General features: G+C 65.1%; 118 protein-coding genes (2 of these 118 cut by a window edge). 35 read left to right on the forward strand and 83 right to left on the reverse strand.

The window, feature by feature from the left end; translation table 11 throughout:
- A protein-coding gene (locus H6P80_RS00420; RefSeq protein WP_328804907.1) for a lipopolysaccharide biosynthesis protein crosses the window boundary here: on the forward strand, positions 1-1,335 show its 3' portion. 150 nt of this gene lie to the left of the window's left edge; the window shows 1,335 of its 1,485 coding nt (coding positions 151-1,485); its start codon lies off the left edge, out of view; it ends in the stop codon at positions 1,333-1,335.
- A 3-nt stretch (positions 1,336-1,338) separates the two neighbouring features.
- Here H6P80_RS00420 and H6P80_RS00425 read toward each other — a convergent pair whose 3' ends face one another.
- Complete coding sequence (locus H6P80_RS00425; protein WP_185799388.1) at positions 1,339-1,767, reverse strand: CBS domain-containing protein; 429 nt, start codon at positions 1,765-1,767, stop codon at positions 1,339-1,341.
- Positions 1,768-1,948: 181 nt separating this feature from the next.
- On the opposite strand from H6P80_RS00425, the gene H6P80_RS00430 reads away from it, so the two are divergent.
- Positions 1,949-2,236, forward strand: a complete 288-nt coding sequence (locus H6P80_RS00430; protein ID WP_185799389.1) for a hypothetical protein — start codon at positions 1,949-1,951, stop codon at positions 2,234-2,236.
- On the opposite strand, the gene H6P80_RS00435 is transcribed toward H6P80_RS00430, so the two are convergent.
- From H6P80_RS00435 to H6P80_RS00465, 7 genes are all read right to left on the reverse strand, one after another.
- The gene (locus H6P80_RS00435) at positions 2,233-3,774 is read right to left on the reverse strand and encodes a DUF4139 domain-containing protein (protein WP_185799390.1); all 1,542 of its coding nucleotides are present in this window, start codon (positions 3,772-3,774) and stop codon (positions 2,233-2,235) included. The two genes, H6P80_RS00430 and H6P80_RS00435, sit on opposite strands and share 4 nt — an antisense overlap.
- Before the next feature lie 11 nt (positions 3,775-3,785).
- The gene (locus H6P80_RS00440) at positions 3,786-5,171 is read right to left on the reverse strand and encodes a DUF4139 domain-containing protein (RefSeq protein WP_185799391.1); all 1,386 of its coding nucleotides are present in this window, start codon (positions 5,169-5,171) and stop codon (positions 3,786-3,788) included.
- 53 nt (positions 5,172-5,224) lie between these two features.
- A complete protein-coding gene (locus tag H6P80_RS00445) occupies positions 5,225-5,830 on the reverse strand; it encodes a DUF4167 domain-containing protein (protein ID WP_235973676.1) in 606 nt (201 codons plus the stop codon).
- A 278-nt stretch (positions 5,831-6,108) separates the two neighbouring features.
- Positions 6,109-6,930: a peptide chain release factor N(5)-glutamine methyltransferase gene (gene prmC, locus H6P80_RS00450; protein WP_185799393.1), complete on the reverse strand. Its 822-nt coding sequence runs from the start codon at positions 6,928-6,930 to the stop codon at positions 6,109-6,111.
- A 3-nt stretch (positions 6,931-6,933) separates the two neighbouring features.
- Positions 6,934-8,004: a peptide chain release factor 1 gene (gene prfA / locus H6P80_RS00455; protein ID WP_185799394.1), complete on the reverse strand. Its 1,071-nt coding sequence runs from the start codon at positions 8,002-8,004 to the stop codon at positions 6,934-6,936.
- Positions 8,001-9,314 (reverse strand): histidine--tRNA ligase, encoded by a 1,314-nt coding sequence (gene hisS, locus H6P80_RS00460; protein ID WP_185799395.1) that lies wholly within the window; start codon positions 9,312-9,314, stop codon positions 8,001-8,003. The genes prfA and hisS overlap by 4 nt, the downstream gene beginning before the upstream one ends.
- Before the next feature lie 82 nt (positions 9,315-9,396).
- On the reverse strand, positions 9,397-10,506 hold the full coding sequence (locus tag H6P80_RS00465) for an LLM class flavin-dependent oxidoreductase (RefSeq protein WP_185799396.1): 1,110 nt from the start codon (positions 10,504-10,506) through the stop codon (positions 9,397-9,399).
- 149 nt (positions 10,507-10,655) lie between these two features.
- On the opposite strand from H6P80_RS00465, the gene ppa reads away from it, so the two are divergent.
- The 3 genes from ppa to H6P80_RS00480 all read left to right on the forward strand — a co-directional run bounded on the left by ppa (position 10,656) and on the right by H6P80_RS00480 (position 13,921).
- Positions 10,656-11,183 (forward strand): inorganic diphosphatase, encoded by a 528-nt coding sequence (gene ppa, locus H6P80_RS00470; protein ID WP_185799397.1) that lies wholly within the window; start codon positions 10,656-10,658, stop codon positions 11,181-11,183.
- 25 nt (positions 11,184-11,208) lie between these two features.
- Positions 11,209-11,907, forward strand: coding sequence for a hypothetical protein (locus H6P80_RS00475; protein ID WP_185799398.1), 699 nt, complete (start codon positions 11,209-11,211; stop codon positions 11,905-11,907).
- Between the two features lie 85 nt (positions 11,908-11,992).
- Positions 11,993-13,921, forward strand: a complete 1,929-nt coding sequence (locus H6P80_RS00480) for a M61 family metallopeptidase (RefSeq protein WP_185799399.1) — start codon at positions 11,993-11,995, stop codon at positions 13,919-13,921.
- A gap of 11 nt (positions 13,922-13,932) precedes the next feature.
- On the opposite strand, the gene H6P80_RS00485 is transcribed toward H6P80_RS00480, so the two are convergent.
- The gene (locus H6P80_RS00485) at positions 13,933-14,838 is read right to left on the reverse strand and encodes a DMT family transporter (protein ID WP_185799400.1); all 906 of its coding nucleotides are present in this window, start codon (positions 14,836-14,838) and stop codon (positions 13,933-13,935) included.
- A gap of 170 nt (positions 14,839-15,008) precedes the next feature.
- On the opposite strand from H6P80_RS00485, the gene H6P80_RS00490 reads away from it, so the two are divergent.
- Positions 15,009-15,476, forward strand: coding sequence for a hypothetical protein (locus tag H6P80_RS00490; protein ID WP_185799401.1), 468 nt, complete (start codon positions 15,009-15,011; stop codon positions 15,474-15,476).
- Positions 15,477-15,485: 9 nt separating this feature from the next.
- On the opposite strand, the gene H6P80_RS00495 is transcribed toward H6P80_RS00490, so the two are convergent.
- From H6P80_RS00495 to H6P80_RS00525, 7 genes are all read right to left on the reverse strand, one after another.
- Positions 15,486-16,208, reverse strand: a complete 723-nt coding sequence (locus tag H6P80_RS00495; protein WP_185799402.1) for a thioredoxin family protein — start codon at positions 16,206-16,208, stop codon at positions 15,486-15,488.
- A 1-nt stretch (position 16,209) separates the two neighbouring features.
- Positions 16,210-16,512 carry a hypothetical protein gene (locus H6P80_RS00500; protein ID WP_235973677.1) on the reverse strand — a complete coding sequence of 101 codons (303 nt, stop codon included), beginning with the start codon at positions 16,510-16,512 and terminating at the stop codon, positions 16,210-16,212.
- Entirely contained in the window at positions 16,509-17,651 is a 1,143-nt protein-coding gene (gene ispG / locus H6P80_RS00505) for a flavodoxin-dependent (E)-4-hydroxy-3-methylbut-2-enyl-diphosphate synthase (protein WP_185799403.1), read from the reverse strand. Before ispG ends, H6P80_RS00500 begins: the two co-directional genes overlap by 4 nt.
- A gap of 64 nt (positions 17,652-17,715) precedes the next feature.
- Entirely contained in the window at positions 17,716-18,180 is a 465-nt protein-coding gene (locus H6P80_RS00510; protein WP_185799404.1) for a GNAT family N-acetyltransferase, read from the reverse strand.
- 143 nt (positions 18,181-18,323) lie between these two features.
- Positions 18,324-18,686 carry a GFA family protein gene (locus tag H6P80_RS00515; protein ID WP_185799405.1) on the reverse strand — a complete coding sequence of 121 codons (363 nt, stop codon included), beginning with the start codon at positions 18,684-18,686 and terminating at the stop codon, positions 18,324-18,326.
- Complete coding sequence (locus H6P80_RS00520; RefSeq protein WP_185799406.1) at positions 18,683-19,936, reverse strand: M24 family metallopeptidase; 1,254 nt, start codon at positions 19,934-19,936, stop codon at positions 18,683-18,685. Before H6P80_RS00520 ends, H6P80_RS00515 begins: the two co-directional genes overlap by 4 nt.
- Before the next feature lie 294 nt (positions 19,937-20,230).
- On the reverse strand, positions 20,231-21,256 hold the full coding sequence (locus tag H6P80_RS00525) for a methyltransferase (RefSeq protein WP_185799407.1): 1,026 nt from the start codon (positions 21,254-21,256) through the stop codon (positions 20,231-20,233).
- Between the two features lie 190 nt (positions 21,257-21,446).
- On the opposite strand from H6P80_RS00525, the gene H6P80_RS00530 reads away from it, so the two are divergent.
- Positions 21,447-22,505 carry an isoaspartyl peptidase/L-asparaginase family protein gene (locus H6P80_RS00530; protein WP_235973678.1) on the forward strand — a complete coding sequence of 353 codons (1,059 nt, stop codon included), beginning with the start codon at positions 21,447-21,449 and terminating at the stop codon, positions 22,503-22,505.
- A 45-nt stretch (positions 22,506-22,550) separates the two neighbouring features.
- Here H6P80_RS00530 and pal read toward each other — a convergent pair whose 3' ends face one another.
- The 16 genes from pal to H6P80_RS00610 form a co-directional block, all read right to left on the reverse strand.
- The gene (gene pal, locus H6P80_RS00535) at positions 22,551-23,060 is read right to left on the reverse strand and encodes a peptidoglycan-associated lipoprotein Pal (protein WP_185799409.1); all 510 of its coding nucleotides are present in this window, start codon (positions 23,058-23,060) and stop codon (positions 22,551-22,553) included.
- Between the two features lie 77 nt (positions 23,061-23,137).
- The gene (tolB, locus tag H6P80_RS00540) at positions 23,138-24,478 is read right to left on the reverse strand and encodes a Tol-Pal system beta propeller repeat protein TolB (protein WP_407947224.1); all 1,341 of its coding nucleotides are present in this window, start codon (positions 24,476-24,478) and stop codon (positions 23,138-23,140) included.
- Positions 24,479-24,509: 31 nt separating this feature from the next.
- Positions 24,510-25,271: a hypothetical protein gene (locus tag H6P80_RS00545; RefSeq protein WP_185799411.1), complete on the reverse strand. Its 762-nt coding sequence runs from the start codon at positions 25,269-25,271 to the stop codon at positions 24,510-24,512.
- On the reverse strand, positions 25,271-25,798 hold the full coding sequence (locus H6P80_RS00550) for an ExbD/TolR family protein (RefSeq protein ID WP_185799412.1): 528 nt from the start codon (positions 25,796-25,798) through the stop codon (positions 25,271-25,273). Before H6P80_RS00550 ends, H6P80_RS00545 begins: the two co-directional genes overlap by 1 nt.
- Positions 25,799-26,494, reverse strand: coding sequence for a protein TolQ (tolQ, locus tag H6P80_RS00555; RefSeq protein ID WP_185799413.1), 696 nt, complete (start codon positions 26,492-26,494; stop codon positions 25,799-25,801). It lies immediately after the preceding gene.
- Positions 26,495-26,499: 5 nt separating this feature from the next.
- Positions 26,500-26,958 (reverse strand): tol-pal system-associated acyl-CoA thioesterase, encoded by a 459-nt coding sequence (ybgC, locus tag H6P80_RS00560; RefSeq protein ID WP_185799414.1) that lies wholly within the window; start codon positions 26,956-26,958, stop codon positions 26,500-26,502.
- A gap of 88 nt (positions 26,959-27,046) precedes the next feature.
- Positions 27,047-28,069 carry a Holliday junction branch migration DNA helicase RuvB gene (gene ruvB / locus H6P80_RS00565; protein WP_185799415.1) on the reverse strand — a complete coding sequence of 341 codons (1,023 nt, stop codon included), beginning with the start codon at positions 28,067-28,069 and terminating at the stop codon, positions 27,047-27,049.
- Positions 28,066-28,209: a hypothetical protein gene (locus H6P80_RS00570; RefSeq protein ID WP_185799416.1), complete on the reverse strand. Its 144-nt coding sequence runs from the start codon at positions 28,207-28,209 to the stop codon at positions 28,066-28,068. Before H6P80_RS00570 ends, ruvB begins: the two co-directional genes overlap by 4 nt.
- Positions 28,206-28,802: a Holliday junction branch migration protein RuvA gene (ruvA, locus tag H6P80_RS00575; RefSeq protein ID WP_185799417.1), complete on the reverse strand. Its 597-nt coding sequence runs from the start codon at positions 28,800-28,802 to the stop codon at positions 28,206-28,208. Before ruvA ends, H6P80_RS00570 begins: the two co-directional genes overlap by 4 nt.
- Positions 28,799-29,293: a crossover junction endodeoxyribonuclease RuvC gene (gene ruvC, locus H6P80_RS00580; protein WP_185799418.1), complete on the reverse strand. Its 495-nt coding sequence runs from the start codon at positions 29,291-29,293 to the stop codon at positions 28,799-28,801. The genes ruvA and ruvC overlap by 4 nt, the downstream gene beginning before the upstream one ends.
- Before the next feature lie 45 nt (positions 29,294-29,338).
- Complete coding sequence (locus H6P80_RS00585; RefSeq protein WP_185799419.1) at positions 29,339-30,361, reverse strand: acyl-CoA desaturase; 1,023 nt, start codon at positions 30,359-30,361, stop codon at positions 29,339-29,341.
- A 98-nt stretch (positions 30,362-30,459) separates the two neighbouring features.
- Complete coding sequence (locus tag H6P80_RS00590) at positions 30,460-31,203, reverse strand: YebC/PmpR family DNA-binding transcriptional regulator (RefSeq protein ID WP_185799420.1); 744 nt, start codon at positions 31,201-31,203, stop codon at positions 30,460-30,462.
- 68 nt (positions 31,204-31,271) lie between these two features.
- Positions 31,272-31,763: an arsinothricin resistance N-acetyltransferase ArsN1 family B gene (locus H6P80_RS00595; protein ID WP_185799421.1), complete on the reverse strand. Its 492-nt coding sequence runs from the start codon at positions 31,761-31,763 to the stop codon at positions 31,272-31,274.
- A complete protein-coding gene (locus tag H6P80_RS00600) occupies positions 31,760-32,080 on the reverse strand; it encodes a heavy metal-binding domain-containing protein (RefSeq protein WP_185799422.1) in 321 nt (106 codons plus the stop codon). Before H6P80_RS00600 ends, H6P80_RS00595 begins: the two co-directional genes overlap by 4 nt.
- 38 nt (positions 32,081-32,118) lie before the next feature.
- On the reverse strand, positions 32,119-32,361 hold the full coding sequence (locus H6P80_RS00605; RefSeq protein ID WP_185799423.1) for a DUF2312 domain-containing protein: 243 nt from the start codon (positions 32,359-32,361) through the stop codon (positions 32,119-32,121).
- A gap of 61 nt (positions 32,362-32,422) precedes the next feature.
- On the reverse strand, positions 32,423-32,737 hold the full coding sequence (locus H6P80_RS00610; protein WP_185799424.1) for a DUF1244 domain-containing protein: 315 nt from the start codon (positions 32,735-32,737) through the stop codon (positions 32,423-32,425).
- 127 nt (positions 32,738-32,864) lie between these two features.
- Between H6P80_RS00610 and pyk the strand changes: the two genes are divergently transcribed.
- Complete coding sequence (gene pyk, locus H6P80_RS00615) at positions 32,865-34,343, forward strand: pyruvate kinase (RefSeq protein ID WP_185799425.1); 1,479 nt, start codon at positions 32,865-32,867, stop codon at positions 34,341-34,343.
- Between the two features lie 9 nt (positions 34,344-34,352).
- Here pyk and H6P80_RS00620 read toward each other — a convergent pair whose 3' ends face one another.
- Together H6P80_RS00620 and ykgO are read right to left on the reverse strand one after the other, a co-directional pair.
- Positions 34,353-34,961 carry an HAD family hydrolase gene (locus H6P80_RS00620; RefSeq protein WP_185799426.1) on the reverse strand — a complete coding sequence of 203 codons (609 nt, stop codon included), beginning with the start codon at positions 34,959-34,961 and terminating at the stop codon, positions 34,353-34,355.
- The gene (ykgO, locus tag H6P80_RS00625; protein WP_116236560.1) at positions 34,961-35,086 is read right to left on the reverse strand and encodes a type B 50S ribosomal protein L36; all 126 of its coding nucleotides are present in this window, start codon (positions 35,084-35,086) and stop codon (positions 34,961-34,963) included. The genes H6P80_RS00620 and ykgO overlap by 1 nt, the downstream gene beginning before the upstream one ends.
- A 120-nt stretch (positions 35,087-35,206) precedes the next feature.
- On the opposite strand from ykgO, the gene H6P80_RS00630 reads away from it, so the two are divergent.
- A complete protein-coding gene (locus tag H6P80_RS00630; protein ID WP_185799427.1) occupies positions 35,207-36,196 on the forward strand; it encodes an LpqB family beta-propeller domain-containing protein in 990 nt (329 codons plus the stop codon).
- A gap of 6 nt (positions 36,197-36,202) precedes the next feature.
- On the opposite strand, the gene galE is transcribed toward H6P80_RS00630, so the two are convergent.
- Positions 36,203-37,201, reverse strand: a complete 999-nt coding sequence (galE, locus tag H6P80_RS00635; RefSeq protein ID WP_185799428.1) for a UDP-glucose 4-epimerase GalE — start codon at positions 37,199-37,201, stop codon at positions 36,203-36,205.
- A 95-nt stretch (positions 37,202-37,296) separates the two neighbouring features.
- On the opposite strand from galE, the gene H6P80_RS00640 reads away from it, so the two are divergent.
- Positions 37,297-37,887: a DUF4136 domain-containing protein gene (locus H6P80_RS00640; protein WP_185799429.1), complete on the forward strand. Its 591-nt coding sequence runs from the start codon at positions 37,297-37,299 to the stop codon at positions 37,885-37,887.
- Positions 37,884-39,008, forward strand: coding sequence for a M14 family metallopeptidase (locus tag H6P80_RS00645; protein WP_185799430.1), 1,125 nt, complete (start codon positions 37,884-37,886; stop codon positions 39,006-39,008). Before H6P80_RS00640 ends, H6P80_RS00645 begins: the two co-directional genes overlap by 4 nt.
- A 9-nt stretch (positions 39,009-39,017) precedes the next feature.
- Here the strand turns inward: H6P80_RS00645 and H6P80_RS00650 are convergent, their stop codons facing one another.
- Complete coding sequence (locus H6P80_RS00650; RefSeq protein ID WP_185799431.1) at positions 39,018-39,740, reverse strand: dienelactone hydrolase family protein; 723 nt, start codon at positions 39,738-39,740, stop codon at positions 39,018-39,020.
- Positions 39,741-39,837: 97 nt separating this feature from the next.
- Here H6P80_RS00650 and gpmA point away from each other — a divergent pair, with 97 nt between their 5' ends.
- The 3 genes from gpmA (at position 39,838) to H6P80_RS00665 (ending at position 42,192) form a co-directional block, all read left to right on the forward strand.
- Entirely contained in the window at positions 39,838-40,524 is a 687-nt protein-coding gene (gene gpmA / locus H6P80_RS00655) for a 2,3-diphosphoglycerate-dependent phosphoglycerate mutase (RefSeq protein WP_185799432.1), read from the forward strand.
- An 86-nt stretch (positions 40,525-40,610) separates the two neighbouring features.
- Positions 40,611-41,099 (forward strand): 5-(carboxyamino)imidazole ribonucleotide mutase, encoded by a 489-nt coding sequence (gene purE, locus H6P80_RS00660; RefSeq protein WP_185799433.1) that lies wholly within the window; start codon positions 40,611-40,613, stop codon positions 41,097-41,099.
- Positions 41,100-41,109: 10 nt separating this feature from the next.
- Positions 41,110-42,192, forward strand: a complete 1,083-nt coding sequence (locus tag H6P80_RS00665; RefSeq protein WP_185799434.1) for a 5-(carboxyamino)imidazole ribonucleotide synthase — start codon at positions 41,110-41,112, stop codon at positions 42,190-42,192.
- A gap of 21 nt (positions 42,193-42,213) precedes the next feature.
- On the opposite strand, the gene H6P80_RS00670 is transcribed toward H6P80_RS00665, so the two are convergent.
- Both H6P80_RS00670 and H6P80_RS00675 read right to left on the reverse strand, forming a co-directional pair.
- Positions 42,214-42,516, reverse strand: coding sequence for a hypothetical protein (locus tag H6P80_RS00670; RefSeq protein WP_185799435.1), 303 nt, complete (start codon positions 42,514-42,516; stop codon positions 42,214-42,216).
- Positions 42,517-42,544: 28 nt separating this feature from the next.
- The gene (locus H6P80_RS00675; RefSeq protein ID WP_185799436.1) at positions 42,545-45,424 is read right to left on the reverse strand and encodes a M16 family metallopeptidase; all 2,880 of its coding nucleotides are present in this window, start codon (positions 45,422-45,424) and stop codon (positions 42,545-42,547) included.
- A gap of 175 nt (positions 45,425-45,599) precedes the next feature.
- Between H6P80_RS00675 and clpB the strand changes: the two genes are divergently transcribed.
- Positions 45,600-48,179, forward strand: a complete 2,580-nt coding sequence (gene clpB, locus H6P80_RS00680) for an ATP-dependent chaperone ClpB (protein ID WP_185799437.1) — start codon at positions 45,600-45,602, stop codon at positions 48,177-48,179.
- 70 nt (positions 48,180-48,249) lie between these two features.
- Positions 48,250-48,813 (forward strand): hypothetical protein, encoded by a 564-nt coding sequence (locus H6P80_RS00685; protein WP_185799438.1) that lies wholly within the window; start codon positions 48,250-48,252, stop codon positions 48,811-48,813.
- Here the strand turns inward: H6P80_RS00685 and H6P80_RS00690 are convergent.
- Both H6P80_RS00690 and H6P80_RS00695 read right to left on the reverse strand, forming a co-directional pair.
- Positions 48,810-49,136: a hypothetical protein gene (locus H6P80_RS00690; protein WP_185799439.1), complete on the reverse strand. Its 327-nt coding sequence runs from the start codon at positions 49,134-49,136 to the stop codon at positions 48,810-48,812. The two genes, H6P80_RS00685 and H6P80_RS00690, sit on opposite strands and share 4 nt — an antisense overlap.
- A gap of 136 nt (positions 49,137-49,272) precedes the next feature.
- A complete protein-coding gene (locus tag H6P80_RS00695) occupies positions 49,273-49,575 on the reverse strand; it encodes a hypothetical protein (protein WP_235973679.1) in 303 nt (100 codons plus the stop codon).
- A 115-nt stretch (positions 49,576-49,690) separates the two neighbouring features.
- Between H6P80_RS00695 and H6P80_RS00700 the strand changes: the two genes are divergently transcribed.
- Positions 49,691-50,716 carry a hypothetical protein gene (locus H6P80_RS00700; protein ID WP_185799440.1) on the forward strand — a complete coding sequence of 342 codons (1,026 nt, stop codon included), beginning with the start codon at positions 49,691-49,693 and terminating at the stop codon, positions 50,714-50,716.
- Between the two features lie 12 nt (positions 50,717-50,728).
- Here the strand turns inward: H6P80_RS00700 and H6P80_RS16670 are convergent, their stop codons facing one another.
- From H6P80_RS16670 to xseA, 5 genes are all read right to left on the reverse strand, one after another.
- A complete protein-coding gene (locus H6P80_RS16670; protein WP_185799441.1) occupies positions 50,729-52,261 on the reverse strand; it encodes a 2OG-Fe(II) oxygenase family protein in 1,533 nt (510 codons plus the stop codon).
- Positions 52,262-52,362: 101 nt separating this feature from the next.
- Positions 52,363-55,263 (reverse strand): TonB-dependent receptor domain-containing protein, encoded by a 2,901-nt coding sequence (locus H6P80_RS00710; protein ID WP_328804908.1) that lies wholly within the window; start codon positions 55,261-55,263, stop codon positions 52,363-52,365.
- A gap of 302 nt (positions 55,264-55,565) precedes the next feature.
- On the reverse strand, positions 55,566-56,471 hold the full coding sequence (locus tag H6P80_RS00715) for a M23 family metallopeptidase (RefSeq protein WP_185799442.1): 906 nt from the start codon (positions 56,469-56,471) through the stop codon (positions 55,566-55,568).
- The gene (locus H6P80_RS00720) at positions 56,468-56,671 is read right to left on the reverse strand and encodes a DUF2093 domain-containing protein (protein ID WP_185799443.1); all 204 of its coding nucleotides are present in this window, start codon (positions 56,669-56,671) and stop codon (positions 56,468-56,470) included. Before H6P80_RS00720 ends, H6P80_RS00715 begins: the two co-directional genes overlap by 4 nt.
- Before the next feature lie 15 nt (positions 56,672-56,686).
- Positions 56,687-58,120, reverse strand: coding sequence for an exodeoxyribonuclease VII large subunit (gene xseA, locus H6P80_RS00725; protein WP_185799444.1), 1,434 nt, complete (start codon positions 58,118-58,120; stop codon positions 56,687-56,689).
- Here xseA and purD point away from each other — a divergent pair.
- The 6 genes from purD (at position 58,119) to H6P80_RS00755 (ending at position 64,207) form a co-directional block, all read left to right on the forward strand.
- Positions 58,119-59,390, forward strand: a complete 1,272-nt coding sequence (gene purD / locus H6P80_RS00730; protein WP_185799445.1) for a phosphoribosylamine--glycine ligase — start codon at positions 58,119-58,121, stop codon at positions 59,388-59,390. The two genes, xseA and purD, sit on opposite strands and share 2 nt — an antisense overlap.
- 65 nt (positions 59,391-59,455) lie before the next feature.
- On the forward strand, positions 59,456-60,043 hold the full coding sequence (locus tag H6P80_RS00735) for an OmpA family protein (RefSeq protein ID WP_185799446.1): 588 nt from the start codon (positions 59,456-59,458) through the stop codon (positions 60,041-60,043).
- Between the two features lie 105 nt (positions 60,044-60,148).
- Positions 60,149-60,832: a hypothetical protein gene (locus H6P80_RS00740; protein WP_185799447.1), complete on the forward strand. Its 684-nt coding sequence runs from the start codon at positions 60,149-60,151 to the stop codon at positions 60,830-60,832.
- A 95-nt stretch (positions 60,833-60,927) separates the two neighbouring features.
- Positions 60,928-62,715 (forward strand): vWA domain-containing protein, encoded by a 1,788-nt coding sequence (locus tag H6P80_RS00745; protein WP_235973680.1) that lies wholly within the window; start codon positions 60,928-60,930, stop codon positions 62,713-62,715.
- Between the two features lie 135 nt (positions 62,716-62,850).
- Entirely contained in the window at positions 62,851-63,321 is a 471-nt protein-coding gene (locus tag H6P80_RS00750; protein WP_185799448.1) for a hypothetical protein, read from the forward strand.
- Positions 63,322-63,622: 301 nt separating this feature from the next.
- Positions 63,623-64,207 (forward strand): DNA-3-methyladenine glycosylase I, encoded by a 585-nt coding sequence (locus tag H6P80_RS00755; protein ID WP_185799449.1) that lies wholly within the window; start codon positions 63,623-63,625, stop codon positions 64,205-64,207.
- A gap of 3 nt (positions 64,208-64,210) precedes the next feature.
- Here the strand turns inward: H6P80_RS00755 and H6P80_RS00760 are convergent, their stop codons facing one another.
- From H6P80_RS00760 to H6P80_RS00795, 8 genes are all read right to left on the reverse strand, one after another.
- Positions 64,211-65,032, reverse strand: a complete 822-nt coding sequence (locus tag H6P80_RS00760) for a class I SAM-dependent methyltransferase (protein WP_221892849.1) — start codon at positions 65,030-65,032, stop codon at positions 64,211-64,213.
- 90 nt (positions 65,033-65,122) lie between these two features.
- On the reverse strand, positions 65,123-65,551 hold the full coding sequence (locus tag H6P80_RS00765; protein ID WP_185799450.1) for a hypothetical protein: 429 nt from the start codon (positions 65,549-65,551) through the stop codon (positions 65,123-65,125).
- A complete protein-coding gene (gyrB, locus tag H6P80_RS00770; RefSeq protein ID WP_185799451.1) occupies positions 65,520-68,048 on the reverse strand; it encodes a DNA topoisomerase (ATP-hydrolyzing) subunit B in 2,529 nt (842 codons plus the stop codon). Before gyrB ends, H6P80_RS00765 begins: the two co-directional genes overlap by 32 nt.
- A gap of 71 nt (positions 68,049-68,119) precedes the next feature.
- The gene (locus tag H6P80_RS00775) at positions 68,120-69,241 is read right to left on the reverse strand and encodes a DUF5700 domain-containing putative Zn-dependent protease (protein ID WP_185799452.1); all 1,122 of its coding nucleotides are present in this window, start codon (positions 69,239-69,241) and stop codon (positions 68,120-68,122) included.
- A gap of 43 nt (positions 69,242-69,284) precedes the next feature.
- On the reverse strand, positions 69,285-70,373 hold the full coding sequence (recF, locus tag H6P80_RS00780; RefSeq protein ID WP_185799453.1) for a DNA replication/repair protein RecF: 1,089 nt from the start codon (positions 70,371-70,373) through the stop codon (positions 69,285-69,287).
- 32 nt (positions 70,374-70,405) lie between these two features.
- Positions 70,406-70,843: a protein tyrosine phosphatase family protein gene (locus H6P80_RS00785; protein WP_185799454.1), complete on the reverse strand. Its 438-nt coding sequence runs from the start codon at positions 70,841-70,843 to the stop codon at positions 70,406-70,408.
- Between the two features lie 7 nt (positions 70,844-70,850).
- The gene (gene dnaN / locus H6P80_RS00790) at positions 70,851-71,963 is read right to left on the reverse strand and encodes a DNA polymerase III subunit beta (protein ID WP_185799455.1); all 1,113 of its coding nucleotides are present in this window, start codon (positions 71,961-71,963) and stop codon (positions 70,851-70,853) included.
- 138 nt (positions 71,964-72,101) lie between these two features.
- On the reverse strand, positions 72,102-72,782 hold the full coding sequence (locus H6P80_RS00795; RefSeq protein ID WP_185799456.1) for an outer membrane protein: 681 nt from the start codon (positions 72,780-72,782) through the stop codon (positions 72,102-72,104).
- Between the two features lie 145 nt (positions 72,783-72,927).
- Between H6P80_RS00795 and H6P80_RS00800 the strand changes: the two genes are divergently transcribed.
- The 3 genes from H6P80_RS00800 to rlmN are packed head-to-tail and all read left to right on the forward strand — an operon-like array spanning position 72,928 to position 75,314.
- Positions 72,928-73,560 carry a histidine phosphatase family protein gene (locus H6P80_RS00800; protein WP_235973681.1) on the forward strand — a complete coding sequence of 211 codons (633 nt, stop codon included), beginning with the start codon at positions 72,928-72,930 and terminating at the stop codon, positions 73,558-73,560.
- Entirely contained in the window at positions 73,557-74,039 is a 483-nt protein-coding gene (locus H6P80_RS00805; RefSeq protein ID WP_185799458.1) for a hypothetical protein, read from the forward strand. The genes H6P80_RS00800 and H6P80_RS00805 overlap by 4 nt, the downstream gene beginning before the upstream one ends.
- A 48-nt stretch (positions 74,040-74,087) precedes the next feature.
- Positions 74,088-75,314 carry a 23S rRNA (adenine(2503)-C(2))-methyltransferase RlmN gene (gene rlmN, locus H6P80_RS00810; RefSeq protein WP_185799459.1) on the forward strand — a complete coding sequence of 409 codons (1,227 nt, stop codon included), beginning with the start codon at positions 74,088-74,090 and terminating at the stop codon, positions 75,312-75,314.
- Here the strand turns inward: rlmN and H6P80_RS00815 are convergent, their stop codons facing one another.
- From H6P80_RS00815 to H6P80_RS00830, 4 genes are all read right to left on the reverse strand, one after another.
- Complete coding sequence (locus H6P80_RS00815) at positions 75,315-76,256, reverse strand: cation diffusion facilitator family transporter (protein ID WP_185799460.1); 942 nt, start codon at positions 76,254-76,256, stop codon at positions 75,315-75,317.
- A gap of 52 nt (positions 76,257-76,308) precedes the next feature.
- Complete coding sequence (locus H6P80_RS00820; RefSeq protein WP_185799461.1) at positions 76,309-77,085, reverse strand: hypothetical protein; 777 nt, start codon at positions 77,083-77,085, stop codon at positions 76,309-76,311.
- A gap of 156 nt (positions 77,086-77,241) precedes the next feature.
- Positions 77,242-78,057, reverse strand: coding sequence for an EF-hand domain-containing protein (locus tag H6P80_RS00825; protein WP_185799462.1), 816 nt, complete (start codon positions 78,055-78,057; stop codon positions 77,242-77,244).
- 123 nt (positions 78,058-78,180) lie between these two features.
- Positions 78,181-78,603: a DUF1801 domain-containing protein gene (locus tag H6P80_RS00830; RefSeq protein ID WP_185799463.1), complete on the reverse strand. Its 423-nt coding sequence runs from the start codon at positions 78,601-78,603 to the stop codon at positions 78,181-78,183.
- Between the two features lie 64 nt (positions 78,604-78,667).
- Between H6P80_RS00830 and H6P80_RS00835 the strand changes: the two genes are divergently transcribed.
- The 4 genes from H6P80_RS00835 (at position 78,668) to H6P80_RS00850 (ending at position 83,514) form a co-directional block, all read left to right on the forward strand.
- Positions 78,668-80,011, forward strand: a complete 1,344-nt coding sequence (locus tag H6P80_RS00835) for an MATE family efflux transporter (protein ID WP_185799464.1) — start codon at positions 78,668-78,670, stop codon at positions 80,009-80,011.
- A 34-nt stretch (positions 80,012-80,045) separates the two neighbouring features.
- Positions 80,046-81,272, forward strand: a complete 1,227-nt coding sequence (locus H6P80_RS00840) for an argininosuccinate synthase (protein WP_185799465.1) — start codon at positions 80,046-80,048, stop codon at positions 81,270-81,272.
- A 157-nt stretch (positions 81,273-81,429) separates the two neighbouring features.
- Positions 81,430-82,407, forward strand: coding sequence for a phosphatase PAP2 family protein (locus H6P80_RS00845; RefSeq protein WP_185799466.1), 978 nt, complete (start codon positions 81,430-81,432; stop codon positions 82,405-82,407).
- 15 nt (positions 82,408-82,422) lie between these two features.
- Positions 82,423-83,514, forward strand: coding sequence for a phosphatase PAP2 family protein (locus H6P80_RS00850; RefSeq protein ID WP_185799467.1), 1,092 nt, complete (start codon positions 82,423-82,425; stop codon positions 83,512-83,514).
- A 1-nt stretch (position 83,515) separates the two neighbouring features.
- On the opposite strand, the gene H6P80_RS00855 is transcribed toward H6P80_RS00850, so the two are convergent.
- Positions 83,516-83,914 (reverse strand): GtrA family protein, encoded by a 399-nt coding sequence (locus tag H6P80_RS00855; RefSeq protein WP_185799468.1) that lies wholly within the window; start codon positions 83,912-83,914, stop codon positions 83,516-83,518.
- 127 nt (positions 83,915-84,041) lie between these two features.
- On the opposite strand from H6P80_RS00855, the gene H6P80_RS00860 reads away from it, so the two are divergent.
- Positions 84,042-85,835, forward strand: a complete 1,794-nt coding sequence (locus H6P80_RS00860) for an AcrB/AcrD/AcrF family protein (RefSeq protein ID WP_185799469.1) — start codon at positions 84,042-84,044, stop codon at positions 85,833-85,835.
- On the opposite strand, the gene H6P80_RS00865 is transcribed toward H6P80_RS00860, so the two are convergent.
- From H6P80_RS00865 to H6P80_RS00890, 6 genes are all read right to left on the reverse strand, one after another.
- Entirely contained in the window at positions 85,832-86,461 is a 630-nt protein-coding gene (locus tag H6P80_RS00865) for a MarC family protein (RefSeq protein ID WP_185799470.1), read from the reverse strand. The genes H6P80_RS00860 and H6P80_RS00865 overlap by 4 nt on opposite strands.
- Positions 86,458-87,351 carry a bifunctional methylenetetrahydrofolate dehydrogenase/methenyltetrahydrofolate cyclohydrolase FolD gene (gene folD, locus H6P80_RS00870; protein WP_185799471.1) on the reverse strand — a complete coding sequence of 298 codons (894 nt, stop codon included), beginning with the start codon at positions 87,349-87,351 and terminating at the stop codon, positions 86,458-86,460. The genes H6P80_RS00865 and folD overlap by 4 nt, the downstream gene beginning before the upstream one ends.
- Positions 87,352-87,369: 18 nt before the next feature.
- Positions 87,370-87,672, reverse strand: a complete 303-nt coding sequence (locus tag H6P80_RS00875) for a YggT family protein (protein ID WP_185799472.1) — start codon at positions 87,670-87,672, stop codon at positions 87,370-87,372.
- Between the two features lie 95 nt (positions 87,673-87,767).
- Positions 87,768-88,673: an acetylglutamate kinase gene (gene argB / locus H6P80_RS00880; protein WP_185799473.1), complete on the reverse strand. Its 906-nt coding sequence runs from the start codon at positions 88,671-88,673 to the stop codon at positions 87,768-87,770.
- Positions 88,674-88,734: 61 nt separating this feature from the next.
- Positions 88,735-89,889 (reverse strand): epoxide hydrolase family protein, encoded by a 1,155-nt coding sequence (locus H6P80_RS00885; RefSeq protein ID WP_185799474.1) that lies wholly within the window; start codon positions 89,887-89,889, stop codon positions 88,735-88,737.
- 38 nt (positions 89,890-89,927) lie between these two features.
- Positions 89,928-90,797: a 3-hydroxyacyl-CoA dehydrogenase NAD-binding domain-containing protein gene (locus tag H6P80_RS00890; RefSeq protein WP_185799475.1), complete on the reverse strand. Its 870-nt coding sequence runs from the start codon at positions 90,795-90,797 to the stop codon at positions 89,928-89,930.
- A gap of 78 nt (positions 90,798-90,875) precedes the next feature.
- On the opposite strand from H6P80_RS00890, the gene H6P80_RS00895 reads away from it, so the two are divergent.
- A complete protein-coding gene (locus tag H6P80_RS00895) occupies positions 90,876-91,913 on the forward strand; it encodes a DUF1176 domain-containing protein (protein WP_185799476.1) in 1,038 nt (345 codons plus the stop codon).
- Positions 91,914-91,965: 52 nt separating this feature from the next.
- Here H6P80_RS00895 and egtD read toward each other — a convergent pair whose 3' ends face one another.
- The 5 genes from egtD to gluQRS form a co-directional block, all read right to left on the reverse strand.
- Positions 91,966-92,931 carry an L-histidine N(alpha)-methyltransferase gene (egtD, locus tag H6P80_RS00900; protein WP_185799477.1) on the reverse strand — a complete coding sequence of 322 codons (966 nt, stop codon included), beginning with the start codon at positions 92,929-92,931 and terminating at the stop codon, positions 91,966-91,968.
- Between the two features lies 1 nt (position 92,932).
- On the reverse strand, positions 92,933-94,243 hold the full coding sequence (egtB, locus tag H6P80_RS00905; protein WP_185799478.1) for an ergothioneine biosynthesis protein EgtB: 1,311 nt from the start codon (positions 94,241-94,243) through the stop codon (positions 92,933-92,935).
- A gap of 206 nt (positions 94,244-94,449) precedes the next feature.
- Positions 94,450-95,025, reverse strand: a complete 576-nt coding sequence (locus H6P80_RS00910) for a cob(I)yrinic acid a,c-diamide adenosyltransferase (protein ID WP_185800916.1) — start codon at positions 95,023-95,025, stop codon at positions 94,450-94,452.
- A gap of 85 nt (positions 95,026-95,110) precedes the next feature.
- The gene (locus tag H6P80_RS00915; protein WP_185799479.1) at positions 95,111-95,335 is read right to left on the reverse strand and encodes a twin transmembrane helix small protein; all 225 of its coding nucleotides are present in this window, start codon (positions 95,333-95,335) and stop codon (positions 95,111-95,113) included.
- A gap of 67 nt (positions 95,336-95,402) precedes the next feature.
- On the reverse strand, positions 95,403-96,290 hold the full coding sequence (gene gluQRS / locus H6P80_RS00920) for a tRNA glutamyl-Q(34) synthetase GluQRS (RefSeq protein WP_185799480.1): 888 nt from the start codon (positions 96,288-96,290) through the stop codon (positions 95,403-95,405).
- A gap of 188 nt (positions 96,291-96,478) precedes the next feature.
- Here gluQRS and H6P80_RS00925 point away from each other — a divergent pair, with 188 nt between their 5' ends.
- On the forward strand, positions 96,479-97,045 hold the full coding sequence (locus H6P80_RS00925) for an HNH endonuclease (protein ID WP_185799481.1): 567 nt from the start codon (positions 96,479-96,481) through the stop codon (positions 97,043-97,045).
- Between the two features lie 18 nt (positions 97,046-97,063).
- Here H6P80_RS00925 and H6P80_RS00930 read toward each other — a convergent pair whose 3' ends face one another.
- From H6P80_RS00930 to argH, 5 genes are read right to left on the reverse strand one after another with little or no spacing between them, the layout of a single operon-like run.
- On the reverse strand, positions 97,064-97,846 hold the full coding sequence (locus H6P80_RS00930; protein ID WP_185799482.1) for a precorrin-2 dehydrogenase/sirohydrochlorin ferrochelatase family protein: 783 nt from the start codon (positions 97,844-97,846) through the stop codon (positions 97,064-97,066).
- Between the two features lie 30 nt (positions 97,847-97,876).
- Positions 97,877-98,734, reverse strand: a complete 858-nt coding sequence (gene galU / locus H6P80_RS00935) for a UTP--glucose-1-phosphate uridylyltransferase GalU (RefSeq protein WP_185799483.1) — start codon at positions 98,732-98,734, stop codon at positions 97,877-97,879.
- A 44-nt stretch (positions 98,735-98,778) separates the two neighbouring features.
- The gene (lysA, locus tag H6P80_RS00940) at positions 98,779-100,041 is read right to left on the reverse strand and encodes a diaminopimelate decarboxylase (protein ID WP_185799484.1); all 1,263 of its coding nucleotides are present in this window, start codon (positions 100,039-100,041) and stop codon (positions 98,779-98,781) included.
- A 3-nt stretch (positions 100,042-100,044) separates the two neighbouring features.
- Entirely contained in the window at positions 100,045-100,308 is a 264-nt protein-coding gene (locus H6P80_RS00945) for a hypothetical protein (RefSeq protein WP_185799485.1), read from the reverse strand.
- On the reverse strand, positions 100,305-101,672 hold the full coding sequence (argH, locus tag H6P80_RS00950; protein ID WP_185799486.1) for an argininosuccinate lyase: 1,368 nt from the start codon (positions 101,670-101,672) through the stop codon (positions 100,305-100,307). Before argH ends, H6P80_RS00945 begins: the two co-directional genes overlap by 4 nt.
- Positions 101,673-101,688: 16 nt before the next feature.
- On the opposite strand from argH, the gene H6P80_RS00955 reads away from it, so the two are divergent.
- Positions 101,689-102,273, forward strand: a complete 585-nt coding sequence (locus tag H6P80_RS00955) for a TlpA family protein disulfide reductase (RefSeq protein WP_185799487.1) — start codon at positions 101,689-101,691, stop codon at positions 102,271-102,273.
- Positions 102,274-102,301: 28 nt separating this feature from the next.
- On the opposite strand, the gene dapD is transcribed toward H6P80_RS00955, so the two are convergent.
- Entirely contained in the window at positions 102,302-103,144 is an 843-nt protein-coding gene (dapD, locus tag H6P80_RS00960) for a 2,3,4,5-tetrahydropyridine-2,6-dicarboxylate N-succinyltransferase (protein ID WP_185799488.1), read from the reverse strand.
- The gene (locus H6P80_RS00965) at positions 103,141-103,809 is read right to left on the reverse strand and encodes a pyrimidine 5'-nucleotidase (protein ID WP_185800917.1); all 669 of its coding nucleotides are present in this window, start codon (positions 103,807-103,809) and stop codon (positions 103,141-103,143) included. Before H6P80_RS00965 ends, dapD begins: the two co-directional genes overlap by 4 nt.
- A 136-nt stretch (positions 103,810-103,945) precedes the next feature.
- Here H6P80_RS00965 and H6P80_RS00970 point away from each other — a divergent pair, with 136 nt between their 5' ends.
- On the forward strand, positions 103,946-106,258 hold the full coding sequence (locus H6P80_RS00970; RefSeq protein ID WP_185799489.1) for a S8 family peptidase: 2,313 nt from the start codon (positions 103,946-103,948) through the stop codon (positions 106,256-106,258).
- Between the two features lie 6 nt (positions 106,259-106,264).
- Here the strand turns inward: H6P80_RS00970 and H6P80_RS00975 are convergent, their stop codons facing one another.
- The 7 genes in view from H6P80_RS00975 to sufC are tightly spaced (at most 32 nt apart) and all read right to left on the reverse strand, a layout consistent with a single transcriptional unit that may run on beyond the window.
- Positions 106,265-107,239: a DUF4424 domain-containing protein gene (locus H6P80_RS00975; RefSeq protein WP_185799490.1), complete on the reverse strand. Its 975-nt coding sequence runs from the start codon at positions 107,237-107,239 to the stop codon at positions 106,265-106,267.
- A gap of 32 nt (positions 107,240-107,271) precedes the next feature.
- A complete protein-coding gene (locus tag H6P80_RS00980; protein WP_185799491.1) occupies positions 107,272-107,625 on the reverse strand; it encodes a HesB/IscA family protein in 354 nt (117 codons plus the stop codon).
- Positions 107,625-108,194 (reverse strand): SUF system Fe-S cluster assembly protein, encoded by a 570-nt coding sequence (locus tag H6P80_RS00985; protein WP_185799492.1) that lies wholly within the window; start codon positions 108,192-108,194, stop codon positions 107,625-107,627. Before H6P80_RS00985 ends, H6P80_RS00980 begins: the two co-directional genes overlap by 1 nt.
- 8 nt (positions 108,195-108,202) lie before the next feature.
- Positions 108,203-109,414, reverse strand: coding sequence for a cysteine desulfurase (locus tag H6P80_RS00990; RefSeq protein WP_328804910.1), 1,212 nt, complete (start codon positions 109,412-109,414; stop codon positions 108,203-108,205).
- On the reverse strand, positions 109,411-109,818 hold the full coding sequence (locus H6P80_RS00995; RefSeq protein WP_185799494.1) for a hypothetical protein: 408 nt from the start codon (positions 109,816-109,818) through the stop codon (positions 109,411-109,413). The genes H6P80_RS00990 and H6P80_RS00995 overlap by 4 nt, the downstream gene beginning before the upstream one ends.
- Positions 109,815-110,576, reverse strand: coding sequence for a SufD family Fe-S cluster assembly protein (locus tag H6P80_RS01000; RefSeq protein WP_185799495.1), 762 nt, complete (start codon positions 110,574-110,576; stop codon positions 109,815-109,817). Before H6P80_RS01000 ends, H6P80_RS00995 begins: the two co-directional genes overlap by 4 nt.
- Positions 110,573-111,099, reverse strand: partial view of a Fe-S cluster assembly ATPase SufC gene (gene sufC, locus H6P80_RS01005; RefSeq protein ID WP_185799496.1) — the 3' portion only. It continues 223 nt past the right edge of the window; the window shows 527 of its 750 coding nt (coding positions 224-750); its start codon lies off the right edge, out of view; its stop codon occupies positions 110,573-110,575. The genes H6P80_RS01000 and sufC overlap by 4 nt, the downstream gene beginning before the upstream one ends.

A 111,099-nucleotide genomic window follows, 5' to 3' on the forward strand; every position in this document is an offset into this window, starting at 1 on the left:
TACGGCCTGTTCGCCATGGCCTCGCTGGTCGTCGTCTTCCTGAGCCTGCTCGAAGGCTATGGCTTTGCGAGTTCGCTGATCCAGCGCGAAACGGTCGGTAAAAAACAGATTCGCCAGGTCTTCGGGCTGCTGATTCTCCTCAATATAGCGCTGGCGGCGATTCAACTCGCGCTCGCGCCGCTCGCCGCCGCCTATTTCCGCGAACCGCGAGTCACGGACATATTGCGCGTCCAGGCGCTTCTGTATCTGACGACGCCGTTCATCGCCCTGCCGTTCGCGCTGCTCAGCCGCGAACTCGAATATAAGAAGCAGGCGCTGGCCAATCTCGCCGGCTCGATCTCCGGCGCCGCGACCGCGCTGACGCTCGCCCTGCTGGGATTCGGCGTGTGGACGCTCGTTTACGCGCCGATCGTGATGTTCATGGTGCGCGGCATCGGGCTGACCTGGGCGGCGCGCTCGCTCGTCATGCCCAGCTTCGCCTTCAAGGGCGCGGGCGCGATGATCGGATTCGGCGGCGCGATGACGGCGATCCAGTTCTTCTGGTTCCTGCAGAGCCAGTCCGACGTGTTCATCGCCGGCCGCGCCTTCGACGCGCACATGCTGGGCGTCTATACGACCGCCCTGTTCCTGACGCAGATCCTGGTCGCGAAATTCGTGCCGCCGCTCAACGACGTCGCGTTCGCCACCTATTCGCGCATGCACCGCGACGGGGCGGCGATCGCCCCGGCCTTCGCCAATGCGGTGCGGCTGATCATGCTGATCGCGCTGCCCTTCTATCTAGGGCTCGCGATCACCGCCGAACCGCTCGTCACCGCGATGCTCGGCGATCAGTGGCTGGAAACCATCCCGCTCGTCCGCCTGCTGGCGCTGGCGATGCCCTTCATGACCCTGCAGATCCTGTTCGCCCCGGCGACCAACGCGCTCGGCCGCCCCTGGATCGCGGTTCGCGTCAACATGATCGGAGCGGCGATCATGGCCGCATCCTTCGCGATCGGCGTCGATTACGGGATCGAGGGCATGGCGCGGGTCTGGCTGATCGGCTTCCCGATCCTCACCGCCGTCACCATGCTGGCCTCGATGCCGGTGATCGGCATCGGTATCGGCGCGCTCGGCCGCGCGCTCCTGCCGGGCCTCGCCGCCTCGCTCGCCATGGCCGGAATCGTCGAGGGCGTGGAACTGATGCTGCCGCCGATGCCGCTGATCGGCCATCTGGCGCTGCTCGTCCTGCTGGGCATCGCCAGCTATGCGCTGCTGCTGATCGTCTTCGCGCGGCCGCTCGTCGTCGAGCTGCGCGATCTGCTCGTCCGCCGCAAGCCGCTGATCGCCGAAGCCTGAGCTTCAGACCTGCTGGATATAGTCGCGCATCGCCGCGGCGTCCTGCTCGATCCGGTCCATCCGGTATTTGACGAGATCGCCGATCGACACGAAGCCGATCAGTTCGCCGCCGTCGAGCACCGGCAGATGCCGGATGCGCCGCCGCGTCATCAGGCCGAGCGCGCCCAAAATGCTGTGATCCTTTTCGACGGTGATCGGCGGCGAAGTCATCACCTCGCCGACATTCTTGTCCAGCGCCGCGGCGCCGAATGCGGCGACGATATGGACGAGATCGCGTTCGGACATGATGCCGACAACCGTGTCGCCGTCGAGCACCGGCACCGCGCCGATCCGCCTTTCGGCGAACAGGCGCACCGCGTCGGACACGCTCATATCCGGCGTGGCGACAATCGTCTCGCCGCCCTTGCTCTCCAGGATGCTGCTGATCGTCATAGCGCCTCTCCCAATTCGCTATCTGAATCGGGTGCAATAATGCGCCTTTTCGAAGCCGAAGGAAAGAAAGGCGGAATTCAGCGCCTTAGCCGACAGATCACGGTTTCGCCGAGGCGATGCTGTCGCTGAACGAAGCGGCGGCGGCCTTGATGAGGGCGTGCCGAACGCCCAAAGGAAGGCGATGCCCGATACCAAAAACTCGCTCGACGATCCCGACTATGCCCGCTTCGCCTGGGCGCGCTATCGCCGCATCCTGAAATGGATGGCGCTGGCCGCAATCGCGGCGACGATGGTGGCGCTGGGCTGGTTCCATTTCTTCGGCGCCGGGCTGAGCATCCATATCGTGCTGGCGACATCCGTGGGCGTCGGCGGGACGATCTTCGTCGCGGGCCTGTTGATGGGCCTGGCCTTTCTGAGCTCCGGCACCGGCCATGACGAGGATGTCGCGCATTTCGACGGCAGGGACTAGGCGTCCGGCGCGTTCACCCGTAGCGAGCGCTCGCCATTGGCCGGGACGGTGACCCGCCAGATCCGCTCGCCCTCGCGCTCTCGCGTCCGCCCGCCCGAAAAGCGCAAAGGCGTATCGGCCGGGCCCAGCACGAGCTCGATTTCGGCGGGACGAGGATTGGCGTTGGTCACGGTCAGCTGCCAGCGGTGCCGGTCGCCATCGCCTTCATAGGCGGTGGTCAGGATCACCTGCGCGCTCGGGACGACCTGCAGTTCGACCTCCTGCCCGATGGCGCGATCCGCAAGCCGGGTCTCGGACACCGGAAGGCGGCGCCCGGCGGCCTGCTCGAACACTGTTACCGTGCCCGAGGGTAAAGGCACGCCGAGCCCTTCGGATAGTTCGTTCTCGGTACGGAAGGTGATGAACAGCGGCTCGGGCTCGCTGTCGCCGCGATAATTGGCGAAGCGGCCGGTATAGAGCCGTTCGAAGCGCACGGCGGGCTGGACGAGCAGCGCCACCTGTTTCTGCGCATTGGCGGCGACGGTCACCTGCTCGGGAATACGATAGAGCTTGAGATCGCCGAGATCCTCCTGCTCGGCGACGATGCCGGCGATCGCCATATCCATCTCCGCCGCTCCCCGGCGCTGAGCCGTGACGACGATCGCTCCTGGTGATTCCGAATAGCTCATCATCCCGGTCGTCTGCTCGGTGCTCAAGCCCGGATGGGTCGCCGTCGTGTCCATGGGCCAGCAACTGAGGCGCAGCTGGAGCTGCTGCCAGGCATCGGCAATATCGCTCGCCGCCTCACGGTTGAGCGTTCCTGCGACCGCCTGGACATCGGCATCGGGAAAGCTTTGCGGGTTCGAATTGGCCAGCGTCAGCCACGCGAAAAGGCGCAATTCGTCGCCATCGTCCGACAGATCGGCGACATAATGGGCGGTCCAGTCGAAGCCCGAGGCGAGATAGGAGAGTGTGACCGTCACCGTCGCGGCTTCCTCGCTCACCGTTTCGACCGAAAGCGTCGGTCGCGCCGACAGTCCTTCGGGCACCCCGTCATAGACGAGGGTTTCGGGGAGACCCGAACAACGCAGCGCCTCGATCCCCTCGGCGGTTTCGAAGATCACGCCGTTGTTCGGACCGACCCGGATGGTCGCCGGCTGCTCGCGCATCCCGCCGGTCTCGGAATCCGCGCGGCGGATGGTGACGCGATTGCCGAGCGATCCATCGACCAGCGAAGCCGGCGAAAGCAGCCGCGCATCGCGGTTGCGCTGGATCGTGCCGCCGGGCAGCCCGGTAACGATGGCGCTGACGGGCACGATGCCTTCGGCCACGCCTTCGAAGCGGATCGTCGCCGCGCCGGCCGGCAGCGCGATCTGTCGCGTCTCGGTGATCAGCGCAAAGCCGCCCAGAGCGTTGAGGTTGATGCCGCCGCCCTCGCCCCGCCCCGGATCCCGGTACAGGGTGACGGCCACGCTCTCCGGCCCGTCCGAAACGATCACCTGCGCCGCCGCGGGCGACGCCGCGAACAGGGTGAGAAGGATCAGCGCGAGGCGGCGCATGGCGGGCGGGCTCAGTAGCGCGTGTCGAACGTGGCGCTGACGATCGTCTCGCCATTGGCCGGCACGTCGACGAGCCAGCGCACGCCATCGGCCGACAGCCGCTCGCTTTGCAGACTCTCCTCGGTCACCCGCGTTTCGGGCCACCACCAGGGCAGCTGCATCTGATCCAGCTGCACGGTCACCGCTTCGGAGCGGGCATTGGTGAGCGTGTAGCGCATCTGGGTGCGCCAGTGATACATCGCGAGCCGGGTCCGTTGGACCACCGTGGAGGCGACATTCACGTCGAACGCCTCGCCGGTGACGATCGCCAGCTGCGAGCCCATCGGCGTGTGCGGGATCGCGTTCTCGCCGATGAATTGCGGATCGCCGCGCGCGTCGCGCATATAGACGCGCACCGTGCCCGCGGGCAGCGCATCGCCGAGCCCGCCCTCGCTGCTCGACGAGAAACGCAGCACGCTGTTGGCGCTGGCGGCATCGGCGGTCCGCAAGCTGTCGACGCGAAACGCATAATCGTTGGATGCGCGCGCGCCCTGCACGTCGAGGAAATTGACCTGCTTCGTCTGCCGGTCGGCGATCGTCGTGCGGTGGCCGAGCGGATAGAGATAGAAATCGCCGAGCTGTTCGCGGTCGGCGGTTTCGGTACCCGGCCGGGTGATCGGCGAGCTTTGGGGGGGGCCGCGATAGCGACTGTTATTATTACCGCCCTGGTTCACCGCGCCGGCCACGAGCAGGGTATCGGCATTGTCGAAGGTCGTGCCCGTGGTGTTGCGCAGGGTGATCCAGCCCTGGACGTCTATCGTCCCGTCCTCCTGGTCGTAGAGCGCGACATAATCGGCGTTCCAGCCGAGCCCCGGCGTCAGATAGCTGAGCGACAGCGGCCGGGTACCCGCGCGGTTGCTGTCCAGGGTTACCGAAAGCGTCGGGCGGGCGCGCAGGTTGGGCGGGATCGTATCGAAGACGACGCGCGCGGGCCGGCCATCGTCGCGCAAAACCTCGATCCGACCGGCAATTTCCAGCACCACGCCGCCATTGACGGCGAGCACCCGGGCGCGCTCGCGCGTTTCCTGGCCGGTCGCCGGGTTGAAGCGGACGATGGTGACGAGTTCGCCGACCGCATTTTCCATCAACGCGTCGGGCGAGAGCAGGTCGTAATCGAAATTCTGCTCGACGATCGCGATGCCGCTGCCGCCGATGGTTACCGTTTCGGGCCGGATCTGCGCGGAGACCTCGGGAAATTCCTGCCGCGAACGGCCGGTCGGCAGGGCGACCTGCCGGATATCCTGCACGAGCGCGAGATTGTTGTTGTAGATGGTGACCGAAACATCGCCCTGTCCCTGCGCCGACGCGGCGGCGGGGACAAAAGCGGCGGCCAGGGCGAACAAGACGACGGGCTTCATGGCACTCTCCCTCAGGCGGGAGAGTGGCAGCGATCGGCCCGGTTGGAAAGCCTCTAGGCTTCGGCGACGGCTCCGTCGCCATCGTCGCTCTTGCGCGAACGGCGGGCGGGCTTCTTTTCGGCAGCGGCTTCCGGCTCGTCATCGTCGGCGTCATTGCCGCCGATCGAGATGGAACCGGGCAGGCGATCGGCCTCGATCCGCTCTTCGTCCGAATCATGGCCTTCGCCCGAGCCATTGGCTTTCGCCGGCTGTTCGGCCTTGGCGGCACGCGGGCGGGGTTTGCGCTTTTTCGGCGCTTCCTTTTCGGCCTCGGCTTCGGTTTCGGTTTCCGGCTCGTCGCGATCCGCAGCATTATTGTCGCCGCCGTCGTCCTTGGCACGCTGGCCCTGACGATTGTCGTCGCGACCGCGATTCTGCTCGTCCTTGCGCTGGTTGCTCTCGGTGAGCACCCGGAAATAATGATCCGCGAACTGCAGGTAATATTCGTTCATTACCCGATCGCCCTGCTGATGGGCGTCGCGCGCCATCGCCTTGTACTTTTCGCAAAGCTGGTTGGCGTTGCCGCGTGCGCGGTTGTCGAGACGGTTACCGTCATTGGGCCCGCGGTTGCTGGAACGATTGCTCCGGCTCCGGCGACGGCCCGAACTTCTATTGTTCATCAAGGTCTGTAGATCCTCAGTCCATTGTTTCCGGGAAAAGCACGCCCCCGCGCGCCGCTTTCATCGGCCAGGCCCATCCTGGCCGCTCGGATAGCTTTCTCCGCAAGGGCCAGCCGCAGCCGGTCCAATGCCAGCACCGCCGGACATCAGCGGTTTGACGATGGAGATCGTGGGGCGAAGGTTTCAGTGCTGTTGTGCTGCCGGAACCCTCGTTCCACCCCTGCCCATATCCGTTCCGTTTTGCCAAATGCAAGTGAAAATATGGTTAGGGCATGGTCCTATATGTGGATAAAAAGGCATCGCTCTATGCCCAAAAGGTCCCGCCAGCGGCGGGTTTCAAAGCCTTCGGCCCGGCAAATCTTATCCACATTATCCATCTGGCCCTTGCCCAATTCGATGGCCGCGCCGCCCCCTTTGGCGATAAATGGAGCCAGCCGCGGCACGATTTCGCGATAGGGGCCAAGGCCCTGGGCATCGCCGAACAGCGCCAGATGCGGTTCGAAATCGCGCACGTCCGCCATGATGTCGTCCTCGCTATCGAGATAGGGCGGATTGCACAGGATCAGGTCGAACGTGCCCGAAAGCCCCTCCACCCAGTTGCCGATCCGGAATTCCGCGCGCTCGGCCAGGCCCAGCGCTTCGGCATTGCCGCGCGCATAGGCCAGCGCCTCTTCCGACGCATCGATGCCCAACCCGCGCGCATCGGGCCATTCGGACAGCGCCGCCAGAAGCAGGGTGCCGGGCCCGGTCCCGAGATCGAGGATCGTTTCGGGCGCCTCGTTCCCGAACCAGCTTTGCGCCGCCTCGATCAGCGTTTCGCTTTCGGATCGCGGCACCAGCACGCCGGGGCCGACTTTCAGGTCCAGGCTCCAGAATTCCTGCCGGCCGATAATATAGGCGACGGGTTCATGGGCGAGCCGCCGTTCGACCAGCGCGCCAAAGCCCTCCGGCGCGTCGCTGTCGAGGCGGCCGAGCAGCATCGCTTCCCGGGTCAGCCCCAGCGCCTCGGCCATCAGCACTTCGGCGTCCAGCCGCGGCGTTTCCGACACCGGTGCCAGCCGCGCCGCCGCCTCGCGCAGCGCTTCGCGCACAACCGTCATGCCTTACTCCTCGATATGGGCGAGCCGCTCGGCCTCGTCCTCGGCGATCAGCGCGGTGACGAGTTCCTCGAGCCCCGGCCCTTCGAGGATCTGCGGCAGCTGGTGCAGGGTCAGGTTGATCCGGTGATCGGTCACCCGGCCCTGCGGGAAATTATAGGTGCGGATGCGCTCGGACCGGTCGCCCGAGCCGACCATCGACTTGCGCGCGCCCGAACGCTCGGCATCGACGATCGCGCGCTGATGCTCGTAGAGCCGCGCGCGCAACACCTTCATCGCCTTTTCGCGATTCTTGTGCTGTGATTTCTCGTCCTGCTGGGTGACGACGAGCCCGGTCGGGATATGGGTGATGCGCACCGCGCTATCGGTGGTGTTGACCGATTGCCCGCCGGGGCCGGACGAGCGATAGACGTCGATCCGCAGGTCGTTCTCGTCGATGCTGACATCCACCTCTTCGGGTTCGGGCAGCACCGCCACCGTCGCGGCGGAGGTATGGATGCGCCCGCCGCTCTCCGTCGCCGGAACGCGCTGGACGCGGTGGACGCCGCTTTCGAATTTCAGCTTGGCGAACACGCCCTTGCCTTTGACGTTGACGACCGCCTCCTTGTAGCCGCCGGCGTCCGACGCGCTGGCCGACATCAGTTCGAAGCCCCAGCCCTGTTCCTCGGCATAGCGCTGGTACATGCGCAGGAGATCGCCGGCGAACAACGCCGCCTCGTCGCCGCCCGTGCCGGCCCGCACTTCGAGTACCGCCGGGCGCTCGTCGGCGCTGTCGCGGGGCAGCAGCTTCACCGCCAGCGCGCGTTCGGCCTCGGGGATCGCCGCCTTCAGCTCTTCGGCTTCGGCCTCGGCCATTTCCTTCATTTCCGGATCGGCGAGCATTTCGGCCAGCGCCGCCAGCTCCTCACGCAGCCGCCGCAGCTCCTTTGCGGTTTCCGCAACGGGTTCGAGCTCGGCATATTCCTTGGAAAGCTCGACAAACTTGTCGGGCGCGAGATCGCCGGTCGCCATCTGGCCCTGCAGGTCTTCCTGCCGGGACAGGATGGCGTCGATACGTTCGGGGGAGATGGTGGTCATTTTCGTTGGGCCAGTATCCACGAGTGGGCGTCTGCAATTGTTTCTTCCCGAAAATGAAAACGCTGCTCAAGGGCCTTGGTTATCCTGGTTCGAACTGGCTTTGCTCTATCAATATTGAGGTCTCGCAGTCGCACGACGCAGTTTCCATCATCGTGAAATTCAACGGCTAGGCAACGCCAAGCGCCCGACGCTTTCGCTTTATCAAATCGTTTGCGTCTTGATCCGGCGGCAAAAATTTCGGTGCGAATAGCGGCTGGCGGCCTTCGAAGCAGACTGGCCAGTTCCAATACAAAACCATCTAGCTCCGGGTTTGTAGTAAACACTGCTATTTCGGTCACCGAATCCGGCCATTCGTCAAGCAACATAGCCAGCCGCTCAATCCCGGCCGCCCAGCCCACCGCCGGCGTCTCGGGTCCGCCGAGCGCCTCGATCAGCCCGTCATAGCGGCCGCCGCCGAGCACCGTGCCCTGCGCGCCGAGCCGGTCGGTGACGAATTCGAAGGCGGTATGGCGATAGTAATCGAGGCCGCGGACGAGCCGGGGATTGCGTTCCCAGGCGACGCCTGCCGCATTGAGCCCGACGGTCACGTCTTCGAAGAAAGCCGCCGCCTCGTTGCTCATCACATCGTCGATACCCGGCGCGGCATCGGCGATGGGGCGGTCGCGCGGGTCCTTGCTGTCGAGGATGCGCAGCGGGTTGCGGGAAAGCCGGTCGATGCTGTCTTCGGAAAGCTCGCCTTTATGCGCCTCGAAATGCGCGACCAGCGCATCGCGCCAGGCGTCGCGCGTCGCGGCATCGCCGAGCGTGTTCAGCTGCAAGGTCACGCCCTCGGCGATGCCCAATTCCTTCAGCAGCTGATCGGCCATCACCAGCAGCTCGACGTCCGCCGCCGGTTCGCCCGCGCCGATAATCTCGGCGTCGAGCTGGTGGAACTGGCGGAAGCGGCCCTTTTGCGGGCGCTCGTAGCGGAAGAGCGGCCCGTCGGTGGCGAGCTTCATCGGCGCATATTGCTGCCAGCCGTTCGTCAGGTACGCGCGCGCGATACCGGCGGTGAATTCCGGGCGCAGCGTCAGCGAATCCCCGCCCTTGTCCTCGAAACTGTACATTTCCTTGGACACGACATCGGTGGTCTCGCCGAGCGAGCGCGCGAAGACGGCGGTCGCCTCGAACACCGGCACCTCGACCCGGCCGAAGCCGTAAAGCCGCCGGACCCGGTCGAACGTGTCGACGACATGCTGGAAGCGCTCGGCCTCTTCGCCGATCATGTCCTGCGTGCCGCGGATCGCCTTGGGTGTCTCGCTCTTGGCCATGGCAGGGGCCTCTAGCGGCATTTGCGGGAAACGGAAATAGCGGATGGGCGCGCTGGCCCGCCCGCCGGGGAAATCGGCCTTCCTATTCGGCGGCCTCGAGGAAGCGGTCGTCGATCGAGGCTTCGGCTTCCCAGCTTTTGAGTTCCGGCAGCACCTTTTCGGCGAAGAGATGCATATTCTTCAGCGCCTCTTCCTGCGGCATCCCGCCATAATGGACGTGCGGGAAGAAGCCCTGCGGCTTGTAGATTTCCTTCAGCTCCCACATCCGCTCGAGGATCATCTGCGGCGTGCCGGTGACCGCCGAGTGGCTGAAATTTTCGACATAGGGTTCGATCTCGTCGGGCTCGAGCGTCATATTCTCGTAGCTCTCATAGCCCTTGATGTTCTTGAAGATGCCGGGCTTGTCGAGGCTGTAATTGGTGACCGCGGCGCGCATCGTGTTGGCCAGATATTTGCGGCCCTGCACCTCGGCAAGCTCCGCACTTTCGTCGATATAATAATTGCCCCCCAGCATCGGCGGCGGCGGTTCGCTGCCGTCGCCGCGTTCTTCCTGCCACACTTCCTTGTAGAGATCCGGCGGCGTCTCCTTGCCGCGCTGGGGCAGCATCAGCACCATATTGCCGAAGCCGTGCCGGGCCGCGGCGCGCATCGAGGAGCCGCTGAGCGAGCCGCAGAATTTGCGGCCCTCGAAGCTCTTGATCGGGCGCGGCCGCAGCTCGGTGCGCGGCTGCACGCCATAGGCGCCCTCGCCCTCCAATATCCCGGTTTCGAGCGCGGGGATCAGCACGTCGAGAATATCGGTATAGAGATCGCGCGACAGGTTCTGGTCGATTCCCAGCCCGGTAAATTCTTTCGGCCCGAGCCCGCCGCCGAAACCCAATATCGCTCGCCCGCCCGACATGATGTCGAGATTGACGATCTTCTCCGCGAGCCGCGCGGGATTGTGCCAGGGAACGATGATGCACTGGGTGCCGAGCTTCACGCGACTGGTGCGGCCCGCAAGATAGGTCAGCAGCTGCAAGGGATCGTTGGACAGCGAATAGCTGCCGAAATGATGTTCGGTGATCCAGACCGAATCGAAACCGAGTTCTTCGGCGAGGACGCAATTTTCCAGTTCCTCGCGCAGGAACTTCTCATCGGGATAACTGTCGTCGCGCTGATGCGCGAAGCCCGTGGCGAAACCTACATGCATGCCCGCTCTCCTGTTCGCCGCCTTGTGCGCCGCCGCATGATTCAGGCAGGCGACTCCGGCGTGTCGACTCGACGGTAACATTTGTTATTCTTTTCCCGCAAGCGGAACTGTGCCTTGCGCTGCGCCGTCATTTGATAGAATTTCACCCCATGAACATCGACCTCATCCCCATCGGCGACGACCCGCCCGACAGCATCAACGTGATCATCGAGGTGCCGGTCGGCGGCGAGCCGGTAAAATATGAATTCGACAAGGTGTCCGGCGCGCTGTTCGTCGACCGCATCCTGCACACGCCGATGCGCTATCCGGCCAATTACGGCTTCGTTCCGCATACCTTGTCGCCCGATGGCGACCCGCTCGACGCGCTGGTCGTGGCGCGCTCGCCCTTCATGCCGGGCTGCGTCGTGCGCTGCCGGCCGATCGCGGTGCTCAACCTGGAAGACGAGCATGGCGGCGACGAGAAGCTGCTCTGCGTCCCGATCGACGCGACCTTCCCCTATTATCGCAAGATCGACGAGGGCAACGACCTGCCCGAAATCGTGATGCAGCAGATCGAGCATTTCTTCACCCATTACAAAGACCTGGAGCCCGAAAAATGGGTGCGGGTCGGCAAATGGGGCGACCGCGAAGAGGCCTGCCGGATCGTTCTGGAAAGCATCGAGCGGGCCAGGGAATAGCCGAAAAAGAGAAACGGGGACGGGGATGAAAGACGAAGCGAAATGGTGGTGGCGCTGCGCGGGCGCCGGGCTCGTGACGACGATCATTTCCTTCTATTTCGGGATGATCCCCAACATCGAAAGCTGCGCGGAAACCGGCGGCAATCTCGGCTCGATCATCGCCTTCGAAATCGTCCGCACGCCGGCCGATGTCGCCACCCTGTTCGGCGAGGAACCGTGCCGGAGCCAGTTCCTCGCCGCGATGCGCCACGCGACCTGGGTCGATGCGCTCGCCTTCATCCCGGCCTATGCCGCCTTCCTGATCTGCGGGCTGATCGCGCTCAGGTCGCGCGGGCCGAAGATCGCCGCGGCGGGCGTCGCCGCCGTCCTGCTCGCCGCGCTGTTCGACGAGATCGAGGGCATGCAGCTGTTCGCGATCATGGCCGACCTGCCGGGCGGGCAATCGACCATCGACCTGCTGATCCCGATGGTGCGCGGCAAGTTCGCGCTGCTGAGCCTCGCCGCGCTCGCGATCGGCTGGCTGATCGCCCGGATCGGCGGCTTCTGGCCGATGGCAGGGCTGATCGTGACGGCGGGCGGGGCGATCATGCTGTTCGGCGCGACCGAAGACGCCCGGTCGGCGCTTCTCGGCCTTGGCGGGCTGATTTCCTGGACGGTGCTGCTGGCTATGGCGATCGCCCGGATCCTGGTCTTGCGCGCGGGAAAACACCCCCAGGCCGGCTGACCCGGGCCCGGCACGCGGCGGCCGCGCACTGGATTTCGGCGCGCGCTTGCGCCACTCTCCCCCGGTATTGACCAAGGGATATTTCATGCGACCGATCCTCCTTGCGGCTTTCGCCGTTCTCGCCATGCCCGTTGCGGCACAGGCCCAGAATCCGGTGCAGAACAGCGCCCCCGAAGCGACGCCGGTCGTCGATGCGATCCCGGCGGCGCGCGACATTCCCTATCCCGGCACGATGGCGATCCATGTCGATGCCACCGATACCGAGCGCGCGATCTTCCGCGTCGAGCAGACGATACCCGTCGCCCAGGCCGGGCCGATGGTGCTGCTCTATCCCGAATGGCTGCCGGGCAACCATGCGCCGCGCGGGCCGATCCGCCATCTCGCCGGGCTGACGATCGAGGCGAACGGCCAGCGGATCGACTGGACCCGCGATCCGCTCGACGTCTACGCCTTCCATATCGACGTGCCCGAGGGCGCGACCGAACTGCGCCTGCGCTTCCAGTTCCTTTCGGCGACCGAACGCAACCAGGGCCGGATCGTGATGACGGCCGAAATGCTGAACCTGCAATGGGAGAAGATGTCCTTCTATCCCGCGGGCTATTATGTCCGGAACATCATGGTCGCGCCTTCGGTGACCCTGCCCGCGGGGTGGAACAGCGCGGTCGCGCTGCGCGGCGCGCGGCCCGGCGCCGACGGGCGGATCAGCTACGATACGGTGAGCTACGAAACCCTTGTCGACAGCCCGATGTTCGCGGGCGCGCACTACCGGCAGGACGATCTCGGCAACGGGCTGTGGCTCAACACCTTCGCCGACCGCGCCTCCGAGCTCGCCGCGACCGACGAACAGATCGCCGCGCACCGCCGCCTTTCCGACCAGGCCGTGCGATTGTTCGGCGCGCGCCATTTCGATCGCTACGATTTCCTGTTCGCGATCACCGACACGATGTCGGGCATCGGGCTCGAACATCAGCGCTCCTCGGAAAATGCGGTGCCCAGCGGCTATTTCCTCGAATGGGACGAGGGCCCGGGCCGCCGCTCGCTGCTCCCGCATGAGCTTACCCATAGCTGGAACGGCAAGTTCCGCCGTCCCGCAGGCCTGTGGACGCCCGATTATCGCACGCCGATGCAGGACAATCTGCTCTGGGTCTATGAGGGCCAGACGACCTTCTGGGACACCGTCCTCGCCGCCCGCTCCGGCCTCTACACGCCCGAACAGTTCCGCGAACAGCTCGCGCTGCGGGTCGCCGGGCTGGAGCTTCGCGCGGGGCGCGCCTGGCGCGATCTTCAGGATACGGCCCATGATCCGATCATCGCCGCGCGCCAGCCCAATCCCTGGACGAGCTGGCAGCGCAGCGAGGATTATTATCGCGAGGGCGCGCTCGTCTGGCTGGAGATCGACCAGATCCTGCGCCGCGAAACCCGCGGACGGCGCTCGCTTGACGATTTCGCGCGGCGCTTTTTCGGCGTCAATGACGGCGACTGGGGGCAGCTTACCTATACGCTGGACGATATCGTCGAGACCCTGGAGGGCATTCACGCCCATGACTGGCGCGGCCTGATCGAGCGGCGGCTCGACGAAAATGCGCAGGGCGCGCCCACGAACGGCCTTGAGCTCGGCAGCTATCGCCTCGCCTATCGCAACGAACCGAGCGAGAGCCTGCGCCAGGCGCAGCAGGCGAACGACTATATCGACCTCAGCTGGTCGGGCGGACTTGCCGTCGGCAATGACGGCCGCGTCCAGAGCGTGATCTGGGAGGGCGCGGCCTATCAGGCGGGGCTGACGGTCGGCACCGAGATCGTCGCGATCAACAGTTACAGCTTCTCGACCGGTCTGCTGGCGGATGCGATCGCCGCGGCGGCCGACGACGGCACCGATGTCGAGCTGCTGGTCAAGAATGGCGACCGCTATCGCACGGTGACGCTGAACTGGCAGCAGGGCCTGCGCTACCCCTATCTGGAACGGGTCGGGAGCGGGCGGGCCGGGCTCGACGCGCTGATCCAGCCGCTGCGCTAGACCGGGCGGGGCTAGGCGACCGCCGCTTCGACGATCTCCGCCTTTTCGGGCCTTCGCCAGGCGACGATCAGGCAGCCCGACACGATCAGCGCGGTGCCGATAAAGGTCGCCCAGGTCACTGCCTCGTCGAAGAACAGCCAGCCGAGGATCGCCGCCCAGATGAAGGCCGTATATTCGAGGCTGACGAGATGCTGCGCCTCGGCCCGGGCATAGCCCCAGATGATCAGCATCAGCGAAACCATCGCGACCGCCGCCGCCGCGACGATGAACGGCCAGTTCTCCGCCGGCGGCAGGGCCGCGAACCAGGGCGCGAGCGCAAGATAGAGCAGGGTGACGATGCCGGTCTGGAAGAACACCACTTCGGCCGAGGACGCGATCTGCGCGAGCTGGCGCTGGAGGATGAGATTATAGGCGTAGAGCAAGGCCGAGCCGAGGATCGCCGCAACGCCCCATTGCGCGTCCGGGGGGAAACTGCCCTGCATCTTGCCGACAAGGATCACCACCACCCCGGCGATGCCGAGCAGCGAGGCGAGGATCGCGCTCTTCCCGATCACCTCCCCGAGCAGCAGGACGGCGAGATACAGCGCGATCAGCGGCGCGATGAAGGAGAGCGCAATGCCTTCGGCCAGCGGCACCCGGCCGAGCCCCCAAAAGAACAGATAGCCCATGACGAAGGTCACGCCGCCGCGGATCAGATGGACCTTGAGCGCCGCCCGCCCGGGCCAGCGCCGCCGCTGAGCGAAAAACAGCGCAGCCGCCATCACGAAGCCCACGGCCATGCGCCAGAAGATCGCGTTATAGGCGCCGAGCGCGAGCACCAGCCCCTTCATGATCGCGTCCATGCCCGAATAGCAGGCAAGCCCCAGCAGAACCGCGGCAATCGCGGGCAGGTTCGAAGAGGGCGACGCGTTCGACATGGCCCCCTTTCGTCCGGCGCATTCCAGCGATCAACCACTTTCCGGCGAACGACAGGCGATTATCGCTGCCGGGGATTTCCGCTCTCTCGAAGCGCCGCCGGTTAGGCTGCATTCAGCTTGGCTGGCCTATGGAAGGCCCAAGGTCGCCCGGCATGAAGAGGGAGATTGCCATGACGATCGTGAAACCCGCCGCGCTGGCGCTGTTGGCGCTGACGGCACTCCAGCCCGCAACCGCGCGGACCCTGGTGGTTCCCCCGGCCGAGCAGACCGTGGTCGAAAGCGCAGCGATGCTGGCCCGGCTGCGCGGCAATAGCGGCATCAGCCTCCAATGGATCAGCTGGGACTATCGCGGCCATGTCCGGGTCAGCGACCGGGACGGGCTCGTCCGGCTCTCCGGCGAACAGGAAGAGCGCACCGGGCCGGGGCGGCTGACCCTGGACGGCGATGTGCTGGCGATCGATGCCGACAGCTTCACCTTTCGCGGCCATATCTCGATTATCGGCGCGCCGGACGAAGGCCGGGTGTGCGAGCGCGACGGCACATTCGAATTCCTGATCACCCAGAACCGGCGGTATTGGCGTCTGCAGGACATGCAAGCCTGTGACGGCCTGACCGACTATGTCGACATCTATTTTTAACGGCCGGCTCTAGCGCCGCGCCGCGCCTTCGGGCTCGAACGCGGAGAAATAGGCGAAGATATCGTCTTCGGCGCGGCTGGCTGCGTCGTTCCAGGTCCGCGCCGTATCGGCGTTGAGCAGCGCACCCTCGGGCGAGAGCAGCAGCACCGTCGGCGTGCCGGTGATCTCCGCGATGCCGAAGGTTTCGGCGATATCGAGATTGCGGCCTTCGCCGCGCTGCGGATGGCCGACATCGACATAGACGATTTCGTACCGGTGCGAGAGCATTTCGGCGAAGCGCGGCGTTTCGAACCAGCCGGCAAGACCGCGGCTGTCGTGGCACCAATTGGCGCCGAGGACGAGGATCACGCGCTTGCGGGTCAGCGCCGCCCGCCCGAGCGCCAGCGCCACATCGACGCGCGCCGTGCGGGCCTCGTCGAAGGGGCTCGCTTCAGGGTGGCTCGCCGATTGTTCGATGCCCTCGCCCACATTGATCCGAATATTCTCGAATCCGGCCTGTTGAATGACGAATATCGGACCACCTACACACCGCCACCGAGTCAGCGCTTCCGCCGTGATATTCACCGTGACAGCCTTGTCTTCGACATCGTCCAGAAAGGCATAGAGCGCCGAACTGTCGACAGCTTCTCCATTCAGATCGATAGTGCATGGCGGCCCGGCAAGCTCGATCTCAATTGCCGCTTCCGAAGCTGCACTCGTAGCAAGCGCGAGTACAAGGATAGCCGCACGCACTTTAATCGCGCTCGGCGGCGCTTTCGCGATCGCCGGAAGAGGCGAGCGGCAGGCCGCCGGTTCCCGTGACGCTGCCGATTTCCAGTTCGTCGATGCGCAATTTGCGGATTCGCGCCCTGCCGATCCATAGCCGCCCGATCGCCAGCGCGCCGAGCGCGAGCGCACCGGTCGCGAGTGCGCCGATGGCGGCCGCGCCCATGGCCGAGACCCCGGTCGAGGATGCGCCGGTCGAGGATGCGCCGGTGGTGGCGACATAAGTGGCCCTGGAGCGGCGCGCCTCGGACAGGGCGGCCTTGCGTTTCATTCGGCCGCTTCCATCGCGCCGCCGGCCTTGCCCTCGTCGATCATCCCGGCCTCGATCTCGGCGGCCTTGGCCTCGACGAGCCTGACGATATGCTCGACCATGTCGGCATCCTCGACATGGTGGTCGGTGACGCCCGACAGGTAGACCATATGCTTGCCCTTGCCGCCGCCGGTGATGCCGATATCGGTCTCGCGCGCCTCGCCCGGGCCGTTGACGACGCAGCCGAGCACCGAGAGCGAAAGCGGCGTGTTGATATGCTGCAAGCGCTCCTCGAGCGTCTGGACGGTGCGGATCACGTCGAAGCCTTGCCGGGCGCAGGAGGGGCAGCTCACCACGCGGACGCCGCGCGTCCGGATGCCCAGGCTTTTCAGGATTTCATAGCCGACGCGCACTTCTTCCTCGGGCTCCGCCGAGAGCGAGACGCGGATCGTGTCGCCGATACCCGCCCAGAGCAGGTTGCCGATGCCGATGGCGCTCTTCACCGATCCGCCGACGAAACCGCCCGCCTCGGTAATCCCGAGATGCAGCGGGCAATCGACGGCATCGGCCAGCCCCATATAGGCGGAGACGGCGAGGAAGACGTCGGACGCCTTCACCGCGACCTTGAACTCGTGAAAATCATGGTCCTGCAGGATCTTGATATGATCGAGCGCGCTTTCGACCAGCGCCTCGGGGCAGGGCTCGCCATATTTTTCCAGCAGATCCTTTTCGAGGCTGCCGGCGTTGACGCCGATCCGGATCGCGCAGCCATTGGCCTTGGCCGCCGCGATCACTTCCTGCACGCGGCTTTCGGCGCCGATATTGCCGGGATTGATGCGCAGGCAGGCCGCGCCCGCATCGGCGGCTTCGAGCGCGCGCTTATAGTGGAAATGGATATCGGCGACGATCGGCACGCGCGCCGCGCGGACGATCTGTTTCAGCGCGGCGGTCGACTCCTCGTCGGGGCAGGAGACGCGGATGATATCGACCCCGGCCTCCTCGCAGCGACGGATCTGGTCGATCGTCGCCCTGGCGTCGGAGGTCGGCGTGTTGGTCATCGTCTGCACGGTGACGGGCGCATCGCCGCCGACCGGCACATTGCCGACCATGATCTGCCGCGAGGTGCGACGGGCGATATCTCTCCAGGGGCGTACGGACATGGCCGCGATATAGGCGCTTGCGGTTACAAGGGGAAGTCGCCGGGAAAGCCCGGGGAAAAGGCGCCTAAAGCGCCCGCGTCATGCACATCGAGAAAGCGTCGGGCCCATAGTCGGCGAAGGGCGGACATTCTTCAAAGCCGTGCTTGCGGTAGAGGGCATGGGCGGGGTGAAAGGGCGCGGGCCGCCCGGTTTCGAGACTCAGGCGCGCATAGCCGCGCCGCCGCGCTTCGGCGATCATATGGAGCAGCACCGCCTCGGCGACCCCGCGGCGGAGGAATTCGGGCGCCGTCCGCATCGATTTGAGCTCGCCATGATCCGGTTCGAGCGCCTTCATCGCGCCGCAACCGGCCAGCGCCCCGCCCTGCCAGGCGGACCAGAAAGTAACGTCGGGCTGGCGCAGCCGCGCGACAGGCATGGCGTGAACGCTTTCGATCGGCGAATGGCGCATCATTTCGGCAAGATGGAATTCGAGCAGCGCCGTGATTTCCACGCCCGACAGATCGTCTTCGCGTATCTCGAATTCCGCCATACCCGCCCTATGACGGCACGAAATCGGATCGCCAAGCCCTCAATCGAAGGTGCCTGTTGCAGGAGCGGCGGACGACGGCGATCGAACCGCAGGCTGCGCGATCATGGCATAATCCGCCTTGCGGGAAACGCCAGATTGCCGCTTCAGCCCGCGTCCTTGTCCCAGCTGAGGCCATCGACCCGCCGGATAGCGGCATCCTCGATGACAGCGGGATCGAGCAGCCGCACATTGACCCCCATCCTCGCATATGTCGGATCGAGCGGCGCCCAGTGCGTGATCGCCCCGCAGCGCGCGCAATGATGCGTCGCGAGACCGGGCTTCGCCATATCGCCGCGGACATAGGCAATGGTCTCGCCGACCAGCGCGACATCGGCAGGCGCATAATAGGCCCAGCGCCCGCCGAGCTTGGTGCACAATGTGCAATTGCATTCGGTGACCTCGTCCGGCGCCTGCGCGACGGTGTATCCCGCCGCGCCGCAGGCGCAGCGGCCCTCGACCGCGCTCAACCGAACGGCTCGTCGATCGAGGGCGGCGGGACGGAGAACCATTGCGGCCCCGCCTCGGTCATGTGGAAACAGTCTTCCAGCCGTATGCCGAAGCTGCCGGGAAGATAGATGCCGGGTTCGTTGGAGAAGCACATGCCGGGCGCGAGCGGGGTTTCCTCGCCGCGCACAAGGTTGATCGGCTCATGCCCCTCCATGCCGATGCCGTGGCCGGTGCGGTGCGACAGGCCGGGCAGCGCATAATCCGGGCCATAGCCGAGGCCCTCATAATAAGCGCGCACGGCATCGTCGACGCTGCCCGCCGGGCGGCCGACCTGCGCGGCTTCCATCGCGATATCCTGGCCGCGCCGCATCTGCTCCCACACGCGGCGCTGGTCGGCATTGGGGTCGCCATAGACGAAGCTGCGCGAAATATCGGACTGATAGCCATGGACGTTGCAGCCGCTGTCGAGCAGCACGACCTCTCCCTCGCGGACATGCTGGGGCTGGCCCGATCCGTGCGGATAGGCGCTCGCCTCGCCGAGCAGGATCAACCCGCCGGCGCGCTGCGCGCCGAGCGCAAGACAGGCCGAGACGTACATCGCCTCGATATCGGCGGGCGTCATCCCGGCCTCGATGCGGGGGTGAATATGGCGATAGGCGGCGATGGTGACGTCCGACGCCTTCTGCATCAGCGCGATCTCATGCGCCGACTTGATCATCCGGCAGCCGCGCACGACCGGCGCGCCGGGCACGATCTCGACCGCGGGCATCGCGCGGCGCAGGCCGTCGGTCGCGAAGAAGCGTACCGTTTCCTCGACCCCCACCGGGCCGGCGACGCCGCGATCGGCAAGGAAGCCCGCGACGATATCGAGCGGGTTCACATGTTCGTGCCAGATGCGGACTTCGGCCGGCACCTTCAGGCTTTCGCGCACCGAGGGTTCTTCGAAATGCGGGGTGACGATACAGGGTTCGCCCTCGACGGGGACGATCGCGGCGGTCAGCCGCTCGCTGCGCCACCATTGGACGCCGGTAAAATAGGTCATCGAGGCGCCGGGCTCGATCATCAGCGCGCCGATCCCCGCTTCGCGCATCAGCTGCTGCGCGCGGACGACGCGCGCCAGATGTTCGGCCGGCGCAATCGGCTCGACATCGCCGGTGATCGGAGAAAGGGCCGGATCGGCTCCGGACTGGGCCAGCGCGCGCCAGGGAGACAGGGCGGCAAACCCGGCCACCGCGCCCATCGCGACAAATGCTCGTCTGTCTATCTGCATGCGTGGAAACTGAACCGGGCCGGGCATTTTGGCAAGCCTCGGCGCGGCGGCAGGAGGGGCCGCCCGCGCCTTCGCGCTGTCCTACAGGGGTCGCTTTGCGCTATGCTCGATCCCGCGATGGCGATGGACAGGATATCGCAGCCGGCCTCCCCTTTCCGGAAGGTCACAACCGGGGCCGGGAACAGGCTTTCCCGATGGCGCTTTTCCGGGCCCGGGCGGCAAAGGTCACAGCCCCGAAAAACCGCGCCGCGTGTCAACCATCCGCCCGCCGCGCCTTGCCGGCCGGAGTCGCGCCTAGGGCTTCACCGCCTCGACCAGCGAATAATAGCCGCAGCTGTGCGTCGCGCGCACGTCCTCAAAACCCGCGCTTTCGAGGATCGCGGTCAGCTCGCCCAGGCTGTATTGCTTGCCCCGCGTGCCGCGCAGCATCAGCACCGAGAAGGAGGCCGTGGTTACCGGCCCGTCCAGCGTGTCCGCCATCAGCTGTTCGTGGAGGAAGATGCGGCCGCCCGACGGCAGCGCGGCAAAGGCCTTGGCCGACAGCTCCCGGTTCGTGGCCTCGTTCCAGTCATGATAGATGTTGGAGAAGAACAGCGCGTCATGCCCGGTCGGCCAGTCCTCGCGGAACATGTCGACCGAAGTCGTGCCGACCCGATCGGCGACATCGGCCTTGTCGATATAATCCTGCGCCGCCTCGCACATCGCCGGCAGCTCCATGATCGTCGCCTTGAGGCCCGGCTGCGCCAGCGCGGCGGCGATCGAAAAGACGCCCGATCCCCCCCCGACATCCATCAGGCTGGTAACGCCTTCGAACCGCCCCGTGCGGGACGCGCCGATCGCGGCGGGCAGCGAATGGGCGTGCATGAACTGGGCGATGCTGCGGGCCTGCTCGATTTCCAGCTGGCCGCTTTCCCAGCTCTCGACCGGGCGTCCCTCGGTGGGATCGGCTTTTTCGCTGGGCCGCAACATCCCCATCAGCGCCGCATGGATCGGATCATTGTCGCGGCCGCCCGTGATCAGCGGGCCCCAATAAAACGTCCCGTCGGGCAGCAGATAGGTGCGCGACACGCTCGTCAGGTTCCAGTCGCCTTCGCGGCGGACGACGAAGCCGAGCGCCGCGATCAGGCCCAGCACGATGCCCAGCGCGCGCCCCTCGACATTGCAGGCCGCCGCGAGCGTAGCGGTATCGCGCGGCCCCGCTTCGAGCGCGGCGAACAGCCCGATCTCGTCGGCGACGGTGATCGCGGGAAGATGATGCTGGCTGAGCCAGAGATCCCAGATAGCGCGATCGTCGACCACGGGCATTTGATAGGCATTCATGAACGGCATCCCCTCACTCTGTTCGTTATTCGTTGGCCTTACATACTAACCGCGGCGCGGCGCGGGTCCAGCGTAAAGGCGAGCGCGCTGGCCTTTCGGCGCCATGCCGATCGGCCTATGAGGGGCCATTCCCACCGAGTGGAGAGACATTATGCGTCTCACGGCAATTTTGACGATTGGAGCTTTGTTGATGGCAAGTCAGGCATCGGGCCAGCCGGCGGTCGAAGGCCGCTGGACGCTCGTGATCCATGGCGGTGCGGGCGTGATCGAGCGCGACCGGCTGACCGCGCAGCAGGATGCGGATATCCGCGCGGCGCTGTCCCATGCGCTCGAAACCGGGAGCGCGGTGCTGCGCGATGGCGGCAGTTCGCTCGACGCGGTCGAGGCGGCGATCCGCGAGCTGGAGGACGATCCGCATTTCAACGCCGGGCGCGGCGCCGTCTTCACCTATGACGGCGCGATCGAGCATGACGCCTCGATCATGGACGGTTCCACGCGTGCGGCCGGGGCGATTACCGGGACCTCGCACACCCGCCATCCCGTGACATTGGCGCGGCGGGTGATGGAGAACAGCCCCCATGTCTTCCTGCGCGGGCTCGGCGCCGACCAGTTTTCGGTCGAGCAGGGGCTGGAGCAGGTCGAGAACAGCTGGTTCGAGACCGAGGAACGCCGCCGCCAGCTCGACGAGATGCTGGCGCGCGAAGCCGAGGGGCTGTCGGCCTATGACGTCGATCTCAAATACGGCACGGTGGGGGCGGTCGCGGTCGATCTCGAAGGCAATGTCGCCGCCGCGACCTCGACCGGCGGGCTGACGGGCAAGCGCTGGGGCCGGATCGGCGATTCCCCGGTGATCGGCGCGGGCACCTATGCCGACAATCGCGGCTGCGCGGTGTCGGCGACGGGGGCCGGCGAATATTTCATCCGGGTGGGCGTGGCGCACGAGATCTGCGCCCAGATCCGCTTCCGGTTCCAGCAGCGGCTGGAAGAGGCGCAAGCCTCGGTGCCGCTCGATAGCGAGGGCATCCCCGAATATTATGTCCATGCGAGCGAGTTCGGCCTCGAAGCCTCCGACATCCAGGAAATCGCCGACGGCGTGATCGGGGAAATGGAAAGCCTGGGCGGATCGGGCGGCGTGATCGTCGCCACGCCCTGGGGCACCGGCACCTATTCGTTCAACACGCCGGGCATGTATCGCGGCATGGCATCGAGCGAAGCCGGAGCGAACGTCGCCATTTACGGCGACGAATAGCCCCTCCCCGAAGGGAGGGGCTGGAAGGGCCTAGATCGGCGCGCTTTACATCGGCACGACGGTGACGGCGCGGCGGTTCTGCGCCCAGCTCGCCTGGTCGGAACCCAGCGCCACCGGGCGCTCCTTGCCGTAGCTGATGACGGTCATCCGCGACGAGGCAACGCCGCGCTGGGCCAGATAGTTGGCCGCCGCATTGGCGCGCCGCTCGCCGAGCGCGAGGTTATATTCGCGCGTGCCCCGCTCGTCGCAATGGCCCTCGATCGTGACGCGAACCGACGGATTGGCGATGAGCCAAGCCGCCTGCGCATCGAGGACCGCGCGATCGTCCGCATCGACATCGTGCATATTGGTGTCGAAATAGATCGTGTCGGTGCCGGCCTGGGCAATGAAATCGGCACGACTGCCGGGCACGGGACCCGTGGGCCCGGTATCATAGTCATTCGATCCGACCGGAGGCGGCGGAAGTTCGTCGGGTGCGCTTCGCGAACAGGCGCCGAGCGCCAGCAGCGAACCCGCGGCCAGCAAAATCGCGGTTTTGGAAATCTTAGTCATCATTCCATCCTCTTCTTTGTTCATGCGATGCGGCCCCGCAAACGCCGCCTGTTAAACGCGCGGGTATAAAGCCTGTTTCGTCAATCCAGCAAAGGCGACCATGACGGATCGGATGCGCCGACCGGTGTCGGCAGCCGGCGGATCATCCGTCCGGTCACGTCCACCGACCACAATGAAGGCAGCCCCTCGCCGCGCGGCGACCGAAAGAAATGGATAACCCGCCCGTTGGGCGCCCAGCTCGGCGATTCGTCCTGCCAGCCATTGGTCAGGATGCGCCGGCCCGACCCGTCGGGCCGCATCACCCCGACATTGAAGCTGCCGGTTTGCGTGAAGGCGATCAGATTGCCGCGCGGGCTCCATTCGGGCGTTGCATAGCCGCCGCCCCCGAAACTGATCCGGCGCTGATTCGAACCGTCGGCGTTCATGATGTAAAGCTGCTGCGATCCTGAGCGGTCGCTCTCGAATACGATCGAGCGGCCGTCGGGCGAGAAACTGCCGCCGGTATCGATGCCCGGCGAATTGGTAAGCCGCTCCGCCTGTCCGCCCGACACCGCAACACGATAGATATCGGTATTGCCGTTGGCGGCCATCGAAAAGACGATGTGGCGGCTGTCCGGTGAATAGCGGGCAGCGAAAGTCATATAGCGGGAATCGACGATCGTGCGCTGGCGGCCCGTCTGCAGATCGTAGAGATAGACGCGCGGCTCGTCGTTCTGATAGCTCATATAGGTAATCGTGCGGCCATCGGGCGCATAGCGCGGCGTCAGCACGATCGACTGGCCGTTGGTGAGGAAACGGTGGTTGGCGCCGTCGGTATCCATCACCGCGATCCGGCGCGTGCGGTTATCCTTGGGGCCGCTTTCCGCGACATAGACGATGCGGCTGTCGAAATAGGCGCCCTCGCCGGTCAGCCGGGCGTAGACCATGTCGGCGCAGCGATGCGCGGCGCGGCGCCAGTCGGCATAATCGACCTCATACCCGGCGCGTTCGAGCGGGGCCTGGGCAAAGACATCATAGAGATAGCAGCCGACCGTGAGCCGGCCGTTCGTTCCCGCCTGGACATAGCCCTGGACCAGATTCTGCGCGCCGACCTGGTTCCAGGACTGATAATCGGGCGACGTTACCTGCGGCATATCGACACGGCGCAGAAGCTGGCGCGCGACCGGATTGAAAAAGCCCGAATTCCGCAAATCCGCCTCGACGACCTGGGCCACCTGCCGCCCGAGATCGGCCGTGTTGCCGGCCGGCGTGTCCACGCCCCTCGGCGTCGGCATGTCGGGAATGGCGATCGAGGTCGGGTTGGCGATACCGCCGACGACATCGCCTTCGATCGGACCTGAGCCTTCGTCCTGCGCGAGCGCTGGCGTCGCAAGTGCACCCAGGCAAAGGACCAGCGCGAACCGGCGCAAGGCGGAAGACAGGAAAATCGGGGTTGCCATCGTTCGGGGCTCCTCAGGTCAACTGGGCGGGGATGAAGTTTAGCACGACATCGCTCCAGCCATTCTCGTAAAGCGCCGCAGGTAGCGGCGGCAGCGGGCAGCGCGGGTTGAGGACGGCGCTACGGGCGGCCTCCACCATCTGCGATTCATATTGGCGGTTCGATCCATCGACACCGCGCGTTCCCAATACGCTCACCTGGCCGCGGCCCAGCGAGCCATCGCGCGATGGCTGTATCCGAAGCCGCACCACGATATCCTCGGCCGCCGTGCCCGAGAGTGAGCCGAGATTGTAGCACGGCCGGATCGCATTGGTGATACGGCTGATGAGGTTGGATCTGTCGGACGAACTGACCGGCGCCGCCGACGCGGACGTGCCGGTGTCGTTCGCCTGGCCGATGCCCTCGGTGATGCCGTTCATCCGTGAGGACTGGCTTCGGGGCTGGGTGCGTTCGGGCTGCCGCTCCCGCGGCGGGGTCGGGGTCCGCCGTTCGGTCTGGCGAGGCGCCGGAGTTGGTTCGACCCGCGGCTGGGGGAGCGGCTCGACTATATCCGGGACCATCGAATCGAGATCCTGTTGCAGCGTACTATCCTGGGCGGCCGGGGCGGGACGGTCCGTCGCGGACGGCTGGAGACCTATCTCGTCGGCCAGCGTGACGGCCACCGCTTCGCGGCGCGGCGGCTCGTCGCGCGCGACGAGGGCGATCGAGAGCAGCGCGAACAGCAGCAGATGCGCGACGATCGCGGCGCCCAGGCCGATACGCTCGATCCGGTCCATCAGATCGGCTCCACCTCGGACGGCGTAAGAAGCGCTTCGCCGCCTTCGCCGGCCGGCGTTTCGGCATCGGCCTCCTCATCGCCCGGCGCGCCCGCCTCGCCCGGCGATGTCGTCACCAACGAGATACGATTGAGACCGGCGCGGTTGAGTTCACCCATCACCAGCATCACCCGGCCATAATCGAGGCTGGTATCGGCGCGCAGGAACACCGCATGGCCATCGGCGCCCGCCGGCTGCGACGCGATGGCGGCGAAGGTTGCCGCAAGCTCCACATCGGTCACCGGTACGTCATCGACGTAGATCTGCCCATTATTGTCGATCGCGATCTGGGTCGGCTCCTGCTCCTGGTCGAGCGCCCCGGCCCGGCTTTCCGGCAGTTGCACGGGAACCCCGGAAGCGAGCAACGGCGCCGTCACCATGAAGATGATCAGCAGCACGAGCATCACGTCGACGAACGGCGTGACGTTGATCTCCGCCATCGGGGCGCGGCGGCCGCGCGTCGCTTGGGAGGGCAATTGGATCGCCATCTAGCTGTCGCTCTCCAGCTCGCGGCTCAGCGTCGAATGGAAACCGTCCGCAAAGCGCGTAAGCCGCGCCTCGAGGCGATTGAGCCCATGCGTCAGCCGGTTATAGGCGATCACGGCGGGAATCGCGGCGAACAGGCCAAGCGCCGTCGCGAACAGGGCTTCCGCGATGCCCGGAGCCACAACATCGAGGCTTGTCGAAGACATGCCGGCGATATCGGTAAAGGCGCGCATGATGCCCCAGACGGTGCCGAACAGGCCGACGAACGGCGCCACCGCACCAACCGTGGCCAGAATATTGAGCCGGTCGGACAGCTTGTCCATTTCCGCCGCGATCGCAGCGCCCATCGCGGTCGATAACCGCTCGCGGGTGCCATCGCGATCGACATGGCTGTTCTTCGTCGAGCGCCGCCATTCGGAGAGCCCCGCGGAAAAGACGCGCGCCGCGGGCACTTCGTCATCGCCGCGTGCCTGGTAGAAACGGTCGATATCCTCGGCGCGCCAGAAATCGCGCTCGTAGCGCTCGCTCTTCTTGCGCATGGCGCCAATTTTCATGCCGTGACTGATGATGATCGCCCAGGTCCAGACACTGGCGAGCAAGAGCCCGACCATGACCATCTTCACGATGATATCGGCCTGCAAGAACAAGGTTAGCGGGTTCATCAGCGATTCGTTCGCGCCGATTTCGATTCCACCCATAGCGGTCAATTATCCCCTTTAATCAGCCGCTTGAATGTATCGACCCAAGCGCGCGGCTGGCGCTGGGGGCGTCCTTCTGGCGATACGAGCGCCGCTGTCACCGTCGCTTCGACCAGTATTTCGTTCATCCGCATGACTCGTTGATGAATGAAACAGCTGGCGGCGCGAACCTCGGTGACATGGCTGACAACGAGGAGGTCGTCTTCGAGTTTCGCCGGCCGGCGATATTTTATCGTCAGGTCCACGACCGCATAGGCGCCACCGCCGGATTCCATCGTCGCGCGCTGATCGATACCGGCAAGCCGCAACATGTCCGAACGCGCCCGCTCCATATAGCGCAGATAATTGGCGTGATAGACGATGCCCGTAAGGTCCGTATCTTCGAAATAGACGCGGACGGGAAAGCGGTGCTCGCTCCCGTCGAAACGGCCGGAAACCGGCTGATCGAGCATTTCGTTACGCATCCGCACTGCCTTAGCCGGGCGCGAGTCGCCGTTAAAGCGCGGATTTGCGAGCCATCCCGGTTCGGCAACCGGTCAGCGCTCGCGCTTGCTAGTCGAAAAGCCCGCTATCGCTGTCGGGCGGCGGGTTGAGACCGAGATGCTTCCAGCCCCTGGCGTTGAGCGCCCGGCCGCGCGCCGTGCGGGCGACAAGACCAAGCTGGATCAGATAGGGTTCGATCACTTCCTCGATCGTGTCGCGCGGTTCGGAGAGCCCGGCGGCGAGCGTTTCGACGCCGACCGGCCCGCCTTTGTAGATATCGGCGATCATCGTCAGATAGCGCCGATCCATCATGTCGAGGCCAAGCCTATCGACTTCCAGGCGCGTCAGCGCAGCATCGGCCGCCTTGGCATCGACCTGTTGCGATCCATCGACATGGGCGAAATCGCGGACCCGGCGCAGCAACCGCCCGGCGATCCGCGGCGTACCCCGGGCGCGGGCGGCGATCTCGTGCGCGCCATCGTCGGTAATGGGAAGATCGAGCAGGGAGGCGGCGCGCCGCACGACCAGTTCCAGCTCCTCGATGCTGTAGAAGGTGAGGCGAACGGGAATGCCGAAGCGGTCGCGCAGCGGCGTCGTGATCAGCCCCTGACGCGTCGTCGCGCCGACCAGGGTGAAGCGCGGCAGGTCGATCCGCACGCTGCGCGCGGATGGCCCCTCGCCGATGATGAGATCGAGCGCACGGTCCTCCATCGCCGGATAGAGAATTTCCTCGACCGTGGGGTTCAGCCGGTGAATCTCGTCGATGAACAGGACGTCGCCATCCTCCAGGTTCGTGAGCAGCGCCGCGAGATCGCCGGCCTTGGCGATGACCGGGCCGGAGGTGGCGCGGAAACCGACGCCGAGCTCGCGCGCGACGATCTGCGCCAAGGTCGTCTTGCCGAGACCCGGCGGGCCGAACAGCATGACATGATCGAGCGCATCGTCGCGGCCCTTGGCCGCCTCGATAAACACGCGCAGGTTATCGCAGGCCGCCTTCTGCCCGATAAACTCGGCGAGCGTCTTGGGCCGCAGCGCCGCATCGGCATCCTCGGCCTTGCGCTCGGGCGCGATCATGCGGTCGGCGTCGGTCATCGCATCAGGAACCCGATGACGACGCCGATCAGTAGGATGACTGTCAGCAGCGGCAGGAAGGAAAGAGGGCGCGGCACGGTTATCCGCGCGCGGGCCGCTTCGATTTCTTCCGGCGTCAATTCCTCAAGTTCCTCTTTCATTTCGCCGCCTTTTTCAGCGCCGTCCGCACCAGTGCGTCGAGCGTTGCGTCATCGCCGAGCTCGCCCTGCGCTGCCGCCACCGCCCGGCTCGCTTCGGCGGGCTTGAAGCCGAGGTTGAGCAGCGCGGAAACGGCGTCGGCCGAGGCGCTGCCCGCTGCCGGAACCGCGACGCCGCCCGGGGCCGCCGCGATGCCGCCGACCTTGTCCTTCAATTCATTGACGATGCGCGAAGCGAGTTTCGGGCCGACACCGGGCGAGCGGGCGACCATCGCTGCATCGCCCACTGCAATCGCGCTTTGCAGCTCTACCGTCTCGAGCGTCGAGAGGATCGCGAGCGCGACCTTGCTGCCGACGCCCTGCACGCTGCCGAGCAGCCGGAACCAGTCCCGCTCCGATGCGCTGGCAAAGCCGATCAGCCGGATAAAATCGTCGCCGACCAGCATTTCAGTATGGATCGTCACCTCGCCGCCGACCGGGCCGAGCGCCTGCAAAGTGCGCGAGGACGCGGAAACCAGATAGCCGACGCCGTTCACGTCGATCACGGCATGATCGCTGGCACTTGCTTCGAGCACACCCTTCAGCTTGGCGATCACGCGGCTTGCTCCCCAAGCGATTTCGCCCCGGCATGGTGGGCATGGGTGATCGCCACCGCCAGCGCATCGGCGGCGTCCGCGCCTACGATTTTCGCGCCGGGTAACAGGATGGCGAGCATCGCTTGGATCTGGGTCTTGTCCGCCTTGCCGACGCCAACGACGCTCTTCTTCACCTGCCGCGCCGCATATTCGCCGATCTCCACCCCCGCCCGCGCAGCTCCCAGCAGCACGACGCCGCGCGCCTGGCCGAGTTTCAATGTGCTTTGCGGATTGACGTTGACGAACACCTCCTCGACCGCCGCGGCATCGGGATCGTGTGCCTCAATAACCTCCCGGAGCGCGAGATCGAGCATATGGAGACGGCTCGCCAACGGCGATTTAGCATCCGTGCGGATTTCGCCATTGGCGATATGGCTGAGCCGGTTGCCTTGCGACCGGATAACGCCCCAGCCGGTCGTGCCGAGACCGGGGTCGAGACCAAGAATAATCATGGGCGAAACTCTAGCCCGCGCGCGTCAAGCGAGGAAGGGGGCGGATCAGCGCTTTTGGGGGCGGGATTCGAATTGCGGGCGTTTCACGTTCCAGATCAGCCCCAGCTTTTCCATGGCGACGATTACCCAGCCCGTCATATCGACCTCGAACCGGCCGACCCTGGTGAAGGCAGAGCGCGGATGCGCGTGATGGTTATTGTGCCAGCCCTCGCCGAGCGAGATCAGCGCGATGAACCAGTTGTTGCGCGCTTCGCCCTGCCCCTCGAACCGCTTGTAGCCGTAACGATGGCCGAAGCTGTTGACCGCGGCGATGGCGTGCAGAGCGAGCGCCATGCGCAGGAAGCCGGCGACCATGACGGTGCCGATCACCGCACCGGCGCCGCCGATGGCGTAACCCCAAAGTGCCGGCAACAGCAGCAACGACACCGCAAACCACAGATAGCGCGTCTTGTGCGACCATTCGATCACCGGATCGCCGACCACGCCTTTGCCGTACACATCCATGTCGGTCATGCAGTCGTCATAAGCCCAGCCGAGATGCGAATGTTTGAGGCCCTTGCGCCCGTCAAGCGCGCGGCCGTGCCCGTCATAATAGGGACTGTGGATGTCGCCGGGCTTGTCGGACAGCGCATGGTGGCGGCGATGATCGGCGACCCAGCGCTTGAGCGACCCGTAAACGCCCATCTGCGCGAGCGCGCCCAGCGCATAGCGCATCGGCGTCGATGTCTCGAAGCTCTTATGCGTGAAATAGCGATGATAGGCGATCGACATGCCGAGAATATTGAGCACGTAGAACAGAGCGAAGCCCGTCCATTCGACCCAGCCTGTCGGAAAGAGAATGATATAGGCGATCGCGGCCATCGCCCCGCCCTGTTTAACGGCAGCGTAAAAGAGATGCTCGCGCCGCCGCGACAGCGCCTCGCGCGTGCCGAAGCGCACGCCGACGAGCCCGCGCTCGATCAGCAGATCTTCGGTGGGAGAGCCGGGTGCGGGGGAAAGGGGCGCGCGCAATTGCGGGGCCTCCACGAGACCCTGCTTGCCGTTCCTGTCGATATATCGCGTTGCCATTGCCTGTCCGCCTCCGAAGCCGGATCAAGCAATAAAAATACACGAATTTTTAACTATTGCAAAAGCGTAAAATTATTACGTCAACGCCCGTTAACTATTTATCCGAGCTTCTCCATGATCTCGTCGGACACATCATAATTACCCCAGACGGTCTGGACGTCGTCATTATCGTCGAGCGCGTCGATCAGGTTCATCAGAGTCGCGGCGTCCTTTTCATTGACCTCGACTTCGACCGAGGGCCGCCAGGCGAGCTTCGCACCTTCCGGTTCCCCGACCGATTTTTCCAGTTCGCCGACCACGGCGTGGAGATCGTCGGCGGCCGTCCAGATCTCATGGCTTTCGCTATCGGACTGGATATCCTCCGCGCCGGCCTCCAGCGCAGCCTCCAGCATCTTCTCGGAATTACCGGCGCTCGCCGGATAGGTGATCAGGCCGAGCCGTTCGAAACCGTGCGCGACGGAACCCGATTCGCCCATATTGCCGCCATTCTTCGAAAAGATCGTGCGGACATCGGTGACCGTGCGGTTGCGGTTGTCGGTCAGGGTTTCGACGATCAGGCTGACGCCGCCGGGGCCGAAGCCCTCGAAACGAATTTCCTCGTAATTGTCCGCATCGCCCATGCTCGCCTTGTCGATAGCGCGCTGGATATTGTCCTTGGGCATGGACTGGCCGCGCGCCGTGTTGACCGCGAGGCGGAGGCGCGGGTTCATGTCGGGATCGGGCGTGCCCATCTTGGCCGCGACGGTGATCTCGCGGCTCAGCTTGGAAAATAGCGCCGCGCGCTTTTTATCCTGTGCGCCCTTGCGGTGCATGATGTTCTTGAATTTGGAATGGCCTGCCATGGTCTCGTTTTTTGCTACTTTTGAAGGAATGCGGGGGCCTTAGCTTAGCGGGACGCCCATCTGCAACGTCAAAGCCGCTTCTGCCACCAGCCGACATCGCGCCAGCCGCCGAATTTCCAGCCGACCTCGCGATAGACGCCGATCTTCTCGAAGCCCACAGCTTCGTGGAGCGCGATGCTGGCATCGTTGGGAAGCGCGATACCGGCAAAGGCGGCGTGCATCTCATGCCGCGCCAGCAGCGGCAGCAATTCGGCATAAAGCGCCCGACCGATGCCCTCGCCGGCGCGGTTTTGCGGCACATAGATCGCAACGTCGCAGGAAAAGCGATAGGCTTCGCGCAGCCGGTGCGGCGAACCATAGGCATAGCCTGCGACACGACCGTTGCGTACCGCCACGACCCATCCATGCGAGGCCCCATAGCCTTCGATCCGCCGCTTCATCTCGCGAACCGAGGGCACTTCTTCCTCGAAGCTGACCCAGGTTTCCTCGACGAAAGGCGCGTAGATGTCGCGGCACGCCTCCGCGTCTTCGGGCCGGCCGGGGCGGACCCCGATCGTCACCCGAGCTTTACGGCGGTGCCCGAGACCGAAACCATCAGCATCGATCCCGTTTCGCCGATCACCTCATAATCGAGATCGACGCCGACAATCGCATCGGCATCCGCATCCTCGGCCTCATGTTCGAGATCGGCAAAGGCTTCGCGCCGGGCGGTCTTCAGCGCCTTTTCATAGGCGCCCGCGCGTCCACCAACGATATCGCGAACCTTGGCGAACATATCCGAAAAGATATTGGCGCCGATAATCGCCTCGCCCGTCACGACACCGCAATAGCGCGTGATCGGACGGCCTTCGATGGTCGGCGTGGTGGTGATGATCATCTATGGCAGCTCCTCGAAACAAGACGCTCCCTATAGACCTATTCGATGCCGAGCGCAGCCTTGTAGGTTTCCAGCAGGTCGTCCTGCTCGCGCCTGTCCTGAGTGTCCATTTTCCTGAGGCGAACGACCTGGCGCATGACCTTGGGATCATAGCCGACGGCCTTGGCCTCGGCATAAACATCGCGAATATCGTCGGCCATGGCCTTCTTTTCTTCCTCGAGCCTTTCGATTCGCTCGATCAGCAGCCGCAACCTGTCCGCCTGTACCGCGCCTTCCGCCATGATATGATCTTTCTTGCCTGGATGGGAGAGCGGGAGGCTCTAGGCGAGCCGCTCCCCGGGCTCAAGCATTCTTCGCTATGCTGTCCTGCATCCGCTGCAATTGTTCTTCAGTGGCCTCGCCCTGGAAGCAGCTTTTCCATTCGTCATAAGGCATGCCGTAGATCGCCGCGCGCGCCGCATCCTTCGACAATTCCACGCCGCGGTCGGTCGACGCCTCGGCGATCCAGTCCGACAGACAATTGCGACAAAAGCCGGCCAGACCCATCAAATCGATATTCTCGGCATCGCTGCGGTGCCGCAGATGCGCAACGAGACGCCGAAAGGCCGCCGCCGCCACGGCATCGTCGATTTCGGGCATGATCGGTTGGTCGCTCATCGATTGGCTCCTGTTCGCGCGGGAGGCCCCTCACGCGGTTTCGCTGTGCGCAGTTGCACTGTAACGATAAGATTGTAGAGCCCCGAAGAGAAGGCAAGCCGTCTAGTACACGCCAAAGGGAGGCTTAGTGGCCGCAGATACCGCTCCGCGCCAGCGCAAGGTTCGCATCCTCGCAACCCTCGGTCCGTCCAGCGCGAATCCGGAAATGATCGGGAAGCTCTACCGCGCCGGGGCCGACGCCTTCCGGCTGAATATGAGCCATGGCAAGCATGAGGATCTCGAAGTCGCGATCGCAGCGATCCGCGCGCTTGAGCGCGATGTCCGGCGGCCGATGACGATTCTGGCCGATCTTCAGGGGCCAAAGCTCCGGGTCGGGCAATTCGCCGACGGGCTCGTCCAGCTCGAGCCCGGTTCGGCGTTCATAGTCGACCGCGACGAAACGCCCGGCGACAGGAGTCGCGTCACCCTACCGCATCCTGAGGTCTTCGAGGCGATCGAAACGGGCGCGCGGCTGCTGCTCGACGACGGCAAGATCGTACTGCGGGTAACCGCCGCCGGAGCCGAGCGAATCGAGACCATCGTCGAGGTCGGCGGTCCGCTTTCAAACAATAAGGGCCTCAACGTCCCCGATGTGATCGTGCCGATGGCCGCGCTCACCGACAAGGATCGCGCGGACCTGACCTTTGCGCTCGACAATGGCGTCGACTGGATCGCTCTATCCTTCGTCCAGAAGCCCGAGGATGTGGCCGAGGCCCGGCAACTGATCCAGGGGCGCGCCGCACTGCTCGCCAAGATCGAAAAGCCCTCGGCGGTCAGGCGGATCGACGAAATCCTCGAAACCGCCGATGCGGTCATGGTCGCGCGCGGCGATCTCGGCGTCGAACTGCCGCCCGAGGATGTGCCGCCCCTCCAGAAGCAGATCGTCGAAAAGGCGCGGATGCTGGGCCGACCGGTGGTGGTCGCAACGCAGATGCTCGAATCGATGATCCGCTCGCCGACCCCGACGCGCGCCGAAGTCTCGGACGTCGCGACCGCCGTCTATGACGGCGCCGATGCGATCATGCTCTCGGCGGAAAGCGCGGCCGGCGACTGGCCCGAGGAAGCGGTGCGGATGATGGATAAGATCGCGACCGCGGTCGAAGCCGATCCCTCGCACTGGGCGCGCGTCCATTTCACCGAGACCAAGCCCGACGCGACAAGCGCCGACGCGCTGGCCGAAGCCTCGAACGGGATCGCACAGACGGTGTCGGCGAGCGCGATCATCTGTTTCACGACCTCGGGCTCGACCGCGCGGCGCGTCTCGCGCGAACGCCCCTCGGTGCCGCTGCTCGTGCTGACGCCGAAGCTGAAGACCGCGCGGCGTCTGGGCCTCCTCTGGGGCGCACATTCGGTGCACACCCGCGACGTCGCAAATTTCGAAGAGATGGTCGCCAAGTCGAAACGCATGGCACTACGCGCGCAGATCGCCAAGGGCGGCGACCGGGTGATCGTGATGGCGGGCGTTCCCTTCGGCACGCCGGGGTCTACCAACGTGCTGCACATCGTTCGCCTTCTCGGCGACGAGCTGGAACGGCATACAGAGGACGAGATCGAACGGGACGACTAGGCTAAAGCTCTAGTCCAGCACGCCCCAATCGGCGAGCGCGGCTTCCAACCGCGCGGCATCCTGAAAATGATGGCCGGCAAAGCCTTCCGCCTCGGCCGCGCGGATATTCTCCTCGCGATCGTCGATGAACAGGCCTTCACCGGGTGCCAGCCCGAAGCGCTTAAGCGCAAGCCGATAGATGGCCGGATCGGGCTTCAGCAGTTTCTCCTCGCCCGAAATCACGATGTCGCGGAAATGATCGATGACCGGCGCGGTCGGCCGGAACAGCGCCCAGAATTCGGTGCCGAAATTGGTGATCGCGTAGAGCGGCACATCGCGTTCGGCGAGCCGGCCGACCAGCGCATGGACGCCGGGCACCGGGCCGGGGATGGTTTCCATCCAGCGATCAACATAGGCCTCGATCAGCGGCGCATGGTGGGGAAATTCGGCGCTCCGCTCCTCGACCATGGCCGCGAGCGGACGCCCGGCATCGTGCTGGGCATGCCAGTCGAAGGTTACGACGTTTTCAAGAACCCAGTCGCGCTCGTCCTCGTCCTCGATCAGTTTCTCGAAGAGGAAGCGGGGATCCCAGCGGTAAAGGACGTTGCCGACATCGAAGACGACGGCGCGTGCAGCCATTAGCCCTGGCGCGCTTTGAACCTGCGATTGGTCTTGTTGATCACATAGGTGCGGCCACGACGGCGAATCACGCGATTGTCGCGATGGCGGCCCTTGAGCGATTTCAGTGAATTACGGACTTTCATGGCGCTGCCCGGCCTTTTTCGTTAGTTCGGTTGTCGGAATTGAAGCGCGCAACTAGGTGGGCGCCACTTCAAAGTCAAGCTTTTACGGCCTTTTCGCCGGTTTTGGAGAGGATGAGAGAGATGAAGCGGTTATTGCCTCTTTTCGCGGTGCTGGCCGCCTGTGCGGCCCCGGCCACGAGCGCCGAACCACCCTTTTCCGGCGATCTCCTGATTACCGGCAACAAGGCCGAGGACACCGTAAGCATCATCGATCTGGGCAGCGGCGAGGAACTCGCCCGCCTCGAAACCGGCGACCAGCCGCATGAAATTGCGATTTCTCCGGATGGCGCGCGCGCCGCGGTGGTTTCCTATGGCGGAACTACGGTCGACATCTTCGATATCGCTACGGCCAGCCGCGTGGACCGGATAGACCTTTCGCCCAACAGCCGACCGCACGGCCTGCTCTGGCTCGCCGACAACCGGCTCGTCGCAACCACCGAAGGCAGCGGCACGCTGACCATCGTGGATATGGATGATGGCGCAATTTCGGCGATCGAGACCGGCCAGCAGGTTTCGCACATGGTCGCCGTCAATCCGGAACGCACGCGCGCTTATGTCACCAATATGGGATCGGGCACCGTCACGGCGATCGATCTGGAGGCAGGCGCAAAGATTCGCGATCTCGATGCCGGCGAATCGCCCGAGGGGCTGGCGCTGTCGCCGGATGGCGCCACACTCTGGGTGGCGGACCGCGACAATGCGATGCTCTATGCCTTCGATACGGCGAACTTTGCGCGCACCGCCGAAATCCCGGTCGGCAATTTCCCCATCCGCGTCGCCGTGAGCCCCGATGGCGCGACCGTCGTCACCTCCAACTATGCCGATGGCGGCTTGACGCTCGTCGATGCGGAAACCCGCGATGTACGCCGGATCCTGACGATTTCCGGCAGCGCAAGCGCCGCACAGGTGACGATTCTCTTCTCGCCCGACGGACGGACGCTCTACGCCGCCGAGACCGGACGGGCGCGAGTCGCTGCCATCAATATGGATAGCGGCGAGGTAATCCGGCGCTATGATGCCGGCGAGGGAAGCGACGGGCTTGCGGTGACCCGGATCGAACCGACCGACTAGAGCCGCCTAGTCGAGCCGCCTTTCCCAGGCGAGCGCATGGGCGACGATCGTATCGAGATCGTCGAGCTTCGGCCGCCAGGGCAGGGTTTCAAGGATCGCGCTATTGTCCGCGGTCAGCGCATCGGGATCGCCGGCGCGGCGCGCCTCCATCACGCGCTTTATCGGCTTGTTGGTGGCCCGGTCGATCGCATCAAGCACCTCAAGCACAGAAAAGCCCCGGCCATAGCCGCAATTGAGCGTGTAGCTTTCGGCCGGATCGGCGATCAGCTTTTCCAGCGCATGGACATGCGCGGCGGCAAGATCGCCGACATGGATATAATCACGCACACCCGTCCCGTCCGGCGTGTCGTAATCGGTGCCGTAGACCGCCACGCTCTCTCGCTTGCCAAGCGCCGCCTCGACGGCAACCTTGATCAGGTGCGTCGCCCCGGCGGTCGACTGGCCCGAACGACCTTCGGGATCGGCGCCGGCGACGTTGAAATAGCGCAGCGCGCAGTAGTTGATCGGATGCGCCGCGGCGGTGTCGCGCAGCATCCATTCGGTCATCAGCTTGGAACGGCCATAGGGATTGATCGGCACGGTAGGCATATCTTCGCGCACCGGGATCGTATCGGGAACGCCGTAGGTCGCGGCGGTCGAAGAAAAGATGAAATGCGGGACGCCGAGCGAGACCGCCGTCTCGATCAATGCCCGGCTCTTTGCCGTGTTGTTGTCATAATATTTGAGCGGGTCTTCGACCGATTCGGGAACGACGACCGACCCGGCAAAATGCATGATCGCCTTGATTCCATGGTTTTCGATCAGCCCCCCGACGAGCGCCGCGTCGGCCACATCGCCCTTGGCGAAGGTCGCGCGTTCGGGAACCGCCGAGCGAAACCCGGTGACGAGATTATCGAGCACAATAACCGGCCAGCCGGCATCGAGCAGCGCCAGCGCCGCGTGGCTGCCGATATAGCCGGCTCCGCCGGTCACCAGAACCGCCGGCTTTTCGCTCGTCTCGTTCACCTTGCGTTGACTCCCTTTCGCAGCCTTTTCGTGCGACAATCGTTGATAGGGTAGCGCCCGTTATAGCGCCCCGGGTCGTGTTATGGAGAGAGTATATGAAAAACTTGGCTTTTCGCGTCTCCGCCCTGGCGGGCCTCGCGCTCGTTGCCGGCTGCATGACCCCCGCCGAGCGCGGCACAGAGGTCACCCGCTTCCATCTCGGCGACGTCATCCCGGTGCAGGCCGTGACCATGGAGCCCGCCGATCCGGAAGATGCCAACAGCCTCGAATATACCCAATATTCGGCGATCGTCGCGGATGCGCTGGCCGGGATCGGCTTTACCCCGGCGCAGCTGGACGAGGCCGAGATGGTCGCCGTGATCGGCGTAGAACGCGGCACGCGCGACGAGCCGCCGCGCCGATCGCCCTTCTCGATCGGCATCGGCGGCGCCTCGTTCGGCCGCAGCACGGGCGTCGGCCTCGGCACCAGTGTCGGGCTTGGCGGTTCGCGCGGCGGCGAGGTGAATGTCACCGAGCTCAACGTGGCGCTGAAGCGCCGGTCCGAGGGCACTGTCGTATGGGAAGGCCGCGCCATCCGCGCCAGCGAACCGGGTACCGAAGACCCCACAACCACCGTCCAGCGGCTGGCCTCCGCCCTCTTTCAGGACTTCCCAGGCGAGTCGGGCCGCACTATCACCGTCGAATGACCCTCAGCATCACGAGCGCTTTCGATAGCGGCAACATCAAGCTTCTTTCGGTATCCGGCGGCGAAGCCGAGCTGGAAATCGTCAAGGATCACCAGTCGGACTTCTACCAGTGGTTCTATTTCCGCGTCACCGGCTGCGCCGGACGCGAGCTCGTTCTCCGGATCACCAACTGCGCCGAGGCCGCCTATCCCAAGGGCTGGGAGAATTATCAGGCGCGCGTTTCCGCGAACCGCGAAGACTGGCTGCTCTCCGATACGGACTATGCAAACGGCGTGCTCACCATCCGCCACACGCCCGAGGCCAACAGCGTCTGGTTCGCCTATTTCGCGCCCTATACGATGGAACGCCATCACGATCTGGTCGCCGAGATCGCGTCGCGCGACGGCGTATCGCATGCTTCGCTCGGCCATACGCTGGACGGGCAGGAACTCGACTATTTCACCTTGGGCAAAGGCGATGTGCAGGTCTGGCTCTATGCCCGCCAGCATCCCGGCGAGAGCATGGCCGAATGGTGGATGGAGGGCGCGCTCGACCGGCTGACCGACCTGTCGGATCCCGTTACGCGTGTTTTGCGTGAGAAGGCGACCTTCCACATCGTGCCCAATATGAACCCGGACGGATCGAAGCGCGGCCATCTGCGCACGAATGCCGTTGGCACCAACCTCAATCGTGCATGGCACGAACCCACCGCCGAAAAGAGCCCCGAAGTGCTCTGGGTGCGCAATCGCATGGACGAGACCGGCGTCGATTTCGCGATGGACGTGCATGGCGACGAGGCGATCCCGGCGAACTTCATCGCGGGCTTCGAGGGCATACCCAGCCTGAAGGACCGGCAGATCGAACTCTATCAGGCCTATCTGGCGGCCCTACTGAAGGCGACGCCCGATTTCCAGACGACACTCGGCTATCCGGTCGCCGAACCGCGCAAGAGCAATCTTTCCATGTCGACCAACCAGGTCGCCGAGCGTTTCGGCTGCGTCGCGATGACCCTGGAAATGCCGTTCAAGGACAATGCCGAACTGCCCGATCCCGATTTCGGCTGGTCGCCCGAACGCTGCGCGCTGCTCGGCCGCGCCTGCCTGTCGGCGCTGCTCGACATTATCGACGAATTGCCGGCCTAGTCACGTCGCCTAGGCGAACAGCTCCTCGAGGAAATCCTGCATTGCCTTCCAGCTCCGCCGGTCGGAATCGGGGTGATAGACGACGCCGCGCTCGGGCAGGTTGGCGCTTTTGTCGGTAAAGCCATGGCCGGTATGGCCATAGGCATGGATCTGCCAGTCGGCGCCGCCCTCGGTCAGCTCCTTCGCCAGGGCGACCGTCGCATCGGGCGGCGCGAGCGGATCTTCCCAGCCATGGCAGACGAGCAGCTTCGCCGCGATCCGATCGACATTGGGGAAAGGCGGCGGCTCGTAGACGCCGTGAAAGCTGACACCGCCCAGAAACTCGGCACCGCAGCGCGCGAGATCGAGAACGGACTTGCCGCCGAAGCAATAGCCGATCGCCGCGACCTTCGCCTCGTCCACTTCGGGCAACGCCTTGGTCGCGGCCAACGAGGCGAGCAGGCGATCCCGAAGCAACCCGCGATCGGCATTGAGCAAGTTCATGAAACGCGCCGGATCCTCGTCCTCGCGCGTCGCCCGGTTTCCCTCGCCATAGAGATCGGCAACCATCGCCGCATAGCCGAGCCCGGCGACGCGTTCGGCCGTCCGATAGTCGGCCTCTTTCGGCCCCAGCACATTGGGGATCACCATAACGCCGGGGCGCGGACCTTCCCAATCGGTATCGACCGCCGCGACGCCTTCGAACGCGCCGCCGGGGCCTTCATACATTACCGTCCGCCGTTCGATCGCCATGGGGCCTCCTCTCTCCTGCGAATCCCTGTCGCCCCATTGTATCGCGGCACAGGGGCGCTAAGGAAAGCGCCGACTTCAAAGAGAAGGAATACCGCCCATGCCCCACCTCGTCCTCATCCGGCACGGCCAGTCGCAATGGAATCTGGAAAATCGCTTCACCGGTTGGTGGGACGTCGACCTGACCGACAAGGGCATCGAGGAGGCAAAGGCGGCGGGCGTGCTGATGCGCGAAAAGGGCATCGATCACGATCTGTGCTTCACCAGCGTGCAGAAGCGCGCGATCCGCACCCTCTACATCGCGCAGCGCGAAATGGAGCGGCTGTGGCTCCCGGTCGAGAAGGATTGGCGGCTGAACGAGCGCCATTATGGCGGACTGACCGGCCTCAACAAGGCGGAAACGGCGGACAGGCATGGCGACGAACAGGTTCATATCTGGCGCCGCAGCTTCGATACGCCCCCGCCCCCGATGGAAGCGGGCAGCAAATACGACCTGTCCGCAGACCGCCGCTATGAAGGCATCGACATTCCGCAGACGGAGAGCCTGAAGGACACGATCGCCCGCGTGCTACCCTATTGGGAAGAACGGATCGCACCGGCGCTGCGCGAGGGCAAACGCGTGTTGATCTCCGCCCATGGCAATTCCCTGCGTGCGCTCGTCAAGCATCTCTCCGCGATTCCCGACGACGAGATAACCGGACTCGAAATCCCGACCGGCCAGCCAATTGTCTACGATCTCGCCGACGATCTGAGCGCCCGGGACCGCTACTACCTCTCCGAACGCTAGGTCTTCCGCGCCATTGCGCGCCGGGCGGGTTCGCATTAGAAGAACCCGCTTCTCCGGCCCTTTGGGGACTAGGCACAGGACGAAGCATGACCGACACACCGCTTATCGGCATCATCATGGGCTCGACGTCGGACTGGGACACGATGCGGCACGGCGCCGACATCCTTTCCGAGCTCGGCATAGCGCATGAGTGCAAGATCGTCTCCGCCCATCGCACGCCCGAACGGCTCTACGAGTATGCGAAATCAGCCGTCGATCGTGGCCTGAAGGCGATCATCGCCGGGGCCGGCGGCGCCGCGCATCTGCCCGGCATGACGGCATCGATGACCCGATTGCCCGTGCTCGGCGTTCCAGTGGAATCGAAAGCGCTCAGCGGTATGGACAGCCTGCTCTCGATCGCGCAGATGCCCGCCGGGGTGCCCGTCGGCACCCTTGCAATCGGCGTTGCAGGCGCAAAAAATGCTGCGCTTCTTGCTGCAGCAATTGTTGCAACATCGGACGAGGCCCTCGCCGAACGTCTCGACGCCTGGAGGCGGGCGCAAACCGACGCCGTCGGGGAAGATCCAAAAGGATGAGTGCAGTCCCATGACCAATGAGTCCGGGCCCCTGCCCCCCGGTTCGATCATCGGCATTATAGGCGGCGGCCAGCTCGGCCGGATGCTCGCCATTGCCGCCGCGCAGATCGGCTATCGCTGCCATATCTACGCGCCGGAGGATACGCCGTGCGCCGCCGATGTGGCCCTCCGCCATGTTCGCGGCGATTATGCGGATATCGATGCACTGACGGCTTTCGCCCGCAATGTCGACGTCCTGACCTACGAATTCGAGAATATCCCGGCCGACCCGCTCCACGCGCTCGCGGCCTTCGACCTGCACCCGAATGCAACGGCGTTGGAGCTGGCGCAGGACCGGCTCAGCGAGAAGGATTATATCCTCGGCCATGGAGGAAGACCCGCCGATTATAGGGCGATATCAACACTGGCCGATCTGGAAACCGCACTGGCTGAAATCGGGACACCCGCGATTCTGAAGACGCGCCGCTTCGGCTATGACGGCAAGGGCCAGGCGCGCATCGGGGATTCAGACGGAGCCGCGGCCGCCTGGGCGAAGATCGGCGAACAGCCCGCCGTGCTCGAAGCCTTTGTGCCGTTCGGCATGGAATTCTCGATCCTGCTGGTGCGGGGCCGGGACGGCGAGATACGGCTCTGGGACGCGCCGGAAAACCGGCACGAACATGGCATCCTTGCCCATTCGCGGGTTCCCGGCGGCGGCATAATCGCCGAACAGAAGGCGGCCGCCGGCGATCTCGCCCGCACCGTCGCCGAAGCGCTCGACTATGTCGGCCTGCTGACCTTCGAATTCTTCGCCGGGGCGGACGGACCGGTATTCAACGAGATGGCGCCGCGCGTCCATAATAGCGGTCACTGGACGATCGAGGGCGCCTTCACCTCGCAGTTCGAAAACCACATCCGCGCTATTTGCGGCCTGCCGCTCGGCGATACCAACCTTGCCGCATCGCGCGTCGAGATGGACAATCTGATCGGGGCGGAGGCCGAAGACTGGATGCGCTGGCTGAAAACGGACCGAGCGCACCTCCACCTTTATGGAAAGGGAGAAGCGCGCCCGGGCCGCAAAATGGGGCATGTGACGCGACTCTATTTCGATTGAGCCGCGTCTCGTCGAGCCGGTTTAGCCGGTTTTGGTCGCCTTGAAGGGCATGTCGCCGAATGCGCCGGCCTTGATGGAGCCGGTCATCTCATCACCTTCGACCGTCGCCGTACCTTCGAGCGTCAGGGGCATCGGAACGGTGATGTCCATCTTCCAGGTAAGCGTATTGCCGTCGACCTTGCCTTCCTGAACGTCGGCGGAGCCGGTCGCCCCGGCATTGGTGCCGGTCACAGTGTCGCCTTCCTGGTTGAGCGTCATCGTCGACTTCTGTTCGCCCATCGGTGAGTTGACCACCGCATCCCATGTGCCGGTTACGTCCGTCATATCCTGTCCTTCCTTACATTGATGTCAGTTATTGAGCTTCGACTGTTTCGACGTCCAGACCGAGCGCGTCAAGCTGCGGTCTTACCAGTTCGGCATCACCCACGATCACCCAGATGAACGCGTCGGGATCGATCGCCGAACGCGCTGCGGCATCGAGCTGATTCGCATCCAGCGCACGGTACATTTGTGCGATCCCGTCATAATAATCGTCGGGCCGGTCGTAGAGTTCGTTGTTCGCAAGGCCCCCGGCAACGCCGCCCGAAGTCTCGAACCGTCCCGGCAGACTGCGTATGCTGCCGGTCACCGCGCGCGTTACTTCTTCGGGCCGGATACCGTCGGTCGTCAGGAAGGCCTCGATCTGTTCACGCAGCGCAACGATCGAATCGCCGGTGCGATCGGCCTGGACCGGCGCATAGATGGTATAGCTGACCGGCCCCCGGAACCGGTTGAGCGATCCGCGCACACCGTAAGACCAGCCGCGCACCTCGCGCAGCTCCATATTGATCCGCGAGAGGAAACTGCCGCCCAGCGCCTCGTTTACCGTCAAGAGCGGCAAGAGTTCGTCGGTGCCGTCGATATCCAGCACCTGCCCCGCATAGATAACCGATTGCGGCGAATCGGGACGGTTCACGAGGATGATGCGCGGCTCGACCTCGGGAATTGCGACATCGAGCGATTTGGCGCCCGGCTCGCCCTCGCCGGTCCAGTCTCCGAAACGCGGCTCCAGCATGGCGACAACCTCGTCCAGCGTCGAATCGCCAACGACCATGATCGAAAGCTTTTCCGGCCGGATCCAGCGGCGATGGAAATCGACAAGATCGTCGCGCGTGATCGCGGTCACTGTATCGGGAGTACCGAGACCGCTGGTCGGGCGGCCATAGGGATGGGCCTCGCCGAACAGCCGCGGCCAGAGGTTGAGGCTCGCAAGACCCGGCGGCGAGGTCCGTTCGGCGGCGATCGCAGCCAGCCTTGACGCACGCAGCCGCTCGATCTCGTCCGGCGCAAAGGCCGGGTTGCGCACGACATCGGCCAGCAGGTCGAGCGACGGGCCGTAATTGGGGGCCAGGGCGAAGATGCTGAAGGTCGTGCGGTCGACCGAGGCCCCGGAACCGAGCGCGGCGCCGAGCCGTTCCTCAGCTTCGGCGATCTCGGTCGAATTGAGACTCGTGGTCCCCTCGTCCATGAGCCCCAGCATCAACGTTTGGGTGCCCAGCCGATCGGCGCGGTCCGCCGAATTGCCGGCATCGAAACTCAGCATGGTGAGGATCGTCGGGACCGCACTCCGGCGCACGAAACGGATGGTGACGCCGTTCGATAACGTCGCGCGCTCGACTTCCGGAAAGTCGAGATCGTCGATCGTCCCGACCGGCGGCCGCGGTACCGAACGCGTACCAAGATCGTCGCCCGACGCCGCTGAAACGGCCGCTTCTTCACCCGGCTGGAGATAATAGGCGGGGTGGCGCCTGGTGCCGGTTCTTTCGCCGGCCGAAACCGAGGAGGATTCTTCGTACGCGCCGCGCTCGCCGGGCTCGATGCGCATCGCCAGCACAGGTCGGGTCAGCCAGCGCTGCATGGCCGCGACCGCGCTTTCGGGGGTCGCCGCGCCAATCCGTTCCAGCTGCGTGCGGTAAAAAGCGGGATCGTTCGAATAGAGCGCGCCAGTGGCGAGCACGGTAGCCTTGCCGCCAAATCCGCCAACCTGTTCGAGGCCGGCGATTCGCCCCGACACTTCGCTCATCGCGACGCGGTTTACCTCGTCCGCCGTCGGGCCGGTTGTAATATAGTCCGCGATCAGCTCATCCAGCCGCGCTGAAACGGCATCGGCATCGGCGGTCGGCGCTACATTCACCTGTATTTCGAACAGGCTCATATATTCGAACTGCTGGACGGAAGCGCTCACGCTCACCGCGGTCTGCTCGCCGCGGACGAGGATATTGTCGAGCCGGGAACTGGCGAGACCGCCGAACACGCTCGCCGCCACGTCCAGATCGGCGGTCACCGGATCGTTGAGGCCGGGCACGACCCAGGTCCGGGTCAGCCGCGTCGTCGCGACCGCATCGTGCATCAGTATGTCCTGGCGTTCAGCGAGGGTCGGGACGCCGGGATCAACCTGCTCGGTTTCCGGGCCGCGCGGGATGTCGCCGAAATAGCGTTCGACGAGCGGACGCGCCGTCGCCGCGTCGATATCGCCGGCAAGCACGAGGACGGCATTGTTCGGCCCGTAATGCCGGCGGAACCAGGCCTGGACGTCTTCCAGGCTCGCGGCGTCGAGATCGGCCATCGAACCGATCGTCGAATGCCGATAGGGATGACCCTCGGGAAAAAGCGCGTCCATCTGCACATAATCGACCAGGCCGTAGGGCTGGTTGTCGCCCTGGCGCTTTTCGTTCTGGACGACGCCGCGCTGATTATCGAGCTTCTCCTGCGTCACCGCGCCGAGCAAATGCCCCATGCGATCGGATTCCAGATACAGCGCGAGTTCGAGGCCCTGGACCGGAACGGTCTGAAAATAGTTGGTACGATCGAACCAGGTCGTGCCGTTATAGTCGGTTGCACCGATTTCCCGCAGCGGTTCGAAAAAGTCGCCGGGAGCGTTTTCGGAGCCGTTGAACATCAGATGTTCGAAGAGATGGGCGAAACCGGTCTGCCCGACGGGCTCGTTCCGCGATCCGACATGGTACCAGATCGATACCGCGACCACCGGCGCCTTGCGGTCTTCATGGACGATGACCCGAAGGCCGTTGTCGAGCGTGAATTCCTCGAAGGGGATGGTTATATCGTCAACGAGATCGGCCGCCGTGACATTGGGCTGGGGCCCGGCCGGCGCCGTTTGGTGATGATCGAGCGCTATTGCGGGTGCGGCGATCAAGGCAAGCGGCATCAACAGGGCGGATATCAGGCGGCGCATCGGCGGTTCCCCTAGAAAATACGAGCGCGAACCATAACGCTGGGCGGCTTGCGCGCAAGCGGCGCTTGCGCCTTGTCGACCAATGCCTAGTTAGGTCGATGAACACAACGCGCAGACCCTTGTGTGGTATTTTCGCAACACTATATCGTGACAGACCAAGGAGCAGGGAGCAGTCATGAATCTCGAAAAGTTCACCGATCGTGCCAAGGGTTTTCTTCAATCTGGCCAGACGGTTGCGATCCGCATGAGCCATCAGCAGGTGGCGCCCGAACATCTCACCAAGGCGCTGCTGGAAGACGAACAGGGCATGGCGGCCGGGCTGATTGGGCGAGCGGGCGGCAGTGCCGAGGCTGCAATACGCGAAATCGACGAAGCGCTCGCCAAGGTTCCGCAAGTTTCCGGCGGCGGCGCGCAACAGACACCGCAGCTCAACAATGATTCCGTCCGCGTCCTCGACCAGGCCGAGCAGATTGCGACCAAGGCCGGCGACTCGTACGTCACCGTCGAACGATTGCTCCTCGCCCTGACCCTTGCCAAGGGCACTGCGGCAGGCGACGCCCTCGCCAATGCCGGGCTCAAGGCAGAAGCGCTCAATGCAGCGATCAACGAATTGCGCGGCGGCCGCACGGCCGATACCGCGAGCGCCGAAGACCGCTACGATGCCCTGAAGAAGTTCGCGGACGACCTCACCGCGCGCGCGCGCGCTGGGAAGATCGATCCGATCATCGGCCGCGACGAGGAAATCCGCCGCACGATCCAGATCCTGGCCCGGCGCACCAAGAATAACCCCGTCCTCATCGGCGAGGCCGGCGTCGGCAAGACCGCCGTCGCCGAAGGGCTTGCGCTGCGCATCGCCAATGGCGACGTGCCCGACGGCCTCCAGAACCGCACATTGCTGTCGCTCGATATGGGGGCGCTGATCGCCGGTGCGAAATATCGCGGCGAATTCGAGGAGCGGCTGAAGGGCGTGCTCGACGAAGTCAAAAGCTCGGACGGCGAGATCATCCTGTTCATCGACGAGATGCACACATTGGTCGGCGCCGGCGCATCAGAAGGCTCGATGGACGCGTCGAACCTGCTCAAGCCCGCGCTCGCGCGCGGCGAGTTGCATTGCATCGGGGCCACGACGCTCGATGAGTATCGCAAATATGTCGAGAAGGACCCCGCGCTGCAGCGGCGTTTCCAGCCCGTGTTCATCGAGGAACCGAGCGTAGAGGACACGATTTCGATCCTGCGCGGCATCAAGGAGAAATATGAGCTCCACCACGGTGTCCGGATCACCGATGGCGCACTGGTTTCCGCAGCGACGCTGTCCGAACGCTACATCACCGACCGCTTTCTGCCCGACAAGGCAATCGACCTGATGGACGAGGCGGCTTCGCGCATCCGCATGGAAGTGGAATCGAAGCCCGAGGAGATCGAAAATCTCGACCGGCGGATCATCCAGCTCAAGATCGAGCGCGAGGCGCTGTCCAAGGAAAGCGATACGGCCTCGAAGGACCGACTCGCCGCTCTCGAGGCGGAGCTTGCCAATCTCGAGGATGAGAGCGCAGCGTTGACGCAGCGCTGGCAGGCCGAGCGCGAGAAGATCAACGCCGAGGCAAAACTCAAGGAAGAGCTGGACGCCGCACGCATCCAGCTGGAACAGGCGCAGCGCGCCGGCGATCTCGCCAAGGCGGGCGAACTTTCTTACGGCGCCATTCCGGATCTTGAACGCAAGCTGGAAGAAGCCAGCCAGGCCAGCGAAGGCGCGATGCTGCGCGAGGAAGTGACGAGCGAGGATATCGCCTCGGTCGTGTCCCGCTGGACCGGCATTCCCGTCGATAGGATGCTCGAGGGCGAGCGCGAGAAGCTGCTCCAGATGGAAGAGCATATCGGCAAACGCGTGATCGGACAGGAAGATGCGGTGAAGGCCGTATCGACCGCGGTCCGCCGCGCCCGGGCGGGCCTCCAGGACCCGAACCGGCCGCTGGGCAGCTTCCTGTTTCTCGGGCCCACCGGCGTCGGCAAGACCGAATTGACCAAGGCGCTCGCCGAGTTCCTGTTCGACGATCAGAATGCGATGGTCCGCATCGACATGAGCGAATTCATGGAAAAGCACGCGGTATCGCGGCTGATCGGCGCGCCGCCCGGCTATGTCGGCTATGACGAAGGCGGCGTGCTGACCGAAGCGGTTCGCCGCAGGCCGTATCAGGTCGTGCTCTTCGACGAGGTTGAAAAGGCGCATAACGACGTCTTCAACGTTCTCTTGCAGGTACTCGACGACGGGCGACTGACCGATGGCCAGGGCCGTACGGTCGATTTCTCGAACACTCTCATCATCATGACCTCGAACCTTGGCAGCCAGTATCTGTCGTCGCTCGGCGACGAGCAGAAGGTGAGCGAGGTGGAGCCCCAGGTGATGGAGACCGTGCGCGGCCATTTCCGCCCGGAATTCCTGAACCGGCTCGACGAAATCATCCTGTTCCATCGGCTCAGCCAGGAGCATATGGCGCCGATCGTCGATATCCAGGTCGCTCGCGTCCAGAAGCTGCTCAGGGATCGTAAGATCGAAATCGAGCTTTCGGAGAAGGCGCGCGAATGGCTGGGCCGGGTCGGATACGACCCCGTCTATGGCGCGCGACCGCTGAAACGCGCTGTGCAGAAATATGTGCAGGACCCGCTCGCAGATGCCATTCTGCGCGGCGATATCGTCGATGGCATGACGGTGAAGATCGACGAAGGCGATGGTGCGCTTACGCTGAAGACAGACTAGCAATCGGCTTCCAGATGCGCGATGAAAGTGCGCGTTCGTGGAGACCGGATCGCAGATCGAAAGGCTGTTTATGCGCAAGTTCGTTACCGCCGGCGTATTGGGATGCGCTGTCTTCGCCCTCGGCCATAGCCCCGCCCTCGCGGACGACGATGACGAGGCGCTCGAACCGTTTCGCGCATGCGGCACCCTGACCGACAACACCGCCCGCCTCGCCTGTTTCGACCAGGCCCTTGCAGGCGCGGCCACCGCGCAAGCCGAACGACAGGCACGCCGGCAACGGCGGCGAGCCGAAGATTTCGGGCTTTCGGCCATACAGATCGAGGAACGTTACGATCGCGAAATCGAGCGCGCCGAGCGCAGCGGCGATGCGGACGCCCTGGCCGCAGCCGAAGCGCTGGAGCCCGCAGAACCCGAAGAGGTCACCTCTCCGATCACCGAGACCCTGGTCGATTCCACGCGCCGCCGCGTCTTCCTTCTGGAAAACGGGCAGATCTGGCGCGAAGGGAATAACAGCAGCCTGCGCGGGCGCATCCGGGTCGGGTCGATTGCGACCGTTTCGCGCGGCGGCCTTGGCGGATTTCGGCTACGCGTCGAAGGACGCACCGGCTTTATTTCGGTGTCGCGGATTCGCTAGCAAGCCGCGTTTACGGCTCCGCTCGCCCCGGGATTTCGGCAGCCCGAACGTGTGCCGTTGAATATCAGAGTATCGGCGTCCCGGTTTTCGGTGTCACGCAGGTCGGCCCATTGGGCATTGGTCATGCAAATCCTGACCGAACGCGCCCGTGAACCGGTGACGCCCCGGACCTGACAGACGATGTGATCGGGGTCGCGGTTGGCATTGGGCGGTCCGGAGCCGGGAGCTCCCGGCGCCCAGTTATCGCCGGGACGGAACGCCGTTGACGGCGCCGCAATCGCCACTGTGGCGAGCACCGCGATATAAATCTTCGTCATCTTCATAAGCGCCATCCTTTCGTGCCATCGCTTTTATCGACGTTCGCACGAAATAACTATTGCGATGCACCGGGATTACTCAGATTTGCGCGGAAAATTGCGCAACTGACGGCTTGGTAAGGCTTTTTTCTGCGTTTGCGCACTAGCATCCATCGGGATCGACGCCGGGGCGCCCGCAGCCCGTGATCGAGCCGCTATCCACCAGATTTCCCGCGTCCCGGTTACCGGCGTCGCGCAACGCGGCCCATTCGGCATTGGTCAGGCAAATGCGCACCCGTCGGACGCGCGACCCGGTAACCGCGCGCCTTTCGCAACGAAGCGCGTCCGGCGCATAGGGATCGAGTGCGGCGGATTCCTGCCCGGCCGCCTCGTCGGTCGCATAGGCCGGAAATAAGGATAGGGCTACCGTCATCGCGGCCACCAACGAGTATATACCCTCTTTCATCGGTACCTTCCGACGATGGAAATAGTTCCTATATTACGAAACGGTATATATAGATGCAATAGCCATGGCGGCGCAGGCGGTTGACCGGCTTTTTTTTCCCCTGCAGACCATTGCCATGGTCGAAGCAGAAAGCATCAACACCATTCTCCACGATCCGCATTGGTTCCCCGTTCGCTATGATGAGAAGCGAGACCAGTTTCGTCTCCGCAGGACGCTAAGGCAGGACCATCGAGACGCCGTTTTCCTGTCCGAAGAATATTTGGGCCCAGCCGGCGAATGGCGGGTTCTGGCACGCAAGGCAGTGACACGCGATGCGATCGGGGCACCGCCTTATTTCATATTCCATTCCGGCTTTTGCTGTTCGACCTTGATCGCCCGCGCCTTCGATCTTCCCGGAACAGCGATGGGCATTAAAGAGCCCCAGATGCTGCAGGACGTGACCGGGTATCGGATCCGCGGCGCATCGGAAACACAGGTCGACGCAGCGATGACGGCGGCGCTCGGGCTGCTCGCACGGCCGCTCGAGCCCGGGGAAGGGGTGATCGTCAAACCCTCCTGCATCGTCAATTCCGAGGCCGAACGGATCATGCGCCTTCGCCCCGACGCCCATGCCCTTTATCTCCACGCTCCGCTCCACGTCTTTCTCGGCTCGATCGCCCGCAAGGGGATCACGGGCCGCTTATGGGCGCGGGAACTGTTCGCGGGGTTGCAGCATTCAGGCCTGGCGAACCTCGGCTATACAGCGGAGGAACTGTTCGGCCAGACGGACCTCCAGATCGCCGGCCTTGCATGGCTGGCGCAACATATCCATTTCACGCGGCTCGCCGATCAGTTGGGCCCGGAGCGCTTGCGAATGCTCGACAGCGAAACGTTGCTCGCCCAGCCGCGCTACGCGATCGCGGCGCTGGGATCGTTTTTCGGGCTGAACCTCAACCCAACGCAGATCGAAGCCATACTCAATGGACCCGCCTTCACCTCCCATTCCAAGTTCGGCACCGAATTCGACGCCTCTCTGCGCGAAAGCGATCGGGCTGCGGAAAATCTCTATGCCGACGAGATCGGCAAGGTTGCCATATGGCTTGAGCATGTCGCGGATGGTCTCGGCGCGAATCTCGGCCAACGCCACGCACTGCTGGGTTGAGTATCCGGGCGGTCAGGCCGGCGTCGCGACATCGAAGGCGACCGTCAGCCGCTCGCCAGTCTCGAATGGGACCGTGCCGTGCCACATGATCGAAGGAAACAGGGTCAGCGATCCGATTCTCGGGCGAACGCTGTGATAGGGCTCGAGATCGAGCCCCAATTCCTCGGGCGGGCGGCCAAAGGTCAGCCATCCTGCCGGTTCAGTGCCCAACTCGGCGCTATCGGGCAGGGCGACATAGAGGGCGGAGCTTAGCCAGCCCTGCGGATGGATGTGGTCGGTATGACGGCCGCTCCCGGCGAGACGAACAGACCATGACCCCGCGAAGCGCACGAGCCCCGGCGCGTGACGGAGTACCGGGTGCGCTTTGTCGACCGGCAAAAGCGCACGCATATGGCTTTGGATCACTTCGGCAAGGCATTGGCGGAGCTCTTGAATTTCCGCCTCGGCGCGCGCGAATAGCGGGCCGTCCGTCTGCGTGCCGCCGCGCACCGACTGGCCGGGCATATCGGCCTTCAACACGTGAAGCGTCCGCAGATGAACGGCTAGCGCATCGAAATCGATCCTGTCGGAAATGTCATAGGTGTGGATCAGTCGCTCGTCGCGTTCGAGCCAGACCCAGCGCGGGTCTTCGAGAAGTCGCCATGCGAGGCCGAGATAAGGCCACATCTCGTTTTCCGCCGGGTTGCCGATCAGCGCCTCGCCGATACGCGCGGCTTCGTTAGGCCGCTCGGTCCGCAACATGTGGCGCATGGCGCGCACGGCAATGGCGATGTCGGGATAGGGCGCAAGGGCGGAAAACAGATGATCGGCGCGTTCCTTGTCGCCAAGTTCCGACGCTGCGATCGCCTCGAACATATCAAGCGACCGATTGTCGCCGAGATGACGGCGCGCCTTTTCAACGATAGCGCTAACATCGGCAAACTGGTCGACGCGAACATGCTGGTTCAGCAGCGCAATCCAGAGCGCCGGATCGCTGGGCCGGGCCGCAAGCGCCCGATCGAAGCCCTCGGTGAACCGATCCCGTTGCCCGGCCATCCAGCGAAACTCCGCAAGCGAATTCTGCCCCTGGACCCAGGCGGGGTTGGAGGCGAGCAAGATATCGAGGTCGGCGAGCGCCTGCTCTATATCGCCTTCGGCCGCTTGCGCGGCAGCGCGACCGATCAAGACGTCGCCATCGGCGGGAGCGGCGCTGCGCGCCACCTCATAAAGCGGAGTCGCCGGCAAGCCGGCCTCCATCGTGACGCGTGCGAGCGCATGTGTGACCTTGGGATCTCTCGGCGCAAGGGCCACCGCATGTTCGAAGGCATCTATTGCCGCAGCCGATTGCTCGAGCGCGCGGTGGAGCAGTCCAAGCACATGCCATAGCCGAAGATGATCAGGATGGCGCCTCAGCGCCTGCTTGACCAGCCGGACGGCCTCCGCTGCTTGTCCGCGATCACGCATCGCCATCGCAGTTTCGATAATTTGAGACGGAACCGGGCCGTCGCCGTCATCCTGACCGGAAGAAGCCTGCGCCGCAGGGCGATTGCCGTCGGTGCTCGTCACGCGCGCTCCTCAAATGCCTGCGAAGTAGGAGCGCCCTTGTTGCACAAAAAAAGGCGGCGAGGGAAACCCCTCGCCGCCCGTTTTTTGGCTCAGCCGGTCGCCTAGAAGCGAACGCGGCCGGTAACCGAGTAGGTGCGACCAAGAACGTCGTACGTCGTCGGATAGGTGTTACCCGAGTTGTAGGTCGACGAACCGATGAAGCCGCTGACATTCGGCGCATCGCGATCAAGCAGGTTGTTGACTGAGAAGGTGACGTCGAAATTCTCGCTGACGTTCGAACGGACCGAAAGGTCGAAGTAGGAAGCGTCGTCGATCGCGAGATACTCAGGCAGAATGCCCGTCGTGGTCGCGGCGAATTCATATTCGACACCGTCCGTCCAGCGCCACAGCAGCGAGACATCTACGAGATCATCGATGCTAAGCGTGGTGCGGAAGTTGAACGCCCATTCCGGGGTGATCGGCTCACAGTTGTTGCTGTAAAGACCGACGCACTCGCGGCCCAGGATCACGAGCTTTTCGGTCCAGTTGCCGTTCAGGTCGAAATTCACCGAACCGAAGCTGACGGGCAGCGAGTAATTCACCCGGAAGTCGATACCGCTGGTTTCCAGCGTACCGGCATTGGTGAGCTGCAGGATCAGGCCCGGCGTATCGCCACCGCCATTCAGCGAACCGTTGAGCGGGTTACGCTGGATGAGCGCGCATTCCGGAGCTGCCGGATTCGGCGTCGGAGCCGAAAGGTTCGGACCGAAGCACGGCGTGAGCACATCGCCCGGGTTCAGCGTCGTAATCGCGTCGGTGACCTCGATATTGTAGTAATCGACAGTCACGGCGAGCCCCGGAACCTGCGGCGGCGTCACGATCACGCCGAGCGTGAACGAATCGGCCTTTTCGACGTCGAGGTTCGGATTGCCGCCACCGGTGGCGTTCACCTGCGCCGCCGATGGTACGGGAATGCCGCCGATCGTGCCGGCAGGCGCACCCTGCGCGATGCAGATGCTTGTCAGCGCCGCGCTGAACGGACCGGGACCCGCACACGGATCAACCGTCAGGGCCGTCAGTCCGGTCGTGACCGGCGCAAACAGTTCGCCGATGTTCGGCGAACGCACCGAATGCTGGTAGATGCCGCGGATGCGGAAGCCCTGGAAGGGTTCCCAGCTACCGCCGGCTTTCCACGTAACGCTCGTACCCGAGTTCGAATAATCCGAAACGCGGATGCCGCCTTCAGCCGTCAGGCTGTAGAAGCCCGGAATGTCTTCGAGGATCGGAACGATGAGTTCGGCATAGCCCTCGATGACGTCATAGCTGCCGGAGAAGGTCGGCGACGGAGCACCGGTACCGAGAACTTCGTCCTGCGTGCCGGCCGAAATGTCCGAAACGCGGCTGGCGTTATATTCGCGATATTCCGCACCCAAAGAGAAGCCGACCGGCGTTTCGGTGAAGAAACCGCTCTCGCCGAGCTCGCCCGCCAGGAAGGCGGAGACGACGGCAAGCGACGTCGAGTCGGTGAAGGCCGCCGGCTGGTTGAAATAGGCAACCGCGCGGGGATCGATATTCTGGCCGATGCCGCCACCGAACAGGTTGACCGGGAAACAGCCGTTGGACGCGTCCTCACAGTTGTTCGCATCGAGAGCGCGCAACGCGTTCTGGACACGGGACTTGAGGCCCCAGCCCGTCCGGGTGTTGGTGCGCTGCGATTCGCCGTACGAAGCCGAAACATCGTAGCTGAGCGTATCGGTTAGATCGCCACGCAGGCCAGTCCAGACCTGGAACTGGTTGGTGATGATCGTGTTGTTGCGCGGACCCATTTCGACGAGGCGACGGTTGATGGTAACCGCAGCTTCGCGATAGAGCGGATCGTTCGAATCCGTCGCGGCACCCGCGGCGATACATTCCGCCGCGCCGCCCGCAAATTGCCCCGCGGTCGTACCCGCATTACAGATCTGCGTGCGCATCGCATCGGTCAGGAACGGATTGTTGAGCGGCAGCTGCCACGTGTCCCCGAACAGACCCGACGGAGCGAGCCGCAGTTCGACCGTCGTCTTGGTGAACATCGCCCGGGTATAGGCTTCGATACCCGGCGTGATTTCATAGCGCGCGGAACCGTAGATATTGTAGCGCTCGAGCGGAGTCTGGAAGAAGTTGAACGGGTTGTAGTTGAACGTAGTGTAGGTCGGGATGAAGGCATCGCCGGTCGGGTTCAACTGGTTGGTGCCGCTCGTAAGACCGCCGTCGAGGCTGCTCGTCACGCGGGTCGGCACTGCCGTGCCCGAACCGACGGCCGCGCCGTTCACGAAGATGGCGTTCTGCGAGATCAGGCGGTTCGACTGCAGGACGTCGTCGACCTGCTGATAGCCGATGCTGAGAACGGCGTTACCGCGACCGTCGGCGAAGTTCGCGCCGATCGTCACGTCGCCACGGAGACGCTCGCCGTCGCCGCGCTCGGTGATGCCATAAGTAACGGCAGCTTCGACACCCTCGAAATCGCGACGGGTGATGAAGTTCGCAACACCGGTGATGGCGTCCGCACCGTAGACCGAGGAAGCACCGCCGGTAACGACTTCGACGCGCTCGATGAGCGCGACCGGGATGATGTTAAGGTCGGTCTGCGAAGCGAGCGACGCCGGAACGAGGCGCTGGCCGTCGAGCAGGATAAGGTTACGCGTCGAACCCAGGTTACGCAGGTTCAGCGTGGCGATGCCGCCCGAACCGTTGTTGACCGAGTTGTTGATACCGGGAGCGATACCCGGAAGTTCACCGATCAGCTCTTCGGCGTTCGTCGCCTGGCGAAGATCGATTTCGTCCTGACCGACGACCTGGATCGGGCTCGACTGTTCGAGATTCGGGTTGGTGATACGCGAACCGGTGACGACGATCGCCGGCTGGCTCGCACTGGCTTCGGCAAGCTCGTCTTGCGCGAAGGCCGGCGTCGACAGCATCGCGACGCCGATCACGACAGGCGCAGCGCCCGCCTTGAGTTGTGAAAATTTGGAAGTCTTGCTCACGTTTCCAGCCCCTTATTTCTGGAGTTTAGGCACCGCACAATCGCGGCTTTATGTTTCTAGCCCTGCGGGTCGCAGATGCACGATGCGCGCACTTCGCCCATAGGCTTGTCGCGCTCACTGCATCCTGCCGAAGAGCCTGTAAAGCAAAGCTTCGGCCATTCTTACGGGTTCGGAAGGGATTGTCGCCAAAATGCAACAGTTTGGTTTGTGCGGCTTACAATATTGCTCGGGCGGCCTGATAACGCTTGCTTGATTGCTCGGAAAACCGCCCTGGAAAGACTCTGTTTACCGCAGTGCAGCAATCAGGAGCCGGGGTCCGGCATCGGGCCGGCCAGGAACCGGGGGTCGATTCGTTCGGTGCCCCATTTCATGCTCCAGTGAAGGTGAGGGCCCGTCGCACGGCCGCTGGACCCGATCGCACCTATTCGATCGCCGCGCGCCACGCGATCGCCTTCGGCAACGTCGATCCGCGACAGATGGAGAAAGGCGCTGTTGAGCCCCATTCCATGATCGATCATCAGCAAATAGCCCTCCAGCGTGAACGGCGTCTGCGCGGCGAGGATGACGACGCCGTCGGCCGGTGCAACGATCGGCGTGCCCGCCGGGCGGGCGATATCCACGCCCGAATGATAGGAACCGGGCTCTCCGCGATAGATGCGCTGCGATCCGAACAGGCCGCTTATCCGCCCCGTTACCGGCCACAGGAAGGCCTGCCGCCAGCCATCGACTTGCGAGCGCACGGCGCGCGCGGCGTTGATCCGCTCGAGCTCGGGTGCACGGCGGCGGCGGAATTCGGCGGAACTGCTGCCGCCGCGAGGCGCGGCGTTGACATGTTCGATACGCCAGCTGGTCGGCGCGATGGAGAGCGCCTCGGTTACACTGGTTCCGTCGTGAAGCGTCGCGACCAGTATCGCATCGCTGCCGTGATCCCGGCCGAACGCGATCAGGAAATGCCCATCGGCGGCAACCGCCACGGCTTCGCCGTCCAGGGTCAGCTGTCGCGTACCGCCCGGAACCTCGCCGCGCACGACGCCGCCTTGCCGGAAAATACCGTCAAAATGGAAGCCGGTTCGGCGGGCGACGCTGGCAGTGGCGCCCGGAACCTCGTCGGCCCTCGCTCCGGTGTCAGTGGCCTCAGCCGCCGGCACGGCGGGAGAGCATGCAAGCACCGCCGCGACAAAAGCCAGGATGCCCAGCGAGCGTTTCATCCGGCATCCTCTTCTGCCTGAACCGATATTTCGGCGGTTGCATAGGGCTCCTGACGCACGACGCTCCAATAGCGCAATTCGTCGAGGGGGATGGCCTGGCCGGTGATTGCGCACAGCACATGATCGCCGGGCGAGAGCATGCGGAAATTGTTCGCCATATAGTGAAGCCTGGCGGTTCGGCCGCCGCGCGAAGTCAACATACTCGTTTCAACTCCTCAATCGAACAGGCCGGGCTGCCCAGGTTTCTGCTTGCGTCCCGCCGCCGGCTTTGTTTTGCGAGAATAGGAACCGCCGCCCGGCTTCTCAACCCGCGCGTCTACGGTACCGTCGGCGAATTTGAGCGTCAGCGCCTCGGCCTTACCCGCTGCCGCCGCCGAAACCATGGTTGCGCCGTCCCGGTCCATCACCCGCGCATAGCCGCGCGCCAAAGGGCGTTCGGGGTGGAGCTGCTCGAGCAGCCGGGCGAGCCCGGCCAGCCGGCTCTTCGCGTCCGTGACGTTACGTTGCAGGAGCCGCGGATCGAACCGATCGCGAAACGGGCGGAGCGCGCCGGAGGCGAGCGCGTGGCGCCCCGTCAGCGCACGCAGCGCGCGCTCGCCGAGATCGTCGATCCGTTGCGCCTGCGGCGTGAACAGGCTTTCGGGTCGCGGCAACAGCCGGGCAAGACTGGAGAGCCGCTCGGCAAATCGGTTCGCCAGCCGACGAACCGCGCCGGTGGCCCGCAGCCCGCTCTGACCCAGGCTGGCGAGAAGTTCCGCGCGAACCGGCACCGCGATCTCCGCGGCTGCCGTCGGCGTCGGCGCGCGGCGGTCGGCCGCAAAGTCGCACAAGGTCGTATCGGTCTCATGCCCCACCGCCGAAATGACGGGGATCGAGCACTCCGCGACCGCGCGGACCACGACCTCTTCGTTGAACGCCCAGAGATCCTCGATCGACCCGCCGCCGCGCGCTACGATCAGCAGGTCGGGCCGCGCGATCGGGCCGCCTTCAACCGTCGCATCGAAACCGCGGACGGCGCGCGCAACCTGTTCGGCCGCGCCTTCGCCCTGCACGATGACCGGCCACAAGATCACATGGCTCGGCATCCGGTCCGCGAGCCGGTGAAGGATGTCGCGGATCACCGCGCCGGTCGGCGAGGTGACGACGCCGATCGTCCTAGGCAGATAGGGCAGGCGCTGCTTGCGTTCCTCGGCAAACAGCCCTTCGGCGGCGAGCGCCTTGCGGCGCTGTTCGAGCAGCTGCATCAACGCGCCTGCGCCGGCCACTTCCAGCCGGTCGATGACGATCTGATATTTGGAGCGGCCGGGATAGGTGGTGAGCTTGCCGGTAGCGATCACCTCCAGCCCGTCTTCCGGCTTGAAGGCCAGCCGCGCCGCCTGGCCTTTCCAGACGATGCCGTCGATCACCGCCTTCTCGTCCTTCAGCCCCATATAGCAATGACCCGAGGCGGCGCGCTTGAAGCCGGAAATTTCGCCGCGGATCCGGACATGGCCGAACTCCCGCTCCACGCTGCGCTTGAGCGCCGACGAGATTTCCGAAACGGTGAAGGGCTGCGCATTGTCGCCCGGGATCGTCTCGGCTACCAGCGCAGCTTCGCCATCGGCCTGTTCCTGGCCCGAAAAATTCTCGTCTGAAGAGGTAGGCTGCATGAATGTCCTGTTGCTAGGTTCCGGGGGTCGCGAACATGCGCTCGCCTGGAAGATCGCGCAATCGCCGAAACTGACCAAGCTGTTCGCATCGCCCGGCAATCCGGGAATAGCCGAGCATGCCGAGATCGTCGAGATCAAGGATGGCGATCATCGCGCAACGATCGATTTCTGTCTCAAAAATTCGATCGAGCTGGTGGTGGTCGGGCCCGAGGCGCCGCTCGTCGACGGGCTTGCCGACAATTTGCGAACCATGGGCTTTGCCGTGTTCGGCCCCGACAAGGAGGCGGCGCAGCTCGAAGGATCCAAGGGCTTCACGAAAGACCTGTGCGCCGAGGCCGGCATTCCCACCGCGCGCTATTCGCGCTTCACCTCGGCGGAAACCGCCATCCCGGCGCTCCAGGAGTTCGGCTTGCCGGTCGTCATCAAGGCGGACGGCCTCGCCGCGGGCAAGGGCGTCGTCATCGCCGAAACGCAGAAAGAGGCCGAAGCCGCCATCGAAGGGATGTTCGACGGCGATTTCGGCACGGCGGGCGCCGAAATCGTGATTGAGGAATTCCTGACCGGCGAGGAAGCAAGCTTCTTCGCGTTGGTCGACGGCACGACCGCCATACCCTTCGGTTCGGCCCAGGATCACAAGCGCGTCGGCGAGGGCGATACCGGCCCCAATACCGGCGGGATGGGTGCCTATAGCCCGGCGCCGATTCTCTATGACGGGTTACGCCAACGGGTGATGGACGAGATCATCACCCCCACCATCGAAACGCTCGCGGCGCGCGGCACGCCCTATAGCGGCATCCTGTTTGCCGGCCTAATGCTGACCGCCAAGGGCCCGGAACTGATCGAGTACAATGTCCGGTTCGGCGATCCCGAATGCCAGGTGTTGATGATGCGCCTTGAATCCGACCTTCTGGAGCTGATGGCGGCGACCGCCGAAGCCCGGCTTGCCGAGGCACAACCTCCAGCGATGAACCCCCAGAGCGCGATGACCGTGGTGATGGCCGCCAAGGGCTATCCCGGCACGCCCGAAAAGGGCTGCGCGATCATCGGCATCGACCAGGCCGATGCGACGGGCGCCAAGATCTTCCAGGCGGGCACCGCGCAGAAAGACGGCACGCTCGTTGCCGCCGGCGGCCGCGTGCTCAACGTGACGGCGACCGGCGATACGCTGCAAGCGGCGCGCGATGCCGCATACAAAGCCGTGGGTGAGATCGATTTTGCCGACGGCTTCTTTCGCTCCGACATTGGATGGCGCGAACTCGAACGTGGTTAACCATTTGCAAATTTCGTAATTCGCCGACACTATTCGCCCCCACAACAACGGGACGGGAGCGGGGCATGCCGGCATTGGCGAAATTCCTCCTCGGGTTATTGGGAGTGGTAGCGCTAACCTGGCTGTGGCTGGGCCCCTTGGGTAACGGCGGCGCGCAGGGCGATAGCGGCGCCAGCCCGGTCGCTGAAGCGTCGGCGGAAGAAACGATCGACAACACGGCAGAAGCGGCCGGCGAAACGGATGCGGGGGCGGATGCCCAAGTCGCCGCGGCGCCGTCCGGTGCCTGTGTCGACGCGCTCAACACCGCCATCGCCTCGGACCGTATCCAGTTCCGCAGCGGATCGCCCTATCTCAATCCCGACGCGCGCCGGCTGCTCGACCGGATCGCCGAAGCGGCAAGCGATTGCCCGGGCGTCCGCATCGATATCGCAGGCTATACGAGCGCGTCGGGCCGCGAAGGCGTCAACATGGAAATGTCGGCGTTTCGCGCAACGACGGTTCGCGACGCGCTCGTCGAACGCGGTGTTCCGGAAGGGATGCTGACCACCCAGGGCCGCGGCGCGGCCGATCCGATCGGCGGCAATCCGGCCGATCCGGCCAACCGCAGGGTCGAATTTACGGTGAGCGCGACGGACCGGGGAGATGCTTCATGACGGATTTCTGGACCCAGCCGCTGCTCATCAACCTCGCAGCGTTCCTGATCGGCCTCGGCATCGCCCGGCTGATCTGGGGCCGCAGGACGGTATAGGGGAGCGCGCATGATCGATCTGATCGCAAACCTCTGGCCCACCATCCTGATCGCGCTGGCGATCGGCCTTGCCACCGGTTGGTGGATCTGGGGCGGTGCCAAGGACGAGGGGCTGTTCGAGGCGGAGAATGACGAGCCCGTCGCGTTCGTGCCGCCACCGCTGGAACTGGAGCCCGAAACGGCCGTCCAACCCGCGCCGACACCCTTTCCCGCACCCGAACCGCCGGTCGAGGCCGACCCGGAGCCCGAACCGTCCATTGTCGCGAACGTCGCCGAACCGGAGCCTGAAGCCGAGCTGGAAGCTGAACCTGAAACCATGCCGGAACCGGCAACCCCGGTCGAGCCGGAGCCAGAAGCTGAACCCGAGCCTGAACCCGAGCTTGAACCCGAGCCGGTTTCCGAACCCGCCGCGCCCTCGCCCTTTCTCTCGGCTCCGGAAGGAGAGCCGGACAATCTTACCCGCATCAAGGGCGTCGGGCCCAAGCTCGCCGACCTGCTGAACAGTCTCGGCGTCTTCCATTTCCGGCAGATTGCGAGCTGGAACGACGCGCAGGTCACCGAGGTCGATTCGCACCTCGACACCTTCAAGGGGCGGATCGCGCGCGATCGCTGGGTCGACCAGGCGAAATTGCTCGACGCCCGCAATGTCGCGGCTTTCGAGCGGGAATTCGGCAAACTCAACGGCCCGATCTAGGGCCGCCGCGCTCCTCTCTACCGATCATTAAGCGCCCGTTCAGGCGCCAATGTGATTATGTCACATCGGGTCGGTAGCAGAGGGGAGAAATCCAGATGCGCCTAATAGCTTTCGCGCCAATGGCGGCAATGGTCCTGACGGGCCTCGTTTACGCCGTGCAGCCCAGCCAGGCGACGCAGAGGGAAATGACGCCGGCCACCGCCGACGAAATCTGCGCGCCGTTCCTGAACTACGATAACGACGAATATGACGGGCGGCGCTATCGTCCGTCGGCCGGTTCGGCCTATAGCGGCGCCTCGCCGGTTCCGCCTCCCCCGCCGCCGCCCCAGTCCCTCCAGCAACCCTCTCCGGTCGTCACCGGATCGCGTATGCAGCCCGCCCGGGAAGAGGCCGCCGATGCCATCGGCCGCGGCCGGGTCGGCGGCTATATCGTCCCGCGTCCGCCCGAGAATCGCGAACGCTATGACGGCGAGGAAGTCGCCGCGATTATGGCGGTCGCCGAAGAGCCGGTCTCGACCTTCTCGGTCGATGTCGACACGGGCAGCTATACCAATGTCCGGCGCATGCTGAACCAGGGCGGCATACCGCCCCAGGCGGCCGTGCGGACCGAGGAGATGCTCAACTATTTCCGCTACGATTACGCCACCCCTCGCGATCGCTCGCGGCCCTTCAGCATTACCACCGATGTCACCACGACGCCGTGGAACGGCGACACCCGCCTGTTGCGGGTCGGCCTGCGCGGCTATGATATCGACCGGCGCGAACGGCCGGCGGCGAACCTCGTCTTCCTCGTCGACGTATCGGGATCGATGCACAGCCGCGACAAGCTGCCGCTCGTCCAGTGCTCGATGGCAATGATGGCCGAACAGCTCAATCCGCGCGACCGCGTCTCGATCGTCACCTATGCCGGATCGACCAAGACGATCCTCACCGGTTCCAGCGACCGCGACGAGATCATCGACGCGCTCGGCGAGCTGCGTTCGGGCGGATCGACGGCGGGGGCGGCGGGCATCAGCCTCGCCTATGACGCGGCGCGCGCCAACATGATCGAGGGCGGCATCAACCGCATCATCCTCGCCACCGATGGCGATTTCAATGTCGGCACGACCAATCGCGACCAGCTCATCGAGATGGTCGAGCGCGAGCGGGAGGCCGGCATCTCGCTGACCACGCTCGGCTATGGCACCGGCAATTACAACGAAGCGATGATGGAGCAGATCGCCGATCACGGGAACGGCAACTATGCCTATATCGACAGCGCGATGGAGGCGCACCGGGCGCTCGTGCAGGAGCTGAGTTCGACGCTCTTCACCATTGCCTCGGACGTCAAGATCCAGGTCGAGTTCAACCCCGCCTTTGTCAGCGAATATCGCCTGATCGGCTATGAAAACCGGCTGCTGAACGAGGAGGATTTCGACAATGACACGGTCGATGCCGGCGAGATCGGCGCCGGGCACCAGGTAACGGCGCTCTACGAGATCGTGCCCGTCGGCAATGACGGCTGGCTGCCCGAGCGGCATTTCTCGGCCAACCGGACGGCGCCGCAGGGCAGCGATGCGACCGACCTGGCCCATCTGCGCCTGCGCTACAAGCTGCCGGGCGAAGACAGTTCGCGGCTGATCGAGCAGGCGATCGGCGCCGATGCCGTTGCCAATGCCCGGGCGCCGCAGGGCGATATGGCCTTCGTCGCCGCCGTCGCCGCCTTCGGGCAGCGGCTGCGCGGCGATACCTATCTCGGCACGTTCGACTTCGCCGATATCCGGCGGCTGGCGCGCTCCGCGGGCCGGCCCCGGGATTACTGGCGCGGCGAATTCGTCGCGCTCACCGAACTCGCCGAGGCGCGAAGCGCGCCAGGCGGGACCAGCGGGGGAAGCAAGCGCTAGCCCCGCGCTTCTTCCCCGCTCCGACAGGGCGGCCCGCGTTACCCTTGCGCGGGCCGCCCACCCCCGGCATAGGCCTCCGCCAGATTCGAACATCGACTTCGATCCGTCGATCATGGTCAACCGGAGGCCTTTCTCGTGTCCGACACGCTGCTCTACATCCTGATCGGCCTTGCCGCGCTGATCGTGCTATTCGTCCTCTTCCGCCTGTTCGGTTCCTCGAGCGCCGAAGCGAACAGCGATACAGCGGCGGCTACGCCCGCGGCCGATAGCGCCGCCCCGGCGAAAGCGGCCGAACCTGCCCCGCCCCCCGCCGCCGAACCCGTTCCGGCCACCGTACCGCCCGCGCCGGTTTCGAGCGGGACCGGCGACGAACTGACCCAGATCAAGGGCCTCGGCCCCAAGGCGGCCAAGGGCCTTGCCGCGATGGGCGTCACCCGTTTCGACCAGATCGCGGCCTGGAGCGCGGGCGATATCGAGGCGGCCGGCGCGAAGCTCGGCGGCAGCTTCGCCGACCGCATCGCGCGGGACCGTTGGGTCGAGCAGGCCGGTCTTCTCGCCCGCGGCGAGATCGCGGCCTTCGAGGAAAAATTCGGCAAGCTCGGCTAGGCGAAGCCCGTTCGACGGTTCCTCCAAAGGTCACGAACGACACGACGCGTCGGTTGAAACTGCCTCGCAAAATTCCGCCGGCGTGAAATTTTATTTCCCGGCACGGAGACCGGCTGCCGACCGTCGTCCTGGCGACGCAATCCGGACCGGCCTCGCGCATTGCCGATCGCGGCCTGACTGGGCCCTTCCTTACCCGATCCGCCCCGCTGTAGGACAGGAAAATCGGCCCTTCCGCGCAATCGCCGCTTGACCGGACGCGCACGATGTTCTCAATATGTTCTTGACAGAGGGAGGCGGGACGATGGCACTGACGGAAGGCAGCGACGGCAAATTGCGGTGCTTCGGCGGATCGCCGGGCAAGGAATTTTACGGCGTCTATCATGACGAGGAATGGGGCGTTCCCGTCCATGACGATCGCCTGCTGTTCGAGATGCTGATCCTGGAAGGCGCGCAGGCCGGGCTGAGCTGGGAGACGATCCTCAAGAAGCGCGAAGGCTATCGCGCCGCCTTTCACGGCTTCGACATCGCCAGGGTCGCTGCGATGACCGACGAGGAACTGGAGACGCTGCGCGAGGATCCGGGCATCGTCCGCAACCGGCTGAAAATCTATTCCACGCGCAAGAACGCGCTCGCCTTTATCGCCATGCAAAAGGAATATGGCAGCTTCGACGCCTGGCTCTGGGGCCATGTCGACGGCCAGCCGGTCGTGAGCCGCCCGAAAAGCTTCGCCGAGCTACCGGCCTCGACGCCGCTATCCGACACGATCTCGAAAGCGCTGAAGAAACGCGGCATGAGCTTTGTCGGCACGACGATCATCTACGCCTATCTGCAGGCGACCGGCGTGGTGAACGATCATATCAAGGGATGTCACCGCTATCCGGGCTAGGGCCTATTCCGGCTTGCGGAACCGCATCACGAACTGGTCGGTATGGCCGCGCACGCTGTCGTCGAAAACGGGCAGCGTGCGATCGTCCCCGGCGTTGCGCAGCACCCGGCTTTCGCCGACAAATTCGAAGCCCGCGGCCTCGACCTGCCGGCGCACCTCGGCCGCGTCGATGCGGTGCAGACTTTCGGTGTCCCGCATTCCCGATCCCTCCTCGGCGGCGTGATCGACGATGAACCAGGTGCCGCCGGGGCGCAGCATGGCAAACACCGCCGCGTTCAGCCGGGCGGGATCGTAATGGCCCATGAACTCGTCGGGATAGTCGTGATAATTTTGCGACGTCCAGACCATATCGAGCGGTTCGGGGGCGGACAGATCGGGGGTCGGCTGCACCTCGACGGTGATGTTGGTGAAGGGCGGGCTTTCGACTAGCTCGCGCAGGCGGCGGACGTCCGAGACCGCGACATCGGCATAGTTTTTCGGCCAGACCGCATAGACATGGCCCTCGGGCCCCACGATCAGGCTGAACAGCCGCGTCCAATATCCGCCGCCCGGGATGAGATCGAGCACCCGATCCCCGGGCCGGAGCCCCGAAAAGGCGATCAGCTCCCCGGGCCGGCGGCGCTCGTCGCGCCCGAAATGATAGGCGCGCGCGGGATCGGCGATGGCGGCACTGACATAATCGGGAACCGGGACGGGGTCGCTGATTTCTCCCGGCGCGAATTCGGTCTGCGGCTCGTCGCCCGGCGCCTCGCCCGTGCCGCCGCAACCGGCGAGCATCCCCGTCATCGCCAAAGCCAGCGCGGCACGCCCGATCCTGGATTTCATGGGTTCGCCTCCTCTTTGCAGGAAGCCTGGCAGGAAGACGGGGGCGAAGCAGCCGCGCTTCGACCAAGGCCGGAAAGCGTTCGATAGGGGCTAGGGGACCCGCTCCATCGAGAGGATTTCCTCGGCCGTGATCTGGCACTCATAGGCGCCGAGATGGCCATAGCCGCCCGCACCCTCTTCCCGCGTGCCGCGGATCCGCATCCGGTAGCGCCAATGGTCGCGCCGGTCGCGGAGCGCGGGATCGAGCTGGGCCGCGGCCTCGCTGGTGAAATCGAGCCAGCAGCCATTGTCTTCGCCGGGCTCGGGGCAATCGCTTTCCGACGCGCATCCGACGAAATTCGAGGTTTCGAAACCGATCGCCCAGATGCCCCACATCTCGGCCGGGCCGGCGCTCCCGGGGGTATCGCCGGTTTCGCTGCCGCCATCGCCCGCAGCGGGCTGCGCGCAGGCCGCCAGCAACGCCAGCGCCGCCCAGCCGCCGAGGCGGCTAGACGTCGAGATTGGCGACGTTGAGCGCATTGTCCTGGATGAATTCGCGCCGGGGTTCGACGACATCGCCCATGAGCTGGGTGAAAATCTCGTCGGCGACATCGGCCTGGTCGACCTGGACCTGCAGCAGCGAGCGATTGTCCGGATCGAGCGTGGTTTCCCAGAGCTGCTCGGCATTCATCTCGCCCAGCCCCTTGTAGCGCTGGATCGACAGGCCCTTGCGCCCGGCGGCGAGAATCGCGGCGAGCAGTTCGGACGGGCGGGTGATCGCGATGCGGCCCTTGCCGGTCGACGGCGCTTCTTCCTCGCCCTCCTCACCCTCCTCGCCAGTGTCAGCGGCTTCGGCCGCCTTCATGCTGACAAGGTGCGAGACCAGCGCGTAATTTTCGGCCTGTTCGGCCGCCACGCTCTGCAGTTTGCGGGCTTCGGCCGAGCGCACAAAGGCCGCGTCGATCCGGTGGACATCGGTCACGCCGCGCCAGCGCCGATGGAGTTCGAACCCGCCATCGGCGGAAATAATGCCGGTCCATTTGGCTTCGGGGTCATGGCCGGAAAGCCATTGGGCAACCAGTTCGACCGCCTGGACGCGCTGGTCCTCGGTCAGCGCCTCGTCGAGCGCGCCCATCAGCGCGAACGCCTCGACGATCGCCCAGTCATAGCGTTTGGGCACATAGTTCATCAGCGCGCGCATGCGCCGCGCATGATCGATCAGGACGCGCAGATCCTCGCCCGACCGCACCGATCCCTCGCCGGTTTCCAGCGCCATCGCCGAAAGCCCCGCATCGATCAGATAGGCGTCGAGCGCGATATCGTCCTTGACGTAGACCTCGCTCCGGCCCTTGGCGACCTTATAGAGCGGCGGCTGGGCGATATAGAGATGCCCACGCTCGATGATCTCGGGCATTTGCCGGTAGAAGAAGGTGAGCAGCAGCGTGCGGATATGCGCGCCATCGACATCGGCGTCGGTCATGATGACGACCTTGTGATAGCGCAGCTTCTCGATATTGAAATCTTCGCGCCCGATGCCGGTGCCCATCGCCTGGATGAGCGTGCCGACTTCCTTCGACGAGAGCATCCGATCGAAGCGCGCGCGCTCGACGTTGAGGATCTTGCCCTTGAGCGGCAGGATCGCCTGATAATGGCGATCGCGGCCCTGCTTGGCCGAGCCGCCGGCGCTGTCGCCCTCGACCAGGAACAGCTCGGATTTCGCCGGATCCTTTTCCTGGCAATCGGCAAGCTTGCCGGGCAGCGAGGCGATGTCCATCGCGCCCTTGCGGCGGGTGAGCTCGCGCGCCTTCTTCGCGGCTTCGCGCGCGGCGGCGGCGTCGATCACCTTCTGGATCACGGCGACCGCATAGGCGGGGTTTTCCTCGAGCCATTCGGCGAGCTTGTCGGCGATCAGGCTTTCGAGCGGCTGGCGCACTTCGGAACTGACGAGCTTGTCCTTGGTCTGCGAGGAGAACTTGGGATCGGGCAGTTTCACCGAAACGATCGCCGTCAGCCCTTCGCGCATATCGTCGCCGGTCAGCTTTACCTTTTCCTTTTTCAGCGCGCCCGAACGCTCGGCATAATTGTTGAGCGTCCGCGTCAGCGCCGCGCGGAAGGCCGCGATATGGGTGCCGCCGTCGCGCTGCGGGATGTTGTTGGTGAAGGCGAGAACATTCTCGTGATAGCTGTCATTCCATTCGAGCGCGACATCGATGCCGATATCGTCCCGGTCTCCGGTGATCGCGATCGGATCGCCGATGATCGGCGCCTTGTGGCGATCGAGATACTGGACGAAGGCCGACGTGCCGCCTTCATAGTACAGCTCGACCTCCTCGCGGTCGGCGTGGCGGGCGTCGGCGATGAACAGCCGGACGCCGGAATTGAGGAAGGCGAGCTCGCGATAGCGATGTTCGAGCTTCTCGAAATCGAAATCGGTGATCTTGAAGGTTTCCGCCGAGGGCATGAAGGTAACCTGGGTGCCCTTGCGCGGCGCGCCGTCGATCATCTCGGCATCGCCGGTGATCTCCAGCGGGGCGATCGCGACCCCGGCCTCGAAGCGCACGAAATGTTCCTTGCCGTCGCGCCAGACGCGCAGCTCCAGCCAGTCCGACAACGCATTGACGACCGAAACGCCCACGCCGTGCAGGCCGCCCGACACCTTGTAGGCGTTATCGTCCGACGCATTCTCGAACTTACCCCCGGCATGAAGCTGGGTCATGATGACCTCGGCCGCCGATACGCCCTCTTCCTTGTGGATGCCCACGGGAATCCCGCGGCCATTATCCTCCACCGTCACCGATCCATCGGCGTTCAATTGGATCAGGATCCGGTCGCAATGGCCGGCCAGCGCCTCGTCGATCGCATTGTCGGAAACCTCGAACACCATATGGTGGAGGCCCGAACCGTCATCGGTATCGCCGATATACATGCCGGGGCGTTTGCGGACGGCGTCCAGGCCCTTGAGAACCTTGATTGAATCGGCGCCATATTCGCCCTTCTGGGCGGCTTTTTCTTGGGGGATTTCGGGGTTTTCTGCCATCCTCAGTATATAGCGATTTTACCCCGAAAACCCAAGCAAATCGGGGTTTTTTTTGGGGATGACAGGCGGCGCTAGCCGAGCGCCAGACACGCGCCGAAATCGGCGGTTTCGGGGCGCCGGGCAGCCAACCAGCGAGCCGCGTCGAGCGTCGCGCCCTCAAAGGCGGGCGATGCGTCCAGATTATCGCCATCGCCAAGCGCCGCGGCATAGGCAAGGACGTAATTTTCAGGCGGCAGGGCGAGGAGGCAGGGGATCGCCGCCGGCGCCGCACTATGCTCGATCTCGGCGGCCATCTGTGCACCGGTATAATAGCCCAGCTCGCCAAAAGCGCCGTCGAAAGCCAGGCCGTAAATGCCCGGAAACCGCTCCGCGACCCCTTCCGGATCCCGGACCAGCGCTTCGGTCATATAATCGAACAAACGGAAATTATACCGGAGATGACGGAAATTCCGGCGCGCGAGATCCCGCGCGAAACGCGTATAGCGGCCCTCCCCGGAAAGTTGCCGCATATCGGCGATATGCGCCGCGCTGCCCTCAAGCGCCAGGCCGGCGAACATGTGATCCAGCGCCTGTTCAAGCGTCCCCACCTCCTCGAATTCGGCCATGGGCTGCATCGCGAACCGATGCTGGATCGCATGGTAGGTTTCATGTGCGATCAGCAGGACGACCGCTTCATACTCCTCGCCGATATTTGCAGCGAGGCAGGGAATATCGACGAAGAACACCCCGTCGCGGGAGAAGCCGCCGCAGGAGAAGCTCGCCCCGGCCAGCACGGCCTGGCCATCGAATACGAGGTCGGCCGGCATATACGGCTCCAATATCTCGGCCACGCGCTCGCCAATCTCTTCGTGGCGCTGCGCGAGATAGGCGATGGCCTCCACCATATCTTCCCGCCGCTCCACGAGCGCGGAGAAGCGGAAGGGATCGGGATCGGGCGCCTCGCAACGCGCGATCGAACGCAGTCCGGCCAGATAATTTTCCAGAGTGAATTGCGGGCCGAATTCGCGGTGATGGGCAAGCTGGGTCCGGAGCAGCGAAGAACTGGCAAACTCTGCTTCGTCGATCGCATCGCCCGAACAGGCGATCTCCAGCAGCCGTTCCGCGCTGGCAATGTCGATCGCGATCGATGGACGTTCGGCAGCGGCCGGCGCGAACCAGGCCAGGGCGATCAGGGCGAACGGAACCAAGCGCATAGATCTCTCCCAACTCGATGGGTCGGGCAGGCGCGCCCGGAACTCAACGGATTGCGATTGAGCTTCCGACGGATGTCGTAGTGATGTCAAGCCGGGTCGCGGCGGCCCCTGCCTCCGCGAACAGCGCCTCCTCGGTGCCCGTCATCCACACCTGCCCGCCGCCCGACAGCCGCTGGAACAACGCCGCGCGGCGCAGCGGATCGAGATGGGCGGCGACCTCGTCGAGCAGCAGGATCGGACGGCGGCCGGCGCGCGACGCGACGAGATCGGCATGGGCAAGGACGATGGCGAGCAGCAGCGCCTTCTGTTCGCCCGTGGAGCAATACTCCGCGGCCTGACCCTTGGCGACATGGGTGACGGCGAGATCGCTCCTGTGCGGGCCTTCCAAGGTGCGTCCGGCGGCCCGGTCCCGGTCTCGCCCCCGGGCAAGCGCGGCGGCAAGATCGTCGCTTCCCGCGCCGCCTTCGATCGCCAGCGCGGCGCGGGCGAACGGGCCTTCGGGCTGGGCGGCCAGAACATCGCCGAGCGCTTCGATGGTCCGCGCGCGCGCGGCGGCGAGCGGCGCGCCATGTTCGGCCATCTGCGCCTCGAGCGCCGTGCACCAGTCGGCATCGAGCGGCCCCTCGCCGGCAAGCAGCCGGTTGCGCGCGCGCATCGCCGCCTCGTAGCGCGAGGCGTGGCGGGCATGGCCGGGCTCCAGCGCCAGCACCAGCCGGTCCAGAAAGGCGCGGCGGCCCGAAGGCGCCTCCGCGAACAGCCGGTCCATCGCCGGGGTGAGCCAGAGGATCGAGAGCCATTCGGAGAGCGCCGTCGCCGGAGCATGGGCCCCGTTGATCCGCACCTGCCGCCGCTCGGGCGCCTGGGGGCTCGCCCCGGTGCCGATTTCGATCTCGCCGCCCTCCGCCACCGCGCGCACCGCGACCGCGAAACCGCCGGGCCCGCCCTGCCGCGCCATCTCGGAAAGCTTCGCGCGCCTGAGGCCGCGGCCGGGCGCGAGCAGCGATACCGCTTCGAGGATATTGGTCTTGCCCGCGCCATTCTCGCCGGTCAGCACGACAAAGCCGTCGCCCGGCTCGACCAGCGCTTGCGGGTAGGACCGGAAGTCGGTGAGGGCGAGGCGGGAGACGCTCATGGCGTAGCGTTAGCGGGCGCCGCGGCGCGAGCCTAGCCGCGATTCATGAATTCCCGCCACACGGCATCGGGCTCCCAGTCCCCGGGCAAAGGGTCCGCCGGATCCTCGCCCGCCCAATCCGGCCGCACTTTCCGGTACCGGTGGAGGAACGCCGAAACGCGGTAATTGGCAATGCAATGGACATGGGCCGTGCCGCCGCCCAGCGCGTCCATCGCCTCGCGAAAGGCCAGGAAATCATCTTCCCCGGGCGCCGCGAAATCGACCGGGATGGCGATATAGGCGATGCCCAGCCCGCCGAGAATCTCGGCTTCCTCGGGCACCGCATGGGGGCTGTCGGGCATAGCGAGATTGATCACGGTTTCGACCCCGGCCTCGCCGAGCAGGCGCAACTGATCGGGCGACGGCTGGCCCGACGTCGTCAGCTCCGGGCTCAGCCGGCGAAAATTATAGATGCCGGCTTCGTCGAGCATCGCGGGCTCACACCCGCATCGGCATCAGCACGTAGAGCGCGGCGGCCTTGTCGTTTTCGCGGATCAGGGTCGGCGCCGCGGCGTCCGCGAGATGCACCTCGATATCGTCGCCGTGAAGCTGGCCGAGGATATCGAGCAGGTAGCGGGCGTTGAAGCCGATTTCGAAACCGTCGGCGCCATAGGCTCCGGCGACCTCTTCCGATGCCGTGCCGTTTTCCGGCGAGGTGACGGTGAGCGTGATCTTGTCGGTGTCGAGCCCCATCTTCACGGCGCGGGTCTTTTCGGTGGCGATCGTCGCGACGCGATCGACGCCTTCCTCGAAGGCGCGCGGATCGATCTTCAGCAGCTTGTCGTTCCCGGTCGGGATGACCCGGTTATAATCGGGGAAGGTGCCGTCGATCAGCTTGGAGGTCATCACCGCCGTGCCGAGCCCGAAGCGGATCTTGCCGTCGGACAGCGCGACCTCGACCGTGCCGTCGAGCTCGTCGAGCATCTTGCGCAATTCGGCCACGCATTTGCGGGGGATGATCACGTCGGGCATGCCTTCGGCGCCGTCGGGCCGCGCGATCGTGTAGCGGGCGAGGCGGTGGCCGTCGGTCGCCGCCGCCTTCATCACCGGCTGATCGTCGTCCGATACGTGTACGAAAATGCCATTGAGATAGTAGCGGGTTTCCTCGGTCGAGATCGCGAAGCGCGTCTTGTCGATCATGTCGCGCAGCGTCGCCGCGGGCAGTTCGAACGTCGTCGGCAGCTCGCCCTCGGCGATCACCGGGAAATCGTCGCGCGGCAGGGTCGACAGGTTGAACCGGGCGCGGCCGGCATTGACGGCCATCTTGCCTTCGGCCGCTTCGAGCGAGACCTGGCTGCCCTCGGGCAGCTTGCGCGCGATATCGAACAATGTGTGCGCCGAAACCGTGGTCGCGCCGGCCTGCTCCACCTGCGCATCGACCGTCTCGACGATCTGGAGATCGAGGTCGGTCGCCATCAGCTTCAGTCCGCCGCCGTCGACAGCCTCTATCAGGACGTTCGAGAGGATCGGAATCGTGTTCCGCCGCTCGACCACCGATTGGACATGGCCAAGGCTTTTGAGAAGCACTGCCCGTTCAATCGTCGCTTTCATCGCAATCCCCTGCGCACCGCATCATCGTTGAAGAATGGACGAAATGTCCTGCCCTGCCTGCCGCGATATGGCAAGGAAAAGGGGCCGCGGCGCAAGTCCGCGGCCCCCGATTGAGCAAGATTCCTGTGGATAGGGCGGCTAGAAGCGCAGCCCCACCCCGGCGACGACCTGATGCCGGTCGGTATTCACATCAAAGTCGTTGAAGTTCGCCGTATTGCCGCCGACGGTGACGTCGAGATCGCTATAATTGGAATAGCGATATTCGACCTTGCCGTAGACATTGCTGCCGATCAGATATTCGACGCCGGCCCCGACGCGAAACCCGTCGAGCGTGGCATCGAAATCCTGGGCGAAGCCCGCGCCGTCATCGGCATCGAGGCCGAACCGGGCGTTGGTATAGCCGCCCTTGGCATAGAGCAGCGCATTGGGGCTGATCGCCGCGCCGATCCGCGCACCGACATAGAGATCGCGCTCCGCCTCGAAGGAGAGGCGGCTGCCTGCGCCGAGCGTATCATTCTCGCTCTCGCCGGCGGTGGAATCGGTCACTTCGCCCTCGATGCCGAACACGATCGTGTCGCTGACCGGCATGTCGTAACCGGCGCCGATGCCGTAGAGGAAGCCGTCGACTCCCTCGCCGCTGCCATCGTCGAACCGGTCCTGCGTGCCGGGCGAGAAATCGCCGTCATTATCGGCGCTGGTATTGTCGTAACCCCCAAGCGCTTCGATCCGGAAGCCGGAGAAATTCTCGGCATTCGATTGCGCCATCGCGGGCGCGGAAACGCCGGCCACGAGGACGGGAATGAGAAAAAGCGTACGCATTTTCATAAAGCTCCTTAAACTCTTACACGACCCCTTGATCGGGGCCTCCCACCAAGCGAACGACGCACCGGATTTGTTTCATGAACCCCAGATAAACGGCGGTTTTCTGTTGCTTTTGGAGCACGCTTTGCGGATGAGCCGTGGCATGAGCAGGCCCGGCCGTCTCTTTATCGCCCGTCATGGCGAAACCGTGTTCAATGCCGCCGCGCGGTTGCAGGGCGACAATCTTCATACGCCGCTGACGCGCGCCGGCTTCGCCCAGGCCGATCGGATGGGCGAGGCGCTGCGGGGCGTGCTGGGCGCGAAGCCGGATATCCGGCTCTGGGCGTCCGACAGCGGCCGCGCGCTCCAGACCCTGGCCGTGATTGCCGAACATCTGGAGCTCGACTGGCACGACGCGCGGCGCGACCCGCGGCTCGTCGAGATCGACATGGGAAGCTGGGGCGGGCGCTATTATGCCGATGTCGTTGCCGAGCATGGCGCCGTCGTCGATGCCGAGACCCGGCTGCTGAGGCCGGCGCCCGACGGCGAAATCTATCCCGCCATCGCCCGCCGCGTCTCGGCCTGGTTTGCCGAACATGGAGAGGCGCCCGGCGACAAGCTCGTCATCATGCACGGCATATCGAGCCGCGTCCTGCGCGGCGTGCTGCTGGGCCTCGATCCGCTCGCGGCCTATGACGCGCCGGTCGCCCCCGGGCTTCCCCAGGGCTCGGTCACCTGCATAGAGCAAGGCCGGGAAACGATCGTGGTCGAAGGAAGCGGCGGGGAACGCGCATGAAGCATATGGTGATTGCCCTGACGATCGCCGCGCTCGCCGTCCCGGCGATGGCGCGCGATTCGCTGGGCGTGTTCGCGGGCTGGGGCGCGTTTCGCGATCCCGAAACGCCGCGCTGCTATGCGATCGCCCGCCCCGAACGAACGCGCGCCGGCGACTGGGAGCCCTTCGCATCGATCGGCAACTGGCCCGGCCGCAATCTCAACGGCCAGGTCCATTTCCGGCTGCGGCGCGAAATGGCCGAGGGCGATACGCCGATCCTCACCATCGGCGATCAACGCTTCGAACTCACCGGACGCGGTCCGGACGCCTGGGCTATGGACGCGCGCGGCGACGCGGCCATCGTCGCCGCCATGCGCAGCGGCACCACCATGCGGATCGCCGCGCGCTCGGCCCGCCATGGCCGCTTCACCGAGGATTACAGCCTGCGCGGCGCGGCCACCGCCATCGACGCCGCCGCGCTGGGCTGCGCGCACCTCTAGCCGCCTCCCGGCTGGCAAAACCGGCGCCGAGCGCCTAAATGGCGCGGCATGAACGCATCTTCCGCCCCGATGGACCGTCCCGGCACGGTCGACCCCGTGCCCGTGCCGCGCGATATGCCCGTGCGCGCCGACGGCAAGGTCGATCTTCTCGGCCTGTCGCGCGCCCAGATCCGCGCGGCCTTCGTCGCGGCGGGCCTGCCCGAAAAGCAGGCGAAGCTGCGCGCCAAGCAGGTGTGGCACCAGATGTACAATCGCGGCGCGGCGGATTTCGCCGTGATGAGCGATATCGCCAAGGCGCAGCGCCCCTGGTTCGCCGAGCATTTCGTCGTCGGGCGGCCCGAGATCGTCGAGCATCTGGTATCGACCGACGGCACCCGCAAATGGCTGCTGCGGACCGCGGACGGGCAGGACTATGAAATGGTCTTCATCCCCGATGCCGACCGGGGAACGCTGTGCATTTCGAGCCAGATCGGCTGCACGCTCAATTGCCGCTTCTGCCATACCGGCACGATGCGGCTGGTGCGCAACCTCAACCCCGGCGAGATCGTCGGCCAGGTGATGCTGGCGCGCGACACGCTGGAGGAATGGCCCAGGCCCGGCGAGACGAGCAATTTCGATCTCGACGGGCGGATGCTGACCAACATCGTGCTGATGGGCATGGGCGAGCCGCTCTACAATTTCGACAATGTCCGCGATGCGATTCACATCGTCATGGACAAGGAGGGGCTGAGCCTGTCCCGCCGCCGGATCACGCTTTCCACGTCCGGCGTGGTGCCGATGATCGCGCGGGCCGGGGAGGAGATCAGCGTCAACCTCGCCGTCTCGCTCCACGCGGTGACCAAGGAGGTGCGCGACGAGATCGTCCCGCTCAACCGCAAATACGGGATCGAGGAACTGCTCCAGGCCTGCGCCGACTATCCGGGCGCCAACAACGCCCGGCGGATCACCTTCGAATATGTCATGCTCAAGGACAAGAATGACAGCGACGAGGACGCCCGCGAGCTCGTCCGCCTGATCAAGCGCTACAAGCTGCCGGCCAAGGTGAACCTGATTCCCTTCAACCCCTGGCCCGGTTCGGCCTATGACTGTTCGGAGCCCGAGCGGATCCGCAGCTTTTCCAATATCATCTTCGAAGCCGGCATCTCCGCGCCGGTGCGTACGCCGCGCGGACGCGACATCATGGCCGCCTGCGGCCAGCTGAAATCGGCGAGCGAGAAGAAGAGCCGGGCCGAGCTGGACCGGCTGGCGGAAGAGAAGCAGGCCGCGCTCGGCTAGTCAGTCGCAATCGTCGTGGCAGTCCCCGTCGCCGCGTTCGATCTGGATCGTCGAATGGCCGATATGGAAGCGCGCCGACAGCCGCTCCTGCACCATCACGAGAAACGGATCGCCGGGATGGCCGGCGGGCATCACGATATGCGCGGTCAGCGCGGTCTCGGTCGTGCTCATATTCCAGATGTGGAGATGGTGGACCTGCGCGACGCCCTCCATGCCCTCCAGCTCCTCCCGCACATCGTCGGTATCGATATGCTCGGGCACCGCGGCGAGCGACATCATCACCGCATCGCGCAGCAGGCCCCATGTCGAGAGCAGGATGACGAGGCCGATCAGCAGGCTGGTCGCCGGATCGATCCAGCTCGCGCCGGTCCACAGGATCAGCGCGCCCGCGATAACCACGCCGGCGGACACCGCGGCATCGGCGGCCATGTGGAGATAGGCGCCGCGAATATTGATATCGCCCTTGCGCCCGCGCGCGAACAGCATCGCGGTCGCGCCGTTGATGACGATCCCGATGGCGGCGACGAGCATGATCGTGCCGCCCGCGACCGGCGCGGGATAGACGATCCGCTGGATCGCTTCCTGCGCGATCAGGCCGACCGCGACGAGCAACAACACGCCGTTGAACAAGGCCGCGAGGATCGAGGAGCCGCGAAAGCCGAAGGTGAACCGTTTGGACGCCGGCCGCTTGGCCAGGGTCGCGCCCGTCCAGGCGATGATCAGGCCGAGAATGTCCGACAGATTGTGGCCGGCATCGGCGAGCAGCGCCATCGAGCCGATCCAGAAGCCATAGCCGGCCTCGATGGCGACATAGACCGTGTTGAGCGCGATCCCGATCGCGAAGGCGCGGCCGAAATCGTCGGGCGCATGGCTGTGCCCGCCATGCCCGTGACTGTGGCCGTGTCCATGGCCGTGATGACCGTGCGAATGCCCCGCGCTCATGAGCGCGACATAAGCGCAAATGGGCGGGTGATACTAGGACATAGGCACCGGACTATTCGGGTGGGGAAACGAAATCCGATCGGCCAATGGCGAGTGTCCCGGGATCGGCGTTGCATACGACCGCCCGCGCCTGCGTCCGCTGGATCTCTTCGCCGGTTTCCAGGTCGATCTTGCGCGTCCGCATCGCGCGCAAAACGCCGCAATGACGCTGGAAATCGCTCTCGATGGTCTCGGCCGGACGCTCTTCCGCATCGAGGTCGGGATGGAGCGCGCTGGTTTCCCGATGCCGCTCGATCAACCAGCTCTCGGGGTTGATATAGAAATAGCGGGTGAAGCCGTCGGCCAGCACCACCCGAACCACATAATAGGCAATCCCGTCCACGGTAGCGCGCCCGTCGAAGGACGCTTCGCCGCCGCGCGCCGCGAGATCGTGCAGGCCAAAGATATTGAACGCGATACCGTGATCCAGCGCGGCGGTGGCCGTCTCCGATGCCTCGGTGATCGCCGCGCCTTCGCCGCCCTGCTGCCAGCCGCCGAGCGCATCGATGCCCTCGCTGAACACGCGCTCGCCATCCGCGTAGATATCGACCCGCATCCGCCCGTCGCGCGTCGCCCGATAATCGCCCTCAATGGTGAAATCCGGCTCGACGACCTGCGGCCAGATGCGGATATTGCGCACCGCATCGACGGCCGCGGCACCCCCGATCGCATCGACATGACGGGCAAGGACATCGTCGACCGTCAGTTCAGGGGCATGCGTTTCGGTGGGCTGCGTCAGAATAGCCAGCGCCAGACCGAGCATCGCGGCGCTGCGAAACAGGATTTCCACCGGCCTTCTCCCAAAATGACAGTTGTAGTCATAACGAGCAGGCCCGCTGCGCCGAGCCTTTAGCTGCCAACGCAAACGCCCTTTCGACGAACGGATAGCCAAAAGGGCCGGCGCATCGCTGCGTCGGCCCTTCCTGTTCCGCTATGGGAGCGGGAACTAGTTGTCGCGCTGCTCGCGGCGTTCGGCATGCATGGCCCGCCGGACGGCGGCGCGGCGTTCTTCGGGCGTTACCGTGCCGTCGCTGTTCGCGTCGGCGCGATCGAACCGGGCGAGCGCGCGTTCGGAAATCTCGGCCAGGGTCACGCGGCCATCGCTATCGCTGTCCATCCGTTCGAAATGCGCGGCATGGCGCGCGCCGCGGCTACGGCCTTCGGTAGCGGCGCGATCCCCATGCGCGCGCATGCGGGCGGCGCGGGCTTCGCTCATCGCGTCATATTCGGCGCGGTTGAGCGAACCATTGCCATCGGCATCGGCCGACGACCAGGCTTCGTTGCGGTGCTCAAGCCAGCGCGCATGGCGCTCGGTCGGGGTTTCGGCGGCGGGCGCCTCGCCGCGCAGCTGCGCCATTTCCTCTCCGCCGACCCGGCCGCGCATATTGCGTTCTTCGGCCATCATCGCGTGGCGGCGCGCGCCGCGGCGCGCGCCCCGGCGTTCGGCGCGCATCGAGCGGGCGGCATCGCGCTCGGCAACGCTGATCTCGCCATCGCCATTGCTGTCGAGGCGGGCGAAATTCCGGTCTTCGCGTTCGGCGCGGCGCGCGGCGTGTCGGGCATCGGCTTCCTCGCGGCTGATCGCGCCGTCACCATCGGCATCGGCTTCGGCGAAATGGGCGGCGATGCGGCTTTCGACCTGGGCACGCGTCATCGGTTCGGCGCTGTCGCCGCGGCCATGGCTCTGCGCCACCGAGGGGATCGCCAGAATCGCCGCCGTTACGACGAAAGAGGTCAGTCCGATTGCAATTCCGCGGTCCATTCACTTCGCTCCTGCGGGCATCCCGGGCGCGGGCCTCAAGACACCGAAAACATCTTGCCCTCCATGTAGGGAGCGATCCCTGTCTCTGCGTTTAACGCACCCCTTCGTTTCGTCGCCGGAATCTCACGACACGTCGTACTTATCCCGCATATGGGCCAACGAAGCTGCAATCAGCTCCTCCAGCGCGCCCATATCGATGTCCGAAAGGCGTTTCACATACAGGCAGGCCTGGCCCGTCCTATGCTTGCCGAGCCTGGCCATGATCTCCTCGTGCCGGGGAAAGCCGGCCATGATGTAGAGCGTCAGCGCACTCTTGCGCGGGCTGAAGCCGGTCAGCATGGAATCGCCCTCACGGCCGCTCTCATAGGTATAGTGATACTGCCCGAAGCCGATAATCGACGGCCCCCACATTTTGGGCGGATGTCCGGACAGCCGCTCCATAAGTGCGCAGATCGTTTCGGCATCCTCGCGCTTCCAGTCCGGCTCGACCGCGGCGATAAAGGTCGCCGGATCGATCTTCGTCGGCTTCGTCTTGTTTTCGGCCATGGCGGATTCCTCCAATCGGGGCTTTCCGGCTTGCACCAAAGGAGCCGAAGGATAAACCCGCGCGATGCCACCGCCGCTCACCCGCCGCGCGATCTTCGCCCAGGCCTGGCCGATCATGATCGGCCAGGCGTCGGTGCCGCTCGTCGCGATCGTCGATACCGCGGTGATCGGGCAGACCGGCGATGCGATCGCGCTCGCCGGCGTGGCGCTCGGGTCTATCGTCATCACCTTCCTTTTCTGGACCTTCGGCTTCCTGCGGATGGGGATGACCGGGCTGACCGCGCAGGCCGAAGGGGCGGGCGACAAGGGCGAAGTCGATGCGATGCTGGTGCGCGGCGTTGCGGCGGGTTTCGTGATCGGCGCGGCGCTGTTCGCGTTGCAAGCGGTACTGACTCCGCTCGCACTCGCCCTGTTCGCCGGCGGCGGCGCGCTCGACGAGGCGGCGCGCGGCTATATCACGGCACGCTTTTTCGGTGCGCCGGCGGCGCTCGGCTATTTCGCGCTCGTCGGCTGGCTGTTCGGGCTCGGCGCGACCCGGCGGGCGCTGGCGCTGCAGGTCGTGATGAACCTGATCAACGCCGGGCTAGATATCCTGTTCGTCTGGCATTTCGATATGGGCGCGCGCGGCGTCGGCCTCGGCACGGCAATCGCCGAATGGTCGGCGCTCGTCCTCGGCATTGCGCTGTGTTGGGGCCTGTTGGCGCCGAACATCGCCGATCGGCTCAAAAGGCCGGCCAGACTGTTCGCGCGCGAAGCGATGGGGCGGCTGTTCTCGGTCAATTTCGATATCATGGTGCGGACGATCGCATTGCTGATGCTGTTCGCCTGGTTCACCAATGCCGGCGCGCGGCTGGGGCCCGTCCAGCTCGGCGCCAATCTCGTGCTCGACCAGTTCATCCTCGTCGCCGCCTATGTGCTCGACGCCTTCGCCTTTACCGCCGAATCCCGGGTCGGCATGGCGATCGGCCGGGGGTCGCGCGCCGAATTGCTGCGCGCGGCGCGGCTGACCGGCGAATTCTCGCTCGCCGCCGGCATCGTCTTTGCCGCCGCCATCTTGATTGCCGGCAATCCCGTGATCGACCTGCTGACCAGCAACGAAGCGGTGCGCGAAGCGGCCTATCCCTATATCTGGCTGGTCGCGCTGATCCCGCTGCTCGGCATGCCGGCCTGGCTGCTCGACGGGATCTTCATCGGTGCGACGCGCGGGGCGGCGCTGCGCAACGCCGCGATCCTCGCCACCGCCTGCTATATCGCGACCGACCTGCTGCTCAGGCCCTGGGGCGCGACCGGATTATGGGCGGCGATGCTCGCCAGCTATCTGTTCCGCGCGGCGTTTCTGGGCCTCTATCTGCCCGGGCTTTTGCGCAGCGTTCCGGATCGTCTTGCCGAAGCGCGCCGCGCGCTCTAGTCCCGCACCGCCAATCCAGTCGGAGAATCCTTCAATGCCCGAACAGATCAAACGCGTCGTCCTCGCCTATTCGGGCGGCCTCGACACCAGCGTGATCCTGAAATGGCTGCAGACCGAATATGGCTGCGAGGTGGTGACCTTCACCGCCGATCTCGGCCAGGGCGAAGAGCTGGAGCCGGTGCGCGGCAAGGCGCAGATGGCCGGCGTCAAGGACGAGCATATCTTCATCGACGATCTGCGCGAGGAGTTCGTGCGCGATTATGTCTTCCCGATGTTCCGCGCCAATGCGGTGTACGAGGGCCAGTATCTGCTCGGCACCTCGATCGCCCGGCCGCTGATCTCCAAGCGCCAGATCGAGATCGCGCACGAAGTCGGCGCCGACGCCGTCGCGCACGGCGCGACCGGCAAGGGCAACGACCAGGTGCGGTTCGAGCTCGGCTATTATGCGCTCGATCCGGACATCAAGGTGATCGCGCCGTGGCGCGAATGGGATCTTACCAGCCGCAGCCGCCTGATCGAGTTCGCCGAAGCCCACCAGATCCCGGTGACCAAGGACAAGCGCGGCGAGGCGCCCTTCTCGACCGATGCCAATCTTCTCCACACCTCGTCCGAGGGCAAGGTGCTCGAAGATCCGTGGGTGGAGACGCCCGACTATGTCTATTCGCGCACCGGCAATCCCGAAGACGCGCCCGATACGCCCGAATATATCGAGATCGATTTCGAAACCGGCGACGCCGTGGCGATCGACGGCACGGCGATGAGCCCGGCAACCTTGCTGGCCAGGCTCAACGATTATGGCCGCACCCACGGTATCGGCCGGCTCGATCTCGTCGAAAACCGGTTCGTGGGGATGAAGAGCCGCGGCATGTACGAAACGCCCGGCGGCACCATCCTGCTCGCCGCGCATCGCGGGATCGAGCAGCTGACCCTGGATCGCGGTGCCGCGCATCTGAAGGACGAGCTGATGCCGCGCTATGCCGAGCTCCTTTATAACGGCCTGTGGTTCAGCCCCGAACGCGAAATGCTGCAGGCGGCGATCGACCATAGCCAGCAGGGCGTGACCGGCACGGTGCGCCTGAAACTCTACAAGGGATCGGTGAATGTCGTCGGCCGCAAGGCGGACGTCGCCTATAATCTCTACAGCGAGGATGTCGTCACCTTCGAGGACGATGCCGGCGCCTATGACCAGCGCGATGCGGAAGGCTTCATCAAGCTCAACGCGCTGCGCCTGCGCCTGCTCGGCCGCCGCAAACGCCGCTGAGCAGCGCCTCTCCCCCGGCGAAACCAAAAAGGGTTAACCGAATTTTTCCGTCCACCCCCTAGAGCGGGCCAGGGACGCGCCTCACCGATATGGCGCGCGACGGAGAATTTCGCATGGAACCCGGTTTCAAAGGCGGTGCGATGGTGGGGAATAGCCGATGAGCGATCGCGACTGGCTGGTGCCGAGCACGCTGCTGACCTGTCTTTCGGGCGGCGTCGCGCTGGCCTTGATTCCCAGTTATCGCGGCATCATGCCGGCGGTCGGCGTGCTGCCCTACTGGATGCTCGCCGCCGCGATGATCGGCGCGATCTACGGCTTTTTCGTGATGGTCGCCGCCGGCGTCGACAGCCCGTTCCAGCGTATCCGCGAGGCCGTGATCGACGACCGGCGCCGCTTCCTGGTAATCGCCTTCGCGCTCTGCATCGCCGGTCTCAACCTCACCACCTTCATGTGGACGAAGCCGCTGCTCAATTATCTCGTGCCCTTCTGGGCCGATCCGCTGCTCGCCGACATGGATTACTGGCTGTTCCTCGGCCACGATCCCTGGACCTTCCTGACATGGCTGAACAGCAGCGCCTTCGCGCTCTTCTATCATCGCGGCTGGTTCGTCATGATGATCCTGACCCTGATCATCGTCCTCGCCAAGCCCGCTTCCCCGCAAAAATCGGCGCTGCTGGTGACCTATTTCCTGCTCTGGTCGGTCGCCGGACCGGTGATCCACAGCCTGCTGCCGGCCGCGGGCCCGATCTTCTACGCCGAGATGGGCTATGGCGACCGGTTCGCCGGGCTCCAGAATGTGTCGGAGACCAGCAATGTCGCCGAGTATCTCTGGAACGTCTTTTCGGGCCAGGGCTTCGCGCCGGGCGCCGGCATCTCCGCCATGCCGTCCCTGCACATCGCGACGACGGCGTGGATGCTGATGGCACTTCGTATCTTCAGGCACCGGATGATGGTGCCGATGGCCCTTGCCGGTTTCCTGATCTTCCTGCTCTCGATCGCGCTCGGCTGGCACTATGCGGTCGACGGCATCGTCGGCGGCGCGGTGGCCCTCCTCTTCTACAAAGGGCTGCTCGCTATTTACGCGCGGCAGCCACGCGCCCCGGCCAAGCCCGCCGTCGCGCTGAGCCAAAGTTAGCGAAGGGCCGCCACGATGTTCCGTTCCTCGATAGTCTTTGGCCGGGAAACGCGCGTCGCCGCGCTGGGCCTCGGCATAACCGCGGCCTATTTCATCGCCGTGCTGGCGAGCGGCTATGTCGCTCCGGCCCAGCTCTTGCAGCTGTTCCGCATGTATCTGTTCGGCCTGACGGCGGTCTGGCTGTTTCTCTTCTGCCTCTGGCTGATCGTCATCCTCTGGCAGGGCCGCCCGAAGGACGGCAAGGTCTCCTCCCCGCTCGCCGTGATCCGCGAGCGCATCGCCGAGCGGGTGAGCGGCGAGGGGGTCGTCACCATGCTTTGGCCGCTGCTGCTCTTCGCCGCGCTGATCTCCTCCTTCAACGCCTTCAAGCAGCAGATCCTCTCGACCCAGCCCTTCGCCCATGATCCCTGGCTCGTCGAGGCGGACCGCTGGCTGTTTTTCGGGAAGGACGGCTGGCGCTTCTTCCATGACTGGTTCGGCTCTCCGGCAGCGACCGATTTCATCGACACCTTCTACCATGTCTGGTTTCTGCCGATGGCGCTCGGCGTCGTCGCCTGCGCCTTTCTCGGCACGCGCTACTATCGGCTGCGCACCCAATATCTGCTGACCTATATCTTCGTGTGGATCGGGCTCGGCAGCGTCATGGCCTTCCTTCTGCCCTCGGCCGGGCCGTGCTTCTACACCGATCTCGTCGGCCCGCAGGAAAGCTATGCGGCGATGATGGAAACCCTGCGCGCGCACGATGCGGCGCTCGGCAATGGCGGCGGGAATCTCGTCGCGCTCAACAACATGCATCACCTACTCAACGCCTATAGCAGCGACACGCTGGCGATCGGCGGGGGTATTTCGGCGATGCCGTCGGTCCATAACGGGCTCGCGATATTGTTCGCGCTCGGCGCTTTCCGGATCAACCGCTGGCTCGGCTATCTGCTCGGCGCCTATGCGCTGCTGATCTGGGTCGGCTCGGTCTATCTCGGCTGGCATTACGGGCTCGACGGCGTCGTCGCCGCGATCGCGACCATCGGCTTCTGGAGGCTGGCGGGCCGCATCGCCGCCGCGTTCGACCGGCCGCCGCTCGAAAAACGGCCGCTCGCGCCCGCCGTCTAGATCAGCCGCCGAAGGTCCAGCGGCGGTTGAGGTAGAAGCTTAGCCAGGGCGTCACGAACACGATCGGCACCAGCGGCCAGGAGGGCGAGGCGCCGATGCGCTCGACGATCAGCCACACCCAGAAGCTGTTGAGCGCGAAACCGGCAAGGTTGACGGCGAGGAACAGGCTCCAGGCGCGCACCGGCCGGTCGCGCCGGCCATGGCCGGCAAAGCTCCAGCGCGAATGGACGACGAAGCCGATCGCCACCGTCGCCACAAAGGCGAGCGCATTGGCGACCAGCGCGTCGATGGCCATCGGCACCGCCGCGATCCAGTAGACCGCCGAATAGAAGAGGGTGAGCGCGCCGCCGCTGATCGCGTAGCGCACGAGCTGGCGGCGAAGATCGCTGGAGGAAACCATGGCTTTCATCATTGCTGACATAGCGATTAAGACAAGATGGTTAATCTTTCTTGGCTAGGACCGCCGGAAAGCAACGCCGGACGCGGCAACGGGCAGGGTAACGGGCAGGGTAACGGGCAAGGGGCGGATGAGCGAACAGAAAATCGATCTCAAGGATAGTCGCTGGCTCAACGATCGCTGGCTGCTCTGCACCCTGGCGGTCTGGCTGCTGGTCGCGACGCTGATGATCGCCGCGCGGCTGCCGGGTATCGAGGCGCTCGCCCTCGGCGATACCGACGATAATCTGCGGCTGGCGCAGGTACGCGCGATGCTGGGCGGCCAGCCCTGGTTCGATCTCACGCAATATCGCCTCGCGCCGCCGGCCGGCGCCGATATTCACTGGTCGCACCTGCCCGACCTGCCGATTGCCGGGCTGATCCTGCTGCTCGAACCGCTGCTCGGCCATGACGGGGCCGAACGCTGGGCTGTGGGGCTGGCGCCGCTGATCCCGTTCGCGATCGGCCTGGTCGCTATCGCGCTCACCGCGCGGCGCCTGATCGCACCGATCGCCTGGACGCTGGCGCTGCTCGCGACCCTGTGTGCCGGCATATTGATGCCGATGTGGATGCCGCTGCGGATCGATCATCATGGATGGCAGCTCGCCCTGCTTGCAGTGGCGATCGCAGGGCTGGCCGATCCGAAACCGGCGCGCGGCGGGACGACGAGCGGCCTCGCCACCGCCCTCTCGCTGACCATCGGCCTCGAAATGCTCGCCTTCCTCGCGCTGATCGGTGCCGCGACCGCCCTGTTCTGGGTCCGCGATCGCGCGCACGCGCCGCGCATCGCCGGCTATGGCGCGGCGCTGGGCGGCGGTTCGGCGCTCGGCTTTGCGCTCTTCGCATCGGCCGCGAACCGCGCGCCGGTATGCGATGCGCTTTCGCCGGTCTGGCTGTCGGCGGTGGCCGCGGCGGGCGGCGCGCTGGTGCTGCTCTCCCTGCTGCGCACGGAAAATTGGCGCATCCGCTTTGCGCTCGCCGCAGCGGCCGGGGCAATCCTCGCCATCGGCTTCGCCCTGCTCTGGCCGCACTGCCTCGGCCGGCCCGAAGGCGTAAGCCCCGAACTCCAGTCGCTCTGGCTCGACAATGTCCAAGAGGCGCGGCCGATCTACCGGCAGGGCTGGCGCAAGGCGCTGCTGATCGTGTCGCTGCCTTTGTCGGGTCTTGCCGGCTATGCCATCGCGCTGATCGGCGCGCGCAGGGCGCCCGAAAAATTCCTCCCCTGGCTCGCGCTCGCCGCCATGGCGCTGGCAAGCGTCGCGCTGCTCTTCTGGCAGGTGCGCACCGCACCGGCGGCCCAATTGCTCGCCATTCCGGGCGCAGCCATACTCGGCGGCTGGCTGCTTCCCCGCTTCCGCGCCTCGCAGCAGATGCTGGTCCGCGTTTTCGGATCGGTCGCGGCGATAGCGCTGATGACCGGGCTCTATGCGGTCATCCCGATCGCCGCCTTCCCCGAACCGCCCGGCGAGGACGAGACGCACGCGGACGCTTCGGGAGAAACGCTGGCCTGCTCCTCGCGCGAGGCTCTGGCACCGATTGCGGCGCTCCCCGCATCGACGATACTCACCCAAATCGATTTCGGGCCGCGGCTGATCGTGATGACCCCGCACAATGCCATCGCCGGCCCCTATCATCGCAACGGCGAAGCGATGCTCGACATATTCGACGCCTTTCGCGGAGACGAAGCACGGCTGCGAGAGACGGTCCAGCGCTATGATGTCGGCTATGTGCTGATCTGCCCCGATATGGGCGGGGACTGGCTCTATGGCGAGGAAGACGAGGCCAGCATGTTCTACCGGATGCGCGCGAGCCGCGCGCCGGCCTGGCTGGAACCGGTATCGCTGCCCGAGGATTCGCCCTTCCTGCTGTGGCGCGTCGCCCGTTAGCCCCCGAGCCCGAACGCGCCGTTCAGGCCGTTGATCACGAACTGGACGGCCAGCGCGCCGAGAATCACGCCCAGCAAGCGGGTGATCACCGCCTCGATGCGATCGCCGAGGAATTTCATGATCGCCCCCGCCCCCAGCAGGGCGATAAGCGTGAGCAGCAGGATCGTGCCCATCGCCGCCAGCACGACGAGCGATTGCTCGATCCCGCTGCTGCGCGCTTCCAGCAGCATGACCGACGCGATGGTGCCCGGTCCCGCGATCATCGGCATCGCCATCGGGAAGGCCGAGACGTCCTCAACCTCGGGCGTGTCGATGATTTTCTGCGCCCTGTCCTCGCGCCGCTGGGTGCGGCGTTCGAACACCATGTCGAAGGCGATGAGGAACAGCATGATGCCGCCGGCGATACGGAAGGCATCGAGGCTGACGCCGAGCGCGCCCAGCAGCTGCTCGCCGAGCAGCGCGAAGAACAGCAAGACGCCGGTCGCGATGACGACCGAGCGGATCGCCATCACCCGGCGCTCGGTCGGGGTCGCGCCGGTCGTCAGGCTGGCGAAGATCGGCGCACATCCCGGCGGATCGATGACCACGAAGAAGGTGATCAGCGCCGAGACGTACAGTTCGATCATAGATCCCGGGGCGGTGCGAGGCCCGCGCGCGCATGTGCGGCGACGAGCGTGTTGCGGAGGAGCACGGCGATCGTCATCGGTCCGACGCCGCCGGGCACCGGCGTGATCGCCTTCACATGGCCGAGCGCCTCTTCATAGGCGACGTCGCCGACCAGCCGGCCCTTCTTGCCTTCTTCGGTCGGCGCCAGCCGGTTGATGCCGACATCGATGACGGTGGCGCCATCCTTCAACCAGTCGCCCTTCACCATTTCGGCGCGGCCGACGGCGGCGACGACGATATCGGCGCGGCGGACGACGGCGGGCAGGTCCCTGGTGCGGCTATGCGCCAGGGTGACCGTGCAATTCTCGCCGAGCAGCAGCTGCGCCATCGGCTTGCCGACGATGTTCGAGCGGCCGACGACGACGGCGTCCATCCCCGAAAGGTCGCCAAGCGCATCTTTCAGCAGCATCAGGCAGCCGAGCGGCGTGCAGGGCACGAGCGCATCCTCGCCCACGGCGAGCTTGCCGGCATTGACCACGTGAAAGCCGTCGACATCCTTGGCCGGATCGATCGCCGCGATCACCGCCTTGTCGTCCATGCCCTCGGGCAGCGGCAGCTGGACGAGGATACCGTCGACGCTGTCATCGGCATTCAGTTGTTCGACCATCGCGATCAGCTCTTGCTGGGTCGCGGTTTCCGGCAGCCGGTGTTCGAAGCTGTTCATGCCCGCGGCAACCGTCGCCTTGCCCTTGGAGCCGACATAGACCTGGCTTGCCGGATCCTCGCCGACCAGCACGACGGCGAGGCCGGGTTTCCGGCCGGCGGCTTCGACGAACGCCGGCACGGCTTCGGCAATGCGCTCGCGCAATCCGGCGGCAAAGGCCTTGCCGTCGATAATTTCGGCAGTCATCCCTGTTCCCATCTCTTCCTAGAGCAACGCGCGATATTGCAGGTCGTAAATCAGCTGCAGCAGCAGGTTCAACACGATGAGCACGACCATCGGCGAGAAATCGAGCCCGCCGAAATCCGGCATGAAGCTGCGCACCGGGCGATAGAAGGGCTCGGTGATGCGATCCAGCCAATAGAGGAACTGGCGAACGCCGTTATTATAGGTGTTGATCACGTTGAACGCGACCAGCCAGCTGAAGATGATCTGCACGATCATCACGATGATCAGCGCCCAGACCGCGAAACCGGCGATGCTCAACAGGGTATGAGCGAGATTAGACATGCGACGCGTCCCGATCGAAATGAAGCCCGCATCTAGCGGTTGGGCGGCGGGGGTTCAACATGTGCTCGGGAAAATCCCGTTATGCGGAAAAGCGGCTAGATCGCCCGCACCATGGTGCCCGCGCCCTGGCGGGTGAAGACTTCGAGCAGCATCGCGTGCGGGATGCGCCCATCGAGGATGACGGCGGCCTCGACGCCATTCTCGACCGCCTTCACGCAGGTTTCGAGCTTCGGGATCATGCCGCCGGATACGGTGCCATCGGATGTCAGCGTGCCGATCGTGTCGGGCGACAGATCGGTCAGCAGCGCGCCTTCCTTGTCGAGCACGCCGGCAACGTCGGTCAGCAGGAACAGGCGCGCGGCGTTCATCGCGCTCGCCACCGCGCCGGCCATGGTATCGGCGTTGATATTGTAGGTATGGCCCTCGCCATCGATGCCGATCGGGGCGATCACCGGGATCATGCCGGCGTCCGAGATCGTATCCAGCACGGTGCGGTCCACCGCAGCCGGCTCGCCGACAAAGCCGAGATCGACGGCCCGCTCGATATTGCTTTCGGGATCGCGGACCGTGCGTTCGACCTTGGTTGCGCGGACGAAGCCGCCATCCTTGCCCGATATGCCGATGGCCCGGCCGCCGGCTTGACCGATCCAGCTGACCAGTTCCTTGTTGATCGCGCCGGAAAGGACCATTTCCGCAACCTTCGCGGTTTCGGCATCGGTAACCCGCAGCCCATCGACAAATTCGCTCTCGACGCCGAGCTTTTCGAGCATCGCGCCGATCTGCGGCCCGCCGCCATGAACGACGACGGGATTGATGCCGACCGCCTTCAGGAGCACGACATCCTCGGCGAAATCGCGCGCCGCCTTGGCATCGCCCATCGCATGGCCGCCATATTTGACGACGAAAGTCTTGCCGGAAAAGCGCTGCATATAGGGCAGCGCCTCGACGAGCGTTTCGGCCTTGGCGAGCTTCGCCGGATCGGGGGCGTGGTTCTCTGTCATCGAGGAAAAGCCTATGGGCGAGGCGGGGCGGGAAAGTAAAGCTTTGCGGGAAATCCGGCGCCTATAGCGTCATCGTGCGGAAGGCTGCGCGCACTTCCTCCACGAACGGCCCGGGTCGCTCCATCGCCGCAAAATGGCCGCCCCGCTCAAGCCGGTTCCAATAGGTTATCGTCTTGAACATCGATTCGGCCCAGCGCCGCGAGGGCGCGAAGATATCCATCGGAAAGACGCTGCCGCCCATCGGCAGGTGCACCGGCACCATGTCGCGGCCGCGGAAGCTCTCCCAGTAGAGCCGCGCCGATGAGGCCGCCGAATTGGTCAGCCAGTAAAGCGTGACATTGTCGAGCAGGCGATCGCGCGCGAAGACATTTTCGGGATGCCCGCCATTCTCCGCCCCGCAGTCAGACCAGCCGTGGAATTTCTCCATGATCCACGCCATCTGGCCGACCGGCGAATCGGCCAGGCCATAGCCGAGCGTCTGCGGACGCGTCGCCTGCTGCGTCGAATAGCCATTGTCCTTTTCCCGATACCAACCGAGCCGCGCGAGGCCCGCCTGCTCCTCCGCGGTCGGCGCCTCGAGCACCTCGGGCGGCGGCGGCGCGAAGATCATGTTGACGTGAATGCCCTTGCAGCCGCCCCTGTCCTGCGCGCCGATCGTCGCGGTGACCGCCGATCCCCAGTCGCCGCCCTGCGCATACCAACGGTCATAGCCGAGCGCGGCCATCAGTTCATGCCACGCCCCGGCAATCTTCTCGACGCCCCAGCCCGGCGCCGCCGGCTTTCCCGAAAACCCGTAACCGGGCAGCGAGGGCAAAATGAGATGAAAGGCATCCGCCGGATCGCCGCCATGGGCGGCGGGATCGGTCAGCGGCCCGACCACGTCAAGAAATTCGAGCACCGAGCCCGGCCAGCCATGCGTCATGATGAGCGGACGCGCATCGGGGTGCGGCGAGCGGATATGGAGGAAGTGGATGTCGAGCCCGTCAATCTCGACCATATGGTTCGGCAGGGCGTTGAGCGCCGCCTCGCAGCGCCGCCAGTCATAGCTTTCGCGCCAATAGTCGGCGAGTTCGCGAATATAGGCGAGCGGCGCGCCCTGCTCCCAATCCTCGACCGTTTCGGCTTCCGGGAAGCGCGTCGCCGCGAGCCGCGCCTTGAGATCGTCGAGCGCCGCATCGGGAATGGCGATTTCGAAATCGCGGATCTGTCCGGGCATATCTGCTCTCCCGTTAGCTCCCTATCCGGCCGGCCTTCTCACCGCGTCGGGACGGGCGTGTCGCCCGCATAATCGTAGAATCCCTTGCCGGTCTTGCGGCCCAGCCAGCCGGCCTCGACATATTTGACGAGCAGCGGGGCCGGGCGGAATTTGGGATCGCCGGTGCCCGAATAGAGCACGCTGCAGATATGCAGGCAGGTATCGAGGCCGATGAAATCGGCGAGGGTCAGCGGCCCCATCGGATGGTTGAGGCCGAGCTGGCAGGCGGCGTCGATATCGACGACATTCGCGACCCCCTCGCCCAGCGCGAAACAAGCCTCGTTGAGCATCGGCAACAGCACGCGGTTGACGATGAAGCCGGGCGCATCATTGGCATGGACCGTCTGCTTGCCGAGCGCCTTGGCATAGGTTTCGACCGTCTCGACCGTCGCGTCGGCGGTGGCAAGGCCGCGTATCACCTCGATCAGCCCCATCAGCGGCACCGGATTGAAGAAATGGACGCCGATAAAGCGTTCGGCATCGGGCGAGGCCTGGGCCAGCCGGGTGATGGATATCGACGAGGTATTCGAGGCCAGCACCGCCTTGTGGCCCAGAATCTTGCCGATCGCTTCGAAGATCTGGCGCTTGATATCCTCGCGCTCGGTCGCCGCCTCGATCACCAGGCCCGCGCTCGCCATCGGCGCGAGATCGGCGACCGGCTCGATCCGGCCGAGCGCGACATCGCGTGCCTGGGCGTCGAGCTTTTCCTTGTCGACGAGCCGGGTGAGCTGTTTCCCGATGCCGTCCTTTGCCTGCTGGGCGACCTCAAGGCTGACGTCCGACAGGAACACATGATAGCCGGCCTGCGCCGATACCTGCGCAATGCCGGCGCCCATCTGACCCGCCCCGATAACGCCGACTGACTGCATGATCTTTCTTCCCTGGCCTTGCTGCGTTGTGACCGAGATCACTACCGCGCCGCAGGACGCTCGGCTAGACTGGTCGGCATGACATTGGCCATTCTCGCCCTTGCCGCGGCATTAGCTGCCGTCCCCGATGCGGAGATCGGCGAAGAGACGAGTTTCGGCGACTGGGCCGTGGGCTGCGACAACGGCCTTGCCTGCGAGGCGCTGTCGCTCGATCCCGAGGACGAGATTGGATATTCGAGCGCGTCGCTCACCGTCCAGCGCGGTGCCGGGCCGGACGGCTATTACCGCGCCGGCCTTCGGATGTTCGAGGACAATCCCGGCAACAGCATCGCGCTGCATATCGACGGCGAACTTGCCGCAACGGCAACCGCGTCGCCCGGCTCCGAACTCCATCATTTCGATCCCGCCATCGTGCCGCACCTCGTCTGGCGGATCGCCAACGGATCCTCGGCCGAGATTTTCGACGCCGAGGGCGGATCGCTGGGGCCGATATCGCTGAGCGGTTCCTATGCGGCGCTGCTCTATATCGAGGACCGGCAGCAGCGTGCCGGCACGGTGACGGCGTCGGTCGTCATCGGCGACGAGCCCGAAAGCCGGGTGCCGCCCGCCCCGGCCCTGCCGATGATCGCGGCGATGCCGACACCCGGCTCCGAGGAGGGTCCGGCGCAAGCGCTGTCGCTGGCCGAGGCCAACGCAATCCGCGACGAGGCGCAATGCTATGAAGACGAGGACAATCCACGCCGCAACGAAGCCTTTCGCATTGCTCACGACACCGAGCTGATCCTGATTTCCTGCGGCGGCGGCGCCTATAATTTTTCGGACTTCGCTTTCGTGCGGCAGGGCGGCGGGTTGCGCCCCGCGACCTTCGACGCGCCGACCGGCTGGGGCGAAGGCACCGTGCCGCCGGTGCTGGTCAACGCCTGGTGGGACGCGGAATCGGGAGTGCTCGGCAGCTATATGAAAGGGCGCGGGATCGGCGATTGCGGCACCGCGCAGAGTTTCGTCTGGGACGGATCGGCCTTTCGCCTGACCGAGCAGCGGGTGATGAACAATTGCCGGGGCTCGCTCCACTGGATCACCGTCTACCGCGCGAACATTCGCTGGGTAGAGCCGTAGGGCCCTATCGTCAGGCTCGACCTGACGGTCGAGCGCCGCACCGGCTGACAACCTATGGCGCGGTCACCTCGGGCTGCGCTTCGGCGAGAATCAGCGCGAACTGGTCTTTCCGATCGCTCCATTCGCGGATCATCGTCCAGCCGCCGGCGCGCAGCAGGATGCGGGCATCGCGCGGGCCGTATTTATGGCTGTTTTCGGTATGGATGGTCTCGCCCTTCGCCATCGCGAAACGCTCGCCTTCGACGGTGAACTCCACGTCGCGCAGCGCCTCGATATGCATTTCGACACGCGCCAGCGGATCGTTCCATACGGCCCGGTGCCGGAACGCGTCTTCGGGGATCGTACCGCCAAGCTCGCGATTGATGCGGGTCAACAGGTTGAGGTTGAACGCCGCCGTTACGCCCGCCGCATCGTCATAGGCGGGGACGAGGATTTCCTCCCCCTTTACCCGGTCCATGCCGATCAGCAGCATCGCGCCGATGCCGAGCGTTTCCTTCATCGTCCGCAGGAAATCGACGGCGATCGGCGGCACCATATTGCCGATCGTCGAACCCGGGAAAAAGCCGAGCTTGGGCATATCGGCGACCGCTTCGGGCAGCGGCACCTTATGCGAGAAATCGGCTTCGACCGGAAAAACCGGAAGCTCCGGAAATTCGTCGCTGAGGCTTTCGGCGGAGTCGCGCAGAAATTCGCCCGATATATCGATCGGCACATAGGCCGCCGGATCGATCTGTTTCAGCAGCAGCGGCGTCTTGGCCGAGGAGCCGGAGCCGAATTCGATCACCGCGCGCCCCGCGCCGATCGCTGCGCCGGCCTCTCCCGAATAGGCGTCCAGCAGGCCGCGCTCGGTGCGGGTCGGATAATATTCGGGAAGATCGGTGATATCCTCGAACAGCTCCGATCCTTTCAGATCGTAGAGCCAGCGCGCGCCGATCGCGCGGCGATCCATTCTCAGCCCGTCGAGCACGGCCTTGCGGAAGGCGGGGTCGACGCCCGCATCGGTTTCGATCGTCGCCATATCAGAGGTCTCTCGCCAGTCTCAGCCCGGCGAACTGCCAGCGCATATGCGGATAGAAGAAATTGCGGTAGCTGGCCCGGCTATGGCCGCGCGGCGTCGCGCAGCACGCGCCCTTGAGGACATACTGCCCGACCATGAACTTGCCGTTATATTCGCCGACCGCGCCTTCGGCCGTGCGAAAGCCCGGATGCGGCAGATAGGCGCTGGCCGTCCATTCCCAGCAATCGCCGAACATCTGCTTCAAGCCGTCGCCCGATGCGCTGGCCGGGCGCGGCCGCACCTCGCCCGCGCCGTCAAGCTGGTTGCCCCCGGCAGGATCGAGATCGCGCGCGGCATTTTCCCACTCGCCCTCTGTGGGCAGGCGAAAGCCCGTCCAGTTGGCATAGGCATCGGCTTCATAATAGCTGATGTGACAGACCGGCGCCGAGAGATCGATCGGCTGCTTGCCGGCAAGGCCGAAACGGTACCAGCGTCCGTTCGGCTCCTTGCGCCAATAGAGCGGCGCCTCGATCCGGTTTTTCTGGATCCAGTCCCAACCTTCCATCAGCCAGTTTTCGTGGCTGCGATAGCCGCCGGCTTCGATGAACTCTATCCATTCGCCATTGGTGATCAGCCGATCGGCCAGCGCATGCGGGTTGAGATAGATTTTGTGGACCGGCCCTTCGCAATCGAAGGCGAAGGCGCCGCCGTTTTCCGGGCCATCTCTGAGCCCGTTCGATCCGATCGCGGTCTCGCCGACCCGGCCCTCGATCCATTGAATCGCGCCGGGCGCTTCGCCGGGCGACGCGGAAGCGGCATCGAACATTGCCGGTTCGAGTGGGTTTTCCGCGAAGAGATGCTGGATATCCATCAGCAGCAGCTCCTGGTGCTGCTGTTCGTGATGAAGGCCGAGTTCGGTCAGTTCGCGCGCCCGCTCACCCAGGCCGGGCAGCGCCGCCGCCAGCGCCGTGTCGACATGGCGGCGATAGGCGAGCACTTCATCGAGCGACGGCCGGGTGATCATCCCGCGCCGCGGCCGGGCATGGCGTTCGCCCTCCGCCTCATAATAGCTGTTGAAGAGGAACGGCCAGTCGGCGTCGAACAGTTCATAGCCCTCGACATGATCGCGCAGCACGAAGGTTTCGAAAAACCACGTCACATGGGCGAGATGCCATTTGGCGGGCGAGGCGTCGGTCATCGACTGGGCGGTCGCATCGGCGTCGGAAAGCGGCGCGGCGAGCGCGCCCGTCAGCCCGCGCACCTCGGCGAAGCGGCTTGCCAGCCAGTCGCCGGACCGGGTGGAAAGGGGGTGGGGATTTACGCGTGTCGCCATGAATAGCTCCTAAGCATCCTCATCCGGGCCGGTGGGGTCAACCGGCAGCGCCGAAAAGTTTTCGGCTTCCCGCTTTCTCGCCGGAACGTCTCGAACATCGCGCAGGCGCGAAACACAATAATGCGTTCGCGCGATCCTATTCGGCGGTTACGCGAAAGAACATAACACGAACACAGCGATTCGCAAATGCCCTTTGCAGGCACAGCTCAACGCGTCGCGCCCGGCTTCCACAGCACGTCGCCCCCGGCGCCCGCGTTGATCGCGCGGGCGAGGACGAAGAGGTGATCGGAGAGACGGTTGATATATGCGAGCGCCAGCGGATTGAGCGCAGCCACTTCGGCGGCCGCGACCGCCGCGCGTTCGGCCCGGCGCGCAACGGCGCGGGCCAGCATGATCGCCGCCGCGCCCTTGTCGCCGCCTGGAAGGATGAAGCTCGTCAGCGGCTCCAGCCCTTGGTTCATCGCATCGATTTCGCTTTCCAGCCGGGCGACCTGATCGGCGGTGATCCGCAAGACCATTTCGGACGGCTCGAAACCGCTTTCCCCGGCCGGGGTCGCAAGATCGGCGCCGAGATCGAACAATTCGTTCTGGATCCGGCCCAGCATCGCGCGAAATCCTTCGTCCGTGATATCGCCCAGCGCGACGCCGATCGCGCTGTTCGCCTCGTCGACATCGCCGATCGCCGCCATCAGCGGGGCCGCCTTGGAAACGCGCGAGCCATCGACGAGGCCGGTCTCTCCGCCGTCCCCGGTGCGCGTGTAGATCTTGTTGAGCCTGACCATGATCGTCAGGCCTTCGCGATGCTCAGGCGCGGCACGGGCCCTCTCCCCCACGCGGCGATCTCGCGATAGCGAGATTCTGACAAACTCAACGCCCCATCAGGAGCAGCAACAGCAGCACGATCACGACCGCGATCGCCTGCATCGCGATACGCCCCTGCATCGCCTTGTTCTGGAGCTGGCCCGAGCGGTTCGGCCCGTCACCGAGCAGGTCCTCCTCGGTGGTCTTCAGGAACTGGACGATCCCGCGAACCAGGAAGAATAGCGTGGCCGCCATGGCCGCAACGAGCAGGATGATGAGGAATATCTGCATGCCGGCAATGTAGGGCGCGGCGGCGCTAAATCCAGCATAATGTTTTCAATCGCCTTGATCGGCGGGCTCAATCGGCGGGTGACAATATCGAGATATCCGGCGGATCGGCGCGCAGCGCCGCGGCAACCTCCCCGCCCTCGATGCCTGCCTCGCGCAACGCCAGCAGCGAGCGCGCATCGTCGCGCTTGGCGAGCCGTTTCCCCTCCCCGTCCGCGATCAGCGCATGATGATGATAGCGCGGCGTGGGCCGCCCGAGCAGCGCCTGCAGCAGCCGGTGGACATGGGTCGCCTCGAACAGGTCCCTGCCGCGCACGACGTCGCTGATCCCCTGCGCCGCATCGTCGACGGTAACGGCGAGATGATAGGAGGTCGGCGCATCCTTGCGCGCCAGCACGACATCGCCATGGATCTCCGGGGTCGCTTCGACCAGCCCCGCCTCCGCATCCTCCCAGGAGAGCGGACCGGCCAGCGCCGCCGCTTCGCCCATATCGAGGCGCCAGCCATGGGGCTCGCGCGCCATGCGCCGCTGGCGTTCGGCCTCGCTCAGATGCCGGCAGGTACCGGGATAGAGAGCGCCGTCGGGGCCCGATGGAGGGGGGTGCGGCGCCGATGCGCTCGCCGCGATCTCGGCCGCAATTTCCTTGCGCGTGCAGAAGCAGGGATAGACGAGCCCGCGCATCTTGAGCGTTTCGAGCGTGTCTTCGTAGAGCGGCAGGCGGCGGGACTGGCGCACCGGCTCGCCGTCCCATTCCAGCCCCAGCCAGGCGAGATCCTCTTCGATCGCGTCGTAATATTCGGGGCGCACCCGGCCTGGATCGATATCCTCGAAACGCAGCAGGAAACGCCCGCCATTTTCCCGCGCGAAATCATGCGCGCGGATCGCCGAATAGGCATGGCCGAGGTGCAGCCGTCCGGTCGGGCTCGGTGCAAAACGTGTCGTGACGGACTCATTCATGTGTAAAATCCTGAAAACCGCTCTTGACCACGAGTCGCTGCTGGTGTTGTCATCATCGCGTCACGTTAATCTGTCTATGGGCGTGGCGACAGGAGGAGACCCGCATGCCGGTCTCTTTCGTCCTGAGTGCGACAGGCCGGGGGAACCAGCTTTGCGGATATCCGCGAAACTGGAGGCGTTTTCGGTTCATGTATCACCCCGATCTTATCCGGCATCCCGATAGCTGCCCGGCCCTGGTGCTCAACGCCGATTATACGCCGCTATCCTATTACCCGCTCAGCCTGTGGCCCTGGCAGACGGCGATCAAGGCTTTCTTCCTCGATCGCATCAATGTCGTCGAAAGCTATGAGCGCGAAGTCCATTCGGCTTCGCTGACGATGAAGATCCCGAGCGTCATCGCGCTCAAGCAATATGTGCGTCCCTCGGAATATCCGGCCTTCACCCGGTTCAACCTGTTCCTGCGCGATCGTTTTTCCTGCCAATATTGCGGCAGCCCGAAAGAACTGACCTTCGATCATGTCGTGCCGCGCCGGCTGGGCGGCAAGACCAGCTGGCAGAATGTCGCCACCGCCTGCGCGCCGTGCAATCTCAAAAAGGGCGGACGGACGCCGAAACAGGCGCGCATGCAGCTCGCCGTTACCCCGGTACGCCCGACCACCTGGCACCTGCAGCAGCATGGCAAGCTGTTCCCGCCCAACTATCTCCACGAAAGCTGGCACGACTGGCTCTATTGGGACATCGAGCTGGAGGAATAGGGCGCCGCGGCGGCCCGATCACTCGACCGGCGAGACGGTGATATAGACCGACAGTCCGGCGCCCGGATTATCGGGAAGCCCGCTGGCCCTGATCCGTTCGGCATCGGCGCGGGCGCGGTTGGCGATCGATTCGGGAACGCCGGGCGCAAGGAAGATACGGTCCGCGCGGCCCAGCAGCAGCATTTCGCCGATGGTGAGATCATGCGGGTCGGCCGAGCGCAGCTGGACGATTTCGAACTGGTCATGGCGCGACGGGCCGGCGCTGTCCTCGACGATCCATTCGTCGACATCGACCGGCGCATGCGGCGCCAGCGGATCGAGCCGCCCGCCCTCCGACAGCGCCTCGTCGATCGCGAGACGCCGCACCGCGCCATCGGGCCAGCGTTCGCGCATCGCTTCCTTCTTGTCCTTCAGCCGCCGGGCGAGCGCGCCGAGCCGCGCAGGCAGCAGCTGCTCCAGCCGCTGCCGCAGCGCCTTGGCGAGCCCGGCGGACGCGCCGCCGGTGCCGATGGCGACGATCACCGGATCGCGATCGACGATGGCGGGAACCATGAAGTCGCACAGATCGGGCCGGTCCACCGCGTTGACGAGGATGCCGCGCGCCTTCAGCCGCTCGACCGCGGCCTGCGCCTCGGCATCGTCCTCGATCGCGACGATGGCGAGTGCGACTTCGGCGTCCTCGCCGACAATTTCGGCGCCGACGCGTTCGAGCAGCCGGGCTTTCGCCTCGGCGGCCTCGCCCGTGCCGAGCAGGATGACGGATTTTCCGGTCAGCCGGAAGAAGAGGGGGAGCGTTTGCATGGCGTGTCTATAGCAAGGCCTTGGCCGCGCCTAAAGCGTCGCGATGAACGCCCGCACCTCATCGGCGATATCGGGGTGATCGAGCGCAAGGGCGATATTGGCGGAGATGAAGCCGGCCTTGGAGCCGCAATCGAAGCGGCGGCCGGCGAAGCGGTAGGCGTGGAAAGGCTGGGTGCCGATCATCCGGGCCATCGCGTCGGTCAGCTGAATCTCCCCGCCCGCGCCCGCTTCCTGATCCTCGAGCACCCGCATCACTTCGGGCTGGAGGATATAGCGGCCCGGGATCATCAGGTTGGACGGCGCGGTGCCGGGCGCAGGCTTTTCCACCAGCCCCTTCACCTCGACCAACGCGCCATCCTCCGCGCCCGGGTCGACGATGCCGTAGCTGTGCGTCTGGTCCTCGGGCACTTCATAGCCGCACACGATATTGCCGCCGGTCGTCCCATAGGCTTCGACCATCTGCTTCATGCAGCCCGGCTCGCCCACCATCAGTTCGTCGGCAAGGAAGATCGCGAAGGGCTCGTCGGCCACGAAATGCCGCGCGCACCATATCGCATGGCCAAGGCCGAGCGGCTCCTGCTGGCGGACATAGGCGACATTGCCGGGCTCGAAGCGGGTGCCGGCGATCACGCCGGTATCCTTGCCGCGTTCGCCCATCGTGGTTTCCAGCTCATAGGCGATATCGAAATGGTCCTCGATCGCCGATTTGCCGCGACCGGTGACGAAGATCATCTCCTCGATTCCCGCCTCGCGCGCCTCGTCCACCGCATACTGGATCAGCGGCCTATCGACGACCGGCAGCATTTCCTTGGGAATGGCCTTTGTCGCCGGAAGAAAGCGGGTGCCAAGACCCCCGACGGGAAAGACGGCTTTGCGGACGGGCTTCATGCTATTTTCCTTCGACATTCGGTTTGCGCCGAGCAGCGGAAAATTCAATCCTTCAAAAAATCCGGCACATGCTCGGCGGCGATCAGCGCTTCGGGCATGACCCGCTCGGCGACGATCGCGAATTTGTCGCCGTCGACCATCACCTCGGGCACCAGCGCGCGGCTGTTATAGGTGCTGGCCATGGTCGCGCCATAGGCGCCGGCGGTGCGGAAAACGGCAAGGTCGCCGGCCTGCACCGTGTCGATATCCCGGCCCATGGCGAAGGTATCGCCGCTCTCGCAGACCGGCCCGGCGATATTGGCGATCATGCGTTCGCCACCGGGCCTCACCGCCTCGAAATCGTGCCAGGCATCGTACATGGCCGGGCGCGCCAGATCGTTCATCGCCGCATCCACGATGACATAGGGGCGCAGGACGCCCGGCTTCACCCAGATGACGCGCGTCAGCAGGATGCCGGCATTGCCGGCGATGACGCGTCCGGGCTCGAACATCAGCGTGACGTCCCAGTCTTTCGTCACCCGCGCGACCATCTCGCCATAGACGGCCGGCGAGGGCGGAACCTTGTCGCGTTCATAGGGCACGCCGAGGCCGCCGCCGAGATCGACACGATCGATCTCGAAGCCCGCCGCACGCAGTTGCATGACGAGCGCGCCGACCTTGGCATAGGCCCGCTCGATGGGCGCAAGGTCGAAAATCTGGCTGCCGATATGAAGGGCGAGGCCGCGCATCGCGAGCCCGTCCAGCGCCGCGAGCCGCGCGAAAATGGGCGGCGCCTCGTCGATCGGCACGCCGAACTTGTTTTCCTTCATGCCGGTCGAGATCTTGGCATGGGTGCCGGCATCGACATCCGGATTGACGCGCAGCACGGCGGTCGCGGTCTTGCCCATTTCCCGGGCGATCTCGGCGATGGCGACGCCCTCCTGCTCCAGCTCGATATTGAACTGGCCGATGCCGGCCTCGAGCGCTTCGCGCAGCTCGGGGCGGGTCTTGCCGACGCCGGAAAAGACGATATCGGCCGCCTTCATGCCGGCCGCCAGCGCCCGCTTCATTTCGCCGATCGAAACGATATCGCCGCCAAAGCCCTCGCGCGCCAGCACGCGCAGCACCGCGAGATTGGGATTGGCCTTGATCGCAAAGGCGATGTGGATTCGCGGCAGGCCCGACAGCGCCTCGCGGAAGACGCGGGCATGGCGCTCCAGCGTCGCGCGCGAATAGACATAGACCGGGGTGCCGACCTCCTCGGCGATGGTCGCAAGCGGCACGTCTTCGGCGAACATCGCGCCGTCTCGGATTTCGAAATGGTCCATGGCCTAGCCCGGCGGCGGCAGATCGAAGGGGTCGTCCTCGCGTTCCTCGGAACGGCGAAGCAGTTCGTCGACGCGCTCGGGCCGCTGCTGGGTCGTCGGCTCCAGCAATTCGTCGGTCGTCGGCGTCGCGCGCGCCATCGCCGGGGCGACGGGCATGCTCTCGCCCTGGGCGGGCTGGAGCGGCTCGCGGCCGCCGCACGCAGTCAGGACGAGCGCGGGCGCGAGGAGGAACGCAGCGGAGAGAACGGGATTCGGCATCCGGCTCATCCTAGCGATTCTTTCGCTTCGGCGATACGGGCGCGGACCTGATCGGGCGCGGTGCCGCCATGGCTCGCGCGGCTCGCCACCGAAGCGTCTACCGAGAGCACGCCGAACACGCCCTCGCCGATGCGTTCGTCGATGCCCTTGAGATCCGCGAGCGAAAGCTCGGCGAGCAGCATGCCCTGGTCCTCGGCCATTTTTACCGCACTGCCGACGATATGGTGCGCCTCGCGGAACGGCACATTCGCCTCGCGGACCAGCCAGTCGGCGAGATCGGTCGCCGTCGAAAAGCCCGATTCCGCGAGCGCCCGCATCCGCCCGGTCGAAAAGCCCATGGTTTCCACCATCCCGGTCATCGCCGCGATCGAAAGGGCGAGCAGGTCGTGCGCCTCGAACACCGGCGGCTTGTCGTCCTGCATATCCTTCGCATAGGCGAGCGGCAGGCCCTTCATCGTCATCACCAGCGCCGTCATGCAGCCTGCGATCCGGCCGGAATGGCCACGCACGAGCTCGGCGGCATCGGGGTTGCGCTTTTGCGGCATGATCGAGCTGCCGGTCGAATAATCGTCGGGCAGGATCGCGAAGCCATAGGGCTGGCTGGCCCAAATGACGATTTCCTCGGCGAGCCGCGAAAGGTGCAGCGCGCACTGGGTGGCCGCCATCAGATAGTCGAGCGCGAAATCGCGATCCGACACGCTGTCGAGCGAGTTCGCGGTCGGGCCGTCGAAATGCAATGCCCTGGCGGTGGCCGCGCGGTCGATCGGGAAGCCGGTGCCGGCGAGCGCGGCGCTGCCGAGCGGGCATTGGTTCAGGCGCGCGCGCGCATCGGCGAAACGGCTGCGATCGCGCTTCGCCATCTCGTAATAGGCCATCAGGTGATGGCCGAGCGTGACCGGCTGGGCGGACTGCAAATGGGTGAAGCCCGGCATGATCGTATCGGCCTGCTCCTCGGCCCGCGCGACCAGCGCCTTCTGGAACGCCGCGAGCCCGGCATCGACGGCATCGATCGCATCGCGCACCCAGAGCCTGAAATCGGTCGCCACCTGGTCGTTGCGCGAGCGCGCCGTGTGCAGCCTTCCGGCGACTGGCCCGATCAGTTCGGCAAGCCGGCTCTCGACATGCATATGGATGTCTTCGAGATCGAGATCTTCGGGAACCCCGTTCTTTTCATATTCGGCGGCGACCTGTTCGAGACCGTCGGCGATCGCCTGCGCATCCTCGCCGTTGATGATGCCCTGCGCGGCGAGCATGACGACATGGGCGCGGCTCGCGGCGAGATCCTGGCGCCACAATCGCTTGTCGAACGGGATCGAGGCATTTATCTCGCGCATCACCGCGGCCGGGCCTTCGCCGAAGCGCCCGCCCCACATCTGGTTGGAGTTACCCGTGCGCCCTTTATCCGGCCCAGTAATCGCCTGTCTCCTTGGCTCCGCGCTGCTCTTCGCGGCTTGCGATAGGGAAAGCCGCGATGCCTCGCAAGACGCCGTTTCCGGGCAGCCGAGCCTCGAAGGCACCGAGACGATGGGCCGGGTGGTTATCGACTATCGCGGGACGGCGGCTCCCGATCTCGCCTTTACAAGCGAAGCGGGGCAGGAGATCCGCCTTTCCGATTTCGAAGGCCGGCCGCTGCTCGTCAATCTCTGGGCGACCTGGTGTGCGCCCTGCATCCGTGAAATGCCGACACTCGACGCGCTGGCGGAGCGCCGGGAAGGGAGCCTCAAGGTGCTGACGGTCAGCCAGGATTTTCAGGGTTCCGCCGTGGTCGCGCCCTTCTTCGCGGAAAACAGCTTCCGTCATCTCGAACCCTGGCTCGACGAAGACAATGCGATGCTGTCGGCACTCGAAAGCGACAGCCTGCCGATCACCATCCTCTATGACGAGGACGGCGCCGAGCTGTTTCGCGTCTATGGCGGGATGGACTGGTCCGGCGAGCGCGCGGAAACGCTGATATCGGGCGCAATCGGCGATTGACGATCCCGCGGCGCGGCGCCCTGAGCCGCTATCCCCGCAGCAGATCGTTGACGCTGGTTTTCGAACGGGTGCGTTCGTCGACACGCTTGATGATCACCGCGCAATACAGGCTGGGCGCCTGCGCGCCGTCGACGGTCTCGCGGTTGGGCGTGGAGCCCGCGACGACGACCGAATAGGCGGGGACCCGTCCGACGAAGGTTTCGCCGGTATAGCGATCGACGATCTTCGTCGATCCGGTGATGAACACCCCCATGCCGAGCACCGAGCCTTCCTCGACGATGACGCCTTCGACGACTTCCGAACGCGCGCCGATGAAGCAATTATCCTCGATGATCGTCGGGTTGGCCTGCAGCGGTTCCAGCACGCCGCCGATTCCGGCGCCCGCCGAAATGTGGCAATTCGCGCCGACCTGCGCGCAGCTGCCCACCGAAGCCCATGTGTCGACCATCGTTCCCTCGCCGACATAGGCACCGATATTGACGAAGCTCGGCATCAGCACGGCATTCTTCGCGACATGTGCGCCGCGGCGAACGATCGATCCGGGCACGGCCCGGAAACCAGCGGCGCGAAATTCTTCCTCGCCCCAATCGGCGAACTTGCTGGGCACCTTGTCCCACCAGTTGCCGCCGCCGTTGGAGCCCTGGATGATCTGCATGTCGTTGAGCGCGAAAGAGAGCAGAACGGCCTTTTTCAGCCATTGATGGACGACCCAGCCGGCCCCCGCCTTCGTCGCCACCCGCGCGGCCCCGCTATCGAGAAGCTGGATCGATTCCTCGATCGCATCGCGAAGCTCGCCCTGCGTGGCGGGGGAGACGCTTTCGCGCCGGTCCCAGCCTTTTTCTATGATCTGTTCGAGCTGCGATACGTTCATGCGACCTCCGATAATCCGGTGAGCCAGGGCGTCACCGCTTCTATTTCTATGTCGATATAGCGGGAATGGGCTTCGTGCGAAGCCTGCTCCGAACCGTTGTTCACCCACACCGTTGTCATCCCCAGCGCTTTTGCCGGCTCCAGATTGCGCGCCATGTCCTCAACGAACAGTGCGCGTTCAGGCTTAATATCGAGTGTGCGGCACATCGCCGCATAGCTGCGCGGATCGGGCTTGGGCACATAGCCGCAGGCGTGGATATCGTGAATCGTTTCGAAACTGGCGCCGAGGCCGAGCCGATCGAGAACGCGCTGCGCATAGGGCGTATCGCCGTTGGTGAAGACGAGCTTGCGGCCGGGCAGCGCGGCGATCGCCGCGACCAGCGCGCGATCTTCGGCAATCACCTCCAGGTCGATATCGTGCACATAATCGAGAAAATGCGACGGCTCCACGCCGTGGGTCTCCATCAGGCCGGACAGCGTCGTGCCGTGCGAATGAAAATAGCCTTTCTGGATTCGCCGCGCCTCGGCCCGGTCCACATCGAGCAGGCGCGCGATATATGCCCCCATTTTCACGTCGATCTGGTCGAATAACCGCGCGCTCGACGGGTAGAGCGTGTTATCCAGATCGAAGATCCAGCAAGCGATATGCGAAAGGGCGGGCGGCATGGTCGAGGCGCACCTAATCGGCACGACCCCGCGCCGTAAAGGCTCAATCCTTTTTTCATCGTGGACCTTAACGCTTCGGCAGGGCGCGCTATGCGATTGGGACGTCACGGGGTGGCGTCGCAGCCAGGGTAAATTGATGACGCGCCATAAGTCCCGCTTCCTGATAGCGAGCAGTATTCCCCTTTGCCTGATCGTTTCGGCCTGCGGAGGCGGCGGAGGCGCTGTCAGCTCCACGCCCTCGCCGCCGGCTTCGGTGCCGAACCCGCCCGCGCCACCGCCTCCCCCGCCGCCGCCCGCGACCGTGAACTACAACACGATGGAATTCGCCAATTCGGACGGCATCGCCCATGCCAATGCGACGGCGGCCTATGACGAGGGCATCACCGGCGACGGCATCACGGTCGCCGTCATCGACAGCGGCATCGACGAGGATAGCGACGAATTTGTCGGCCGCATCCACCCGGCCTCCCGGGACGTCGCCGGCAATCGCGGGATCGACGATATCGGCGGGCACGGCACTTCGGTGAGCGCGGTCATCGCCGCCAACCGCAACAATTCGGACGTTGTCGGCATGGCCTTCGATTCGCGGCTGCTCGTGCTTCGCACCGACGAGCCGGGCTCCTGCACGAACACCGATCCCGACGATGGCGGCTGCATGCACAATACCGGCGACATCGCCCAGGCGATCGACATCGCGCGGCAGAATGGCGCGCGTGCGATCAACATCTCGCTGGGCGGAGGCGGTTTCACCTCCTCGCTGCGCAATGCCGTCCGCCGTGCCGCCGATGCCGGCATCGTGATCGTGATCTCGGCCGGCAATGAGGGCGACACGCCCGAAGGCAGTGATCCGGATTCGCTGGCGCTCGTCGCATTGACGGCAGAAGCCAACGGGCATGTCATCATCGCCGGATCGGTCAACGCCAACGACGAGATCAGCGATTTTTCCAACCGCGCGGGTTCCGGCCAGCAATTCTACCTCGCCGCGCTCGGCAACCGGGTGCGCAGTTTCGACGAGACCGGCGCCAACTTCCTCTATAGCGGCACCAGCTATTCCGCGCCGCAGATTGCGGCGGCGGTGGCGTTGCTTGCCCAGGCCTTCCCCAATCTTTCGGGCGACGAGATTGTCCAGCTCCTGTTCCGGAGCGCACGCGATGGCGGCGTGGCCGGCGACGACGCGATCTACGGCCAGGGCATTCTCGACCTGTTCGAGGCCTTCCAGCCGCAGGGCCAGACGAGCCTCGCCGGCAGCCAGCAACCGGTGAGCCTTGCGACCAACGTCACCCTGTCCACGCCGATGGGCGATGCGACCCAGACCGGCATGGGCGCGATCGTGCTCGACAGCTTTGACCGCGCCTTCACCGTCGATCTTGCCGGAACCGTGCAGCGTACCGCGCCGCAACGGCATCTGGCGAACGCGCTGGAAGTCAATGAGGGCGGCAGCTTCGCGACCCCGGCGGGCGAGCGTGCCGTGCTCGCCTTCACCGTCGATGCCCGCGCCGACGGCGCCCGCGTCGCCCGGCTCAGGTTGCGCGGCGAGGACGCCGAACGCGCCCGGATCGCCGCCGGCATGATCGCCGCGCAAATCGACGGTTCGACCCGCATCGCCTTTGCCTTTTCGCAAAGCGGCGACAGCGTCGGCGCGCAGCTGGAGGGCCGCTATCGGCCCGCTTTCCTCGTCGCGCAGGATGCCGCGGGCGATACCGGCTTTGCCAGCCGCCCCGAAACCAGCTTCGCCGTGCGCCGCGATATGGCGGGCACCGGCCTGACCTTCTATGCCGAGCGGGGCGACGCGCTCTCGCCGCACGATCCCGATCATCTCCTCGCCCGCGAGGAATGGCGGCGATCGCGCTATGCGGCGTTCGGAATGGCCTTCGACCGCCAATGGGGCGGGCTGCGCATCGATGCCGGCATCAGCTATCTCGCCGAGGACGAAACCTTTCTCGGCGCGCGTTTCGGCGAGGCGCTGGGCGGCGGCGAGGGCGCATCGACGCTGTTCGCCGATCTCGGCGCCTCCTACGATGCCGGCGGCGGCTGGATGCTGGGCGCCCAGTTCCGCCATGGCTGGAGCCGGATGAGCGGCGGTAGCGACGTGCTGCGCGGCGGATCGCTGCGCAGCTATGCGGTGTCGGCCGATATCACCAAATGGGGAATGCTTGTGCAGGGCGACCGGCTGTCGCTCAGGATCGCGCAGCCGCTGCGCGTCTATGCGGGCGGTCTCAGCCTCTCGCTGCCGGCAAGCTATGACTATGCCACGCTGACGACCAGCTATGAGAACCGCTTCTTCAACCTCGCGCCGCAGGGTCGCCAGGTCGATATCGAAACGACCTATTCGCGGCCGTTCGCCGGCGGACGGCTGGGCGGTCATCTCTTCTATCGCCGCGATCCGGGCCATTATGCCGCGATCCAAGACGATATGGGCGCGGCGGTCCGCTTTACGCTGGGATTCTAGGCTGGGTTATTCGTCCGCATAGGGGACGAGGATCAGCACGCGCAGGTCGCGGTCCGGCCGCCAGTTCCTGTGGCGGACCTCGAACCGGGTGGGCGCGATCTTGCGCACGCCCTCGGCGCAGAAGCTGACGAGATTTTCCGGTTCGCCCTTGTCGACGACGAGCCGGAAATCGCCGATCGGCGCGCGCCAGTTGGCGCCCGTGGTCAGGATATAAGTGAGCACGCGTTCGCCGATCGCGAGATAGCGGCCGCTGGCGCGCATCCGCTCGACGCCGGCGAGAAAGTCCGCATCGATGCAATAGTCGGCGATCATCGCCTGGCCCCATTCGCTTTCGGCGAAACCGTCATGGATCAGCCCGGTATCGACCGATCCGCCAGTGCCCGGATGATAGCTATGCTCGACGACGATATCCTCGCCCGCAGGGAAGAGCTGCTGCCAATACCAGTTTTCGGAGACCTGCCACATCGGCTGAAGATGGCGCGCGCCGCGATGTTCCAGGACTTCGACGGCGTCGGCTTCGATCAACCGCTGCTGAGCCTCTTCCGGGAGCGCGTCGAGCAGGCTGCCAAAGTCCCAGGCGGCCACATCCGACGACAGCGAAACGCCGGTCTCCTCCAGGAGCCGAGTGATGTCCCTGCCATCGACGCTGGCCCGGCGTTCGACCTGCATCGGCACCGCCGCGCCATCGATGCGGGTCGTGAAATCGGACGGAAAGGCAACATCGCCGTCGCGCTCGATCGCGAGGTCGTGAACCGGCATCGGAAAGGCGACGAGGGTGCGGACATCCTCCGCGCTCTGGTTGCGGAAGACATACCGGACGCGGATCTGTTCGGCGGAAACGTAAAGATCCTCCGAAAGCATATCGATGCTGTCGCTCTGGGTGAGGACGAGCCCGCCGGCAGCGGTTTCGGCGGTGCTGTCATTGGCGGATGCGGGGACGGCGAGCGCCAGCCCGGCGAGCGCAAGGAGAGCCTGTTTCATCGCCCGATCATATCGCGGGCCGGGCGTTCCGCCTAGACGGTGAAACTTTCGCCGCAACCGCAGCTTCCCGTCGCGTTGGGATTGTCGAAGACGAAGCCGGCGGTGAAATCGTCCTCCTGCCAGTCCATCGTCGATCCTATCAGGTAGAGCACCGATCCGGCATCGACATAGAAATCGCCGCCCGGCGTGACGATCTTCTCGTCCATCGGATCGGCCTCGGTCACGTAATCGACCGAATAGGCGAGCCCCGAACAGCCGCGCTGCGGCGTCGAGAGCTTCACGCCGATAGCCCCTTCCGGCGCGCGCTCCATCAGCGCCGCGATCCGCGCCAGGGCGGTATCGGTCAGCGTCAGGGCGGCAGGTATCTCGCGGACTTTGGTGGCCATCACAGCATCCCCAGTTCGAGTTTCGCTTCGTCGGTCATCTTTTCCGGGCCCCAGGGCGGGTCCCAGACCAGATTGACCTCGGCATGGCCGACGCCGGGCACCGCGCCGACGCGCAATTCCACCTCGCCGGGCATGGATTCGGCGACCGGGCAATGCGGCGTCGTCAAGGTCATCATCACCACCGCTTCGCCATTGTCGGTTACCTCGACGCCGTAGATCAGGCCGAGATCGTAGATATTGACCGGGATTTCCGGATCGTAGATTTCCTTGATCGCCGCGATGATATCCTCGCGCAGGTCTCCGCTGCCTTCGCTATCGGCAGGCTTGTTCGCCAGAAAGCCTTCGAGATAGTCCTTTTTGCGTTCCAGGGTGTCGCGCGCGCTTTCTGCATCGGCAGCGGCATCCGCTTCGAAGGGCGAAGGCGCGGCGACATAGGATCGCTCCTGGGCCGGTTCCGGATCGTCGGCCCCGTCGCCGACGCCATGCTGAACCGCGTTGTCCACCCGGGCGCGCGGCGGTTTTTCGACCGCGTCCACTTGTTCGACCCTGATCTTGCTTTCGTTGTCCATGATCGCCTCTATCCGAAAATCCGGCTGACGCGCTCGATACCGCGGACCAAGGCCGCGACATCGTCGCTGGTGTTGTAAATCCCGAAACTCGCCCGCGCGGTCGCTTCCACCCCAAGATGGGCCATCAGCGGCTGGGCGCAATGGTGGCCGGCGCGGATCGCCACCCCCTCTTCGTCGAGGATCGTGCCGATATCGTGCGGATGCACGCCTTCAAGCGCGAAGCTGACAATGCCCGCCGAGTCCTCCGGCCCGAACAGCCGCACGCTGTTCAGCTGAGAAAGCGCATCGCGCGTCTCGGAGACGAGCGCCGCCTCATGCGCGTGGATTACGTCCAGCCCGAGAGCCGCCACATAGTCGATCGCCGCATGGAGCCCGAGCGCGCCCGCGATATGCGGCGTTCCGGCTTCGAAACGCTGCGGCGGCGGCGCATAGGTCGTGCCCGCGAAGGAAACCTTGTCGATCATCGATCCGCCGCCTTCCCAGGGCGGCATTTCGGCGAGAATATCGCCCCGCGCCCAGAGCGCGCCGATGCCGGTGGGGCCATAGAGCTTATGCCCCGAAAAGGCGTAGAAATCGCAATCGATCGCGGCGACATCGACCGCCATGCGCGGCACCGCCTGGCAGCCATCGAGCAGCAGCTTCGCGCCGACACCGTGGGCGAGGTCGGCCGCCCGCTTCGCGTCGAGCGTCGAGCCCAGCACGTTGGAAACATGGGCGAGCGCGACAAGCTTGTGCCGCTCGGTCAGCATCGCGGCGATGGCATCGAGGTCGATCTGCCCGTCCTCGGTCAGCGGCAGCACATCGATTTCGGCGCCGACCCGCTCGGCGAGCAGCTGCCAGGGAACGATGTTCGAATGATGTTCGAGGGTCGAGAGCAGGATGCGGTCGCCGGCGCCGACATGGCCATTGCCCCAGCTATTCGCAACGAGATTGATCGCTTCCGTCCCGCCGCGCACGAAGACGATCTCGTCCGCTGCGCCGCCGAGGAAATCGGCGACCCGCTTGCGCGCCGCTTCATAGGCGATCGTCATATCGGCCGAGCGCGCATAGACGCCGCGATGGACGGTCGCGTAGCGCGGGCCATAGGCGTCTGCGATCGCATCGATCACGGCCTGCGGCTTCTGCGCCGTCGCGGCCGTATCGAGATAGGACCAGCCCTCGGGCAGCCCGGGGAAATCGGCGCGGACGTCGAGCCGGGAAGGGGCGAGTGCTATGCTCACGGCGCCCCCCATCCCATTGGAGTGCCCACGGGACAGCGATGGTAAAACCAGATCGTTTTGTAGAAGGGTTCGCCCGGTTGCGGCATTGTTTCTGCGAAAAGGCGCTCGCCCGTCCGGTCGAGGACAAATCGCTTCTGGGCTCGCCATGTCTCGCCTTCGCCCGACATGGCAAACGTGACCAGAATGTCCTGTTCGCCGGCGCTGAAAATCTCGATCGGCCTGCCGTCCGATTCCCAATAGGCGATGCCCTCTTCGTCGATTTCAATCCGCATATCGCTTATGGGCGCTTCGCACGCCTGCGCGCTTACATCCCAAATTCCCTGAAACGCCTCGGGCAAAGGAAGCGCGGGTGCCGCCGAGGAACCGGACTGGAGGATCAAGATAGCGGCGGTCATCACGCTCATTGCATCGCCTCCAGCGCGGCGAGCGCCTTGGCTTCCATCGCTTCGCGCTCGGCATCGTCTGCCATCGAGACAAAGGCGTCGGCGATAAAGGCCTGCATCATCAGCCGCCGCGCTTCGCCGGGCGGGATGCCGCGCGAAGCCATGTAGAAGAGCGCCGCCTTGTCGAGCTCGCCCACCGTCGCGCCATGGGCGCATTTCACGTCGTCGGCGAAGATTTCGAGCTCGGGCTTGGCGTTGGCCGTCGCCGTCCGGTCGAGCAGCATCGCCTTCACCGATTGCGCGGCGTCGGTCTTCTGCGCGTGGCGCGCGACCGCGACCTTGCCGAGGAAGCTCCCGGTCGCCCTGCCACCGAGCACCGAACGCACGACCTGGTTGCTGGTGGCGTTCGGATGCTCGTGACGAACCTCGGTGACGATCTCCAGGGTCTGGCTGCCCATGCCGAGGATCGCGCCGCCCAGTTCGAAATGCGCGCCTTCCTCCAGCACGACCTCGACCGCGATCCGCCCGTAATCGGCGGCGATGGCGAGGCAGTGGAGATCGAACCGCGCGCCCTTGCCGATGGTCACCGCCAGCGTCTTCACCGCGACATTGGGGTCGGCGGTTTCGAGGACGATGGTCCGCCGCTCGGTTTCGCCCGGCGCGACGGAGATGGCCTCGCGCTGCCCGGCGATATCCGGCCAGACGGCCTTCAGCGCATCGAAATCGGCGTAGCGCCAGGCCTCGTCGCGCCAGGTGGGAAGGGTAGCGAGTTCGGTCACGCGGCCTCCGCTATCGCTTCATAGCCTTCGCTTTCGAGCTGGAGCGCAAGCTCCGGCCCGCCGGTCTTCACGATCCGACCGGCCGCGAGGACGTGGACGAAATCAGGCTTCACCACGTCGAGCAGGCGCTGATAATGGGTGATCAGCAGCACGCCTTTGTCGGCTTTCCTCATGATCGTGTTGATGCCGTCGCCCACGGTGCGCAGCGCATCGATATCGAGGCCGCTATCGGTTTCATCGAGAATGGCGAGCGTCGGATCGATGATCCCCATCTGCACCATCTCGTTGCGCTTCTTCTCGCCGCCCGAAAAGCCGACATTGACGGGGCGCTTCAGCATCTCGGCGTCCATCTTCAGCGCGGCAGCCTGTTCGCGCGCGAGCTTCAGGAAGTCGCCGGCCGAAAGTTCCTCGTCGCCGCGCGCCTTGCGCTGGGCGTTCACCGCGGAGCGCAGAAACTGGATGTTGGAGACGCCGGGAATCTCGACAGGATATTGGAAACCCAGGAACAGCCCCGCCGCAGCCC

Origin of the sequence: Parasphingopyxis marina (genome assembly GCF_014237875.1) — a bacterium.
GTDB classification, from domain to species: Bacteria; Pseudomonadota; Alphaproteobacteria; order Sphingomonadales; family Sphingomonadaceae; genus Parasphingopyxis; species Parasphingopyxis marina.

Coding starts and splice junctions, on each gene's coding strand:
- H6P80_RS00425 (WP_185799388.1), bottom strand. CDS start 1,767: ATGACGATCAGCAGCATCCTGGAGAGCAAGGGCGGCGAGACGATTGTC.
- H6P80_RS00430 (WP_185799389.1), top strand. CDS start 1,949: ATGCCCGATACCAAAAACTCGCTCGACGATCCCGACTATGCCCGCTTC.
- H6P80_RS00435 (WP_185799390.1), bottom strand. CDS start 3,774: ATGCGCCGCCTCGCGCTGATCCTTCTCACCCTGTTCGCGGCGTCGCCC.
- H6P80_RS00440 (WP_185799391.1), bottom strand. CDS start 5,171: ATGAAGCCCGTCGTCTTGTTCGCCCTGGCCGCCGCTTTTGTCCCCGCC.
- H6P80_RS00445 (WP_235973676.1), bottom strand. CDS start 5,830: ATGAACAATAGAAGTTCGGGCCGTCGCCGGAGCCGGAGCAATCGTTCC.
- prmC (WP_185799393.1), bottom strand. CDS start 6,930: ATGACGGTTGTGCGCGAAGCGCTGCGCGAGGCGGCGGCGCGGCTGGCA.
- prfA (WP_185799394.1), bottom strand. CDS start 8,004: ATGACCACCATCTCCCCCGAACGTATCGACGCCATCCTGTCCCGGCAG.
- hisS (WP_185799395.1), bottom strand. CDS start 9,314: ATGGCCAAGAGCGAGACACCCAAGGCGATCCGCGGCACGCAGGACATG.
- H6P80_RS00465 (WP_185799396.1), bottom strand. CDS start 10,506: ATGCATGTAGGTTTCGCCACGGGCTTCGCGCATCAGCGCGACGACAGT.
- ppa (WP_185799397.1), top strand. CDS start 10,656: ATGAACATCGACCTCATCCCCATCGGCGACGACCCGCCCGACAGCATC.
- H6P80_RS00475 (WP_185799398.1), top strand. CDS start 11,209: ATGAAAGACGAAGCGAAATGGTGGTGGCGCTGCGCGGGCGCCGGGCTC.
- H6P80_RS00480 (WP_185799399.1), top strand. CDS start 11,993: ATGCGACCGATCCTCCTTGCGGCTTTCGCCGTTCTCGCCATGCCCGTT.
- H6P80_RS00485 (WP_185799400.1), bottom strand. CDS start 14,838: ATGTCGAACGCGTCGCCCTCTTCGAACCTGCCCGCGATTGCCGCGGTT.
- H6P80_RS00490 (WP_185799401.1), top strand. CDS start 15,009: ATGACGATCGTGAAACCCGCCGCGCTGGCGCTGTTGGCGCTGACGGCA.
- H6P80_RS00500 (WP_235973677.1), bottom strand. CDS start 16,512: ATGAAACGCAAGGCCGCCCTGTCCGAGGCGCGCCGCTCCAGGGCCACT.
- ispG (WP_185799403.1), bottom strand. CDS start 17,651: ATGTCCGTACGCCCCTGGAGAGATATCGCCCGTCGCACCTCGCGGCAG.
- H6P80_RS00510 (WP_185799404.1), bottom strand. CDS start 18,180: ATGGCGGAATTCGAGATACGCGAAGACGATCTGTCGGGCGTGGAAATC.
- H6P80_RS00520 (WP_185799406.1), bottom strand. CDS start 19,936: ATGCAGATAGACAGACGAGCATTTGTCGCGATGGGCGCGGTGGCCGGG.
- H6P80_RS00525 (WP_185799407.1), bottom strand. CDS start 21,256: ATGAATGCCTATCAAATGCCCGTGGTCGACGATCGCGCTATCTGGGAT.
- H6P80_RS00530 (WP_235973678.1), top strand. CDS start 21,447: ATGGCAAGTCAGGCATCGGGCCAGCCGGCGGTCGAAGGCCGCTGGACG.
- pal (WP_185799409.1), bottom strand. CDS start 23,060: ATGATGACTAAGATTTCCAAAACCGCGATTTTGCTGGCCGCGGGTTCG.
- H6P80_RS00545 (WP_185799411.1), bottom strand. CDS start 25,271: ATGGACCGGATCGAGCGTATCGGCCTGGGCGCCGCGATCGTCGCGCAT.
- H6P80_RS00550 (WP_185799412.1), bottom strand. CDS start 25,798: ATGGCGATCCAATTGCCCTCCCAAGCGACGCGCGGCCGCCGCGCCCCG.
- tolQ (WP_185799413.1), bottom strand. CDS start 26,494: ATGGGTGGAATCGAAATCGGCGCGAACGAATCGCTGATGAACCCGCTA.
- ybgC (WP_185799414.1), bottom strand. CDS start 26,958: ATGCGTAACGAAATGCTCGATCAGCCGGTTTCCGGCCGTTTCGACGGG.
- ruvB (WP_185799415.1), bottom strand. CDS start 28,069: ATGACCGACGCCGACCGCATGATCGCGCCCGAGCGCAAGGCCGAGGAT.
- H6P80_RS00570 (WP_185799416.1), bottom strand. CDS start 28,209: ATGAAAGAGGAACTTGAGGAATTGACGCCGGAAGAAATCGAAGCGGCC.
- ruvC (WP_185799418.1), bottom strand. CDS start 29,293: ATGATTATTCTTGGTCTCGACCCCGGTCTCGGCACGACCGGCTGGGGC.
- H6P80_RS00585 (WP_185799419.1), bottom strand. CDS start 30,361: ATGGCAACGCGATATATCGACAGGAACGGCAAGCAGGGTCTCGTGGAG.
- H6P80_RS00590 (WP_185799420.1), bottom strand. CDS start 31,203: ATGGCAGGCCATTCCAAATTCAAGAACATCATGCACCGCAAGGGCGCA.
- H6P80_RS00600 (WP_185799422.1), bottom strand. CDS start 32,080: ATGATCATCACCACCACGCCGACCATCGAAGGCCGTCCGATCACGCGC.
- H6P80_RS00605 (WP_185799423.1), bottom strand. CDS start 32,361: ATGGCGGAAGGCGCGGTACAGGCGGACAGGTTGCGGCTGCTGATCGAG.
- H6P80_RS00610 (WP_185799424.1), bottom strand. CDS start 32,737: ATGAGCGACCAACCGATCATGCCCGAAATCGACGATGCCGTGGCGGCG.
- H6P80_RS00620 (WP_185799426.1), bottom strand. CDS start 34,961: ATGGCTGCACGCGCCGTCGTCTTCGATGTCGGCAACGTCCTTTACCGC.
- ykgO (WP_116236560.1), bottom strand. CDS start 35,086: ATGAAAGTCCGTAATTCACTGAAATCGCTCAAGGGCCGCCATCGCGAC.
- H6P80_RS00630 (WP_185799427.1), top strand. CDS start 35,207: ATGAAGCGGTTATTGCCTCTTTTCGCGGTGCTGGCCGCCTGTGCGGCC.
- H6P80_RS00640 (WP_185799429.1), top strand. CDS start 37,297: ATGAAAAACTTGGCTTTTCGCGTCTCCGCCCTGGCGGGCCTCGCGCTC.
- H6P80_RS00645 (WP_185799430.1), top strand. CDS start 37,884: ATGACCCTCAGCATCACGAGCGCTTTCGATAGCGGCAACATCAAGCTT.
- H6P80_RS00650 (WP_185799431.1), bottom strand. CDS start 39,740: ATGGCGATCGAACGGCGGACGGTAATGTATGAAGGCCCCGGCGGCGCG.
- gpmA (WP_185799432.1), top strand. CDS start 39,838: ATGCCCCACCTCGTCCTCATCCGGCACGGCCAGTCGCAATGGAATCTG.
- purE (WP_185799433.1), top strand. CDS start 40,611: ATGACCGACACACCGCTTATCGGCATCATCATGGGCTCGACGTCGGAC.
- H6P80_RS00665 (WP_185799434.1), top strand. CDS start 41,110: ATGACCAATGAGTCCGGGCCCCTGCCCCCCGGTTCGATCATCGGCATT.
- H6P80_RS00670 (WP_185799435.1), bottom strand. CDS start 42,516: ATGACGGACGTAACCGGCACATGGGATGCGGTGGTCAACTCACCGATG.
- H6P80_RS00675 (WP_185799436.1), bottom strand. CDS start 45,424: ATGCGCCGCCTGATATCCGCCCTGTTGATGCCGCTTGCCTTGATCGCC.
- clpB (WP_185799437.1), top strand. CDS start 45,600: ATGAATCTCGAAAAGTTCACCGATCGTGCCAAGGGTTTTCTTCAATCT.
- H6P80_RS00685 (WP_185799438.1), top strand. CDS start 48,250: ATGCGCAAGTTCGTTACCGCCGGCGTATTGGGATGCGCTGTCTTCGCC.
- H6P80_RS00690 (WP_185799439.1), bottom strand. CDS start 49,136: ATGAAGATGACGAAGATTTATATCGCGGTGCTCGCCACAGTGGCGATT.
- H6P80_RS00695 (WP_235973679.1), bottom strand. CDS start 49,575: ATGAAAGAGGGTATATACTCGTTGGTGGCCGCGATGACGGTAGCCCTA.
- H6P80_RS00700 (WP_185799440.1), top strand. CDS start 49,691: ATGGTCGAAGCAGAAAGCATCAACACCATTCTCCACGATCCGCATTGG.
- H6P80_RS00715 (WP_185799442.1), bottom strand. CDS start 56,471: ATGAAACGCTCGCTGGGCATCCTGGCTTTTGTCGCGGCGGTGCTTGCA.
- H6P80_RS00720 (WP_185799443.1), bottom strand. CDS start 56,671: ATGTTGACTTCGCGCGGCGGCCGAACCGCCAGGCTTCACTATATGGCG.
- purD (WP_185799445.1), top strand. CDS start 58,119: ATGAATGTCCTGTTGCTAGGTTCCGGGGGTCGCGAACATGCGCTCGCC.
- xseA (WP_185799444.1), bottom strand. CDS start 58,120: ATGCAGCCTACCTCTTCAGACGAGAATTTTTCGGGCCAGGAACAGGCC.
- H6P80_RS00735 (WP_185799446.1), top strand. CDS start 59,456: ATGCCGGCATTGGCGAAATTCCTCCTCGGGTTATTGGGAGTGGTAGCG.
- H6P80_RS00740 (WP_185799447.1), top strand. CDS start 60,149: ATGATCGATCTGATCGCAAACCTCTGGCCCACCATCCTGATCGCGCTG.
- H6P80_RS00745 (WP_235973680.1), top strand. CDS start 60,928: ATGCGCCTAATAGCTTTCGCGCCAATGGCGGCAATGGTCCTGACGGGC.
- H6P80_RS00755 (WP_185799449.1), top strand. CDS start 63,623: ATGGCACTGACGGAAGGCAGCGACGGCAAATTGCGGTGCTTCGGCGGA.
- H6P80_RS00760 (WP_221892849.1), bottom strand. CDS start 65,032: ATGAAATCCAGGATCGGGCGTGCCGCGCTGGCTTTGGCGATGACGGGG.
- H6P80_RS00765 (WP_185799450.1), bottom strand. CDS start 65,551: ATGCGCTCAACGTCGCCAATCTCGACGTCTAGCCGCCTCGGCGGCTGG.
- gyrB (WP_185799451.1), bottom strand. CDS start 68,048: ATGGCAGAAAACCCCGAAATCCCCCAAGAAAAAGCCGCCCAGAAGGGC.
- H6P80_RS00775 (WP_185799452.1), bottom strand. CDS start 69,241: ATGCGCTTGGTTCCGTTCGCCCTGATCGCCCTGGCCTGGTTCGCGCCG.
- recF (WP_185799453.1), bottom strand. CDS start 70,373: ATGAGCGTCTCCCGCCTCGCCCTCACCGACTTCCGGTCCTACCCGCAA.
- H6P80_RS00785 (WP_185799454.1), bottom strand. CDS start 70,843: ATGCTCGACGAAGCCGGCATCTATAATTTTCGCCGGCTGAGCCCGGAG.
- dnaN (WP_185799455.1), bottom strand. CDS start 71,963: ATGAAAGCGACGATTGAACGGGCAGTGCTTCTCAAAAGCCTTGGCCAT.
- H6P80_RS00795 (WP_185799456.1), bottom strand. CDS start 72,782: ATGCGTACGCTTTTTCTCATTCCCGTCCTCGTGGCCGGCGTTTCCGCG.
- H6P80_RS00800 (WP_235973681.1), top strand. CDS start 72,928: ATGAGCAGGCCCGGCCGTCTCTTTATCGCCCGTCATGGCGAAACCGTG.
- H6P80_RS00805 (WP_185799458.1), top strand. CDS start 73,557: ATGAAGCATATGGTGATTGCCCTGACGATCGCCGCGCTCGCCGTCCCG.
- rlmN (WP_185799459.1), top strand. CDS start 74,088: ATGAACGCATCTTCCGCCCCGATGGACCGTCCCGGCACGGTCGACCCC.
- H6P80_RS00815 (WP_185799460.1), bottom strand. CDS start 76,256: ATGAGCGCGGGGCATTCGCACGGTCATCACGGCCATGGACACGGCCAC.
- H6P80_RS00825 (WP_185799462.1), bottom strand. CDS start 78,057: ATGGACCGCGGAATTGCAATCGGACTGACCTCTTTCGTCGTAACGGCG.
- H6P80_RS00830 (WP_185799463.1), bottom strand. CDS start 78,603: ATGGCCGAAAACAAGACGAAGCCGACGAAGATCGATCCGGCGACCTTT.
- H6P80_RS00835 (WP_185799464.1), top strand. CDS start 78,668: ATGCCACCGCCGCTCACCCGCCGCGCGATCTTCGCCCAGGCCTGGCCG.
- H6P80_RS00840 (WP_185799465.1), top strand. CDS start 80,046: ATGCCCGAACAGATCAAACGCGTCGTCCTCGCCTATTCGGGCGGCCTC.
- H6P80_RS00845 (WP_185799466.1), top strand. CDS start 81,430: ATGAGCGATCGCGACTGGCTGGTGCCGAGCACGCTGCTGACCTGTCTT.
- H6P80_RS00850 (WP_185799467.1), top strand. CDS start 82,423: ATGTTCCGTTCCTCGATAGTCTTTGGCCGGGAAACGCGCGTCGCCGCG.
- H6P80_RS00855 (WP_185799468.1), bottom strand. CDS start 83,914: ATGGTTTCCTCCAGCGATCTTCGCCGCCAGCTCGTGCGCTACGCGATC.
- H6P80_RS00860 (WP_185799469.1), top strand. CDS start 84,042: ATGAGCGAACAGAAAATCGATCTCAAGGATAGTCGCTGGCTCAACGAT.
- H6P80_RS00865 (WP_185799470.1), bottom strand. CDS start 86,461: ATGATCGAACTGTACGTCTCGGCGCTGATCACCTTCTTCGTGGTCATC.
- folD (WP_185799471.1), bottom strand. CDS start 87,351: ATGACTGCCGAAATTATCGACGGCAAGGCCTTTGCCGCCGGATTGCGC.
- H6P80_RS00875 (WP_185799472.1), bottom strand. CDS start 87,672: ATGTCTAATCTCGCTCATACCCTGTTGAGCATCGCCGGTTTCGCGGTC.
- argB (WP_185799473.1), bottom strand. CDS start 88,673: ATGACAGAGAACCACGCCCCCGATCCGGCGAAGCTCGCCAAGGCCGAA.
- H6P80_RS00885 (WP_185799474.1), bottom strand. CDS start 89,889: ATGCCCGGACAGATCCGCGATTTCGAAATCGCCATTCCCGATGCGGCG.
- H6P80_RS00890 (WP_185799475.1), bottom strand. CDS start 90,797: ATGCAGTCAGTCGGCGTTATCGGGGCGGGTCAGATGGGCGCCGGCATT.
- H6P80_RS00895 (WP_185799476.1), top strand. CDS start 90,876: ATGACATTGGCCATTCTCGCCCTTGCCGCGGCATTAGCTGCCGTCCCC.
- egtD (WP_185799477.1), bottom strand. CDS start 92,931: ATGGCGACGATCGAAACCGATGCGGGCGTCGACCCCGCCTTCCGCAAG.
- egtB (WP_185799478.1), bottom strand. CDS start 94,243: ATGGCGACACGCGTAAATCCCCACCCCCTTTCCACCCGGTCCGGCGAC.
- H6P80_RS00910 (WP_185800916.1), bottom strand. CDS start 95,025: ATGGTCAGGCTCAACAAGATCTACACGCGCACCGGGGACGGCGGAGAG.
- H6P80_RS00915 (WP_185799479.1), bottom strand. CDS start 95,335: ATGCAGATATTCCTCATCATCCTGCTCGTTGCGGCCATGGCGGCCACG.
- gluQRS (WP_185799480.1), bottom strand. CDS start 96,290: ATGAATGAGTCCGTCACGACACGTTTTGCACCGAGCCCGACCGGACGG.
- H6P80_RS00925 (WP_185799481.1), top strand. CDS start 96,479: ATGTATCACCCCGATCTTATCCGGCATCCCGATAGCTGCCCGGCCCTG.
- H6P80_RS00930 (WP_185799482.1), bottom strand. CDS start 97,846: ATGCAAACGCTCCCCCTCTTCTTCCGGCTGACCGGAAAATCCGTCATC.
- galU (WP_185799483.1), bottom strand. CDS start 98,734: ATGAAGCCCGTCCGCAAAGCCGTCTTTCCCGTCGGGGGTCTTGGCACC.
- lysA (WP_185799484.1), bottom strand. CDS start 100,041: ATGGACCATTTCGAAATCCGAGACGGCGCGATGTTCGCCGAAGACGTG.
- H6P80_RS00945 (WP_185799485.1), bottom strand. CDS start 100,308: ATGAGCCGGATGCCGAATCCCGTTCTCTCCGCTGCGTTCCTCCTCGCG.
- argH (WP_185799486.1), bottom strand. CDS start 101,672: ATGTGGGGCGGGCGCTTCGGCGAAGGCCCGGCCGCGGTGATGCGCGAG.
- dapD (WP_185799488.1), bottom strand. CDS start 103,144: ATGAACGTATCGCAGCTCGAACAGATCATAGAAAAAGGCTGGGACCGG.
- H6P80_RS00965 (WP_185800917.1), bottom strand. CDS start 103,809: ATGCCGCCCGCCCTTTCGCATATCGCTTGCTGGATCTTCGATCTGGAT.
- H6P80_RS00970 (WP_185799489.1), top strand. CDS start 103,946: ATGACGCGCCATAAGTCCCGCTTCCTGATAGCGAGCAGTATTCCCCTT.
- H6P80_RS00975 (WP_185799490.1), bottom strand. CDS start 107,239: ATGAAACAGGCTCTCCTTGCGCTCGCCGGGCTGGCGCTCGCCGTCCCC.
- H6P80_RS00980 (WP_185799491.1), bottom strand. CDS start 107,625: ATGGCCACCAAAGTCCGCGAGATACCTGCCGCCCTGACGCTGACCGAT.
- H6P80_RS00985 (WP_185799492.1), bottom strand. CDS start 108,194: ATGGACAACGAAAGCAAGATCAGGGTCGAACAAGTGGACGCGGTCGAA.
- H6P80_RS00995 (WP_185799494.1), bottom strand. CDS start 109,818: ATGAGCGTGATGACCGCCGCTATCTTGATCCTCCAGTCCGGTTCCTCG.